The sequence below is a fragment of the Bacillus sp. SN1 genome (assembly GCF_002796895.1).
In the GTDB taxonomy this organism is placed as follows: domain Bacteria; phylum Bacillota; class Bacilli; order Bacillales; family Bacillaceae; genus Bacillus; species Bacillus inaquosorum.
The window spans coordinates 1-115,343 of record NZ_PHIE01000004.1 but is presented as its reverse complement, the minus strand read 5'-3'; the positions used below and the strand labels follow the sequence as shown (position 1 = coordinate 115,343).

Here is a 115,343-nt window from a genome sequence, read left to right as displayed (position 1 = left end):
GTGAGCATCCGGTAAAAGCCAGCAATAGTGCGGTAAAAAGAGTGAGTATGAGCAATCGTTGTTTTTTCATCTGTTTCTCTCCTTACGTCCTTATGATGTTTAATGATTGAATATTTTATTTATTCAGTCAAAAAACGTGTCAGCTTTTCTCTCTGCTTTTTTCAAGTTGTCATATACTTCTTTTTTTGTTTTTTCATACAAAGAATTTTTCTTGACAACTGATGGTTGAATCAAGATAATAGACCAGTCACTATATTTTTGATTGCAATTCAGTAAGGTGGGAATGTTATGGGTTATGGAGATTCCCGTGAAAAAATCCTTTCGGCAGCTACCCGGCTTTTTCAGCTGCAAGGGTATTACGGCACGGGGCTGAACCAGATTATAAAGGAAAGCGGAGCGCCTAAAGGTTCTCTTTACTACCATTTTCCGGGCGGTAAAGAACAGCTGGCGATCGAAGCAGTGAATGAGATGAAGGAATATATCCGCCAGAAAATCGCGGACTGCATGGAAGCCTACAACGATCCAGCGGAAGGCATTCAAGCCTTTTTGAAGGAGCTCTCCTGCCAATTTTCATGCACGGAAGACATTGAGGGCTTGCCTGTCGGCTTGCTTGCGGCTGAAACGTCATTAAAAAGCGAACCGTTGCGGGAAGCCTGCCATGAAGCCTACAAAGAGTGGGCCCTAGTGTATGAGGAAAAACTGCGGAAGACAGGCTACAGCGAGAGCCATGCTAAGGAAGCCGGCACCGTAATTAACGCGATGATTGAAGGCGGTATTCTTTTATCTTTGACGGCAAAAAACAGCACACCGCTCCTTCAAATCTCCAACCGCATTCCTGGTCTGCTGAAGAGATAAAAATGACATACTTATACAAGCTGAATGAATACATTCAGCTGACAGAGAGGGGTAATAATTTTGGAAACAGCAGCTAAAGCATCTCAGCAATACAAAGTGATGCCGATTATGATTTCCTTGCTGTTGGCCGGTTTTATCGGTATGTTCAGTGAAACAGCCCTGAACATTGCGTTAACCGATCTTATGAAGGAATTGAACATTACAGCGGCAACCGTTCAATGGTTAACCACAGGCTACCTGCTTGTACTCGGTATCCTCGTTCCTGTATCAGGATTGCTATTGCAGTGGTTCACAACAAGACAGCTTTTTATCGTATCGCTTATCTTTTCTATCATAGGCACGTTGATCGCGGCGCTTGCGCCAAGCTTCTCGTTTTTATTAGCGGCGAGGATCGTTCAGGCACTCGGAACCGGGCTTTTACTGCCGCTGATGTTTAACACGATCTTGGTGATTTTCCCGCCTCATAAACGGGGCGCGGCGATGGGAACGATCGGGCTTGTCATTATGTTCGCGCCCGCCATCGGCCCGACTTTCTCCGGATTGGTTCTGGAGCATCTCAACTGGCACTGGATTTTCTGGATCTCTCTTCCGTTCCTAGTGCTGGCGCTTGTTTTCGGTATTGCTTACATGCAAAATGTATCTGACATTACAAAACCGAAAATTGATGTATTGTCTATCATTCTGTCGACGATTGGTTTCGGCGGCATTGTGTTTGGATTCAGCAACGCGGGTGAAGGCTCCGGCGGATGGTCCAGCCCGACTGTGATCGTCTCACTGATTGTCGGCGTTGTCGGTCTTATCCTATTTTCAATCCGCCAGCTGACGATGAAGCAGCCGATGATGAACCTCCGTGCATTCAAATACCCAATGTTTATTTTGGGTGTTATTATGGTGTTCATTTGCATGATGGTCATCCTGTCATCTATGCTGCTTCTGCCGATGTATCTGCAAGGCGGCTTAGTCCTGACGGCATTTGCTGCTGGTCTTATTCTCTTGCCGGGCGGCATTTTAAACGGATTTATGTCCCCCGTTACAGGCCGTTTGTTCGACAAATACGGACCGAAATGGCTTGTCATTCCCGGATTTGTGATTGTTACTGTTGTCCTTTGGTTCTTCTCAAACATCACGACCACTTCAACGGCTGCGTTGATTATCATCCTGCACACTTGCTTGATGATCGGTATCTCTATGATCATGATGCCTGCGCAGACAAATGGTTTAAACCAGCTGCCGCGCGAGTTTTATCCAGACGGCACCGCTATCATGAACACGCTGCAGCAAATGGCGGGCGCTATCGGAACAGCGGTTGCGGTCAGCATTATGGCTGCAGGCCAGCATGATTATATGAGCACAGTCAAAAACCCTGCCGATCCGGCAGTCATCCCGCAGGCTTTGACAGCGGGCGTGCAGCACGCGTTTGTGTTTGCGATGATTGTTGCGATTATCGGTTTAATTGGCGCTTTCTTCTTGAAGCGGGTTAAAGTCGATCATTAATATGAAAAGCCCCTGATCTTGTGTTCAGGGGCTTTTTTATGTTTACATGCGGAGCGCGATTTCCGCGATTTCATCAATCGCATGACGCAATTCATCCTTCGTGTTATAAAAGTGAGGCGCAAGACGGATGACAGTGTCCCGCGGCGCGCAAATCACTTTTTTCTTCCTCAGCAGCGCCGCCGTTTCTGATGCCCGCTCATCCCGAATCGCAACCATGCCCGGCTGCTCTCCCGCTGATGCTATCGCTAGCTGCAGGCCTTTTTCAGCAGCATATTGAACTGCATCGGCACAGATCGTTTTTACATGTTCCCGGATATGAGAAACCCCGATATGATTCAGCAGTGATAAAGCCGCTGCCGCTGCGTATACGCTGATAAAAGCAGGGGTGCCTGTCTGAAAACGCCGCGCGCCTTTCGCATAAGAGGCGCCATCCCCGTTTTCCCGCCCGAACCAAGCAGATGCTTTTGGCTTCAGTGCATCCGCCAGCTCCTTTCTCACATAAAGAAATGCCATGCCCGGTATGCCGAGCAAATACTTTCGGGCGCCTGCCGCCAGCATATCTACGCCCCACGCCTTCACGTCAATGGGAATGTGCCCCGCTGATTGATAAGCATCCACAAATAACAAAGAACCCTTTCTCTTAGCAATGGCGGCGATGGCCTTTACATCCTGAATGCTGCCGTCACGGTAATGAACGTGCGGAACACATGTCAGCACTGTCTCATCCGTAATATGCGTTTCATATTGTTCGAGCGGCAGCTCACCGTCTATTGAAGGGATCACAGATACGTTATAATCGGATTGTGCCTGCAAAATATGAGACACAGCCGGAAAATCCATCTCTGTATACACAACATGCTTCTTCCTGAAAACAGACAAGGATGATACTGCAGAAACCAGCGCATCAGAAACTGACGGCACAATCGCAATTTCATCCGGTTCAGCCCCTATCAGCTTTGCAAACTCGATTCTGGCACTCTCTGTTTTTTCGATCGCTTCATTCCAGTTCGTCCCCATGTGCAGCAGGCTGTCATGATAGTCTTTGATCGCCCTTGATACAGGCTCTGCCAACGCGCTCTGAGAACAGCTGGCTAGCATGGTATGTGTCTGCACGATTGGGAACAGCTGGCGATACTCCTGCGGCAAATGCTCCATTGTGATTCACTCCTTTTCATTATTTTGATGAAAAACCCATAAATAAACAATAGAATAAAAGGAAAAAAGGAGTTGGGAAGATGAGAAAAAAAGTGCTGATCACAGGCTTCGACCCTTTTGACAAAGAAACCGTCAATCCATCATGGGAAGCGGCGAAACGGCTGAATGGCTTCGAGACGGATGAAGCAATCATCACAGCAGAACAAATTCCGACTGTTTTTAGAACCGCTCTGGACACTCTGCGGCAAGCCATTCAAAAGCATCAGCCGGATATCGTGATTTGTGTCGGCCAAGCCGGAGGGCGAATGCAGGTCACGCCAGAACGGGTGGCGGTCAACCTTGCAGACGCGCGCATCCCTGATAATGAAGAACAGCAGCCGATTGATGAAGAGATTTCTCCTGAAGGCCCCGCCGCTTACTGGACAGGACTTCCCGTTAAACGAATGACTGAAAAAATGAAGGAAAACGGCATTCCAGCCGCAGTCTCCTATACAGCAGGCACATTTGTATGCAACTATTTGTTCTACGGGTTAATGGATCACATTAGCCGTACATCCCCGCACATTCGCGGCGGGTTTATTCATATCCCTTACATTCCTGAGCAAACCATCGACAAAACAGCGCCGAGCCTCAGTCTGGACATGATTGTCCGAGCGTTAAGGATCGCCGCTGTTACGGCTGCACAATATGATGAGGATGTGAAATCACCCGGCGGTACCCTGCATTAAGCGGCCGCCGTTTCGCTCGTCAGCCTTTTTTTGTAGACAAACGCCGATAGGGTGACACTTACTTCAAACAGGACAAGCAGCGGGATCATCACAAGAAAATCAGAAATAAAATCAGGCGGTGTAATCAATATGGACACGACAATCAGCAGAAAATAGGACAGCTTTCTCGCTTTGGCCAGCCGGTATGGATTTAAGATGCCCAGCCTTGTTAAAAACATCACCACCAAAGGCATTTCAAACAAAAAGCCGAACGGCAGGCTCAAATTCACCATAAACCTGAAATAGCGGTCAGCCGTAAACATCGTTTCAAAATGGCCGGAAGACAAATGAGTCAAAAAGCTGAGCACGATCGGAAACAAGACGAAGTATCCGAAGGAGATGCCTGCCAAAAACAATGCAAACAACCCGGGTATGTACATGAGCGTCACCCTGCGCTCTGTTTTCGTGAGCGCCGGCGCAACGAAACGCCACAGCTGGTACGCGGCAACAGGGATGGAAGCCGCAATGGCACAAATGCCGGCAAGCATCATATACACCCAGAGGATTTCACTCGGGCCAAGCACAGCCAGCTTTCCGTCCAAATCTCTGATCAGCCAGTCATAAATGTCCTGCACAAACAAAAAAGCCGTGATGAGAAATAGAAGAAATGCCGCGAGGGTCACAATAATCCGGCGGCGAAGCTCTTCTAAATGCCCGATCAAATGGGTTTCTTTTTTATCCATTCAAAAAAGCCCTCCCTTTCATAAAAAAAGAGGCAGACCCGGTGTCTGCCTCATCAGCACTCAGCCCGCGTTTTTGTCCTGCTTTACCGCTGTCAGCTCAGCTGATTTTTCTTCTTTTTCATCACCAGACACAAGTGATTTTGTGGCGCTTTTAAATTCCAGCAGTGTCCGTCCGGCGGCACGCCCGATTTCCGGCAGCTTGGAAGGGCCAAAAATAATGAGGGCGATGACAAAGATCAGAATCAAGCCCGGTATACCAATGTTTGAAAACATGTTTTTTCACTCCTTAATTCGTGATTTTTGCCCGTTTCTTAATCATTTGTTTTTCGTGGGCTTTGTTGTGAGCAAAGAAACGATCCTCCTCGACCTCATCGGATTGCTTCACACCGCCTTGGATCGTTGTGGATGATACCTTTCTCAACCCGGTTTGGTCTTTCTGGTAAACGAATGAAGCACGTGTTGAAATGGCTGCGCCCGGCTCTGTCACAAACGGTATCACCCGGTAATCAGCTTTCCACTGGTGAGGCGTCACTGTACAGCGGACATATCCGCGATAATCGTTAAAGAACTTGATATGCGGATTTTCCTTTAAAATTTGATCAGTATCCGCCCGCTTATCCGCTCCGTTTCCTCCGGATGTGATTGAGGTTCCGACAAATTCAGCCCCGAAAATTTTTGAGCTTGTTTTATTAAAATCGACGTGGAGGTTCGATGCCCAGCTTGCGTGTACATCTCCTGTCAGCACGACAACGTTATTTAGATTTTTGCTATTAATGAAATTGACGACCCGTTCGCGCTGAGCCGGGTAGCCGTCCCACGAATCCATGCTGTAGATCGGGCTTGCACTTGTCCCGAAATTCCACTTCGCAAAGAAAATCTGCTGCGCCAGCACATTCCAGTAGGCAGTCGAGCTGCTCAAATTGTTGAAGAGCCACTGCTCCTGTTCTTTTCCTAACAGAGTCCGATTGGGATTGAGCGATTCATCAGAAGGCGGCTTATTGCCGTCGTTATTGGCTTGGTCATCCCTGTACTGGCGGGTATCAAGGACATTGAAGGACGCCAGGTTTCCGTAGTTAAAGTGCCGGTACAGCTGCATATCCGGGCCATTCGGCAGAGAGGAGATGCGGAGCGGCATATGTTCATAGTACGCCTGATACGCAGCCGCACGGCGGAGCACGAATGCTTCAACCGACTGTCCTTTTTCCGGTATTTTATTCGCATAGTTGTTTTCCACTTCATGGTCATCCCACGTCACAACCCAAGGGAACGCTGCATGAGCAGCTTTTAAATTGGCGTCAGAACGATATTGGGCATGGCGGTTCCGATAGTCTTGCAGCGTAATGATTTCCGCGCTGCTGTGCGTGCGGACATTGCCTGTTTTTGATACATATTCATTTGGGCCGTATTCATATATGTAATCACCGAGATGGAAGACAAGATCAAGTTTTTCCTTCGCCATATGCTTGTAGGCTGTATAATATCCATGCTCATATTGCTGGCAGGAAGCAAACGCAAAGGTCATTTTCTCCACATTGGCGCCAGGGGCAGGAAGCGTTTTTGTTTTTCCGACAGGGCTTAGTTCATGACCGGTTTTGAAACGGTAATAGTACACTTTGTTTGATTCAAGCCCGTCCGCTTCCACGTGAATGGAGTGGGCGAGACTTGGTTTGGCCATTTCAGTGCCCTTTCTCACGATCTTGCGGAAATGCTCATCCTTTGCGACCTCCCATTTGACTGGGACCGCCTGATTCGGCATTCCCCCGCCGTTCAGCGGATCTGGCGCCAGGCGCGTCCAAAGCACGACACTGTCAGAAAGCGGATCTCCAGACGCGACCCCTAACGTAAACGGATAGCTCGAGAACTTAGGCGCAGCATTTACTTCAAATGCACCAACTGACTGAGCAATGGTTAATCCAAGAGAAAGTCCTGCAATCTTCCCCGCTCCTTGAATAAATTTGCGGCGGTCAAACGTACTGTTTTGAAAGCTTTCCTCTTTTAGTTTCTGTACCCATTCATCAAAACGACTGTCGTATGCCATTCAAGATCCCCTCTCTTCTCATTGATCGCCTCCATTATAGGGAATCATTGTTAAATGGCTGTGAAGAAGTGTGAACCGATTGTAAGCGCTGAACTACAGAAACAGGTCTTCACTCACAAACCTGCCGCTGAAACATGCCGAAAGCTGGCTAAACGGCGCGTTTTCTGCATATTCTGACGTTTGCAAGCCGCCCATTCGGACTATTTTTCTTCACATGATCTTAAAAAAACAAAAACACCGAGCCATTTCGCAAAATGACTCAGTGCCGTATCAGTTATTTCAAAAACAATCGGCTGAAAAAGCCCTTCTTTTTCGGCTTTTCAGCAGGAGGCTCTTGATCTCTTACAATTCCTTTTTCCTTCGCTTCTTTCAGCCAAAATGGAAATTCAGTAAGCAGAGCGTCGTAAAGCTCTTCATCAGAAATAGAGTCAATCTCTTCGATATGCAGGAAGTTTGTGTTATCAACTGCACGCCCTTCTAACGTATCCAATGTATTGAGAAAATCGAAGTTTCCGTTTCCGATGCCGACAAACTGCCAAAACACCGGTTTATCAGAGGAAGCTTCAATGATCGGTTTGATCGACTTTTTACAGCCTCCGTCATTGATAAAAACGATGAAAGCGGGATATGAACTCGGTTCCTCCGCAACATATTTGCGCAGCACGTCTTTCATGACCCGCGGCTCATCATTTCTCCGAATTTATGCAAGCGGTCATTATTCAAAATTTCACGATCAACATAGCCCGAAAAATCTTTTTCAGAGACTGGCTTTAATCGGGAGAATTCATTATCATACACCCATACATCCAGCAAGCCGTTATCATCAAACTGATCAGCCACTGCCAAAATCCGTTCCACCACGTTTTGAACCGTCCCGTTTTTGTACAGTGTTCTCATTGAACCCGTAATATCAAGCACCAGTCCGACACGAGCCGTCACCTTCGTTAATTGCTTTTTCTCCAGTACGATCTTTACGCTTTTCTTTTGCAGGTCGATTGTTGCCATTCTGTCATCTCCGTCAGCTCTTTTTTCTCCATTGTATATCTTTTCAAAGAAAAACACCGTTCAATTTGAACGGCGTCCTGTCTCTAAAATGTGTTATATACATTTTCACACGTTTCCGCTGTCGGCTGATAAAAGCAGTGTGACTTAAATCTGGCCACAAACGGCTGGTTATACCACTGGGATGGACAGTTTCCCTCCGGCCTGAAGTACCACAAACTAAATTTTGCAGGCCAGCGTCTTTCACCGTTTATTGACCGGCGTGCCAGGCTCCGCTCGCTTTCCCGTGCTCTTTGATAAAAATATCCATGAGTTACAGCCTCAAACGCGTGCGGCTGAAAAATCATCTGCCTGATGGTGCGAAGGCCTTTAAAATCTGAGCAGTTTGCCCGCAGCCGATTGATTCCCACGTTGCCGACAAGCAGCATCCCCTGCTTGCCTTCGCCTTCCGCTTCTGCTCTGAGCAGCCTTGCCAGCAAATCGACATCCGCACTCGTTGCTTTCACGACCGCCATCACGTCACCTCCCCTTGATCTCCCTTCATCATATTTCATTACTTCAAAAGTGATGACGGAGGGACAAGAGAAGTTTTTAAATTTATTCATTCGGATTTGCGACAAAGCCTAAAAACAACAGGCATTTTGTTTGTTCATCTGTGATGACAAAGAAAAATGGGCGGTCCGCCGTCAAGGTAACATCTGGCGTGAGTGCGGACTCAACAATTTCAGCTGACGAGGCAGCCGCAGCCTCGGTTCCTGCTTCATCCACCTTGATAAATGTATGGTGATTCACATCATCGATCGAAACACCGCGGCCATCAGTAAACATGCTGGAAAAGTCAGCATCAGAAAAGACGGATTTCATCCCCATATCGCGAAGAGCATGTTTTAAGTTATACTTTCCTTTCAGCGTAAAACGGGGCAGGCTCAGCTCTACTGTTTTTGGCTGAAATGCGTTGTCCCATGCTTTTATGTTTTGATACGTGAAGAGAGACAAGAAAGAAGCCGGCTTTTTCTTCGGCAGAAATAAAGTGAAAGAAAGATGTTGATCTTCATATGGAAGCTTGACTGCTTGGAACAGTTCACTTTCTAGGTATTCGAGGCGTGCAGTCTGCTTCATCATCAGCAGTTTTTTGGCCGATCCGTCAGGCAGAAAAAAATGCTCCTCAGCGGTCACATGCTGGTCAAACGGCAGCGCCCACTTTTCTTGAAAGTAAACGGCGTTTATCAAAAGAGAAACAGCTTCCGGCGAAAGATGATCCGCTATGTCGTCAATATGCCCTTTTGTTTGGTGGGCCGTCCACTGATTGATCGAGTCCTCCGCGGTCTGAATATTGTCATCCATTTTAAAGATACTGCCGGAGAAGAATTGTTTAATCGTTTGTTTAAAGTCTGGCTTGGCTTCAGGCCTTGTCCATACAGCATTGGCCGTCAGCAGATCACCTTCAGACAAAGACTCAAAGCTTTTCATGAGCGCCAACGATGACTCATTTATGGCGCGATCATGAATGTCCGACAAATATAGAGCAGCTTTCATTTCTTTTAATGTATCTCCCTCCGCTCCATTTGCAGCCATCAGCAGCACTTGCTGCAAGCTGTATGGGGAGATCAGCAGATTGTCCGTGAATCCGTCTTTATCTGACATGTTTTGAAACAACACGGTTCCGAATATACGCTCCGCTTCAATAAAACCCTCATGAATGTCGTAAGCTTTGTTTTTTGCAGAATCAGATGAATCAGGTGATTGAGCAGATGATGCCGGTTCTTCAGCAGGTGGTTTGCACCCGCCCCCGAAAAGCATAAACATCAGCAGCACTGTGAACATCTTTCCTTTCATACAAACGATTCACTCCCTTTATATGGACTGTGCAAACACAATCTAAGGTTTAACTTTCTGCATTTGAGGAATCATACATAACAAATCGAATCACAGAAGGAGGCAGTTTGGAATGACACATGTGAAAGCGCTCGCGATTAAAGGTATTATGACGATTATTGTGTTGTATCTAGTGCTTGGTTTGGGCTTTGGTTTCACATTTGGTGATACGCTCTTAATGACGATTGTGTTAGGGGTTGTTTCTTATTTGCTGGGCGATCTTTATGTATTGCCGAGATGGAATAATATGATTGCGACGTTAGCTGATTTCGGTCTGGCCTTTCTCGTCATTTGGCTGATGGGCATGCCGCTTTCTATGGGGATGACTGGCGGTGAAGTTGCATTGGCGGCTTTATTCGGCGCGATCGCCATGGCAATCGGTGAATATTGCTTCCACTTCTATATGATGAGCAAAGAGATTGGCAAGAAGCATTATCTTGAAACAAGAACAGATTCATAGTAGAAAGGCCGGTGCTGGCAGCATCGGCCTATTATGATATTGGGCGCCTTTGTTTACGCGTCCTGCTTGTCTGCGTTCCTGATCGCCATGTAGGAAAAAACCAAACCAAAAGCCGCTAAAGATAATGGGATATAAACAACAGACGAAATGGAGAAACCCGGGCTTGTTGAACTGATGAGCATAACAATCACTACAGACGAAATGATGGTTGCCGGAACCGAGTGTTTACGCATCCCAAAAAAGATGGGAACTAAACTGGTTCCAGCGGCGCCAAAAGCGAAAACCGCCATTTTTATGGCCTGCTGAGAAATGATCTCGGAAGTAAGCTCTCCCGGTATGAAATGGTAGATCGAGTTCAGCCAAAAGAAGCCGGCGGCAATGAGTATGTTCGAAAGTAAAATCGTGATAAACGTCAGTCCGCCCGCGATCATGAGCTTAGCAGTGAGCAGTTTCTTACGGCTGATCGGGTACGTAAACATCACAAGAATGGTTTTGTTTTTATATTCCGAAATCACCAACTTTGCGATCAGCACTGCGCCAAAAACGATAAATACCGCTCTGACAAAAGTGCCGATGATGAGAAACGCTTCCTCTATGCTTTGGAACGAAACCCCGCCATCTGCTTTTTCTGAATAACTGATCAGCCACAAAAAACCCATGATAATCAGATTGGCAATAAGGACACCTCTGACATACCAGCCCACCTTCATTTTTCTTAATTCAATTCTGATCAAATTCATCAACGTGTCTCTCCTCCTTTACGCACTGATGCTATTGCCGTTGATCAAGTTGATAAAATAATCCTCCAGCGACGTATACTTTTTGTTCATTGATTCAATGTCTACATCATTTAAAATCAGCGCTTTGGATATGGCAGCTTGAGAGGCTTCTGCCTCGTAAATCCGAATCGTTTTCTCATTTAAGATTTTAAAGTTGGTTAATCGCAGCTCTCTCTCCAGTACAAAGCAGGCCCTTGTCTGATTCGGCGTGACAAGCTCGATGTATTCAGTGTTCTGGCCTCTGACATCTTCCATTGACACCTCTTCTAGCAGCCTGCCCTCCCGAATGACGCCGATCGTGTCCGCAATTTGTTCGATTTCACTCAGCAAGTGGCTTGAGATCAGCAGCGTCATACCGTACTCTTTACTCAGCACTTGAAACAATTGTCTGATCTTTTTAATGCCGATAGGGTCAAGACCATTCACCGGCTCATCCAAAATGAGCAGGTCCGGCTTCGTGAGGATGGCACGCGCAATCCCAAGACGCTGCTTCATACCGAGCGAAAATGTTTTGACGGGCTTCTTGTCGATTTGTTTTAAATTCACCATATCCAGCACTTCTTGAATGGCTTTTTTATTGTGGTACCCCATGTATTCACAATGCAGATCTAAATTTTCTGCAGCTGACAGGTTTTCATAAAAAATCGGATATTCAATCATGCTGCCGATGTTCCCCAGCACCTCGTATGACGTGTGGGTGAGCTTATTTCCTAGGATGCTGATTTCACCGCTTGTCGGTTTGACAAGGCTCATCAGCATTTTCATAATGGTTGTTTTCCCCGCGCCGTTTGGGCCGAGAAAGCCATAGATTTCGCCTTTTTTAATATGCATGCTGACATTGGAGACGACTTCTTTGCCCTCATACGTTTTGGTCAGTCCGTTTGTTTGTACGATATAAGTCAACTTTGTTTCTCCTTCCCTCTCTTTTCCTGTTTTCTATTGTAGCGGCGGGCCCTGTCATTTTTATTTCTCAAATCTTAAGAAATTCTTACGTTTGTTAATATGTCATGCGTTTCAATGTGATCGTAAATGCAGTCCGTTCGTACGGCTTGCTTTGAACGGATATGGCGCCTCCCATTTTTTCTGTAAGCCGTTTCGTGATGGTTAAACCGAGACCGCTTCCTTGAAATGCTTTATTTCTTGATTCTTCAAGTGTGTACAGCCTCTCAAACACACGCTGCTGATCGGTTTCACTGATCCCTTTTCCCCGATCCCATACGGTGACGGCAATGTTCGTTTCATCATACGACAGCGTCATGCCGATAAACTTACCGGCCGCGCCATATTGAATTGCGTTGGATAATAGGTTTTGCAGGATTCTGTCCAATGCCTCTTCATTCGCCTGCGCATACACCGGCGTATCCGGGATTTCGATGGCTGCTTGAAAGCCTTTTAACTGAACAGCGTCATAATAGTGCAGGATATTTCGTTTGCATATGTCGTTCATATGTATTTTGGTGATCGGGATGTCTTTATCTTCAGATTCTAATTTGGCTAAATCAAAAAAGGAGTTGATCATCTGAATGAGTTCATTTGTTTTCTGGTGGAGCTTCCCCAGCAATCTTTCCCGCTCTTCGTCCGGCATGTCCGGGTCACTTTGAATCGTTTCGATATAGCCAAGAATGACCGTTAACGGCGTTTTAAGATCGTGCGACATGTTGGTCAGCATCCGCTTCATGGAGTGCTCTGTTTTGGCAAACCGGGCGCTGATCTGCTGACGATTCTCAACGAAAAGGTTGATGTTAACAAGCAGGTCTTTGAGTGCCTGATCGTCTGTATGAAGCAAAATTTGCCCTGCCGAATCCCGGTTGAGCATGGCGCCAAGCTGTTCTGCCATGTACGCCAGATTTCCGTCCCGCTTCTTTTTCATCATGAATTGAATCACATTCAGACACGCCAGAACGATGACAGCGGCCATCCATAACACTGTCATTCTAAAACTCTCCTAATTTATAACCGATGCCCCATAACGTTTTAATGTATTGTGGAGAAGAGGGGTCATCTTCAATCTTTTCTCTGAGCCGCCGCATATGTACGTTAATGATATTTTGATCGTCAAAGTACTCGTTATTCCAGACGGAACGGTAGATTTGTTCTTTCGTAAACACTTTTTTAGGATTTGCCGCAAATAGGCACAGCAGCTGCCATTCTGTTGACGTCAGCTGAAGCGGCTTCCCATTTTTCATAACTGAGACATTGTCTATATCTATCGTAAGCTGGTGAATCCGGATCACCTTATTCTCAGCCGGTTCCTCCGCCGAATATTGCGTCGCCCGCCGTATCGCGGCTTTTACTCTGGCTGTCAGCTCAATCATCGAAAATGGTTTGGCGATATAATCATCTGCCCCAAATCCCAGTCCCAATGCCTTGTCCACATCTCCGTCTTTTGCCGAAATCATTAAAACCGGAACGTTGCTTTTTTCCCGGATGATTTTCAGAAAATCCATGCCGTTCAGCTTCGGGAGCATGATATCAAGCAAAATCAAATCGTATGAATCCTGCTGAAACAGCCGGATGCCTTCTTCACCGTCGAAAGCATGTACCATTTCAAAACCTTCTTTTGTTAAATAATGATCCACCATTTCACTGATTGAATGGTCGTCTTCTACTAGCAATATGCGCTGCATCTTCTCACCTAACCTTTGCAAAATCAAAAAACACACACGTGATTACACTTATTGTAATTGAAAAACGTGTGTGTTTTACAAAAATTATTCATTTTTACCTGTTTTCAGTTTTCTATATTCCATGCCCGTTATGATAATAAATACGGCTGCGCATCCAATGGTTTGAGTAAGCTGGAGACGCTCACCGAGAAATAAGGCTCCAAAGAAAATTGTCAGGACAGGCCCTGCCATTGAAATAGTGGCAGCTCGCAGTGCCCCGATTCGTTTTATGCCCTCAAGCATCAGCACAAATGGAATCACAGTGGAGACGACTGCGATGAACACAAACAAACCGTACACAGCAAGCGGATATGCTGTCATTGGCGTATTCATGCCGATCGCCGCCTTTATGCCTGTGTAAAGCATCATGGCCGCTCCGGCTGCTGTCATCCCGTATGCATTGAGTCGGATGCCGCCGATTTGATGGACGAGACGCCCGGAAAGGACAAGATAACCAGCATAAACGGCCGAGGATAACAAAATGAATACAGATCCAATCATATTCGCCTGAAAAAGCTCAGCATTCCAGCCGCCGAGCGCAAAGAAAAAACCGATCATGACCATCAGCACTGCGAAAAGGTCTTGGATGGAAACCATTTTCCGGTCACGACACGCGTTGAATCCGATCATAAACACCGGATAGCTCATCAGCAAAATACGCTCAACCATTGCGGATACATGGTTCAGCCCGATAAAATCAAACAAGGGAGACAGAAAAAAACAAAACACTCCCGCGACACACGCCCTCCATAGATCCCCTTTTTTCATACCGTCTGGGATTGGCGGACGGTATAACAAAAAAATCAGCCAAAACAGTGGAACGGCAAACAGCTGCCTGTATAACAATACCGCGTCTGGCTCAGCACCCATTTCATATGCGCATTTAATCCAAATCGACTTAGATGCAAAACAAACCGTTCCGATCAGCAAAAAAACCGTCCCTGCCGATGCCTTGCGAATCTCACTCTGCTCTTCTAATCTCATCTCAGCTCAGCTTTTCTCCTTTACTTGTTCAAATGCTTTTGTATAAAATCCAGAAGCGTATTTCCTTGAGCCGTCAGAATGACACCCTTCCCGCCGCAAGCTGGACATGGGCTGCCTTCGATTTCTCCTGCTCTTTCACACTCAGGGCATGCGACCTCAAGATCATCAGTTGCAATGACCATTTGACATCCTCCTTTCCTATTTTCTGTTATGCACCACCAGCCATCATCCATTGGCCGTCACCTCCTTTAAGACACAAAAAACCCCCGTCCTATGCAAAGGACGAGGGTCTCGCGGTACCACCTTTATTAACAGCTATACAGCCGTTCACTCTCAGTACAGAAAACATCCGTTTCGATACTCCTCTCTTGGTAACGGGGAGAGAATCCCGGCATCGCCTACTATCCGTTCAGCAAAGCAATTCAGAAGCCCATTCGGCATCAGGGGAGGGTCGGTTCACACCTGCCACCGACTCTCTGAACCTCCACACTGATGCGTACTTACTCTTCCTCACGATTGTTGATCCGTTCTTTTGTTAGTAAAATTTATAATACTCGGTTAATTTAAAGAAGTCAATTCTTAATCCGATTTTACGCCGAGTGCTTCCAGCGCCATATTGATGTGCTCCTCCTGCTGTGTATGCAGAGCAAACTTGGCAACTTCCAGCGGATATGCCGCCTGCATCTCTGCGATGTGTTCCTGCATTTTTGCCCATATGCGGCCGCCTGCTTGATGATAGTATTCAAGCAAACGGGCGGTTTCCTCTTCCCCGAACAGCATTTGATAAAAGATAAAATCTTTTGCCGGATCGGCGACTTTGGCTTCTGTCCAATCCAGAAGGCCTGTGACATGTTCGTTTTGGCCAATCAAAATATGCGCCGGGTGGAGATCGCCGTGTATCAGTGCGGAAAATCCCGGCCAATATGCATCATCATTTATCCACGTTTGCCATCTTTGCCAAAGCTGTTCAGACACTCCAAGCTTGTTCTTTACGTCATCCATAGAATCAACTGTGTTTCGCCTGACTTCTTCCGGACTCATCACTTTTATACCGGATTGGCAAGCGTCTGCTGGGTTCACTCCATGTAATTCAGCCAGTATCTCGGCAAGTGTCCGTATAAAATGGTCTGACGGCGGCTGATGATTCATATTCCATACATACTGTTTCTGTTCCAAATCAATCCCAGCAGCTGGCGTTCCTTTTAACATTGGGTAAGCAATCAATTCAGGTGTATGAATTTTCCAATCTGGCACATCAGCTGTAAGAACCGTGCGGAGAAAGGCAAGCGTTCTGCCTTCTGAAGCAGCTCTTTCAACAACATCACTTCGCCGCGGTTTTCGCAGCACCCATGGCATACCTGTATCGTCCTCGACGAATACAACTTGAAAATCCATTCCAGTTTCATTTAATTTCGCGTTTTCAGAGTGAACCGCCAAACCTTGATTGCGTGCAAGCGCGACAGTCTCTGTGATCAGCTGCATGTCGTTCTGGTTTGTCATCTCTTTTCCCCTTTCTCATGCTCCGCCTGTCGTTAGAGAGAAGGGATGTTTTGAAGGCGCAAAAAAGAGGGCAGCATTGCCACCCTCTTTTTATTACGATATAAGGGCTTATACATAGGCAGATCCATCCCGATTCTCCGCATTCAGGCGAGAGTCGTTCACTATTGAATTCGTGTCAATCGGAATCTAATGAATGCCATGCTGTAACCCCTCCGTTCTTTGTACGTTGATTTCCATTTTACATCATATTCCAAATCTGATCTACTAGAACAATGAATCAAGTCACTGAAGCAGGATTAAACAAGCACAAATCATTATGAAGGCCCCAACGGTCCGCCCACGTTTGTTTGCGGCCGCTTGCCACATCCAGAATCGTCCTGAAGATCTCCCAGCCTACGTCTTCAATACTGGCCTCCCCTGTCGCGATTCGCCCGGCATTGATATCGATTAAATCCGCCCAATGCTCTGATAATGAATGCCGTGTTGAAACTTTCAGCACCGGTGCAGCGGCCAAGCCGTACGGTGTTCCCCTTCCTGTCGTAAAAACCTGCAGATTCATTCCCGCCGCCAGCTGCAGGGTTCCGCACACAAAATCGCTTGCCGGTGTCGCCGCGAACAGCAGGCCTTTTTGCTCCGCTCTTTCACCTGGGCCGAGCACGCCGGAGATGGGGCTTGTGCCTGATTTTGCTACCGATCCTAACGCTTTTTCCACCACATTGGATAATCCGCCTTTTTTATTGCCTGGTGATGGGTTCGCGCTGCGGTCAGCTTCTCCCCGCCGAAGATAGCTGTCATACCACTTCATCTCTTTGATCAGCGATTGTCCAACCTCTTCACTGACAGCCCGCGGCGTTAATAAATGAATGGCATCCCGCACCTCTGTCACTTCAGAAAACAAAACCGTCGCACCTGCTCGAACCAATAAATCAGCCGCATACCCCACCGCAGGATTCGCCGTCACGCCGGAAAACGCATCACTGCCGCCGCATTGCAGGCCGATAACCAGATCAGAAGCAGGGCAGGTCACACGGGTTCTGCTGTTTAGCCTGATTAGCCGTTCCTCCGCCATTTCCAAAATGGATTGAATCATCGCTGCAAAACCTTGATGATCTTGGAGTGATAGGATGTCATCGTGATTCTGAGGCGCAATTCTTGCCGGGAGGAGCTTTTCACATCCCAATCCGATCACCATTACTTCCCCGCCGAAATTCGGATGCTTCGCCAGATTTTGAATCGTGCGAATCGGAATGACAGCGTCCGGCGCATTGATGGCCACACCGCATCCGTATTGATGATGCAGCGGCACGACATCATCGACATTTGGATATTTCGGCAGCAGCTCTTCTTTTATCCGTTTGACCGCATAATCCAAAACGCCAACGACACATTGAACACTTGTGGTGATACCAAGAATATTTTTTGTCCCCGCACTGCCGTCCGGATTCCGATATCCTTCAAACGTGTAGCCCTCAAGAGGCGACAGAGGTTTGGGCACTCTGTTTGCGAGAGGAAGATCGTCTAAAGCCGGAGGAGCAGGCATTCTTACCAAGGCTTCCCGAATCCAGCTCCCTCGTTTGATCGTCTCATCGGCAAATCCGATCACCTCTCCGTAACGCACAATCTCATCCCCTTGATTGAGATCGGCTAAGGCGACCTTATGGCCTTGAGGGACATCCTCTTCAAGTACGAGCCCGCATGAAAACACAGTGCCCTTTGGCAGCCCGCCATCATTGACAATAATCGCCGTGTTATCTGTTTCATTCACTTTGATGTAAAGGGGCGCTTGGTTCTGCCTGAGGTTCATCGCCATAAGAAAATCACTCCTCATATCATAGTAAGCGTTTTCTAAATCGCTTCAAAAAAAGCCGCAGATCTTACGTTTCAACTGCGGCTGTCTCAACAATTATTGATCATCCATGCCCATCAGAATTTTGTCACGGACAAATTTCAGATGCTCATACATGTGGTAATGCGCTTTGTAAGGGTCTCTTTTGGCAAGAGCGTCGTAGATTTTTTTATGATATTCAACCGTTACATCCCTCTCCCTGTACGGAATCTGGCTGTCAATTTTCGCATGGGTGATCAGCAGGGATTGAATCATCCCTTCGACAACGGGATTATTGGCACTTAATGCTATAATTCGATGGAATTCTTTATCTGCTTCACCATAAAGATTGTCAGTGCTGTTGGCGATGTCGTCGATTGTCTTCTGCAAACGCTGAAGCTCATCCTCATTGATTTTTTCCGCGGCAATCGTCACGAGTCCGAGTTCTAATGCCATCCGCGCTTCAATGATCGCCGGAAGATTATCAGTCGCCAAGGCAAGCATGACGGAAAATGGCTGCATGCCGATTTTATCGTTGAAATACGTGCCGCCGCGGGTTTTTCTCGTAATGACGCCCAGCGTTTCAAGTGAACTCAGCGCCTCCCGAAGCACCGGCCTGCTGACATGCAAAATGTCCATCAGTTCCATTTCTGTCGGCAATTTGTCTCCGGCCTTTAACTGTCCGCTCGACAATAAATGGACAATCCGTTCAATGACCTGCTTGGCTAATGTTTTCCGATTGACTGTATCGACTTTCAGATCTTCTAAACCTTCGTACACGAACAACTCTCCCTTCAGTTGTTCAATTGTAAGACAAAATAGCCAATATGACAATATTTACAATCAAACTTATCGCACAAGACACGGGCGTTTCCGGTCAAACTCCCAGTTGCTGATCAGAAACTGCATAGGGACCGCGTCATTTCGCGCGCCTAAATTCATTTTTCGATAGAGGTCATGCGCTTTTTCGACTTGTTCCATATCAATGTCGACGCCAAGACCAGGCTTATTTGGCACCTTGACACAGCCATCAGCAATCTCAAAAGGCTGTTTCGTTAAACGCTGCCCGTCCTGCCAGATCCAATGGGTATCAATCGCCGTGATGCGCCCCGGAGCCGCTGCTGCCACATGGGTAAACATCGCAAGGGAGATATCAAAGTGGTTATTGGAGTGGGAGCCCCATGTCAAACCCCAATCATGGCACATTTGCGCAACCCGCACCGAACCCTGCATCGTCCAGAAATGAGGATCAGCCAGCGGGATATCCACCGCATGAAGCTGAATCGCGTGACCCATTTCCCGCCAGTCGGTCGCAATCATATTTGTCGCGGTCGGGAGCCCTGTCGCGCGGCGGAATTCAGCCATCACTTCACGTGCGGAGTAGCCACTCTCATCTCCGCACGGGTCTTCCGCATACGCGAGCACATCATGCTTTCCTTTGCATAATGCAATGGCTTCCTCTAATGACCACGCCCCGTTCGGATCAAGGGTGATCCTTGCCTCTGGAAAACGTTTTGATAATGCGGTGACAGCTTCGATTTCATCCTCTCCTGACAGCACCCCGCCTTTCAGCTTGAAATCCTGAAAGCCGTAGCGCTCCTGTGCGGATTCGGCAAGACGTACTATTGCCTCCGGCGTCAGCGCTTCCTCATGGCGGAGACGGAACCACGCACAATCTGACTGCTCATCACTTTGATAAGGCAAGGTCGTCCGCTTTCGGTCGCCGATGTAAAAGAGGTAGCCGAGCATTTTTACTTCATCACGCTGCTTCCCTTCACCCAATAAAGCCGCAACCGGTTCCTGAAGAAACTTTCCAAGCAAATCTAACAAAGCCGCTTCCAGCGCTGTAACGGCGTGGACCGTGGTGCGCAAATCAAACGTCTGGATTCCGCGTCCTCCCCTGTCCTGATCGGCAAACTGCTTTCTGACCGTTTGCAATATCGACTGGTACGCGCCAATGGATTTTCCGATAACAAGCGGCTCTGCCAGCTCCAGTGTGCGGCGGATGTGTTCTCCGCCAGGTACCTCGCCGACTCCCTGATTTCCGCTGCTGTCGGTTAAGATCACGATATTCCGGGTGAAAAACGGGCTGTGTGCGCCGCTCAGATTCAGCAGCATGCTGTCATGTCCCGCAACAGGGATCACCTTCATCGCACAAATTGAAGGAATATTCGATCTCTTTTCCTTTTGAACCTGCTCTTGTATTGGTGAACTCATGTTTTCTCCTCCTTATATAAAGCGCTTTCATAAATATTAGACAGGCAATGATTGATCGGGGTCTTGCTCTTGTTTCTTTAACACGACCCGTTTGATCGGCCCGACCAGCAGCAAGTAGCTGAGGATCGCCGCAATCGCGTTAGCACCGACAAACACGAGCGCGCCATTAAAAGATCCTGTGGCATTCACGATGTAGCCGATAATAATCGGGGTTGTGATCGAGGCAATATTTCCGAAAGTGTTGAACAAACCGCCGCTTAATCCTGCACACTCTTTCGGAGACGTGTCCGACACGACAGCCCATCCCAGTGCGCCGAAGCCTTTTCCGAAAAACGAGAGTGACATAATAACAACGACGAGCCACGCTGAGTCCGTGTAGTTGCAGACAATCATACTGCAAGACAGCAGCATGCCGATAATGATCGGCACTTTTCTTGCAAAGGTGAGCGAACGGCCTTTTTTGAGTAAGATGTCTGACACGATGCCCCCAAGCACACCCCCGGCAAATCCGCACAGCGCCGGCAGGGAAGCGACAAACCCTGCTTCAAGGATAGACATGCCGCGGGCCTGAACCAAATATACCGGAAACCATGTGAGAAAGAAATAGGTGAGAGTTGTAATGCAGTATTGCGCGATGTACACGCCAATCAGCATGCGGTTCGTTAACAGCTGTTTGATATAAGGCCATTTCGATTCTGTTTCTTGCTTGCCTTTGCTGTCATCCATGGAAATCAGCCCGCCGCCCTGTTCGATATAAGCAAGCTCAGCTTCGTTGACCTTCGGATGTTTTTTCGGTTCATACACCGTTTTTAGCCAGATGATAGCCAGAAGAATGCCCGCGGCACCCATGACAACGAAGACGGAATGCCAGCCGAAAGAGTGGGTGAGCCAGCCCATTAAAGGAGAAAAAATGACGATTGCGAAGTATTGAGCTGAATTAAAAAAGGCTGAAGCTGTCCCGCGCTCGGAGCTTGGGAACCATGAGGCAACAACTCTGCCGTTTCCGGGAAATGAAGGCGCTTCGGACAAGCCTACCAGAAAACGCAGTGCAAACAGCAGGATAATCGCTGTGCCGGCGGAGAAAAAACCAATCGCCCCTTGCAGCAGCGTAAAAAACGACCAGAAAAAGATGCTTAATGCAATAACAGTCTTTGAACCAAAGCGGTCCAGCAGCCAGCCGCCCGGAAGCTGCCCGATGACATAGGCCCAGCCAAAAGCAGAAAAGACATAGCCCATAGCGACCGAGTCCAATCCCAGATCATGCTGGACGGAATCTCCGGTGATGGAAAGCGTCGCCCGATCCGCGTAGTTAATAGAGGTCACAAGAAACAGCATAAAAACGATGAACCAGCGTACAGACGTTTTTTTGCCCGCCGGTGAAACATTCGCATAGTCTTTTTTCATAGTATCTTCTCCTTTTCAAAGTAGAGAATCATATGCTGGCTGTGATAAAGCTGGGAAAGAGACGTCCGCCTCTTTCCAGCACCATTACGGCTTCACAAAAACGGTTTTGATCGCAGTGAAAAAGTCCTTCGCCGCCTCACCCTGTTCGCGGGAGTGGGAGCTCGACTGCTTCATGCCGCCAAAAGGCGCCTGAAGCTCAACACCCGCGCTTTCCGCGTTAATCCGGACTAGCCCGGCGTCAATTTCATCAACGAATGAAAGCATTCGGCCGATGTTTTGCGTGAAAATGGATGCGCTTAAGCCGAACTTCACATCATTGGCGATGTCCAGCGCCTCCTCCATCGTGTCCACCTTGATCAAGGCGATCACCGGGCCGAAAATCTCCTCTTGTGCGATCGTCATCTCAGAGGTCACATTGTCAAAGATGGCAGGCTGAACATAATAGCCGTTTTGATACTTTCCATCCTCCAGCTTTTCTCCTCCGATCAAAAGGGAAGCGCCCTCCTGTTTGCCTTTCTCAATGTACGACAGGCAGTTATCAAGCTGATTCTTGCTGGCGATCGGTCCCATCCAGACATCCTCTTTTAAGCTGTCTCCAATCGTAATATCCTTTGTGTGCTGGAGCAGTTTTTCTTTAAAGCGGTCGTAAATTCCGCTTTGCACGATGACGCGGCTTGTCGCGGTGCACTTCTGGCCGGTTGAACGGAAGGCACCCGTAATGACAGCTTCAGCCGCAGCTTCAAGGTCAGCGTCATCGGCTACGATGACCGGGTTTTTCCCGCCCATTTCAAGCTGGTATTTGGCTCCTCTCGCTAAAGCGGCCTGCCCGATGATTTTCCCGACTTGATTGGAACCGGTAAACGTAACAGCGTTTACCCCGTTATGCTCAGCAAGCCCCTGCCCGACAACAGAACCTGGGCCTGTCACCAAATTGATGACTCCTGCCGGGAGCCCCGCTTCTTCAAAGCAAGCAATGATTTTCGCGCATGTCACGGCTGTTTCTGTCGCCGGTTTGATGACAACAGTATTGCCGTACACCAATGCCGGGGCCATCTTCCAAATCGGAATCGCCACCGGGAAGTTCCACGGAGAAATCACGCCAACCACACCGAGCGGAACACGTGTGGTGAACATGAGCGCGTCTTTGTCAGTAGACGGAATAACGTCACCCGTTTTGCGCATGCCTTCTCCGGCGTAATAGCGAAGAATGGCAATCCCGCGGGCTGTTTCCCCTTTCGCTTCCGGCAGTGTTTTTCCCATCTCACGTGTTGCGCAGGCGGCGATGTCTTCCAAGCGCTGCTCCATAATATCCGCTGTTTTGTATAAAAATTGGCCCCGCTCGGCCCCCGTCAGCTTTCTCCAAGCCGTTTTGGCCTCATTGGCGGCGGCGACAGCCCGTTCCACATCTTCAGCTGTTGAATTCTGTACATAGCCGACAATATCGTTTACATCCGCAGGGTTTTCAACCTTGACCATATCGCCTGATTGAGACTTAACCCACTCTCCGTTAATAAAGTTGAGATACGTGTTTTGTTCCGTGATCACAGACATGCCCATTGCCCCTTTCATATTTTTTCTGATCATCAAACCGTCGCGGCTTTTTTCGGAAAACGATCCGCCGCCTGCTTCAGAATCGCTTCTAATTGCTGATAATGATCTTTTTCAACCGGGCCGACAGGCGGTCTGGCTGTGTTTCTCACATTCAATCCCATGATCTCCATGCCCGCTTTAATCAAAGATACGGCATATCCTTTTCGTTGTTTGCGAATGTCGTTGATTGGGAGAATCACATGCTGATAGAGCTCTTTCACAAGCTCATCGTTTCCATTTTTCAATGCATCATAGAACATCCGGGAAATATGCGGAATATAATTTGAAATCGCTGAGGAATAGGAGTGAAACCCGATCGGCAGGTAAGCTGGCATCGTCACTTCAGCCATCGGCATTCCGTTGATCCATCCTAAGCGGTCGCCGAGCGTATAGACGAGGTTAATATTCAAATCCATGTTCCCCACCCCGTCCTTCACACCGACAAGCTGTTCACATTCGGTCAGCCGCTTGATCTGTTCAAGAGAGAGAACCGCGTTATCGCGCTGATAAAGAATCGCATTCAAATCGGTGCTTTCAATAATTGTTTTCGCATACTGATACAGCCCCTCCTGTTCGCCATGCACCAAATACGGAGGCAGGATCAAGTACCCGTCGGCGCCTTTTTTCTCCGACAGCTGCGCCCAGTCCAGCGCTGTGCTGAGGTTGCCGCCCACCCCCGTGTAAACCGGCACCTTTCCCCCGGCTGCCGAGACTGCGACTTCCACCATTTGCTCGTATTCTTTCTGGCTGAGAGATTGAAATTCACCAGACCCGCAAGCGATAAAAATCGCTTCCAAGCCTTCTTCCAGCAAAAACTCAATGTTTTGAAAAAGAGCTTCTTCCTCCAGTTTTCCTTGTGTATTAAAAGGTGCAACCGGAAAACCTAAAATTCCAGCGGGTGCTTTTCTCATACGGCTCATCAACATAACCTCCTGTTATTTGGATATACAGCCCCTGACTGAAAGCGCTTTTATTATTTTTTCTTTCATATCCGCCCCTTCCCTATATCCTTTTGTTTTATTGTAAGACAAATAAACAATAAGTCAATATCTTTATTTTCTGATATTTTTCAGAACCCAGGAAAAACGCTGTCTGGCCAGGGTTCTGCACAGCAAAAAAACAGCCGGTACTGCCGGCTGTTTTGGTTCACATGCTTCTTTGTTTCATCGTCTCGTGCAAAAGCTTTGCTTCCAAAAAGAACACGTGGATGAATTTTTTCATATTCACTTTCGCAGGGGCGAGAGGTTTTGCATCCTTTGATTGGAGTTCTTTCATTTTCTGGCTGACAACCGGAAAATCAAAGAATTTCGATGCATAGGTTTCAAATTTCGGATTGGAAAAATCCGTTGTGCCTAATGAAGCAAAATGGTGCAGCGAATGGATAATTGCTCTGCGGATGCGCTGCTCCGAGGCTTTCATTTCGCGATTGACTTCCGTTTGGGATGCTCCTGCGCCCAGCTTCCGTTCCGCTACTTGGATGAAGATCTGTTTTAGCGAAGGGATATGTTTTTCGTACGGCTCAGATTGCTCATGTTCTGCTAAATACTGCAGCACCGCCATGAGATCATGAGAGCCGCCTTCCCCCATCATGCCAAGCTCGGACAACAGGAATGTTCCTGCTTCTTTTAAGCCGCTGTCACTCTTCTGCTGAGGACGCGCTTTCCGTTCAGTCCGGTTGACAAGCCGGCTTAGAGAGTGCTGAATATCCCCAATCGAGTGCTCAAGCTCGATCCGTTCCTTCACCTTTTGGAGAACCGTGACAATTTCAATGCGGTTAATTGGCTTATGGATAAAATATTCGATGCCGAGCGAGTACGCTTCTCCGACCATTTCCTTCGCTTCCACTTGAGAGATCATCACGATCTTTCCGGAGTACGTATCCTGAAGCTGGCGAATCGTTTCAATGCCGTCCCGTCCGGGCATTAACAGATCGATTAATAAAATATCAATCTGCTTAAATTGCAGCATATGACCTTCCACCTGGCTTCCGTCTTCTGCTTCACCAGCAGCTTCCCCCAGATCCTCATCCTCAATGATCTGTCTTAAAATCGACCGTACCGCACGGTCATCATCAGCGATAAAAAAACGCATAGTTTTCGGTTCACCCTTTCTGAATCAAATGCCGGACAGGCAGCCTGATGGCAAACACCACTCCCCGCTGCTGATTATCGAACCTGATATCTCCTTCTAGCTCTGTCACGATTTCCTTCACGTAGGAAAGTCCGATTCCGGTAGAAGGCGTGCCAAATTCGTCATATTTTGAAGTAAAGCCCGGATCAAACACAATGTCTCCGATTTTCTCAGAAATGCCGGGGCCATTGTCTTCCACCTGGAATTCTACCATACTCTCATTTGGCTTACGGAGCCTCAGGCTGATCATTCCCTCTTCTCCCATTGCCTCTACCGCATTTGCCGTTAGATTATTAATGATCGAAAGCACGATAAATACGTGATAATCATCATGCTCCCCTTCTATCGAGCAGTGAAAATCAATCTGCTTTCCAAGTGCTTCAGCGTACTTTTCATTCATTCGAATCACAAGCTTCAGCAAATCAGAAGCCCTCATATAATCTCTCAAGCTCTCATTTGAAATCAGTTTTGAAAGCCCTGCGAATATCCGCTGGTTGTCCTTTTTCACTTCATGAATCTCCCCGGCCAGCCTCAGGATTCTGCCGCTGAGCTGTTCATCCTTGCCCTTCACTTCCCGATAGAGCTGATACGAATCATTCGTCACTTGCTCTGTCGTCTTCAATGTCTTTTTTAAATGCACCGTTTCTTCATATAAATTCGAAACGATCATTAGCATGTGCTCATGCTGCCGCCTTGTCTGTTTTTCTCTCGATTGCGTCTCATACAGCTTCAGCACACTATAAAAGCTCATGACGATAAATGTGTGAGAAATCGCGATCACCGCAATGTCTGTGATTTTCTCAGGCGTCACAACCGTATGGAAAATGAGAAACTGAACAGCCAGCTCGACACAATCTGACACAATTTCAATCATAAACCCGATGAAACCGAGCATAATTGGCCGTTCTCGGAAACGATTGGCCTTTAATATGTAAAACAGACAGGCGTAAGTCATATAAAAGAAAAAGCCAGACGCTTGGTCATACAGAATTGGAGCCAGTCCATCATGTCCCCCGCCCCATAATCCCAGAAAGACGCGAAAGATGAAAACCGCCGCTCCAGTCAAAAAACCCGGCAGCACAGCGGGCACTTGCCGCAGCAGCGATAAGAAGAAGAAAAAAACCGGTGCGCCAAAGCTGATCCGGAACTCTTCATTAAGGGGATAAAATTTCAGTTCACCGGCCAGCGGCACCGTAATCAGCATGAGAGCCAGTATATATCCATCTTTCTCAAAAAAACGTTCCAGTTTTATGATGATCACATCCTCGCTTTTATTTTGGGGAAACAGCAGAAAACTTGCAAATTTCTTTTGACCCAGAACATGAGCTTTTTATAAATCTTACGGCTTATTTTGAAAATATTTTTGTCGTATTTTGTATGATTCTGTAGTCGCCATTATACAGTAAATATACCTTCCGCTTTTATGAAAGCGTTTAATGCCCCTTCAGCCTTCGTTTTGATAAACCTCAGTCCTTAAAGAAGAAAAACAGTGAGGAGGAATTCGATGAAAGAATTGATAAAAGAGCCCCAAATAGAAATAGACCCGGCGTCACAGCTGCATCATTGGGTTGAGCACTATCGCCCCTTTGCCGCCAATGGACAAAGTGCAAACTATATCCCCGCTTTAGGAAAAGTCAATGACTCACAGCTCGGCATTTGTATATTGGAGCCTGACGGAACAATGATACATGCCGGCGATTGGAACGTCCCTTTTACCCTGCAAAGCATTTCGAAAGTGATCAGCTTTATCGCCGCCTGCATGAGCCGCGGCATTCCCTATGTGCTGGACCGCGTAGATGTCGAGCCGACAGGTGATGCCTTTAATTCAATCATTCGGCTCGAAATCAACAAGCCGGGAAAGCCGTTTAATCCTATGATCAACGCGGGTGCCCTCACCATCGCCTCGCTTCTTCCGGGAGAAGCGGCACACGATAAGCTCGAGTTTCTTTACTCGGTGATGGAAACCTTAATAGGAAAACGGCCAAGAATTCATGAGGAAGTGTTCCAGTCAGAATGGGAAACCGCCCACCGCAACAGAGCGCTGGCCTACTATTTAAAAGAAACAAACTTTTTAGAAGCAGATGTAGAAGAAACGCTTGAGGTTTACTTGAAGCAATGCGCCATGGAGAGTACCACAGAAGACATTGCATTGATCGGCCTGATCCTTGCCCATGACGGCTATCATCCGATTCGCCGCCAGCAAGTGATTCCAAAGGACGTGGCGAAGTTGGCCAAGGCGCTAATGCTGACGTGCGGCATGTACAACGCTTCAGGCAAATATGCGGCGTTTGTCGGCGTGCCGGCCAAAAGCGGCGTCTCCGGCGGCATCATGGCTCTCGTTCCTCCAAGCGCCAGAAGAGAACAGCCTTTTCAATCTGGATGCGGCATCGGCATTTACGGGCCCGCCATTGACGAATACGGCAACAGCCTCACTGGCGGTATGCTGCTGAAACATATGGCGCAGGAGTGGGAGCTCAGCATTTTTTAAACATTAAAAAAGAGGTGATTGTATGCAGCAAATCCTGGAACATATCGTCGGTATCGCAAATGATCTTTTATGGTCAAAGCTATTAATTGTATTGCTCCTTTCTCTGGGAATCTATTTTACGTTCAGGCTTAAGTTTTTGCAGGTTCGCATGCTGAAGGAAATGGTGATAGTGTTACGAGAAGGTGCAGCTTCCCGGTCGAAAAACAGCATTTCTCCGTTTCAAGCCTTTTGCATCAGCATGGCAGCCCGTGTCGGCACGGGAAATATTACGGGCATTGCCATCGCTATTGCGCTCGGCGGGCCAGGTGCAATCTTCTGGATGTGGATTATCGCCATTATCGGATCAGCATCAAGCTTTGTGGAAAGCACACTGGCTCAGATTTATAAAGTAAAAGATGTAAACGGCTTCCGCGGCGGGCCGGCTTATTACATGGAAAAAGGGCTGAACAAAAGGTGGATGGGCGCCCTGTTTGCCGTATTAATCACCTTATCGTTCGGTATCGTCTTTAACTCGGTTCAATCAAATACAGTCAGCCTCGCCTTCGAAAACGCGTTCGGCACAAACCGCCTGACTTTGGGACTCATTTTAATTGCTGTGTTCGGCACGATTATTTTCGGCGGTGTAAAACGCATTGCGAAGCTGGCTGAATCCATTGTTGTCGTATTGGCTGTCCTGTATATCGGAGTTGCGTTTTTCGTGATTTTCACCAACATTACACAGCTGCCAGACGTGCTTGCGCTGATCGTGAAAAACGCATTTGGCTTTGACCAGGCCGCTGGCGGCGCCTTGGGAGCAGCGTTAATGCAAGGCGTCAGACGGGGAATCTTTTCAAACGAAGCGGGAATGGGAAGCGCACCGAATGCCGCTGCCACCGCAACAACAAGCCATCCTGTCAAACAGGGGCTGATTCAAGCTTTTGGTGTGCTTACTGATACGCTGGTCATTTGTACAAGCACCGCCTTTATCATTCTGTTTTCAGATGCCTACCATACTCCGGGACTGAGCGGAATCGCGCTAACTCAAGCCTCTCTCAGCGCCCATGTCGGATCGTGGGCATCAGGCTTTCTCGCCATTCTGATTTTGTTATTCGGGTTCTGTGCTTTAATCGGAAACTATTATTATGGCGAAACCAATATCGGCTTTTTGAATAAAAGCAAAAAACTGATTTTTATCTACCGTATCGGCGTACTGGCGATGATTGTGTTTGGCTGTGTTGCCAAAGTCCAGCTCGTATGGGATCTGGCTGATTTGTTCATGGGCTTGATGGTCGTCGTGAATTTAATCGCGATTTTCTTATTATCAAAAGTCGTTTTTGCGGCGCTGAAAGACTATACACGCCAGAAAAAAGCAGGCAAAGATCCGGTCTTTTATAAAGATGTGCTCAAAAACCATAATGGCATTGAGTGCTGGCCGCTTTCTGACACAAAGGCTGACACAAACAACAAACAAATATCATAAAAAAAGGGTGTTCAGACATACGGGCTGAACACCTTTCTCTTTTTCGTTTATTGACAAACATGTAAGCGTCCATTACGATTTTCATATCTTTTTCAAAAAAATCTGAAAGAAGGCATCGGTACATTCTATGAATCCTATCCAACACATTCTTGATACATACCCGCTCATCGTATTAGACGGCGCCATGGCAACCGAGCTTGAACGCAAGGGCTGTGATTTGAACGACAGTCTCTGGTCGGCAAAAATTCTGATGGAAGAGCCAAACCTGATTAAACAAGTTCATACTGATTATTTCGCTGCAGGCGCCGACTGTTCGATCACCGCCAGCTATCAGTCTACGTTTGAGGGCTTTGCCGCACGCGGGCTGAGCGAAGCGGAAGCACGCCGGCTCATCGAGAAGTCCGTCACCATCGCAGCTGAAGCACGTGATGAATTCTGGGCGTTTGAAGAGAACCGTCTGAATCGGCCAAAACCCATTATTGCTGCTTCTGTAGGCCCTTATGGCGCTTATCTTGCGGACGGCTCTGAGTATCGCGGCAACTACGGAATCTCAGAGGATGAACTGATAGAATTTCATCGTCCCCGGATCAAAGCGCTAATCGAAGCCGGAGCTGATGTTTTAGCATGCGAAACAATTCCGTGCCTGACCGAAGCAAAAGCGATTGTGCAGCTGCTGAAGGAATTTCCTGAAACGTATGCGTGGATCAGCTTCAGTGCAAAAGACGGTCTGCATATCAGTGACGGAACACCTGCCGCTGACTGTGCGTCATGGCTTGATGAGCACCGCCAAATTGCAGCGCTCGGCATTAACTGCACGCCGCTCCAGCATATCCCTTCCTTGATAGAGGAGTTAAAAAAGCACACATCAAAACCGATCATCGTCTACCCGAATTCAGGCGAGCAGTATGATCCGGAAACAAAAACTTGGAACGGCGCAGCATGTGCAGAGCCTTACGGAACAAGCGCCCGCACTTGGCATGAAAAAGGAGCGAAGCTGATTGGCGGCTGCTGCCGGACAAAACCCGAAGATATTCAAGAAATTGCGGCTTGGGCGCGCTCATTAAAAACAACTTGACTTATCGGAATTGTTTGTATATTCTATCTAAAAGCCGGTACGCCGGAGTCTCGTGTCACTCGCTGACATGAGATTTTTTATTAGGAAGGAAATAAATCGCCGATAGAAAGTTGGAAAAAGATGAACTCTGCTCACAACAAGAATGAGACAAACTTTCAGAGAAGTATGAAAAGCCGGCACCTCTTTATGCTTTCCTTAGGAGGTGTCATCGGTACCGGGCTGTTTTTAAGCTCTGGCTACACCATTCAGCAGGCAGGCCCGGCGGGAACGATACTCGCCTACCTAGTCGGGGCTGGAATCGTCTATTTGGTCATGCTGTGCCTTGGTGAGCTGTCAGTGGCCATGCCTGTGACAGGCGCCTTTCACACCTATGCAGCCACATACATAGGGCCGGGCACCGGATTCACGGTCGCTTGGCTGTACTGGCTGACATGGACCGTGGCATTGGGATCAGAATTCACAGCAGCCGGCCTGTTAATGCAGCGCTGGTTCCCCCATACGTCCGTTTGGATGTGGAGCGCCGTCTTTGTGCTGTTCATTTTTTTGCTTAATGCATTTTCGGTCAAGTTTTTCGCTGAATCAGAATTTTGGTTTTCCAGCATCAAAGTGTTAGCCATTGTGTTGTTTATTCTTTTAGGCGGCTCTGCCATGTTCGGCATCATCCCGATCAAAGGCGGAGAAGCCGCTCCGATGCTGTCCAATTTCACAGCGGAAGGCGGGCTCTTTCCAAATGGATTTGTCCCGATTTTGATGACGATGCTGTCTGTCAATTTTGCCTTTTCGGGAACGGAACTAATCGGAATCGCGGCCGGTGAAAGCGTCGATCCAGACAAGACGATACCAAAAGCGATTAAAACAACGGTCTGGCGTCTCTCACTCTTCTTTGTCGGAACGATTTTTGTGCTGTCAGGGCTGATTCCGATTCAAGAAGCTGGCGTCATCAAAAGCCCGTTTGTTGCTGTCTTTGACAGAGTCGGTGTCCCGTACGCAGCCGATATCATGAACTTTGTCATCCTGACAGCGATCCTGTCAGCGGCTAATTCCGGACTCTACGCTTCTTCCCGGATGCTGTGGTCTTTATCAAAAGAAAAGACGCTTCACCCGACATTTGCAAAGCTGACGTCAAAAGGAACCCCGTTTAACGCGCTGGTGTTCAGCATGATCGGCGGCATTCTGTCATTGCTGTCCAGCGTATTTGCGCCAGACACTGTATACGTTGTGCTCGTATCGATTTCCGGTTTTGCGGTCGTAGTCGTATGGATGGGGATTGCCGCTTCTCAATTCATGTTCAGAAAACGTTATGTCGAAGCGGGAAACAAGGTCGCCGATCTGAAATACCGGACCCCTTGGTATCCGTTCGTGCCGATTGCCGCGTTCCTGTTATGCCTGGCTTCCGTCATCGGCATAGCCTTTGATCCGAATCAAAGAATCGCACTGTATTGCGGCATTCCGTTTATGGCCATCTGCTATGCAGTGTATTATGCCAAAAACCGCAAAAGCCAGCCGACTGCTGATATGACTCATTCAAAATAAAAAGAACCTGCCTCCGGGCAGGTTCTTTTTCATCTTCAAACTTCCACCGTCCAATTGAACGGCCCTTTTACTTTGCCGAGCTGAATATCTGTTATCGTTTCATACAGCTTTTTCGAGATATCCCCGATTTGTCCGTCGCCTACAATCACCGTTTTCCCATGAATATTGAGTTCACCGACAGGCGTAACGACCGCTGCCGTGCCCGTTCCGAAGACCTCTGTCAATTCCCCGCGTACAGAAGCCGAATAAATCTCATCAATCGAAATTTTATCCTCACGAACCGGAATGCCCCAGCTGCGAATCAGTTCAATCGCAGACGCACGTGTTACTCCGCTTAAAATACTTCCGCTTAAAGCCGGTGTGACAGCTTCCCCGTTAATGACGAAAAAAATGTTCATGCTCCCTACTTCTTCCGCGTATTTCTTTTCAATGGCGTCCAGCCACAGCACCTGGTCATAGCCCAGCTCATTCGCTTTCCGCTGCGCCTGAAGGCTGGCCGCGTAATTTCCGGATGTTTTTGCACTGCCGACTCCGCCGTTCACCGCCCGAACGTACTCATCTTCGACGTAGATTCTAACCGGCTTCATCTGATCGCCATAATAGGAGCCGACAGGAGAAAGCACGATCATAAATGTATAGCTTTTCGATGCCTTCACACCGAGACTCGGTTCTGTGGCAATGACAAACGGACGAATATACAGTGACGTACCCTTTTCCTTTGGAACCCAATCTTTCTCCAGTTCAACTAATTGCGTCAATGCCTCGAGCACCAGCTCTTCGTCTAAAGGAGGCATACTCATGCGCTCACACGATCTGTTCAGCCGCTTGATATTTTGATCCGGCCGGAACAGCAGCACCCTGCCATCTTCCGTTCTGTACGCTTTTAACCCCTCAAAGACAGCCTGGCCGTAATGAAAAACCGATGCAGACGGATCAAGCGTAAGCGGCGCGTACGGGGCAATTCTCGGATGATGCCAGCCTATTCCCTCTTCATAATCCATCACAAACATATAATCTGTAAAATATTTTCCGAATCCTAAGGATGACGGGTCGGGCTTTTCCTTATGAAATGCAATTTTTTCTCGTTCGATAAGCTTATTCAATTTGATCAGCACACCTTTCACACCATAATTGTTTAAATATTCAGTCTTTTTAAAGCTGCAAAAAGTATACAGCCTCTCCTTTTATCATACGCCGCTTCAAACCTATAAATTTCAGAATATTCTTTAGGATCATCAGCTATTATACACCACATTCATTGTCAAATGAAGATGAAATAAAAGAAAAACAGCCAGATCCATTCCGGCTGTCTGATTTAGATTGCTAAATACAGGACGACAATATGGCAAATCAGCAAAATATACACCGCAATCACAAATTGCCAATTGATCTTCTGCGCCCATGCAAACACCACCATCAAAACAGGAAGTATCACTATTCCTGCCAGCTTGTTAACCGTCATATCCGGACTGTTCGTTCCATCATAATGAATCGGCATTTCCGCCGGCAGAAACGGGTAAAACACGATTGAAAGGATGAAAGCCGCAATGACAGCCCCCCACAGCACTTTTCCATTCGTCAATAAAAACATAGAACCACCATTCCCTTCTTAAAACACATTGCTTTATGAATGATATGACTGTTCTACGGTGAATTTCGTTCGGTCTCCCCGCGTAATAATTTGCGCATATTCCACCACATCTTCATTTTTATCATAGGTGAGGGATTCTGATAAAAACGCAGGCGCTCCGACATTGGTTAACAAGTGGCCGCTGATCGTTTCATCCGTTAAAATCGGCTCGATCGATTCCGTGCCTCTGCTGATTTCAATATTGTATTTTGTTCTTAACAATTCAAACAGCGAGCCGGTGCACTCTTCCTGCGCCAGCCCCGGTGCCGCTTTCCAAGGAATGTATGAGGTGTGATACTGCAAAGGCTCCCCCTCGGCGTATCTGACTCTGACAAGCTTGTTGACAGGTTCATTCTCTTTCATTTTCAAAAGCTCGGCAATGGAGTGATCAGCAGGGATCACCACGAGTTCAAGCACTTTTGATTCAGAACGCAGGCCTCTCATTTGTTCTGCAAAGCTCGTAATCTTGTGCGGAATCGGCGTTTGTATTTTTGCCGCTGATACAAATGTTCCTTTTCCTTGAATCCGTTTAATATATCCCTCAAGCTCAAGCTGCTGCAGGGCCAGTCTCACAGTTGTTCTGCTGACATCATATTGCTCGCAAAACTCGCTCTCCGTCGGCAGCTGATCATTCGCCTGATATTTGCCCGACTTAATTAATTCAATGATTTTAAACTTGATAACAGAATATAAAGCTGTCATTTCATTCTCCCCATTCTGTATGCAACCGTTCTTTTTGATTGAGACCATAATATCACTTGCCTTCTAAATATGAAAGATTTGTATCCTTCTTTTATAACAAATTTTCAGACATTAATATTGACAGTTTGATAACGGCGGTGCTAAATTCGTAATGACAACTATCATAAATTGATCATAACAAATATGATGCTTGTCTATCTCTTTGAGGGGGTGTCACATGAAGATTTTTATCGCCAATCACTATGAAGAACTCTGTAAGTTAAGCGCTAACATTATTAAGGAACACGTACAGGCTAAGAAAGATGCCGTACTCGGCTTGGCAACAGGAAGCACGCCGGTCGGCTTGTACAAGCAGCTGATTTCATACTATCAAGCAGGCGAAATCGACTTTTCAAAGGTTACTACATTTAATTTGGATGAATACGCAGGTCTCTCTCCATCTCATCCGCAAAGTTATAACCATTTTATGCATCAGCATCTTTTTCAGCATATCAATATGCAGCCTGATCATATTCATATCCCGCAAGGAGACAATCCGCAGCTTGAGGCTGAATGCATAGTATACGAGGATCTCATCCGTCAGGCGGGAGGCATTGATGTTCAAATCCTCGGCATCGGCGCCAATGGCCATATCGGTTTTAATGAACCTGGATCTGATTTTGAGGATCGGACACGAATTGTTAAGCTGTCAGAAAGCACAATACAGGCAAATGCCAGATTCTTCGGCGGCGATCCTGTCCTGGTGCCGAGACTTGCGATTTCAATGGGCATTAAAACCATCATGGAATTCAGTAAACATATTGTGCTTTTAGCGAGCGGCGAGGAAAAAGCAGACGCCATTCAAAAGATGGCTGAAGGCCCTGTCACGACAGATGTACCGGCCTCAATTCTTCAAAAACACAATCATGTAACCGTTATCGCCGATCAAAAAGCAGCTCAAAAACTAGAGAAAGCATCATACTTATAAAGGAGACTGTCATGTTTAAAAAGGCATTTCAAATTCTGCAGCAGCTTGGCCGCGCGTTGATGACTCCGGTTGCCGTCCTCCCGGCAGCCGGTCTTTTGCTCCGTTTCGGTGACAAGGATTTACTGAACATCCCTATTATAAAGGATGCGGGCGGCGTTGTATTCGACAACCTGCCGCTGATTTTCGCCGTGGGGGTCGCGATCGGGTTAGCCGGCGGCGAAGGTGTAGCCGGACTTGCCGCTGTTATCGGATATTTAATTTTAACCGTCACCCTCGACAACATGGGAAAATTGCTCGGCCTTCAGCCTCCGTATGAAGGAGCCGAGCACCTGATTGATATGGGTGTATTCGGAGGAATCATCATCGGGCTTCTTGCCGCATATTTATATAAGCGTTTTTCATCAATCGAGCTGCATCCGGTCCTTGGATTTTTCTCAGGAAAACGGTTTGTCCCGATTATTACTTCCATCAGTTCATTGGTAATCGGCGTGATTTTCTCATTTGTTTGGCCGCTGATCCAAAACGGAATTAACGCAGCCAGCAGTTTAATTGCCGATTCAACGGTCGGCCTGTTCTTTTATGCAACGATCTATCGTTTGCTGATTCCTTTTGGCCTGCATCATATTTTTTATACACCTTTCTACTTTATGATGGGAGAATACACAGACCCGTCAACAGGCAATACCGTAACCGGCGACCTGACAAGGTTTTTCGCGGGAGACCCGACAGCTGGGCGCTTTATGATGGGGGATTTCCCTTACATGATTTTCTGTCTGCCGGCAGTTGCTCTTGCCATTATCCATACCGCGCGTCCGGAAAAGAAAAAAATGATCTCCGGCGTTATGATTTCTGCGGCGCTCACATCTTTGCTGACAGGCATTACAGAGCCGGTTGAGTTTTCTTTCTTGTTCGTTGCACCCGTGCTCTATTTAATTAACTCTATTCTCGCCGGCGTCATCTTTGTCGTTTGTGATTTATTCCATGTCCGCCACGGCTATACATTCTCAGGCGGCGGAATTGACTACGTCTTGAACTACGGACTGTCGACAAACGGCTGGGTTGTCATTCCTGTCGGGATCGTGTTTGCATTCATTTATTATTATTTGTTCCGATTTGCGATTTTGAAATGGAACTTGAAAACACCCGGCCGTGAAACAGATGAAGCCGATCAGACTGAGGCAAAAGCTCCTGTCGCAAAAGACCAGCTTGCCTTTCATGTGCTGAAGGCCTTGGGCGGACAGCAAAATATCGCCAACCTGGATGCGTGTATTACAAGGCTTCGCGTGACCGTTTATCAGCCGAGCCAAGTCAGCAAGGACGAATTAAAACGGCTTGGCGCCGTAGGTGTGCTGGAAGTCAATAACAACTTCCAGGCGATATTCGGAACAAAATCCGACGCTTTAAAAGACGACATCAAAACGATCATGGCCGGAGGCGTCCCGGACACCGCCGCCGCACTGGATACAGAGCCTGACAAGCAGCAGAAGCACGCTTCCGAAGAGACTTTTATTTATCCGGTCAAAGGAGAAACGGTCTCTCTGACAGATGTTCCTGATCAAGTCTTTTCAGAAAAAATGATAGGCGAAGGCTTTGCGATTGATCCATCAGAAGGAAAAGTCGTTGCCCCTGCGGATGGCGAAATTGTCTCCATTTTTCCAACAAAGCACGCCATCGGCTTTATGAGCGCCGGCGGCACCGAAATCCTGATTCATGTCGGCATTGGTACCGTCAAGTTGAATGGAGAAGGCTTTGAAGCTCACGTCACGAGCGGACAAGCCGTCAAACAAGGCGAACTGCTTCTCTCATTTGATCTCGATTACATTAAGCAGCATGCCGCTTCGGCTGTAACACCGGTCATCTTCACAAATGCATCTGAAGAAGAGATGAAGCACATCCACATGAAGTAAAAAAGTCCCCCCTGCTGCGGGGGACTTTTTCGCCAACATAATGAAAGCGCTGTCAAAATAAAATAATTTGAAAAAAGGTGTTTGCAATTGATTCACGAATGATATGAATATGCCTAAATATTATCATTCTAAAGGGGGATTCATTTGAAAAAATTTATCGCATTTCAAATTTTAATCGCTTTGGCAATCGGCGCAGTAATCGGCCACTTTTTTCCTGATTTCGGGATGGCACTGAGACCTGTCGGAGACGGATTTATCCGCTTGATTAAAATGATTGTCGTGCCGATTGTATTCTCTACCATTGTCATCGGGGCCGCAGGAAGCGGCAGCATGAAAAAAATGGGCAGCCTCGGCATCAAGACGATCATTTGGTTTGAAGTGATTACCACGTTGGTATTGGCGCTCGGACTCCTATTAGCGAATGTCTTAAAACCGGGTGTCGGACTTGACCTCTCCCATTTGGCGAAAAAAGATATCAATGAACTTTCCGGCTACACAGACAAAGTTGTTGATTTCAAACAAATGATCCTCGATATTATCCCTACAAACATTATTGATGTCATGGCCAGAAATGATTTGCTTGCCGTTATATTCTTTGCTATTTTGTTCGGTGTTGCAGCGGCTGGCATTGGCAAAGCCTCTGAACCAGTGATGAATTTCTTTGAATCTGTTGCTCAAATTATGTTCAAACTCACGCAAATCGTCATGGTGACTGCTCCTATCGGTGTGCTTGCCCTGATGGCAGCCTCTGTAGGCCAATATGGCATTGAACTTCTCCTCCCTATGTTTAAGCTGGTCGGCACGGTATTCCTTGGTCTGTTCCTGATCCTCTTTGTCCTCTTTCCGCTTGTCGGTCTCATCTTTCAGATTAAGTATTTCGAAGTATTAAAAATGATATGGGATCTGTTTTTAATTGCATTTTCCACCACCAGCACCGAAACCATTCTTCCTCAGCTGATGGACAGAATGGAGAAATACGGCTGCCCGAAACGAGTGGTATCATTTGTCGTCCCCTCCGGCTTGTCACTGAACTGTGACGGCTCCAGCTTATACTTATCGGTTTCCTGTATTTTTCTGGCGCAGGCCTTTCATGTAGACATGACATTATCCCAGCAGCTGCTCATGATGCTTGTGCTTGTGATGACCAGTAAAGGCATTGCAGCTGTTCCGTCAGGCTCGCTTGTTGTTCTTCTGGCGACTGCCAATGCTGTAGGGCTGCCGGCAGAAGGCGTTGCCATTATAGCGGGTGTTGACCGCGTCATGGACATGGCGAGAACTGGCGTGAACGTACCGGGACATGCGGTGGCCTGCATCGTGGTGTCGAAATGGGAGAAGTCCTTCCGCCAAAAAGAATGGGTATCCGCAAACGGAAAAACCGAAAGCGTGTAGAAAAAAAGAACACCTCATTCCCGAGGTGTTCTTTCTATTATTCAGCAGCAGCGTGTTCTTCTTTTTCAATCACTGCCAGTCTTGCGTTTACTTCTTCTTCTGTCATATTGTGCTCTTGAACATACAGGTTTCTTGGGTTCGTGCGGCATTCGTGGCTGCAGCTGCGCATATATTTATACTCATTTTCCGGTGTGCATATCATTTTTTTGTTGCAAGATGGATTTGCGCAGTTCACATAACGCTCACACGGTTCACCTGTAAAGTAGTCTTTTCCGACAATCACATGCTCGACACGGTTGACAGGCACGCTGATTCTTTCATCGAAGACGTAGCACTGGCCGTCCCAAAGCTTGCCTTGCACCTCAGGATCTTTTCCGTATGTTACGATTCCGCCGTCAAGCTGTGATACATCTTCAAAGCCTTGCTTCATCAGCCATCCTGAGAATTTTTCACAGCGCACGCCGCCCGTGCAGTACGTTAAAATCTGTTTGCCTTCAAGCATGTCTTTGTTTTCCTCAATCCACTCAGGCAATTCACGGAAGGCTTCAATGTCAGGACGGACAGCGCCTCTGAAATGGCCAAGATCATACTCGTAATCGTTACGTGCGTCGAGTACAATGGTGTTTGGATCCTGCATTTTCTCATAAAATTCTGCAGGCTTCAAATGCTGCCCTGTTGTTTCATTCGGATCCACATCATCTTCAAGACGAAGCGTCACAAGCTCTTTTTTATGACGGACGAAGATTTTTTTGAACGCATGCTCTTCTTCTTCATCAATTTTAAATACCATATCTGCAAAGCGAGGGTCAGCTTTCATTGTTTGCATATATTTTTCAGTCTGCTCAACCGTACCTGATACCGTACCGTTAATTCCTTCAGAAGAAACAAGGATACGGCCTAACAAACCAAGCTCCTTACAAAAAGCCAGATGCTGCTCTCTAAACGCCTCTGGATCTTCAATCGGAACATATTTATAGTAAAGTAATACTCTGTATTGTTTTTCCATGATTTAAACACCCTGTTCAATTATAGTTAGTTGCTATGCACACTCTTACTATATCATACAGGAAAATGCCGCAAAGATGAACATATCCGCACAGACTGATAAAAATATCCAAGCTCTTACAAACCCACGCGGCACAAGGGTTTATTAATAACAAATAGTATTTTCCATTAACTTACTAATAAAAGTAGTTGTCTGAAAACTATTTTTGTAGTTCCTCTTCAAAAGATAAATTTACCGGTTCATCTAAAAGTTCTTCCGGCATTTCAAGGTTTGTTGAAGGAACGCTCTCATCTACCTCTTCAAAAACAACATGATCCATCCACACCTGACCCGGCCCAGATAATTGAACGCCAAAAGATATCACAGCGCTATTTTCAGGGACATCTAAAACGACAGCATAATGATTCCAATTGGTTGTTCCGGTAATAGGTCTGTTGCTCATATTATCAAATTGGAGAACATCATCAGCAGCACTGTCAACCCGCATCCAAAGTGAGGCAAAATGCTGCACTCCTTTTGTTTTGATAAAACTTGATAGACGAAGCCTTTTTCCTAGATAGCGATCTGCTTTGAATTGCTGCATCATCGTCGCAAATTCACCGATATCCTGCACCATCGTTGACTTTAAATATCCTGAAGCTTTTCCCTGATGTACATTTTCCCGGTCAACTCCCATTTCGAATTGGAACGGATGGCTCCCGTTCAATACCCAACCCTTCATTTTTTTCTCCATGTAAGATTCCTCCTTTTTTGAAGTGAAACGCTTCATAAATGTTCGATATGCGCCAGGCGGCATGTGATACAGCTTTTTGAACGTCCTCGTAAATGCTTCTTGAGATTCAAACTGATAATACAAAGCAATATCAATAATACGAAGATCTGTATAAAGCAAAGCTGCCGCTGCATTCGCAAGACGTCTTAACCGAATATAAGAAGCAACCGACATGCCGGCTTCTTTTTGAAAAATCCGATGAAAATGGAATTTTGAAAAGCCTGAAACGTTTACAATATCCTCATTTGATATTTGCTCATGTAAATGTGATTCAATCCAATCGATCGTTTTCTGGACAGCTTTTTCATAATACATTGCACGCTTCAATCTCCTTTCTGTTTTAGAATAATGGATCACGGATTATATGTTTTGATTATTTTTGCGATATGTAAAAACCCCCTGTTATACCACAGGGGGACACTGCTCACTTGATAATGGCAGATGGCGTGATATGCTCCAGCCAAATGACACCGTCATATTGTTCCTTCAGGATCATCTGCTCTTCTTTGTCCCCCCAATAGAGTGCTGTCCGGGGGGTGTACATCCACGAAGTGCCTTTCTTGTTTTTTGTATGGAGAAAATCAACAAAGACAGCTGGATGGTCCGCAGCTTTCAGCAAGGCTTCGAGACTTCCAGATGGCGGCGGGCTTGTGACCGGCATAACGGTCTTATTATCTGAGCTATCCAGACTCGCACCTGAGTAAGCGTAGATTCCAATCGTATATGTTTGTTTTTTCAGCCGCTCCGGCAAATAATCACCCATGTTAGGGCCGTTTAGCTGTACCCAGTCCTTTATCATTTTGGTATTCTGTTTACGAAGATGGTAGTTGTGGCCCCAGACAATGATTTTCTTTTTGGGATAAAGGGTTTCCGCTACCCACTGAAATTGTTCAGCCATCATGCGGTCTCTCATAAAGAATGAAAAATCCTCAATATTCTCCGGATAATCCTCTAGTTTTTCTTTCATTTCTTCCAGCATATACGTTTCCATTACGTTAATTCTCAGCTGAAGGGAATGCATAAACATCTCATAAGCTTTCGGCTCTTTCGGAAGGTGGGCTTTTAGCTCTGAAGCATGTGTTTCAGCGAACTTAATCAGCTGCTGATAGTTTTTCACAAGCTTTTCCTTCTTTTGCGTAAATTCATCAAACGTGTTGCTGTCTGTCAACAATTTAGAAAAGTCATTTTCTGATTGGGAGAGTAGCTCTGCTTTTTCAGGGTCCACCGCTTTTACCCATTGATTTGCAGCATCATTGAATGAATTCTTCATGCTTTGAATATCAAATCCCGTAAGGATAAGCGGATCGCCTTTCTCTTTTTGCTCTTTCATGTAATCAAACAGTTCAACGACATCTTCTGTGTGCCAAACAGCGTAAATGGAGTTTTTCATCGTGCTTTTAGAGGTTAGTTGGTCCATATTAAGGTAGGATGCATTTGTATCGGGCAAACCAGACTCAAAGGCCAATACATCGTATCCCAGTTCTTCGTGGAGGTATTTGATCATGCGGACCTTTGTTGCATTAATTTCGCCAGCGCCATGTGTGGTTTCTCCTAACTGAACGATTCGTTTTCCTTTCAGCACCTTCTTGAGAAAGCGAAGGTCTTTGTTTGAGGCATCGGAAGAATCCAGTGGATGTGCATGTCGTTCAATCCAGCGTTCCCAATGTTTTTCTTCAGAAGCAGCACGGGCTGAGGCTGAAAAAGAAGAAAACACAAAACATACAATCAGCAGCGGCAGCGTCATTTTCATTATCATTCGTTTCAATTCTATCTCTCCTTTTCTTCTGGGCTCTCTAGTAGTTACGAGATAGATATAGAAAAAGTTTCCTTTATTCGTCAATAAAAAAAAGCTTCTCTACTGAAAGAAGCTTTAGTTGGATCCTCTCATCACTTGATGAATGTAAAACCGATACGTATTTCGTAAAAATGTTTCAACCGGAAGCTGCACATCCGCTTGGTATTTGCTGATGATGAACGGAAACCGCTCGATTCCTTTCTCACGCAAATTGCTCGCTTGCTCTTCATCTGTTGCCTTCTCTTGCAGAACCGCTTCAACGATCGGCCAGCACGCTTCCCGCAGTTGTCTCAGGACGGCTTCGTCTCCGGTGTTCTGATAATCTGTGATCCAGCTGATGATTTGTTTCTCCATGAGTTTCACCTTTCTTCAAAAAAAGAGGCGCTGCGTTTACGCTAGCTCCTCTTTTTACTCTTCGTAACCTATCAGTTCTCCGACTTGGACTTCTTGGCCTTCTGTTAAATTGGCGGAAGGCTGGAACGCGTCTTTTTCAAAAATCAAAATGACGGTTGAGCCGAATGAAAAGTATCCCAGCTCCTCGCCGATCTCCAGCTCGTCCCGTGTACTCGTCTGCACGATAGAATTAATATTCATCGCACCGACAGGAATCATCAGGACACTTCGGCTGCCGCCATTCAGCTCGTACACAAACCGGTAATTTTTCGACAAGACATCTTTTCCGTATTTCAGCCCTAATTGATTGACCGGGTATGAGCGATTTCCAAGCTCGGCCAGCTTTTGATACCTGCAGCTGATCGGGGAATGGAAACGGTGATAATGCCGCGGGCTTAAATACAGAACGACAAAGTACCCGCCGTTGAATTGATGGTCTGCGCTTTTACAGCCGGTCAGCTCAGCGAATGAGTAATCTTTTCCCTTTACCGTAAAGGTTTGATTCGGGTTGATTTTTCCCACTGTCTGAACCACCCCGTCAACAGGGCTGACTACCGCATGAGCCTCTTTTGACACCGGGCGCCGCTCCAAATTAATATGTCGAATGAACAATTCAGACAGCGAACCATAATCAGCGGCCGTACCATTTACATCATCCCAATTTAGCCGAAAATGTTTTGAGAAAAGCGGAATGACCGGTTTGCTGATTTTAGACTCGCAAAATCCTTTAATCAGATAGGATGACAGACGATGATTCGTCAGCTCTATCAATGATCGATACAGAATCTTTACAGCCGTATTAAACATGAATAATCCCTATAACCCTTCCGATTGTAATAAAAATAAAGCACCATAAAAAGGCGCCGATTGCCGCAAACACAATATACGTTTTCAGCTCCATTTTGCCGATTCCCGAAAAGTAGCATGTCACATGTCTGACGCCGGGAATAAAATAACCTAAAATAAGTGAATATGGACCGTATTTCTTCATCCATTTTTCCACTTTCATCATTCTCTTTTCCTTCAATCCAACCCACTTGCCGTACTTGTCGATAAACGGGCGCCCGGCTTTTCTGCCAATCATGTAGCTGATCAGCATACCTAACAAAGCCCCGAAAAAGCTGATCAATATTGAAAGCTCATAATTCAGCACGTCAGTATGTGTGAAGTAACCGACGACGGTCATCATTACTTCATCTGGAATCGGCAACCCAACGATCCCCAAAACCAGCATCAAAAAAATAGCGAGATAACCGTAATCCGCTATGAGCTGCTGAACTAATTCCATCTCTCGGACTCCAGGTTTTCTGCCGCATGTTTTTTAAAGTGAGGAAATTTGATTTTACTCACCATTAAATATGAAAGTCCGCAAGTCCCAATTGCCAGCAGGATCGGGTTATAGACGAAGCTTAGAATAACGAGACACATACCCGCAAATGGAATCGGCATTCCGATAAAGGTCGGAAGCTTGCTTTGCTCAATGTTAAATTTAGAGAGGCGAAGCATTCCGCAAATGCTGTACGTCAATGCGCATAAGATCCCGACAAATGGAAGGGCGTACAATGCGACACTGTAAGCAAGCATAGAAGGAGCCACGCCAAACGTAACGAGATCGGCAAACGAATCCAGTTCTTTTCCCATATCAGAAACGGCATTCAGCTTACGTGCAGCCATTCCGTCAAAGAAATCAAGAAACATACCGGTAAAAATGAAAAGCACTGCTGAGTGAATGTTGTGATATAACAAGGAATGAATCGCCAGCAGTCCGCAAGTAAAATTTCCTATCGTAATCATACAGGGGATATAATTCACAGTGTAACCAAACCTCCAATTGTAAAACCATCTATATCATTCGACGATATGGATCGAATAGCGTTACAGGAAAAATTTTCTCTATTAAGCATAATAACATAGAATGCCCCCAAAAAAGCAGCACTCAAATTCTATTATTATACAACATTTGTTACCTTTTGAACAATGAATGCCATTCTTTTCATGTTTCTGACAATTTTATTCCTCGCTTAAAAAGGACAAGACACGTTGATTGACGTACTCTGCCTGCTCCAGAGATAACAGATGTCCGGCGTTCTTCACAATTTCTGCCTGAATTCCCGGCACCAATACCGAAGCCCGTTCTAAAGCCATTTGCTGATGGTACATCACCTCGTGCTCCCCGAACATCAGCAATATCGGGACCGCAATCGATTTCAATTCCCGGTCTGTGAACACATATGGAAAGCCATTTTCTGTCGGCTTCAGGCTTCTTTGTTCATCCTGCCACTCCACACCCGCCACAATTTGTTTTTGCAGCAGAGGATGCAGATCATAACGGCTATCCGTAATCCACTTGATATATGCCTCAGCCCCCCTTGCCCCTATAAGCCCCGCAGCGTATTTATAGACATCCGGATGAAATGATATAAACGCTTCAGCAGGACTCATAACAACTGCCCGCTCTACTCTTTCAGGCGCTTGAAGCAAGAAATTCACGATATGGGACCCGCCAAGCGAAAGGCCGGCCAGATGTGCCGTCTGAAGTCCGAGCGAATCAAGAACGTCTTTCAGCCAGACTGCGCAATCAACTCTGTTATCCAGAGGAGCTGATGGTATACTTTTATTTTTGTCTCCTATTATATCGACCGCATATGTACGATAATGACTGCTCCACGCCGCAATATTCGGATACCACATAGCAGAGCTGAAGAGCCCTCCGTGAAGCAAAACGAGCGACGGTGCGTCCTTTGGCCCACTTGCAATGATATGTGTTTTTCCAAAACGAGTAGAAACATAGAATGCTTCCGACTCAATCGGCCACAAAGAAAGGCTTTGATCATATGCCTGGTAAAAGCGAAGGTCGCTTTTTACCGCGGCAAGCTGCATCGAATCTTGTGTCATCTTCTTCTTTTTCCTCCGGGTTGATTGATATAAAATAAAGGATAATACCCCTTTTGTCTCATAAGAAAAAATGCCTATTTCTTATTATCTCATATTATAAATTTCCAGTATATAGCTTGGCTTCCTGTGAAAATAAAAAAAGGCAATTTCCCTTAAAATCAGGAAAACCGCCTATTCTTTGAAAACTAAAGGAATAACCTTATCTTTTTTATCCTCTGTTAATGAGATGTGATGGGTTACTGATTTTTCACTCTTCGTCAATGCGACGGAGTAGTCACCTTTTTTGCCGGTGTCCCATTTGATGTCTCCGTTTTTGTCTGTTTTACCGAGTATCTCGCCAATCTCTGTACTCGGCTCCTGGTCTGAGGCCGGTGCTTTAACGATCGTCACTTGAACCCCTTCGACCGGCAGCCCCTTGGCATCCTCCACATGAAGTGTAACAGGAATAGCCGTTTCTTTCTGAGCAGAATGCGTCTGTGAACTGCATCCGCATAAAAACAAAATAGATATGAAAATGGCTAGTTTGCTGTATTTATTGATTTGCCCAATATTGAATATTGTTGAATACATCGTTCGTCACCCTTGTTCCCAAGTTATATGACGATCCCCCGTTCGTGTGAATCGCAATAGCTGTCTGCCCTGTATCACTGTAGTTTCGATAAACTGGCGAGCCGCTTTGGCAACCGTACGTATCAGTTGTATAGGTCAGCTTATACGTTTCAGCGGAACGAATCGGCTTTGTACCAGACCACATCGTGCCAAACGTCTTGTCACACGGGAACCCTGTCACTGACGAGGAAAGGCCCACGGGACTGCTGCTGTTTGTTGTCCGATAGCCGTACCAGCCAACCGTGTTTCCAGGAGAACCGTTTAATTTAACAGCTCCGTAATCATAATTGGTATTTTTGCTTTCCGTCCATCCTTTGACGGAGTAAAACATCGTGCCAGAATAAGTTCCGTATGGATATGACGAATCATTGCGTCCCGGCGCGGCGGTTATCGACGAAGCCCATCCGTGATCCTGGCTGTACACACAGTGTCCAGCCGTTACGACTGTATTCGGATTGACTAAAAATCCGGTACATCCATAAGTGCTTGAGGTGTTGGGATACTTGATTGACAGTTGAACAGTTGCTCTGTAAGGAAAAGACGTAGTACTGGAGATTCTAGTGCGTTCATCGGTTCCGATGATACTTGAAGGCTGTAAGGATTTAATGTTTTTTTCCAGTTCCGTTTGGCCGTATACCGATTTACTTGTTTTCCCGGTTCCCTCATAAGGGGCGGAAACCTGTTCTGCTTTTGACGTTTGGTTTTTCTTGACATCAGCTTCTTTACCGGTGTTGGAAACAGAAGTTTGCGGGTTCTCTGCCGCTTTTGCCGGTACTCCGATAGATACCGCAGCTGCCAAAGCCAAACACAAAACCGTTAAGTAAGCAAAGCATTGTTTTCTGAATGTTGAAACTAATTTCATTTTGTCATCTCCCTCCTTTTGTGTCAACCACCCTTATTGATGGAAGACTTTTACATTATAATCAGGTTTCTGATTCTTATGATAAAACTTTTATGGAGGATGAAAAAAAACAGGCCTTGTCGAAGACAAGGCCCGCTCAAATTTTATTTTATAGATAGCTGATCCAACGCCTTCTTTGCGTTCTCTCTCGCTGTTTCAACTGTATCAGCCGCAGAAAGCGCAACCGCCATACGGCGTCCGGCTTTCGTTATCGGCTTACCAAATACGCGAACTTGTGTCTTCGGAACTGCCAGTGCGTTTTCCAGTCCTTCAACAGTGTAATCCGCTGATTCTTTCGGTGCTTTGAGGGGCCGGCTGGCGCCAGGAGAAAGCTGTGTGATTTCTGTAATCGGAAAGCCGAGAATCGCACGAACATGCAGCGCAAATTCTGACAAATTTTGCGTCACCAGCGTGACAAGGCCCGTATCATGCGGACGAGGTGATACCTCACTGAAATACACCTTATCTTTCGCAAGGAACAGCTCAACGCCAAACAGGCCGTATCCGCCAAGCTCATCTGTAATGGCTTTCGCAATATGCTTCGCTTCTTCCATTTGCTGTTCTGTCATATGATGAGGCTGCCATGATTCGATATAATCTCCGTCCTTTTGCACATGACCAATCGGCTCGCAAAATGTCGTGCCGTTTACCGCACGTACGGTTAAGAGCGTAATTTCTGATTCGAATGGAATAAACTCCTCAACGATCACGCGGCCGTTTTTCACCCTTCCGCCTTCCATCGCCGTCTCCCAGCAGCTCTCTAAATCTGCTTCAGAGCGGCACACGCTTTGGCCTTTTCCAGAAGAACTCATCAATGGTTTAACGACACAAGGGAAGCCGATCTGAGCTGCCGCTTGTACAAATTCCTCATATGTATTCGCGAATTCATAGCCAGCGGTCGCAAGTCCGAGCGTTTCCGCCGCTAGCCGTCTGATGCCTTCACGGTCCATCGTCAGCTTCGCCGCACGCGCATTCGGAATGACGTGAAACCCTTCCTCTTCAAGCTTCAGCAATTCATCCGTCGCAATGGCCTCAACCTCAGGCACAATCAAATCCGGCTTTTCTTTCTCAATAATGGTTCTGATCTGTTCGCGGTCCAGCATATCAACGACATAGCTGTTATGCGCGACCTGCATCGCCGGAGCATGCTTGTAACTGTCAACCGCCACCGTCTGTACCCCAAGACGCTGGGCTTCAATCACTACCTCTTTTCCTAACTCACCTGAACCTAACAATAAAACCTTCTTTGATTGATACATCTTTGCCCCTCCTATCTGTTTCCCAACCATTATAACTGAAATATTCGAAAAATAAATTTTTATTAAAAAGACAAAATAATAACGGCCTTAATTTGTATCTTGAGCAAAAAATATTCACAAGTGTTGTGCAGATAAAGTTATTATTGAAGAATAAAAATCTTTGCATTCTTAATCGAAAGCAGACCAATAACGGGTCTGCTTTCTCTATTCCAAACAGCAACATCATACAAGAAATCCCTAAAAATCATGCTACACTTAACCCAAGACCACCACACCGACAGGAGGCATCCCATGCAAAACGAAACCCGAACACTGCAACTTGACCCGCATCTTCATATAGAAGCCTACCGCTTCAAGGGGATTATGCAAAAATTCCCGAACCACTTCCACGATTATTATGTGATTGGCTTTATTGAAAAAGGACAGCGGTATCTGGCCTGCCAAGATCAAGAATATATCATCAATCCAGGTGATCTTCTCCTCTTTAACCCCCGTGACACGCATAGCTGTGAGCAGATTGACGGGCAGACGCTTGATTATCGGTGTATCAATGTGATGCCGGATGTTATGGAGAAGGCAGTGGAAGAGATTACTGGCGCCGGGCATCTCCCTTATTTCTCCAAGCATGTGTTATTCCGCCACGAGCTGACATCCAGCCTGCAGGAATTGCACATTCTGATTTCCGAGGAAAAGCAGGCTTTGCGCAAGGAGGAGCTGTTTCTTCATTTGCTGGAAGAGCTGATCCGCCGTTATTCAGACGTCACGTTCCTCAACAGCATTCCGGAACCATCCGACGAAGTCAAAATGGTTTGCGGATTTCTAGAAAAACATTACGCTGAGAACGTTACGCTCAATGATTTGAGTGAATTAACAGGATGGAGCAAATATCATTTATTGCGTTCATTTACAAAACAAAAAGGAATTACGCCTAATAGCTACCTGGAGACAATCCGGATTAATCAAGCGAAAAAACTCCTTGAACAAGGGGTAAGACCGATCGATGCGGCATTTCAGACAGGATTCAGCGATCAAAGCCATATGACGAAGTTTTTCAAACGGCAGGTGGGGCTGACGCCGAAGCAATACATGAAGATTTTTGAAAAGGAGCTTCAAAGATGAGCACACAAAGAGAAACGGCCGGGCATACCGCAGCCATTGTGACCATTGTGATTTGGGGGACGACCTTTATTTCGACAAAGGTGCTGCTGGCTGATTTTACGCCAATGGAAATATTATTTTACCGGTTTTTGATGGGCTTTATTGCTCTTATTCTCGTACGTCCCAAAATGATTCCATTCAAAAACTGGCGGCATGAGCTGTTATTTGCCGGGGCAGGTTTATTTGGCGTAACACTTTACTTTTTATTAGAAAATATAGCCCTTACGTATACATACGCTTCAAATGTCGGCATGATTGTGTCCATTATCCCGATGATTACTGCTGTACTGGCTCACTTTCTGCTTGAAGGCGAAAAATTGCGGCTGACTTTTTTCATTGGATTTGGGGCAGCACTGATCGGGCTTTTATTGATTACGTTCAACGGCAATGTCGTACTGCGTCTGAATCCGTTCGGAGACATCATGGCAGTCGGTGCCGCTCTCGTGTTTGGAGGCTACTCGATTTTCATGAAAAAATTAAGCGCGTACGATTATCACATCATCGAGCTGACACAGAGAGTGTTTTTGTACGGTTTGTTGTTTATGGTTCCCGCTTTATTTTTGTTCGACTTCCATTTTGACCTGAGCCGATTTTCATCCGCTTCAAATGTACTCAATATGCTCTTTCTCGGCATCGGTGCTTCCGCCCTGTGCTTCGCCACATGGAATTACTCAGTCAGTGTGCTCGGGGCCGTCAAATCCAGCGCGTATATTTACATGGTCCCGGTCATCACAATCGCCGCTTCCATCCTGATCCTGCACGAAAACATGACATGGATCGCTCTTCTGGGAGGTGCGCTTACACTTTTAGGCCTCTACATTTCAGAGCTGAAACCGAAGGCGAAGCTGATGGAGAACGGATGTAAAATGGATGCTTAACGGCATCCATTTTTTATTTTGTCCTACGTTTGCCACCTATAAATGAACGCGATCTAAGGAGGAATTGAAATGGTTGATGAAATGGTCTTAATCACACAGCAGTGGCTGAACGAAACGTACAGCGGCAAACACGGGTATAACCCAGTAGAAGAAAGCGGGAAAACTGGGTGGGATACAATCTACGGTCTGACTCGTGCGCTTCAAATTGAACTGGGTATCTCGGAGCCGGCTGATAACTTCGGACCGACAACACAGCGCTTATTTAAGCCCCTTAAACGCCAAGCTCCAGATTCAGAACCAAGCAACATGAATTTTATTTTACAGGGTGCTTTATGGTGCAAAGGCTTTAACCCTGGCGGTTTTACAGGCGTCTTTTACGAAAAAACAGAAAATGCGGTGAAAGAATTTCAGAAAGCTGCAGGACTGACAACACAGGATGGGATTGTCACCACGTTGATCATGAAAGCCTTATTGGACATGAGCGCTTTTAAGCTAGTGTCTGGGGGCGATTCAAGAATCCGTCAGATTCAACAAAACTTAAACCGGGACTACAATGACTATATCGGTTTAATGCCTTGTGACGGACTGTATGCCCGCGATACCAACAAGGCCCTTATTTATGCTTTGCAAAAAGAAGAAGGCATGAGCACAAGTGTCGCCAATGGATTTTTCGGAAACGGCACAACAAGCTTATGCCCTACTTTAACTCCCGGTGATTCAAGAACAGGCTTTGTTTTAATTGTGCAGTACGCCCTTTATTGCAATGGAAAATCATTCGATCCTGGTGAGTTTGACGGCAAATATGGCGTCGGTGTTGTTTCAGCCGTTAAAGCATTTCAAGCGTTCATGTGCCTGCCTCAAACAGGTTATGCCGACATGCCAACCATCAAAGCTTTATTATCAAGCTCAGGAGACACAACACGGACCGCTTCTGCTTGTGACACTGCTACAATAATAACAGCAGAAAAAGCTCGGACACTGCGGAATAACGGTTATAAAACAGTTGGAAGATATTTGACCGGAAATGTGCGGACAAGCAATGGCCTTACTTCGAAGGCCCTGACGTCTAAAGAACTTTCAGTTATTGTTGATGCCGGATTAAAGGTTTTTCCAATTTATCAAGACGGTGGCTATGAATCTTCTTATTTTGTAAAAGACCAAGGCACAAGAGATGCATACAGCGCTGCTTCAGCGGCTCGAAGATTAGGTTTCCCGTCAGGCACGACCATTTATTTTGCCGTCGACTTTGATGCATACGATTATGAAGTGACCGATAAAATCATCCCTTATTTTCAAGAGATTAAGTCAGCATTTACAAAAATGCAGACATTTTCAACCGCACCTAAATATGAAATTGGGGTTTACGGACCCAGAAACATTTGTATCCGCACATCAGAAGCAGGACTGACAAAATATAGTTTTGTGGCAAATATGTCAACTGGATTTAGCGGCAATCTCGGTTATCCGATGCCAAATAACTGGGCCTTTGACCAATTTTATGAAGGAACAATCGGAAGCGGCTCTGGAAGCATCGGGATTGATAAAGACGGATTTTCAGGAAGAGACTCAGGTGCAAGCAATGTAAATCCGCCGTCTGATCCGGTATATGATGCAAGACTGCGTACACTGACAGACATTGTATCTACCATTCCAGCTTTAGAAAATCTAACAAGTCTGGCAAACGCGATGTTTGAATTCGATACGACAGAAACCATTTTTACATCACCGGAGTTGGATATCATTCTATCCACTTCACTTCTGGCAACCATCCCAAGTGAAGGATCACCAAATACAATTACCATTACAAATGGTAAACCAGGTGCCTATATCACGGGTTTATTGGGTGACACACAAACGTCTCTCACTGCGTCACAAATTGACTCTTATCAAAACCTTTTAAACAGTCTCAGCTTATCAGTTCGGAATGGTTATCTGGAGGTTTATGTAAATCCAACCGCCCAATCGTTAAATATTCAAGTTAAAATCTATACCCCTGATATTCCAGTAGGTGACAGTGCCACAACTGGACTTACGACTACGATTACGTTTAAAATAAAACAGAAGCACTTTACTTTACCAGATACTGAGGAAGTCTACTCACCAGATTGGGATACTATTGTCAACAACATGGTTGTGGCAGGTACAGGTATCTTGATTGTTGCTGGGATTGGTGCTTTAGTATTAACGGTAGGCCCTGAAATGGGAGCTGCTGCAGTACTCTTCCGTACATTTTTAGCACTTTTTAAATAATATTGTTTCTCCATGAGTCCTTTAGGGATTCATGGAGTTCTTCTTAAAAAAGGGGTATACTGTATGAAAAGTAATATACATAAGTATCAGGAAATCACGAAGAAAATAGAAACCGAATTGCATCCAATCGCCCAAAATGACAATGATTTACTTTCTTACTTAATGAAACAAGACTCTCTCACACTCAACCAAATGAAAGTGTGTTTAATTGAACCACAACTCACATTCAAACACACTGTCAAAATCATATTTACAGTGACATTAATAACGTTGTATATTTATTTTTTCAGTTCTCATTATAATGATTTAATAGAAATGGGAGTACAAATGTTTTTTGTATTAATTGGCCTTATCTGGGTATTTGGTGTTTTCCCATTTTCAAGAAAAGTTCAAATCTCTGAGCGCTTCAAACAAAAATCCGAAAACACCCGCATTGTCGGAATGATTGACTTCGTATTAGAACAAAAATACAAAAAAAGCATCTCTGAATAATCCCAACATCAGAGATGCTCCTTCTTCCTCTCTTTACACCTTCTCCACCACAGCCGCACTGTCACGTGTGACCGCCGCGGGCTCCCTAAGCATCGCATTCATCACGCTCGCCAGCACGAGCATCCCAATCGACAAATAAAAAGCCAGTGTATACTCACCCGTTACAGTATAGATGACGCCGGGCACGTACGCGCCGAGTGCCGAGCCGATTTGATGGGCGAGTGACAGCCAGCCGATCATGAGGCCGATCGAGTAGTTTTGAAAGTACTGGGTGGCGAGCATCTGAGTCGGTGCTACCGTTGCGAAGTCCACTAATCCAAACAAAATGGCAAAGGCTAACAGCAAGTAGGGCTCGTGGCTGTAAATCAGAATCACGATCGACAGCGCGCGCACCGCATATAAAAAGCACAGGATTTTCCGGCTGCTCCACCGGTCCGCTACAATTCCGGACAGTAAGATGCCAGCGATATTAAAGCCGGCGAGCAGACTGACAGCCGCACTTGTGACTGTCGTTGAAAAGCCGTGATCGTGAGAAAAGGGAATCAAATGGGTATCCATCAGCCCAACGGTCGTAAATCCGCAAATCAAAAACGGCAAAATCAAAAACCAGAATTGCTTCATGCGAAACATCCCAGTCACTGAAAGAGCTGTTGTTTCTGGTGCTGTTTCTTTTTCCTCATCAGCCAGCCCGCCTATTGGCTCTGCATTCTTTTCTGAAGGATTATTCCGCAACAGCAGCAGTGCAGCCGGAAAGACAATCACCATTAACAGCAACCCCAACACCACAACCGTCAGCTTCCAGCTAAACCAATGGATCAGCATGAGTGAGCCGGGAACGAGAAGCATTTGCCCAGCGCCAAAGCCTGCTTCCATGATCCCAAAAGCTAGTCCCCGCTTTTTGCTGAACCAATTGACGACCAATACACTTGCAGCCACATTCGACGCTCCGCCAACGCCAAGCGAGACACCCAGCCCATAAAGCAGAAACAGCTGCCAAGGCGAAGTGACAAAGTATGTTAAGAAAATGCTGACTCCTGTCAGTAACGCACTCCATGACAAAACTGCCCGAGCACCCCATTTGTCCACAAGCCGCCCGATCACAGGCTGTGATATGCCATAAACAATAAAACTCAGCGTAGAAATCAGCGAGATGGTGCCTCTATCCATTGAAAACTGCCGTTCCCATGGCTCCACAAATGCACCAAACGACAGACGCACGCCCTGAACGGCCAATAAGATCAAAAAGGTGACGGACACGATGATCCAAGCATAGTGCAGTCTTTTCATGACAGCTCCAGATCCCACCGTTCTTCTGTCAGACGCTGTCCCCATAATGGCGCTTCTTTTTTCACTTCACTTACCCTGAATCCAAACTTTTCGTAGAGCGGACGAGCCTCAGCCATGGTGCTCACCGTCCAAAGGAAAATGCGTTCAAACTTCATTTCTCGGCAGTATGCAAGTAGATGCTCCATTAATTGAGTGCCGAGCCCTCTGCCTCGAAAAGCGGCATCAACCAGGAACCATCTGAGCTGCACTGTCTTTTCATCATGTTTGACCAACCCGACACACCCGGCAAATTTCCCGCCGCTTTCCGCGATCCATATGTTTTCGATTTCCGCATCAAAGGTCTCATGAAGATAAGCTAAAAACGTGTCGTCCCAGCCATGAGCCTCCGCATAAAAGTGTCTCTGTTTTTCGATGAGAAGCTGAAGATCATCCGAAAGAAAATAATCTCTAATCGATATGTCTGGCGTTCTGGAAGAAAGCGACTGTGAAAGGATCGCTTCAATCTCTGCCATCGCTTCCGCAAGCTTGTGCTGGTCCTTTTGGTCAATTTCATTCAGCATCAGTTCCACTTGTTCGTTGGCTTTCTCCTCCAGCTTTTTATAAATCGTTTTCCCCGTTTCCGTGACATAAATATAATGGTGGCGGGCGTCATCTTTGCTCCTTTGTTTATAGATCAAATCTTCTTTTTCAAACTGTTTCAAAATCCTGCTGACATATCCCCGGTCAAGCCCAAGCTTATCCTGAAGGGCTTTTGCCGTACAATGAGGCGTATTATAAATCTCAAATAAAATCCGTGTTTCTGTTAAGGAAAACGGGCTGTCGTAAATGTGCTCATTAAGGAAGCCAAGAACATTTGTGTAGAATCGATTGAACTTTCTGAATTTTAGTCCGACAGTTGATTCGCTGGTTTTCAAACTCATCCCCACTTTCTTATATCGTTGATTAAGTCAATTATAATCAAATATAGTTGCCATAGTCAACGATATGTTAGAAAGTGGGGCATTTTCATTTTCCTGAAGCTTTTCTTTTCCTGATCACAATCAATGTGATATAGGATAAAGCCAGCGAAACCAAGCTATAGACAACAACCCACCCTAAAAATGATTCGTTAAAAATGGTAAAAGTGAGCACTAACGAAATAAGAAGACTAAGCAAAGGCATGAGATACACGTTTTTACAAACACAAGTCCCGGCAACCGATATCAATATAATCCCTAACGGTAAAATACCGAATGCAATATCTAATTCATCCACCTGCAACAGCCTCCCTCCAAATTTTTATGCTGCCTGCAAAAAAACATAACCGCAATAAGTAAGAAGAATTTTAAAATCCAATTTGAAAATTACCCGTTTACATTCACTCCGGACTATGATAATTTAAGAAAGCGCTATCACGATAAGTTAATAGCTTGGATGGAGATGAGGAGAGCCAGGAATCAATCCCCTTTTTAACAAGGGGTGTTTTCTGGCTCTTTTTATTTTTCAGAAAGGAGGCACACCACACATCCAGCACAAACAGCAAAGGAGGATGATTTTGATGTTTCAAATATTTAAACCGGCTCCTCATATTGAGAGACTGGATGATTCAAAGACGGATGCGGCTTATAAAAGACTGAGGCTGCAAGTATTCATTGGTATTTTCATCGGCTACGCAGGCTACTACCTGCTGCGGAAAAACTTTGCCTTTGCCATTCCTTATCTGCAGGAACAGGGGTTTTCAAAAACAGAACTGGGCTTAGTGCTGGCCGCTGTGTCGATTGCGTACGGATTCAGCAAATTTATTATGGGCATGGTGTCTGATCGCTGTAACCCAAGGTATTTTCTCGCGACAGGCTTATTTTTATCAGCAATTGTTAATATCCTTTTCGTTTCAATGCCTTGGGTGACTTCGAGCGTCACCATCATGTTTATCTTTATGTTTATCAACGGATGGTTTCAAGGAATGGGCTGGCCGCCATGCGGAAGGACGATGGCCCATTGGTTTTCCATTAGTGAACGCGGCACCAAAATGTCGATCTGGAATGTCGCCCATAACATAGGCGGCGGAATTCTCGCACCGCTTGTCACTCTTGGCATCGCGATGTTCGTGACTTGGAAAAGCGTGTTTTTCTTCCCTGCCATCATTGCCATTATCATTTCATTTTTGATTGTTTTATTGGTGCGCGATACACCTCAATCTTGCGGACTTCCGCCAATTGAAGAGTATCGGAATGACTATCCAAAACACGCTTTTAAAAATCAGGAAAAAGAATTAACAACAAAAGAAATTCTTTTTCAATATGTACTGAACAATAAATTTCTTTGGTACATCGCGTTTGCCAATGTATTTGTTTATTTCGTGCGGTACGGCGTGGTTGACTGGGCGCCTACTTACTTAACAGAAGCCAAAGGCTTTTCTCCTGAAGACTCGCGCTGGTCGTATTTTCTTTACGAATACGCCGGCATACCGGGAACAATCTTGTGCGGATGGATCAGTGACCGATTCTTCAAAAGCCGCCGGGCACCGGCAGGCGTTTTGTTTATGGCGGGCGTTTTCATTGCCGTATTGGTGTACTGGCTGAATCCGGCCGGCAATCCGCTGGTAGACAACATCGCCCTGATCAGCATTGGCTTCTTAATCTACGGACCTGTTATGCTGATCGGCCTGCAAGCGATTGATCTCGCGCCCAAAAAAGCAGCCGGAACTGCAGCCGGTTTGACCGGATTTTTCGGATACATTGGCGGATCGGCCTTTGCCAACGCCATTATGGGCTTTGTCGTTGACCGGTTTGATTGGAACGGCGGCTTTATTATGCTGATCTCTTCCTGCATTCTTGCTATCGTCTTTTTAGCTATGACGTGGAATACAGGAAAACGGGCTGAGCACGTTTAAGAAAGAAACATAAAAGATTAATAGTTTTCCAACACGCCGTTTACAACTGTTTTTTAATATGAAAGACAGGTACTGCCTATCTATAAGGAGGAGAAATCATGCGAAAAAATAGAATACTGGCCCTGGTTCTTCTGTCGCTGGGCTTACTCTCATTTATGGTAACACCAGTGTCGGCAGCATCAAAAGGAAACCTGCTGTCACCTGACCGTATCCTGACGGTTGCACACAGAGGGGCTTCCGGATATGTGCCTGAGCACACGATCCTGTCTTACGAAACCGCTCAGAAAATGAAAGCAGACTATATTGAACTGGATCTGCAAATGACAAAAGACGGCAAATTGATTGTCATGCATGATGAAAAACTGGACCGCACCACAAACGGAACGGGCTGGGTGAAAGACCATACGCTTGCAGACATTAAGAAACTTGACGCAGGTTCTTGGTTTAATGAAGCCTATCCGGAAAAAGCAAAGCGAAAGTACGCCGGCCTTAAAGTTCCTACATTAGACGAAGTATTAAACCGTTTCGGAAAACACGCGAACTACTACATTGAAACAAAATCGCCTGACACCTACCCAGGCATGGAAGAAAAACTGATCACTTCTTTACAGAAACATAAATTACTAGGCAAACATGCTAAGCCCGGCCAAGTAATCATTCAATCGTTCAGCAAAGAAAGCCTGGTAAAAATCCATCAATTACAGCCAAACCTGCCGACCGTTCAATTGCTGGAAGCCAAACAAATGGCGTCAATGACAGATGCTGACCTGGAAGAAATCAAAACATACGCTGTCGGCGCGGGTCCGGATTATAAAGCACTGAATGCTGAAAACGTCAGCATGATCCGCAGCCACGGCCTACTGCTCCATCCTTACACAGTCAATACAGAAGCAGATATGCGCCGCCTGCTTGACTGGGGAGTGACAGGAGTGTTCACAAATTACCCTGATGTCTTCCAGCACGTTAAAAAAGACTACAAAAAAGCTTAGAATCCTAGGATTCTAAGCTTTTTCTTATTGATTTTCACCAATAACCGCTTCAGCAATATTCACCGCATGATCTCCGATACGCTCCAGGTTGCTGATCATATCAACAAAGACGATGCCTGCTTGTCCAGTGCACAGCCCTTCATTCAGACGGATAATATGCTTTTTTCGAAGCTTCCGTTCCATTTTGTCAATATCATCTTCTTTTTCAATGACTTGTTCAGCTATCTTCACATCATTGTGGTGCAATGCTTCCATAGACGCCTTCACAGTAGAAATCGTCAAATCCATCATTTCCGTTAAATCCGCCATGGCAGATTCAGTGATAACCACACGATGCGCCTGCTGATATTCAATCAGTTCAATCACATTTTCGAAGTGGTCGCCGATTCTTTCAATGTCTCTGACGGTGTCCATCAGCATATGGTGCTCCTCAGACTCGTGCTCTGAGAGAGAACTTGAAGAAAGCTCGATCAAATAATCGGTAATTTTCCGGTCAAGATTGTTAACCGCATCCTCTATCTGATAAGCATTCGCCGCGTATTTTGTCTGTTTTGTCACTAAAAACTGTTTTGTAACCTCCAGCCCCTGCACCGCAAAGTTCCCCATTTGCAGCACTTCTTCTTTTGCTTGTCCGAGAGCAATAGATGGAGATTGCTCGATAAAAATCGGATCAAGATGTGACTTGTATTCCACCATTGAATCCTTGCCCGGAATCAGCTTTGTTACGATCAAAGCCAATAACCCGACAAAAGGAAGCTGTATAATCGTATTGGTTGTATTAAAGATTCCGTGTGCGAAAGCAATCGTCATCTTCGGATCAAGCCCCATCGAAGTCTGAAGCGATAAGATTAGTGCTGTAAACGGTTTAAGCAAAATCAGGAAAATCGCTGTTCCGATAAGGTTAAACAGCACATGAGTAGCCGCTGCACGTCTCGCTGCAACAGATGCGCCAAGAGACGCAAGCACCGCTGTGATCGTCGTCCCGATATTATCCCCGAATAACACCGGCAGCGCGCCGTTAATATCAATCAGCCCATCTGAAAATAAACCTTGCAGGATACCAATCGTGGCACTGGAACTTTGCACGAGAACCGTAAACAAAGTCCCAATGACAACACCCAGAACCGGATTGGTGCTCATACTAACAGTTAAATCATGAAAGGCCTCAAGTGAACGGAGCGGTTTCATGCCGCCGCTCATTAGCTCCAGCCCATAAAACAATGCCCCGAACCCAAACACAATCTGGCCCGCATTTTGCACATTTTTATGCTTAAAGAAAAACAGTAAAAATCCGCCGACAGCAATAATCGGCAATGCATAGGCCCCTATGTCAATTCCGATAATAAACGCAGTAACCGTTGTTCCAATATTGGCTCCCATAATGACGCCAATGGCCTGGCGAAGCGTCATAAAGCCTGCACTGACAAGCCCTACAGTGATAACCGTTGTTCCGGAACTGCTCTGAATCAAAACCGTCACAATGATCCCTGCCAATACGCCCATCAGTGGATTGCTTGTAAAACGGTCTAAAATATTTCTTAATCTATCTCCAGCCGATTTCTGAAGTCCGTCTCCCATGAACTTAATCCCAATCAGGAAAATACCAAGACCCCCGAGAAACTCAAACAGTAATGTTTGTACATCAATCGCCAACGCTTTCACCTCTGTCTCGACATATTCAGCAAAACTCCCTACGATTATGTTTCAAGTTCATATGATTGTAAATGAATCCCCGGACAAATTTACACTAACTTAACAATGGGCCTTTTAAGTCCAAACCACATTTACATTGGTGTAACATTTTGCGCCTGACAATGACCAAATCGGCACAAAAAAACCTTGCGCCCACAGCGCAAGGTTTTTCATTTATTCTTTTCCAGCAGCAGCTTCTGACTGTCCGTTAAACAACTGAGAATTAATCTCTTTCGCATCCTTTAAGTATTCTGTCTGATAGCCGCTCTTCAGCGCCCACACATAGAATACAAGTGATACAACCGCAATCAGAACCATATCCCAGCCGTAATGAATGACATTCAGGCCGCCGAATTTATCACTGCCCAAATAAGATATAAACATCATGACCAGCAGATAAAACACCATCCAGACGCCGGCCTTAAAGTTTTGGCCAAACCCTTTCCAGTTCGCCTTCGCCTGATAATAGAAATAAATTGGAAGACCGATCAGGATAATAAACAGAACCTGTCCTGTTAACGGCCAGCGTGCCCAATACAGCACCAGCGACGCAAAGATAAACCCAAGCGGCGCAATCACACTTAAGCCTTTTAAACGAAGAGGCCTGTAAAGGTCTTTCCCCGTCCGTCTCAAAGTCATTACTGTAATCGGGCCGGTGATATACGAAATTAACGTGGCGACAGAAATAATTTCCGCTAACACGCCCCACCCTCTGAACAGGAACAAAAAGATGAACGAAACAATCAAGTTAAAAAACATCGCTTGGCGCGGAACGCCGTAAATCGGATGAAGCTTCCCGAATATACTCGGCATGTATTTGTTTTTCTCCATTCCGTAAATCATGCGGGACGTTGTCGCTGTATACGTAATCCCTGTGCCAGACGGTGACACAAACGCATCCGCATACAACACAATGACAAGCCAGTTAATATTCAGCGCAATCGCCAAATCAGCAAAAGGAGAATTAAAATTCAGATGGCTCCAGCCGTGAGCGATATCAGAAGGATTCACCGCTCCGATGAAGGCTACCTGCAGCAGTACATAAATCACTGTCGCAACGATTAGGGAGCCGACAACCGCAATCGGAATCGATCTTCCCGGATTTTTCGCTTCACCCGCCATATTGATCGGACTTTGGAAACCGTTAAATGCAAAGACGATACCGGAAGTTGCAACAGCCGTCAGCACACTCGCCCAGCCATTCGGCGCAATGCTTTGACCGGCCGTAAAGTTTTCTCCGTGAAACCCAACAAACAGCAAAGCACCAATTGTCAGACCCGGAATAATGATTTTAAAAATCGTAATGAATGAATTCGCTTTGGAAAATAGATTGACTGTCCAGTAGTTCAGCAGAAAATAAATGAGAAGCAATACAGAGGCAAATGCGAGTCCTTCCCCAGTCAGCGTTCCATTCTTCACTAAACCGCTTGTCCATTTCGCCCATTCCCAAGGCCACGAGCTCATATATTGAACAGAGGCCACCGCTTCAACCGGAATAACGGACACAATCGCAATCCAGTTGGCCCAGCCTGCGATAAATCCGATAAACGAACCGTGTGAATATTGCGTATATTTTACCATTCCCCCGGCTTCAGGGAACATAGAACCTAATTCACTGTAAGAAAGAGCAATAAATAAAATCACGACCATTCCAATAATCCATGAAATAATAGCAGCTGGTCCTGCTATTTGGGCCGCACGCCAAGCCCCAAACAGCCAGCCTGAACCGATCATCGATCCGAGCCCGACCATCATGAGGGAAAACGTTCCCATTCTTCGATGCAATTGATTCATATCGTAAACACCTTTCATGTATGATGACATTATCTTGCCAATTATATTATTATTCTGATTACTTCACTTTGTCAATATTTATCGAATTGTGGCTTATAATGATAATAAGTCAATGTATATTACCTTCCAATACAGGAATGAAGTCACTAGCTTTCTTTCTAAATGGAATTTACTTCAAATATTAATAATAAAAACACAATAGGTTTAGCCATAAGCAAAACGGGAATGATACAGGAAACACTACTCTTACAATAGAAAGGAGTATTACCATGAAACAAAAGCTGTTACTTTCAGGTCTCGCTGTTTCAACCGTAGGCATCACTTCTTATCTATTAAAAGACCCGTCAAATCGCCAAAAGGCAAGAGAATTCATTCACAGCATGAAAATGAAAATGACCAAACAGCCAGACATGGACACGTTTCCAGTCGATAAAGCAGGACACCCGCACCCGGAAGATATCGAAGACAACAAAATGGTATCAGAAGGCTCCATGTATCCCGTCCAATACTATGATGAAAAAAAGAAGTAAACAAAAAAGCTCTCTTCATAAAGAAGGGAGCTTTTTTGATTTAACTCTTCCGTCTAATGCCGCTCATCACAAAACCGCTTTCAGGCAATGACGGCATTCTGGCAAGACTGTAATGCAGCGATTGTTCCGGCACGTCGTATTCAATCTGATTGACGAGAAAATCCAGGCTCGCTTTCATGACTTCAATTGTAATGCCTTCCCCTGGACAGCGATGGCCTTTCTCGGCGTGCCCCCCGCCTTGAGGAATCAAATCAAACGGATTTTCCTCCCGCTCCGCAAATCGCTCCGGCCGAAATTCTTCAGGATGATCCCATAAGCGAGGATCGTGATTCGTTCCATAAACATCAAGCAGTACCGATGTGCCCTTCTTAAACTCACAGTTATTCCATTCAAAGTCCTTTTTGACAAGCGCCCCTACAAACGGGCCAAACGGATAATATCTGCGGACCTCCTGCACAAACATTTCTCTTTCCCGGCTGCTTCCAGACCGCAGCCATTCCTTATACTTCGGATGTTCATGAAGCGCCAAAGCTGAAAACACAAGAAAGTAAGAAATAGCAACAATAGGCCTCAGTACATTCATCAGCTCAATGGCTGCCATTCGGGAATCCAGCTGGCTTCCATCTTCTTGTGTGTGAAAAGCCATCTCATGCAGTGCTGTTCCGGCAGATGTTTTCAGCAAGCCGGCACGAACATCTTCAATCATTCTTTCAATCCACTCTTCCGCACGCGGCCTTGCTCGTCTTCCCTTCCAATGCCGCGGCCCCACAGCACCAAACGCGTCGACCATATCAATGAAGTCATCTGCCCGCTCTTTGACTTCCGTTTCCTTCAGCGGAACACCTGCCCAATAGCACGCAACCCGGCATAGAATTTCTTTTGCTTCTTCAAATAACACAACCTGATCTGCCTTCTCCCATCTCGTGACTGCCGCTTCCCACTCCTCTGTCATCAGCTCAGCCAGCCGCTTTTGATGCAGCGGTGTCATTAATGATAGAAAAAGCATCTTCCGATGGATATGTGCGGTACCATCCATCGTCTGAATCGCATTTACGCCAAACAGCGTTTTCTGCACCCTCTTAGGCACAGCGTTCTGCCGCTGAAACCGCTCAGTATCATAAAACACCTTCGCGGCCTCAGCACCGGTCATGCATATAAAGGTTTTTCCCATTAAACGAGCCTGAAACAGATCTGATTGATAGCGCTCTGTTCTGTTTTTAATAAACAAATATCCTTCCTGCATCAGCGTCAGGCTGTTGTCGAGACTTTTGTCATGCGGAATCTGCTCATTCATTCGCTTACCCTGCCTTCCTTTTTACCCTCTATTTTCACTTAATCCTACAAGCATAAACCCAATAACAGTATTTGTTTACGAAACCAAATTTAAGCGTTTTTATGAGCAACTTTTTAGAGGAAGAGCAGAAGAAATAGAGAAAAAGTAGTTGATCAAAACAAAGGGGAGAACAAAATGAAAAAGTGGATATATGTTGTGCTGGTGCTAAGTATTGCAGGGATCGGCGGATTTTCCGTCCACGCAGCAACGTCTGCCTATGAAAAACATCTGAATGTCAGCCGAATGAATGTCGATGACGAATTCAAGGATACGGATGGAACCTTCATTCTTCACGATGTGCAAAAGGATAAGACCTTTGTCTACAACAGAGAACGGGCAAACAAAAGACAAACCCCGCAGTCCACCTTTAAGGTCGTGAACGCCTTAATCGGTTTGCAGGTAAAAGCTGTTCGGGATGAATACGATGTCAAACGGTGGGACGGGGTCAAGCGCGAATTCGAATCATGGAACCGCGACCATACGCTAGGATCGGCGATGCGTGAATCTGCAATCTGGTATTACCAGGCATTAGCGAGAGATATCGGCGAGGAAAGAATGAAAACATGGCTTCATACTCTGTCATACGGCAACGAAGATATCAGCGGGGGAATCGACCAGTTTTGGCTGCAAAGCTCTCTGACAATATCTCCGTTGGAACAAGAAGCCTTTTTGGAGAAACTTTTTAAAGAGGAGCTTCCATTTGACAAATCGGTGATGAAAACCGTCAAGCGCATGATGATTCAAGAGGAAGGAGATCACTACACGCTCTACGGGAAAACTGGAACCCGCCTGACAGACATGGGATTAGGCTGGTTTGTCGGATTCATCAAAACAGAGCATGGCTCTTATATTTTTGTCACCAATGTTGATGATTCCGGCACAAAAGCCAAAAACATCACAGTGGATATCCTGAAAAAGTATGGCCTGATCACATCCTAAATGAAGGAGCCCCGCAAATAGGCAGGGCTCTAAATCTCATGCTCAAAACAATAATGATTCACTAGCTCTTCAATCAAATCATGATCCGGATATTCTCCGTTAAATTCAAATTCGATTTCTTCCACAAATTCTCCGTGATGGTATACATGGATGGCTCCATTTTGACGGACGACGCTAAACTCCGGCTGAAATGTATATCCGCTTCGTTCAATTGCTCCCATTTCTACCCCGCCTTTCAAAGCAGTAATTCATACACCTCGTTTAATTCCTTGGCCCGTTTTTGATCCTGTTCATTCTGGGCATACTTAATTTCTTTCTCTAATACATGGTTCAAAAAAGACATTTCATTGTCATCTAAGTCTTTTACAAATTCCTCTTCATTCACATACCGCTTCGCCAGCATCTTCTTGCAAATCCGCTGGCAGACTTCATTTTCAAGATGGTTTGAAAGTGATTCGCGCAAATAACCGAGTGTAACATCCATTTTTGAACACCTTTCCTTCTGCTATCTTTACCCTATAGCTTGCTGAAATAGGGAAAATCCATACGCCAAAAATAAAAAAAGAGACATCCGTGAATGTCTCTTTTTTCTATGGTTATTTAGCCGCTTGACTGCTTTTTGTCAAATTGGCCTGTGCACGTTTGCCAATCCCAAACACATAATAACTTATGACCACAATCGCTAAGAATATCACGCCTACAATCAGAGAAATACGAGTATCATCATTAAACCACATGCCGACCAGAACCATCAGCAAGAAAGCAATCGTCAAATAGTTTGTGAAAGGTGCAAACGGCATTTTGAATGGATGTTTATCTAATGCAGCGCCCTTCGCTTTTCTGAATCCGATGTGGCTGATCAAAATGATAAACCAAGGAATCATGCCAGGCAGCACGCTTGCGCTGTATACATATACAAAGATCTTCGGCGGCGCAATATAGTTCAGCACAACACCGACAGCCAAACCGATCAGTACCGCAATTGTGCCATACAGCGGCACACCGTTGCGTGAAATCTTCTTAAAGAATTTCGGCGCTTGTCCATTGACGCCTAATGTATAAAGCATACGGCCCGCACTGAAAATACCGCTGTTACAGCCAGACATTGCCGCTGTAATCACAACAAAGTTAATAATGCCGGCGGCTGCCGTAATTCCGATTTTCGCGAACGTAGACACGAACGGGCTTCCAAGTGAATTGAGCTCATTCCAAGGATAAACTGTCACGATCACAAAGATAGCGCCAATATAGAAAATCAAAATACGCCAGATAATACTTTGAATCGCGCTTCTTAGCGTGTTTTGCGGGTCCTTCGCTTCACCGGCTGTAATCCCGATCAGCTCAACTCCTTGATAGGCCGCAATGACGAGAGACAGCGCAAAGAAGAAACCTGAGAAACCGCCCGCAAAGAAGCCCCCGTGAGACCACAAGTTCGACAATCCGATCGCATCTCCGCCGTTGCCAAACCCGAAGAAAATAATCCCGACTCCCGCAATAATCATCAAGATAATCGTCACGATTTTAATCATTGCAAACCAAAACTCAAATTCGCCAAATGACTTAACAGAAATTAAGTTCGCCGCACCAAGAATCACCATTGCCACGATACCAGGTATCCAAGCAGGCAAATCCGGGAACCAATACTTCATATAAGAACCGACAGCGATAATTTCTGACATGCCGACGATAATCCACTGGAACCAGTTGCTCCAAGCTGTTATATAACCTGCCAGCGGATGAATATATTGATGGCCGAATGTCGCAAAAGAACCCGTGCTTGGCTCGACATAAAGCATTTCACCCATCGCACGCATAATAAAAAAGATAAAAATTCCGCATATTGCATAAGCCAGAAGGACAGACGGGCCAGTCCATGAAATCGTGCTGGCAGAACCCATAAACAACCCAACACCGATCGTACCGCCTAAGGCGATCATCTGAATATGACGCGCGCCAAGGCCCCTCTTTAATTCTTTATTTGCCACTCCTCTTCCTCCTCTTAACAAAATACTCGAAAATGATAAAACAGCATGCCTGCTTGCCTTCTCATCAATCAGTTATAACAATCAGAAAATTCAAACTTAAAATTGTTATATAATCTCCAAAATTACTTATTTCATCATAATAAATTTCTCTGGAAAATACAATTGTTTTTTTGAGGTAAACACTTTTATTCAGAGTTTTTAATAAGAACTTTGATTAAAATCTTTTATATGAATATAATTAAATTGTTTAAATATTAAAATTATATTTCCTCTATTGATTCTCATAAAAAATAAGCTGTTCACAATGAACAGCTTTCTAATAATTCACACCCTTTTGGTGCTTTAATGTCTCAAGCCACCCGGTATCTCCGGTGCCATAGCCCTTGCTTTGCCCCACATCTCTTAAAGATCCATTGCTGTAATGAATTGATAGGATGAAATCAGGAATGGTATCATACCCGGCTTCCGCAATTTTACTGAGCTCTAAACGGTAGTGAGATATAGCATAAGAAGCCGTTTGTTTTTGCAGAGGATTTTTTTCAAGCTCTTCTTTATATACGTCTAATAAGTCATGTCCATCAGGCGTTACATACCGTCCGTCAATCACTTCTAAATCCTTCAAATGATAGCCTGTGACTTCATACATCTCACGAGCAGCCTGATACTTTTTATATGCCTCTTCGGAAAATTGTGTTGAATCACTGCTTTGGCTTTTCATGATATGTAAAAATAGCTCTTTGCTGTTGTCTCCAGATTGCAGCACTTGCTCAATTTGCTCAATCAGTGCCTGATCGTCTGTCCCGCTCACCTGTACCTTATAGTCAATCGGCGTAATCGTAAACGTCAGCTCTATCCCCTGCGGAATGTGAATATGGTTTCGGTTCAACAGCACTTGCAGCTGTTGGTTAACCTGGCTTCGTTGATATACCTTTGCATTCTCAGCTTCCACTTCTCCATTAAACGTGACATTGCGAAACGCAGCATCCTGCAGGTTATAGTTTTGCGCCTTCCCTTTGAATAGCCATTCTGTTTCATTATCGTAAGCGGCCTGTCTTTCTGCAGCTGACAGATCACTTCTGAAATAAGGCGACTTTGAATTTTGGTACTTATCCTTAATATAGCCTAATGGATCAGACTTTGTTTTGTTAATCGCATTCATCCTGCTGTATTTTTCATCTAGTATTTTGATTCTAATATCACTCTCAGATTCATAGGGGTTTTGGGATTGAATCACTGTTTCTTCCCCTGTGTCTGTCACTGTTTGATCATTCGCTGATTGATACACTTTGCTGAAAGTCCCGCCGTTTCCCGCCACACTGGTTTTAGAATAATTGAACTGGTTGATTCCCTCATTTGAAGATCGTGACTCAAGCCTGCTGTATGCCTTTTCCAGCACCGCCGCTGTATTTTCAGACGTATTCTCGCGTTTAGCAGCCGCATTCCTATTCAATATGTTCTGTGCCATCAGCTGGGTGCGGATAAATTGCCGATTCAGACGCATTGGATTCCCTCCTGAACAATTCTCTCTTACCCTTTTTTATCGGCAATTCAATGTATATATTAACCTCAAAAAACATTTATTTACACATGAAACGTTAATATGTATGATGGAAATAAAAGGAGGTTGTTTGCATGACGAAAAAATGGCTCATTTCATTCGCTATTATGCTGTCTGTCTTATTCACCTTTACTTATTCGGCATCAGCTGCCGGAGTCACTGCTATTACAGGAAACAATTCATTTGATACCGCAGCACCCATCGGATATTGGAAATATAAGAATATCGATACAACGATACTGGAAGCCGGACAAGATGAAGCCTATTTCACTTTTACAGCTAATAAGGGAGAAAAAGTATACGTGAGAAGTACGTATCAGAGCGCGTACACAGGGATGAAAATTGAAATTTACGATAAGAACAGAGTACCTGTTTCACAAGGTACAGAAGTCATTAACCCTGACACTTTTTCTTCATTTATCTATGCCAATGCTGACGCTCAAAACACGACGGATACCTTCTATGTGAAAGTGTCACGCGGCACCTATACCGGGAACATGTATTTCACACTTTCAATTGAAGACCGAATCAAATCCGGCAGCGGAACGTTCCAGTTCAGCGGCGTTGCTGAAAATAAAGGGAACACAAGCCTTAGTCCCTCAGGTTCTGACTCCAGCGTGATCAAGATTGATTTAACAAATCAATCTGGAATACCGCGCGATGCCATCGTAACCAGAGTACAAACAACCGCCACTCAAACACCAAGCCAGGGAAATACACGCCACTTCATCATGACGAGTGAAAACAACGAATGGCGCCGTGCTCTTGTGAATAGCTCGACTTCAGGGTCTTATGATATATCCTTGTCAGATCAACTCAGTGTAGCAAAGGTATGGAGTTTTAAATATAATACACTAGCAACTGCTAAATCGACGATGAGTAATGTAAAAGCAAAAATAGATTATCAATACGATGTCACCAAGCAGTTTTAACTTATACCGAGCCGGTTATCCGGCTCTTTTTTATTTTTAGCCTAGAAGGCAATCGTTTTGATAAACTATAGTCAGTACAATCAAGGGAAGTGCAGACATGGCATTAAAACAGCTAAAAAAGCTCCTTTTTGACCGTCCTCTAAAGGACGGCGTTATTCTAAATCATCAATACAGAATCGAAGAATGCCTCGGCATGGGCGGCTATGGGTTGGTTTATTTGTGCACTGATGTCCATACTCAAACCTCTTATGTCTTAAAACAGCTGCGGCCGACAAAAGCGAAAAAGGAAAAAGAAAGAGTCCGGTTCCAGCAGGAAATGAAACTGCTCAAAAGCATGCACCACCCGCAAATCCCGGCCTTCATAGAAGATTTCATCATTGACGGACAAGCTTATTATGTCATGCAGTTCATTGAGGGAGATAACATAGAAGAATTACTATTTTTTCGAAAACAGCCATTTACAGAGCTCATGGCGTTACAGCTGATTTCACAGCTCCTTGAGATTGTAGAATACCTGCATGAACGCCTGATATTTCATAGCGACATCAGAACGCCTAATATCATCATCAATGACGGTAGGCTCTGCCTCATCGATTTCGGCCTTGCCAAACAATTGACTCCTGAAGAAACGGAGGAAGTAAAGGTGAGGAAACAGGATGACTTCTTCGATCTTGGAGAAACGCTGTTGTTCCTGCTATATTCTCAATATAAAGGAAAAAAGAAGAAAAACGGCACCTGGATGGAGGAATTAACGCTCACAAAAGAAGTAACCCTGCTGCTGAAAAAATTATTGGGCATTGATGAAGAGTATCAGCACACCGCTTTTATTCGCGAAGATTTAAACCGCGCCATTCAATCGGTCACATAAAAAAACCCTTGTCCCAAAAGCGGAACAAGAACTTTTTTTGGATTAACTGCTGCTGTAGCTCCGGCGTTTGTAACGATGACTGCCGCCATAACGGTCGTAGTGTCTTCTTTTGCCTGAGCTGCTGCTGTAGCTGCGGTAATGTCTGCGCCGGCTGCTGCTGTAATGCCGGTGTCTGCGATATCGGTCACTAGAGCTGCCTGAGAGGTACTTGATCGTTTTGATGATTTTTTTAAACATATGCTGATCACCTCATTTCTTTCTTCCTATTATATATATTTTATGGGAGAAAGAAAAACATCAGCGGGGCCACTCTTTTGAAAACAAGAACCGCGTTCCATTCTCATTTGTCTGCAGCTCATAAGTAATCGCAAGCAGTCTGCATATATCCTCAATAATCTTTAACCCAAGCCCCTCACTGTTCTCATTCTGATCAAATCCAATACCGTCATCCCGAATAGAAACAGTGCCATGTTCGATCGTAACTTCCATCTTTTCAGCTTTTGAATGCTTTAACGTATTTTGAAAAATATTATCGAACAGCCTTTGCATCCATAACGCGTTGCTCATCCATATCACATCTTGATCTGTTGGCTTATAGTGCAATTCAATCCCATTCATACTGTATAAATAATCCCACTTTTTCACCGCTGTTTCTAATAGCTCGTTTAGGTACACTTCTTCATTTACGATATAAGAACTTTCTAACGTTTCAGCGGAATATAAATTGAATTCATTGGTTAATTCCGAGATATATTCGATTTGCTGATACAACGATTCGAATACGGCCTGATCATGACATTGGCCTTCCAAATAAAATAACTGCAGCCTGAGAGCGGTTAAAGGTGTATTAATGTCATGACGCAGTTTTTGCAAAAGTTCCTTTTTGATTTCCTCCTGCTGTCTCAATTCCAGTTCACGGTATGTCGTCCGTTCAATTAACAAATTGACCGATTTAGTCAGTTCCCCGATTTCATCAGCGCGTTTCACTTCTATTTTATCGGGCACCTTTTGATCACTCGCCAGATGCCGAATGGTTTGATTTAATAGGTTGATTTTATGGAGCAGGGAATGAATCGACCTTGAAAATAAAAAAGCTAACAATAAGAGTGATAACAAAAATACAACGAGCATTGCCGGATACGCAAAAGACCTGTGAAAAGGCATACCATGATTCATCGGTTTAAACATGCTGTCATAAATTACAGACATCAAAATACTAACCGCCAGCAATAGCACCGGAACACTAATAACGGCCGTACATAATAACAGCTGATATTTTGTCTTTAGCTTCATTTCTTCACAACGGTATTCAGCCGATACCCTTCTCCATATATATTTTCAATAATCTCACCTACTTGATCATTGATTTTGGCTCTGATTTTTTTAATGTGCACATTGACGATATTCGGATTTCTGTCTTCGAGCTGCCATAGATATTCAAAGAAATGTTCCTTTGTCAGGGTACTGTCTCTATTTTCATATAAATAAAAGAAAATTTTCCGCTCAATCGCAGTAAACAACACCTCATCATGCAGGCTTTCATTGAACACTTTTTTGGTTTCCGCATCAATATACAAATGTCTGATTTGCGTAAAGGTGCCATAATGATGCTCAAGCATATTCTTCATTCTTAATAGCAGCTCTCTCGGATCAAAGGGCTTTACCATATAATCCTCACCGATCTGCAAACCTTGAAGCTTGCTGTCCATGTCATTGCGGGCCGAGAGAAAAATGACCGGAATGCGCAGCCCCAGCTTTTTGATTTTTGCAGACATTTGATATCCGTCTTCACCCGGCAGCATCACATCCATAATGACCAAATCCACCTTCTGAATTACCGAAAGTACATCCGCTCCATCTGTTTTCCACATCACATGATAACCCTCACGCTGCAAAATCTTTTGCAGCAAATCACCAATCATCACATCGTCTTCAACGATTAAAATATGATAACCCTTCATCCTAGCGAACCTTTCTCATAAACTCCATGGAAAGTTTATATATTTGATCAGGCTGATATAAATAAATACTGTGTGTTCCCCTCAGTTCCTTTATATCAGCTGTATTAAATTGAGCCGCAAACGCTTCATAATCTTTTCGGTTTTGTATGGCGTACTTTGAATGTCTATTTTGGTCAGAGACCGCATCTAAAATCAAGACGGGAGTTTCTTTTGGCGCCGGCAGATTCACAGATTTCCTGCCGTTTTGGTAAGACTGTAAAAGCTCATGCTCCATATCTGCATTAAAAAATTGCTTAAAATTAATGGCTTTATAGATTTCTTTTTCTTCATCGGTTAAAAACGACTGCCGAATCACCTCAGGATTATATACTGCGGAGGACATAAACCGATGAAAACCAATCGACGTTAACAGATGGAACCCTCTCACTTTCAGTCTGTCAATCCCGCTCAATTTATACGTGACATACTGCTGAGGCAATCCAATATCCATCGCAATAATCGCCTTAATTTCCTTAGGATATTTCTGCGCCCAATACATCGCTTCAATCCCGGATATGGAATGAGGCATTAAAATATAAGGAGGCTTATTTCCGCTTTTCATAAGCGCTTTCCTCGTCTGTTCCAGAACCGTGTCAATATCTCTGTCATCATTAGACACATCACTGTATCCATAACCAGCCCGATCAACGACAGCAATCTTGTTTTCTTTTGAAAACTTGCTGTACAAACCTTTCATCTCATAAGCAGGCGCAGCAATCCCCGAACCGGCCATAAACACAAACGTATCCTTCCCGCTTCCCTCTTGATACACGTTCATCTTTTTACCGTCAACATCGACTACTGTGCCTTTTTCTTGAAAGAGCGATGCTTCCTTATTTAATTGATAATGGTGGTAAACAAAAACGGAGACGGATACAAGCAAAACCAAAGCAGCTAAGCTGCCAAAAAAGATTTTTAAGACTTTCCATAAAGTTTTCATATGATGCTCCTTTCACGTGATACGGAAAGGATACGACATAAAAATAAATTTCTGATTAATTTTAGAACGATTTTATTTAGACATTTGACTTTGCCCTTACGGAAAGGTGTACATTTGGAGCATGGAGGTGATCGTTTGCTATCGATCGGTGAATTTTCAAAGATATGCAAAGTATCAACAAAAACACTGCGATACTATGATGAAATCGGATTAATCCACCCCGAAGACATTAACCCTGAAAATGGATATCGATATTATTCTATCAGGCAGTTGAAAGAAATGCTCTTGATTAACCGTTTAAAGTCGTATCATTTTTCTCTGGAAGAAATCAAAACCATTCTCGATGTAGAAGAGGATCAGGCAGAAGAGATGCTTGGTTTCGCCCTTCAGCGACAAAAACAAGAAGTACAGGGAAAGATTAATGCTTATGAATATACACTTACACAAATGAACCAAGACATTCTGCGTGCAGAGAAGGGCAAACCAATGATGTCATGGTTTGACGATATAGAAGTAATGCTTGCCGAAACCCAGCCAATGAACATTCTTTATATACGCCAAATGCTGAGCAGTGATGACTACGCCTTAGGATATGAGAATTGAGAAGTATTTTAGCAGGCTATATGAAAGAATTGCTGTTGATAAACTTACCTTGCTCGGCACGCCCATGACCATTTATCACAGCCCTGAGTACAACCCTGCCGGCAATGATACAGAGTTTGCGATTCCAATAGAGGAGACGGTAAGGGGGACAAGAGATTTACGCGGAGGTCTTTGCGCAAAGTCTGTTTGGAAGGGACCATATGCAGAATTAACAACCGTATACGCTAAGCTGAGAGAATGGGTCGAAGGTGAAGGCTATGAATTGGCGCAATCACCCTATGAAGTGTATGCAACCGATCACCACCAAGCTGGTGTGCCAGAGGATATTGTGACTGAAGTGTATTTTCCAATAAAGAAAAAAGAGAGGTAACGTCATGCAAAGAAACGACTGGCCAACTGCAGACCCGGCAGCCTTGGGGATAGACGCCGACAAACTGTCTGAGCTTGACCCTAAAATAAAATCCGAATACAGCAATATAAATGGTATCGTGGTTGTGAGAAATGGATACATCGCTTATGAGCGCTATTCTCATCAATATGGACCCGACGATACGCATCATGTAGCATCAGTAACCAAAAGTATCATGTCGGCCCTCATTGGGATTGCAATACATGCAGGATACATCAAAAGTGTCGACCAAAACGTTCTGGACTTTTTCCCAGATACTCCTAATAAACAAATACAAGCCATCACCATACGCCACCTTCTCACGATGACAGCTCCCTATCCATTTGAAGACTGGCACGAACCACTCGACAAGATGTGCATACAGCCTGATTGGATCACCTATACGCTGGATATGCTGGGCCAAGGAGGCACAATCGGCACTTTTAAATACTCCACCGCAGGTGCACACCTGCTATCAGCCATCATCACCCGTAGCACAGGCAAAAGCGCCCGCGAGTTTGCCAACGATCACTTGTTTAAACCGCTTGGCATGAAAGAAATTCCCTATTATGAAATGAAATCATTTGGCTTTGATGATTTGTTCGGGAAAAACGTGAAGGGATGGGTAAATGACCCGGACGGCAACTCAACCGGAGGATGGGGACTTACGCTGACCCCACGGGATATGGCTCGTTTTGGTTATCTATATTTGAATCATGGTACTTGGAACAATCAACAGATCATTCCGAGATCATGGATTGACGAATCAACAGCAATGAATCCCAATAACTACGGTTATCTATGGTGGCTGCGTGATGAGGACGGCGTTTTCTCATACTCAGCACTGGGCGATGGCGGGAACGTGATTTGCTGTGTTCCGGAGAAAGACCTAATCGTAGCGATCGCATCAGAATTCACTATGAATGCTCGTGACAGGTGGAAGCTGATTAAGGAATGTATTGTCCAGTCTGTGAAAGATTAAACTTATTTATGGCAATTAGACAGATAAGAAATAAGCGGTAGCCTCCTCAATATCTTTCTCCTTGAGAAGGCTGCCGATAACCGCCAATAAGAAACTCTCGTCCATTCTTATTTTTTACCGAAAATCCCATGAAGGTGTCATCTGCTTAGCGATACCAAACCTCTATATCTACTACCCTACCTTCAATCCTCCTTATCTTTCAGCTGAAAAGCAATCAGTTTTCCTAATGCCTCTTCAGCCGCAAACGGAGCAACTATTCCTGAAGGATGTTCATGCTCGTGCTTCAGGCATTCATACATCTTCGGTTCAATGCAAGCCGGATCGATCCATGCAATACACCAGGATGCCCAAAAACGTGATTGCCCTTCACTTTCTTGAGCGATTTTGATGACAAAGGGCAGACTGGGCTTCCCGATTCTCATGAGTGAAATGGCTGCAGCCATTCGTGTATCTTCGGCATGACTTGTTAATAAACGTGATAGCTCCTCCGCTGCTTCACTCGCATCTTCGCCAAACTCACCTAAAACAGCCGCAGCAATATTACGCAAAGAGCCTTCCTCTCTTAAAGCCTCAACCAAAACAGGTATCGCATCTTTTCCTGATCTCTTTAGCTCCCTTATCGCTTGAACAATTGTGATCTCATTTGTATTCGCTAAATTCTGAACAGATAACGACAATTCATCACCATTTGATTTCATAAAAGGGCCCCCTCTCTCGTTTGATAATAAACACTCAGCGTATTCCATAAGGATATACTGGAAAGTGCATTATCTTCCAATTAACATTTAAATACTACAAACACTGTAAATAATCCTGTGAGATCCCATTATAAGAAACTCCGCCGCCTTTTTTAATGTTATCTCGCATCTGCTGAGCACTGACACAAAAGACCCCTTTGGTCAGTTAACCAAAGAGGTCTTATTCATTAAATTCATCTCATCTTATAGAATCAAAAAATTCCTAACGATCTAAAAAGGACGGCTCTACATGGACTGGTAACTATAATCTAATATATATTAGGGCAATTGAATTTTAAGAACTAAAACAAAGCAGTGTATTATTGATTGATATCTTTTAGCGCTTGTTTCGGTTGCGAATTGAAAATCATCAATGATGCAATAATGGCAATCATAACCCCTAACGCACCAATCCAAGTAATCGAAGCCAATGATACGTTTTCTACAAAAACGCCCCCTATCCCTGCGCCGACTGCCATAGCGAGTTGCATCATGGACTGATTAATACTGAGCAAAACACCTGACATTTCGGGTTCTATTGTAGCTAGATGAAATTGCTGTGTCGGACCGGTAGACCATGCGGCAAACGACCATAATATGAGAATCACCAACACACCGATAAAGGAATGAGTGACAAATGACAGCCCAACCAGTGTGACGATATGCAATGTCATCCCGCCGACGAGTGTAAAAGGGACTCCCCATTTATCGGTGCTATATCCCCCAAACTTCGATCCAACCAAACTGGCAATTCCAAATATAAGCAAAACACCGCTAAGCAGCTTGCCGCTTATTCCTGAAATGTTCAAGAGATACGGTGACAGATAGGTATAAGCAACAGAATATCCCCCGAGCCAGAAGAAAGTGATTGATAATCCCATCGCCACTTTCCGTTTTTTGAAAAGAGCAAGCTGTTGAACCAAAGGTACAGGCTTATCCCCTTCAGTATGCGGAAGAGTAAAGAATATAACGGCCATTGCGATCAATCCTAACAAAGCAATTGCACCAAATACAGACTTCCAGCCTAATGCTACTGCTATCATTCTTCCAAGCGGAACACCAATGATTAAAGAAGCGGTAAATCCCATAACGACAGTAGCGATGGCACTGCCTTGCTTCCCTTCCGATGCAATCTTAGCGGCAATCGTTAATGCGGTGACAACAACCATACCTGCTCCCATCGCCATAATGATCCGAGCAGCAATAAACCATCCATAACCAGGCAGTACAAAAGCCAGGACATTGCCAAACACAAACAAACCGAGGGCATACATCATCAATCTGCGTCTATCCATACTTGCTGTCAATGCCATAAGTATGGGTGTGGAAAGAGCATATACAAGTGAAAAGATCGTAATAAGCTGGCCCGCGGCAGCCAAAGTTATCCCGAGTGTATGAGCAATGTGATCCAAAATACCGGAAATGATGTACTCTGAGGTTCCTACTAAAAAGCTGACAATGGCTAAAATGTAAATTTTCCAAGTGTTAGACATAAAACATTCACTCCTTAATCATTAATAAAACAACATATCACGAAATATCGATATGTTAATTTAATAAAATAAACATATCACAATATGTCGATATGTATGGCGTAAAAATAAACATCTTTTGATGTTTATTTTTATATCTCTGTTTTAAGAAAATCAGCAAGTTTCCCAATGGCTTCTTCATCTCTTTTGTAATAAGTGTACTTTCCGATTCGTTCCGCCTTAATCAGGCCGGCTCTTAAAAGGATGGTGAGATATTGGGAAGCCGTCGATTGCGTCATTTTCAATTTGTCTGTTATTTGACTGACACATACCCCGATTGTGTTCATATCAATCCCTTCATGGGGTGCAAAATGACGATCAGGCTCCTTCAGCCATTGTAAAATTTGCAGCCTTGATTCATTTGATAAGGCTTTGAATACTTCAATTGGTTCCATGACAATTATTATATCGTTATATTCCGATATGTCAATTCGATTTTCAAAAAATTTTTGATGCTTGGCTTCTTTTTATAGATATTCATCCTTAAAGGTTTATTTCTGACTAATTCATGAAATGGAACTGAAGACAGCATAATCAAAAACTCAAGACTTTTTTCCCCGCTTAAATTATTATCGGCCTCATAATCATGTCATTGTACTCTTTGGGGGGAATCCGGCAGCGGCTTTGTAATTTTGGCGTCCGCTTAGATTGTGAATTAAAACAATGATGGCATAACTCTAAAAAAAGAAGCGGAAGTTGATTATGTTCAATCAGCTTCCAACCTCTTTGACAAACATTTAATTCTTTATATTAAAAGATTTTTCTCTAAATCATTACATAATTTAAATACCATCACTCGTTCACCCGTCCTAGAGCTTAAATCAGTATGAAAACTTCTCACTTCTTCTCCGGTTATTGTTAGGATAATATCCTTAAGACCTTCGATTCCCGATTCAACTAACTCCGAACGAGTTTGTTTGATAGATAACATCCCTTCTTTTGAACCACAAACTGCATATTCAGCTGGTGTTAAAATTCCTTTTAAATTAACGATGATCATATCCCGCAGTATATCAGTTTTAACAGATACAGACCCACGCCCAAGATAATCCTTCTCCCATTGAGTAATGGACTTACTGATCTCTGATTCAATAGAACCTCTCGTTTTTTTCATATATAACACATCTCCTGGCAAAAAAATTGGCATATTCTATTAGTTATTTCGTCTCATTAATATTCTCTTACAACATGTCCTTCATATACACCCTCAATATCCAAATCAGTTTTACCGTTTCTTGAGACCACTATCATTTTGGATAACATATTTTCTTCCATCATAGAGTGGACATGCAAAAATCGAACGCTTCCTAAATGGGTTTCCTCAACCTCTTCATAAGATTTTAAATGATAAAAATCAATTGCTTTTCTAATTACTTTTTTCATACATTCCATATTTTCTCGATCAAACGAGCTCATTTCCTCTATTGTTTTCGTTACAAAATCAGTTAAATTAGCGTTCATACAATCTCCTTAGAACTGCTTCTTTCTCCATAGATGGGTGCGTTTAGAAGCTGAACCTTCATTTCATCATGACAAGCAATGATCAGGTAGGGCTTGACCTGTTTTAACATCAGGAACCTCCACAATTGAGGCTTTTCCATCCTTATGATGAACGAGCAAACCTCTAACTTTCACATATGACGGCACTAGTGGATGCTGACGAATGATATCAACACTTTTTTCAACACTAGTACTATTTTCATTTAGCCATTCATCGACCGTACCACCTAAAAATTCAGGCCTGCAGTTTTGAAATAGATAATTCAATGTTTGTATTTTATCCTTCATTGTTTCCAGTTGAGTTAGTCCATTACCTGTGGAAGTCCTCTTATCTTTTGTTCCTACCACAAAAACCTCCTCAACATCTTCCTGGTAAATCGCAAAAATAACAGACCTCATGATTTCTCCATAAGGATGTGAGATACCGGCACCATAGCTTTGTATTGTCAGCATATTTTCTGCTGGAGTGTTAGTCACTTCTTGTAAAATAGGCTCCAAGCCGTTTTCAATGTCCGTCAAAAATAATACTTTTTTATTTTGATTTCCATTCATATAGCACACCTCTTCTTTATGTTTTTCATTTTTATATTGAGTAACAAATCCATTTGATAATGTTTAGATTCATAATTACCAGCTTTCCCAGCATCCCTCTGGATCAATACTAGCCAGTCGAACCCATCCATTTTGAACTTTTTGCAGAAATACTGAGTCATTATTTAATAACCGTTCTACATATTCTCTAGGTGCTTGGATGACAATTAACAAACGAAGAGGAGAATGATAAGCCTCATAATCTGATTGCATGACGGATTGCCAAGGCAGTCCGGCTAACAAGTCACTTGCATTCCCCTGCATAACTCCGAGACCTGCAGTAACGGTTTGAGTTGCTTTATTTCCGCTGCCATAATAATGAGGTGCTACCGTTGATGCGTAATATTGTAAATTAATCCATTGGGCCACAGTTCCAGGTCCTGCAATAATATTTGCTAGGAGTTCACCGCTTTCGTCCTGCTTCCAATCATAATTATGAAGGAAGGCTCTTCCTTCCAAATCACAATCCTGAGTGAGTTCACGTTGGCCGATAATAAAAGCGGCATTACGAGCCAGTCCCCATTCCGGACGTATCTCACTCCAATCTTCCGCAAATCGGTGTGCCTCTGCCTTCGGATTTTTAAGTTTCGATTGGACATTCGGTAATTGGGCTAGACGTTCTGCATTTGCATGATGTTTCACTTTCGGCATAACAGCTTCGATACGTTCAAATGCTTCCTGTGCAGCTTCAGAAAGCTCTGGTACATAAAGCCAATGTAATTCATCCACCGTTGTATTATGTTCAGCGGCAGCAAAAACCGTATCCTCAGGAATTTTAATTCCTTCAGTCAAAAGAACTTCTCTTACCTCTGGAAGATTACATAAAGCAGCTAAAACTCTTGCATTGAATCCACCGGCCGCCCCACCGCAGGCACCACAATCAAGAGCTGCCGCATAAGGGTTATTGATACTTTGGCTGCCATGTCCGCAAATCACGACTAATGGTGCGAAATTCTCTGTTAATCCCATCATTTTTAGAGCTTGGCGGGCATGGTTCACTTTTTCTTCCTCAGTAAAACCTACAGGTATTTCTGCCTCTGTGTCATACTCATGATGAAGCGAGAGTTTTGTATCAGGTTTACGTAACCAAGTCTCACGGAGATTACGAATGAAACGATCCGTTTTTCTTGGCACAAAGCTGCGTGCTACCATTTGCAGACTAAGCCAAGGCCCGCTTAGCTCAGGCAGAAGCAAGCTCGTAAGTACATTCTGTTTCATCTTTTTAAATGTATGGCTTAATGAATGAACCGCTTGCGTGCGTTGGTTGTATTTTTCGAGTACATCTTCATCTGCAAACTCTTTTATTGTATTTTGCGGTTTTTGTATGACCGGCAAGGAGGCATGACTGTGTTTACTGCCAAGTTCACAAGTTGCAATCGGCACCCCAAAGAAACCAGCAATACCAATCGTTTCAAATGGACCTTCTTTTTCTAGTTGACGACGAAAAGGCTCTGATCGTACATCGATGCAGAATGCCAATTGAGCTAATGCAGATTTTTTACCATTGGTTTCACGTTGTTTTGAGATGATCTTCTGACTTAATCGATCAGTGTATGTTTGTTCCCAAGCTTCTAACCAAAGTTTCCTGCGAAGTTTCTCATCAAAGCTGTAGGCAAATGATAAATATTCGTTTTGTTTATCGGCCGACATCTGTGGCCATTCCTCTAATGTAAGTCCCCCCCAATGAATCCAAGCTGTTATAAGGGGAGAAATTGAAATTTTATTCTCAAATCGTTCATTATGAATAGGTAAATATGGCTTTATAAGAGCCCACTCCATGGATATTCGGACCGCTAAATAATCTGTCAGGAGTGCATGTTCATGGCTCGATTGTTGGGAGCGCCAAAGCATCATCCCTGCCCATCCAGGTAAGGAAAGTAAATGACCTTCAAGATAAGTCTGTATTTCTGATTCGGGGATTTCTAGTGCGAATAACGCTTCTTGTAAAGCCAAGTGTGCCTCTTGCGGCCAACCTTTTAACCTTTCACGCTGCTTTTTACTAAGTGCTGGATCATACTGAATGAGATGCTGCCAGGCACGATAGAAACCTTCCTTACGATTGGGCATTGTCCAACCTGCTTGAGAGTCATCAAGATATAATTTACTCCACTTAATGACATGATGATCTAGGATATTGACTAACCTTTCACCATCTTGATTCTCTATATATGAACTTATTGGTTGCATATAAAAACTCTCGATATGATCCAATCCACTGCATTCATTCACCAATTTCTCCAGCTTATGCGATGATAAAAGGTCGGAAGGCAGTGGATCTAATTGTAATCCAGCATGACAAAATCGTTCTGCCACGTCCCGTGGGATATTAAAGGAATGTGAATCAAGCCAGCGCTGCAGCCCCATTTCCACAAAATCTTCATCAATCTCACCTTTATTCTTTGCTGAACGGATCATAGATGCACTAGGGTATATATCAACATCCCGAGTGTTTTTCAACCAACCTGCAACCTGATCAAAAGATTGGTTTTCAAGCCCCATCCACGGATTACGTGCAGCAAAGGTAGAAATAGGCCAAAGTGGCGCAATCACTCGGCTGGCGGATGTAATTAAAACGTTAAGATCACTTTCTTGAACATCAATATCTGTATCTTTCTTTTTTACATTTTCTTTCGTTAATACGGATGTAATGCCCATCTCAGATTAGCTCCTTATGATAAATATTGTTTAAGGTAGTCTGGGTGACTCTCTACTGACTTTGGCTTTGCTTCACCTAATCGAACTAACCAAAGATAGATAACCGCGAAGAGCACTGAAGAACGATGACGAGCAACCCACGTACCTAAAGCACTGCCAAATAGTAAGAAACATACAACAATGATGACAGCTGACATTGGAGGTTGAACACTTTGAAAATCGATTGTATGCAGCCACTTATAGAAGAGGTGATGAATGACAAAATATACGAGGGCTGCTCCTCCTAAACATGTTAAGCCAACAATTCGGCCAATTTTCCCCTCTCCAAAAGCTACGAGCTGAGTCCAAGAAACGGACAATGACCACCCTAAGATCAGCGCACTAATGAATTGATACCCCTCTCCAGGAGCAGTGAGCCAAAAAGCAACGCCTATCACTAAGGCTAACGTACGGCCAGCCACGATCCATAAATAGGATGATCCCTCATTAACCCGAGTCGATGCTTCATGCCGCTGTACTGCCGAACCAGCCTGTAAAAACAACGTAGCTTTGAATAAACCATGTAAAATAAGATGAATAATGGCTGCTATATAGGCTCCTAATGCACACTGAATGAGCATAAACCCCATTTGTGCAATCGTGGAGCCTACTAGCTGGCGTTTATAGTCAACCTGGACCAAACTAATACCAGTTCCAATCAATACAGAGATGCCAGCAAGCAGAAGTAAAATAATCGATGCTATACCACCATTAAATAGAGGTGAAAATCGAGTGAGTATAATCCCGCCTGCGTTTACTAAACCTGCGTGCATAATCGCAGAAACAGGAGTTGGAGCAACAATAGACTCAATTAACCATCTTTGGAATGGCCATTGAGCCGCAGGAATGATCACTGCTAACACAATCAATAAATGAATCCCTGTTCTCTCCCAAATCCCCAGTTGAGCTAAACTTTCATTTGTTAAAACCAACGATAACCGCCATTGACCTGTGACTTGAAAAAGCATAATCATCGCGAAAAACAAAGAAAACCAACTTAACAAAAATAATCGGCCAGTAACCTTGGCTGCTTCGTTAGCTACTTGCCAAGCACTGTTTAACCTTATAAGTAAAATTAAACCGACAAGAGTTGCTCCCCAAGAAATAACCATCAAGCGAAGATCACCGCTTAACCATGTAATTGAAGCAGCACCTGTAGTGAAAGTAAAAAGCGTAAAATATTTTCGATATGATCGATCTCCCATTAAGTAACGTACAGAAAAACGCTGAATGACGAAACCAATTGCAAGAACAAAGAAAGTCATTAAACAAGCTAAGGAATCTAAGTGCCAAGGGCCAATATCTCCACTCACACTACTATTGGCAAGAAGCAGGAAGGAAACCAAAAGCGGTAAAGCCAAGATACCAATATGAATGCGAACATAACTCAAGGGTGCTCGCGGATGTAAAAACAATAGTCCACTTAACCCGGAAATAATAAGCATAATAAAAAATAATGTTAATAATGATGACAAACTCAGCGAAAACAACATTTCAAATTCTCCCTTAGGTAAAATTCTCTCTGTAATTTAATACAATTTCATTTATCTTTTTGAATAGTTACGTATTTTTCCCAATAAAAAAAGCCGACAACTTCAGAACTCAATGATTATCTTAGTCATTGAATCTTGAAAATTGTCGGCTTCACTTCAACTAACTTCAGCAAAGTTTTTTGAAGAGCTACCTTATTATTGGTCATTTTGCTATATACAATATTTTAAGTTGCGTCTAAAGGAATGGAATATCGTTTAATTTAGTACCTTGATTTAAAAAATAAATCGACTTATGTTACTCTTCGTTTTTTATTAGGATCCTTTTTCAATCTATCAAGATTTAAAATTAAATATGAAAAGAATGCTAAAGGCCTAATTTTATTAACAAACAAAAATAAACATCTGCGCCGATTATTAAGTTAAGTATAAGATATGCTAAATTTTAAACATTGTCAAGATGTTGGAATACGGAGAATGAAGTATTAAATCCTTCTTTCCCTTTAAATATACATCCTGAATCTTTATCCAAGGCTTATGATATCTATCATTTTAATTTTTTGTAGAAATACAAGAAAATTTTATAATCATTTTTCTATTATTTTCTTGTTTAGTAAATAACTGAGTTCAATTAGGAACTATAAATGAATACTGGTTCCTACTTTATTTTCAACAGCCTTAACGACCAAGAAATTGAACTAGCTGTTGTGGATATTGTTATAGCTAGAATTCCCCAATTTCTCAGTAGATGTCACTTTCCTTGAAAATACCTTCTTTATATTTTCATATTCTTATGGCAATCTTAAATATCTGTAAAACTAAACATAGCCATCTTTAAAACAAAAACCCCTTTGGCTAAAACTGTAGCTTTGAAATAAAGGTTGATCAAAAATAACACATGAACCTTCAGTTTACGGCAAATTTAAAGAATCCATTTAGAAAAAAAGATAGATCAAAATGGATTCTACAGTTTTGAATACAGATGGAATCTTTATAAAAGAGTATGATCATTTTAGGTTACGATTTTTTGAACATTAGCACCCGATTGTTGAATAAATCTAAAAGTTTTTTGACTTGTTTTCCTTTCTTTTGAAACGATAAAGAAGTATGTTTTCACATTTTTCATAAATTTTTATGGTAGTTTGAGTAACATTTAGTTTAGGGAATGTTAAATATATAAAAGTTGAAACTGCTAGGCTTATTAATACTCCTGCTAAAACATCAAAAGGATAATGAACCCCAACCCATATACGGGAGACTCCCACAAGAACAGCTAACAATACCCATAAAATTGACCAGCCTCTCTTAAAGAGCCAGAATGAAATACAATATGAGAAGAATAAAATTGTATGGTCACTTGGAAAAGAATTGTCTTTTTCTTTATGTATCAGTTTATTAACCTCTCCCAATTCAACAAAAGGTTGATAATTCGAGTGAAATGCCCCTGCAACCTTCCCTATCGTAAAGGCACAAATGAAAGCGATAGATGCACAAAGAATCATAATTCTATTATCCGTATCTCTTGTAAACCAAATAAAAAGAACACTTAGTGCAAGTAAAAAAACCATATATTCAGCAATAAAACTAAATACAGGATTCAAAAAGGGATGTTCTTTTCCTAAGTCATTAACTAGTCTAAACAGTGATATATTAACTTCTGAAATATCCAAATCCAACACCATCCAATCTCTTTTTAGAACATAGTAAAAGAAAATTAGATGACCTGCCATCGAATCAAATTACATTATTTGAGATTAAAGTTACATTTTTGTAAGATCGGTGTCACATCATTTATGTAAAAAGGGGACTCAATATCAATTGGAATCCCCTTATAATTTTTAGTTACCTGCCTCTTTAGTTAAAATAGAAAAATACCCTTAGACAAAAATTATCTAAGGGAAAAAGCGTCGTAACTTTATTTTAAACATCTCATCTTTTATACAAAAATCGTGACTTTATTTCAAAGCCTCAAAAACAACCAAAGGGGTTAAACATTTTACTCCACAGTAACACTCTTCGCAAGGTTACGAGGTTTATCAACATCACAGCCGCGATGCAGTGCAGCATAGTAAGCGATCAACTGCAGTGGAACAACAGAAACCAATGGAGCAAGCGCTGGGTTTACTTCCGGCAGTACGAATCTGTCATCCGCATCGTCTAGGCCTTTCAGTGAGATGATGCATGTGTTTGCTCCGCGAGCGGCAACTTCCTTGACGTTTCCGCGGATGCTTAGGTTTACGTGCTCTTGTGTTGCCAGTGCGAATACTGGTGTACCTTGTTCGATCAAGGCAATCGTGCCGTGCTTCAATTCTCCGCCGGCAAAGCCTTCTGCCTGGATGTAAGAAATCTCTTTCAGCTTCAGTGCGCCTTCGACACATACGAAGTAGTCAAGGCCGCGTCCGATGAAGAAAGCGTTTCTGGATACAGTCAGGTATTCACGGGCGATCATTTCCATTTCGTCTTTCTGGTCGCAAAGGGCTTCCATTGCGTTCGCAGCGATACCAAGTTCTTTGACGAGGTCAAATCCGATATCAATGCCGTTTTTGTCAGCAGCCACAGATGCAAGAACCGCAAGAACTGCGATTTGTGCAGTGTATGCTTTCGTTGACGCAACAGCGATTTCTGGGCCTGCATGAAGCAGCAATGTGTAGTCAGCTTCACGAGAAAGTGTTGATCCCGGTACGTTTGTGATTGTCAGGGCTTTGTGTCCGAGTGCTTTGACTTGAACAAGTACCGCACGGCTGTCTGCTGTTTCTCCGCTTTGAGAAAGGAAAATGAAGAGCGGTTTCTTAGACAGAAGCGGCATGTTGTAGGAGAATTCACTCGCTACATGCACTTCAACCGGCACGTTTGCCCACATTTCAATATATTGTTTACCGACAAGTCCTGCGTGGTAGCTTGTTCCGCAGCCAATGATATAGATACGGTCCGCTTCCGCTACAGCGGCAGCGATATCGCCAGGCACAGACAGTTTGCCGTTTTCATCTTGATACGTTTGGATGATTTTGCGCATGACAACAGGCTGCTCATCCGTTTCTTTCAACATGTAGTGAGGGTACGTGCCTTTTTCGATATCACTGGCATCCAGCTCAGCGATATAAGACGCACGTGTAATGACGTCACCATCAAGATTTTTGATGACAACTTGATCATCAGTGACGATGACCATTTCTTTATCCATCAGCTCTACGTATTCGTTGGTTACTTGAAGCATCGCCATCGCATCAGATGCTACGACGTTGAATGTATCTCCAAGACCGACTAATAGAGGGCTTTTGTTTTTCGCTACAAAAATCGTTTCTCTGTTTTCGTTGTCGAATAAAGCAATTGCATAAGAGCCTTTTAACAGTGTAAGTGTTTTACGGAACGCTTCTTCTGTATCAAGTCCTCCGTTGACAAATTGCTCGATTACTTGAACAACTACCTCTGTATCGGTGTCACTTTTGAGCTCTACATCTTGTAAATACTCTTGTTTCAGCTGAACATAGTTCTCGATCACGCCGTTATGAACAAGTGTAAAGCGGCCCAGTGCGCTTTGATGCGGGTGAGCGTTTAGATAGCTTGGTTCGCCGTGTGTTGCCCAGCGAGTATGGCCAATTCCGGCTTTCGCTTCTACATTGGCATCCACAACTTCACGAAGATCCGCAATGCGTCCTTTTTCTTTGAACACATGGATTCCCTGTTCGTTGGCAACAGCGATACCAGCAGAGTCATATCCGCGGTACTCAAGCTTTTCTAACCCTTTCAGTAAAATTTCCTTCGCATCAAGCTGACCGATATAACCTACGATTCCACACATATTTTTCTTCCTCCTAAGATTGTAAAAGGAGACGAAGAAAGTCAAATTTCAAGGGGACTTTCAATCGTCCCCTCCTACATGTTTTTTGGAAGATCATGTGATTTCTCTTTGTTCAAGGAGTCACCCCCTTGGTTTAAAGAAATCCTTACGGCTGTGATCTGCATACTCAGCCGGGAGGCATCCGCCGAAAATTCGATAACCTCCATCCTCGTCAACTAAGCCTTTTTCCGGGCGCTTAGTTCGGGCGCTATCATTATAGGTAAAGCAATAATCCCGTCTTTTCTTCCTCAGAGAAAATAAGAACAAGACAAGCTTGATTTTACAGCATGTGCCATGAACGGTCAATTGTTTTTTAAACAACTTTGCCACATGTCTCACAATTATCATATGTAAATCTCGCTTGTCTTGTTCGCTCTCTAATTATAGACTTCGTTACTCCAATCCCATTTCTGACCGGACGACTTCAGCAATGCGATTTACATATTCATCGCACAGCTCTTTCGTCTTCGCTTCAGCCATGACACGGACGAGCGGTTCAGTGCCTGAAGGACGCACCAAAATCCGGCCGTCGCCGTTCATTTCTTTTTCAACTTCAGAAATAACAGCTTTTACTTTTTCGTTTTCTTCGACTTTATATTTATCAGTTACTCTCACATTGACTAACAGCTGCGGGAACTTCTGCATTTCAGCTGCAAGCTCTGACAGCGGCTTGCCTGTCGCTTTCAAAGTGTTCATCAGCATAATAGCAGACAATAATCCGTCTCCTGTCGTGTTGTAATCAAGGAAAATAAGGTGTCCTGACTGCTCCCCGCCGACATTGTAGCCGTCTTTTTTCATCGCTTCTACTACGTAGCGGTCGCCGACAGCTGTCTGTACGCTTTTGATGCCTTCTTTTTCGAGCGCCTTATAGAAGCCGAGGTTGCTCATCACGGTTGAAACCACTGTATCATCCTTCAAACGGCCCTCTGATTTCAGATGTTTTGAGCATATGTACATGATTTGGTCGCCGTCAACGATATTTCCTTTTTCATCGACAGCAATCAGGCGGTCGCCGTCACCGTCGAACGCAAGGCCCAGATCGGCGTTTTTCTCTTTGACAAACGCGCTGAGCGCTTCCGGATGAGTCGATCCGACGCCGTCATTAATATTTAATCCGTTCGGAGAAGTTCCCATTGTTGACACATCTGCATCTAAATCAGCAAACAGGTGTGTCGCCAAGGACGACGTTGCTCCATGAGCACAGTCAAGCGCCACATGAATACCTGTGAAATCTTCATCAGCTGTCTGTTTTAAGAATTGCAGATATTTTTGGCCGCCTTCGAAATAATCATTTACAAGCCCGAGATCGGCTCCGACCGGTCTTGGCAGCTTATCCTCCGGTTCGTCCATCAGGCGCTCAATTTCAGCCTCCTGTTCATCAGAAAGCTTAAATCCGTCTCCCCCGAAAAACTTGATGCCGTTATCCTGCACTGGATTGTGAGAAGCAGAAATCATGACGCCTGCCTCTGCATCCATTGCTTTTGTTAAATAAGAGACACCAGGTGTAGAAATGACACCCAGACGCATGACTTCTGCGCCAATCGATAAAAGTCCGGCGACAAGGGCTCCCTCCAGCATATGGCCGGAGATCCGTGTATCGCGGCCTATCAGCACTTTTGGACGTTGTTTGTCTTTAGTCAGTACATAACCGCCGAAACGTCCGACTTTAAAGGCCAGCTCAGGTGTAAGCTCACTATTGGCGACACCTCTTACACCGTCTGTTCCAAAATACTTGCCCATTTTATAATCGCTCCTTTTTTATTCCGATGTGGATTGTGAATCCGCAGTGGATTCGTCCTCATCCTGATCTTGGTTTTGATCTTTATTTTCGTCTTGTTTTTGATCATTGCTGTCTTTATCAGTGTTCGTTGTATCTTCTTGCTGCTTGTTATCTTGATCATTCGTTTGTTTATCTGTGTCATCCTGGTTTCCTGATGTATTGCCACTGTTATCATTAGTCGATGTATTGCTTTTTTTGGACGTCAGCTTGATTTTGGCGTTTTTCTGCCCCAAGGACCAGGTTACATTCTGAGGCCCATTTACTTCAAGCTTCACGCTATGCTCCCCATCATCTAAATCTGAAACATTCACATACAATTCAATATCAGATTTCTTCAGGCTTTTTATATTAGCGGGAGAGCCTTTAGCCGTCACGTCTATCGCCTGCGATTCAGGATCTAGAAACTCAATGTTTTGCGAGCTGCTCAGCCCTATAGTCTTAATAGGGACATTCTCAAATTTTTGATCCGCTTCACTATCAACTTCAATATGCAAAGTCACCTTTGACGGCGAGATTTTTTTGACGCCGTCAGGAAGCGGGATGTCTGCCTCGATATCGGAATCCTTGTTAATTTTGCTTAAATCTAAGCTGACGCCGTCAATAAATTCAAGAGAATCCAACACATCCTGAGAGCCGTAAACTGTTACCTCACTGGGGCTGGATTCAATATTCGCTATGCTGACACCGTCAGGAAGGCTTCCTGTCCGTTCAATTTTAAAAGGCACTTTTTTACTCGGGCTTGTCACAGGAACGGTAATCTTGATGACCGAGGGCTCCACGTCGACAGGAAGCGCGTTTCCGTCTTTATCATAAACAGTCACTTTCGCTTCCTTTTCAATCGTTTCATCTGCGTTTTCCAAATTCACTGAAGCTTTCACAAGAGAAATGTTATCAATCACATTTTTAGATCCCGTAATCTGTACATTTTTCGGACTGACAATCGGCTGCTCCGGAGAATAGCCTTTTTTCATCTTGTTTTTATTGTAGTACTCCACTTCTACGGGAAAGCTTTTGGTCGTCCGTTCTTGAATGGTCACTGTCGTAACAGACGGATTGATCGAGATTGTCAGCCCATCCGACACGTTTTTGGCCTTAAGCTCGACCTTATGTGTGCCGGTTTTTAAATTTTCCATGTCGGCATAAATTTCAAAGTTCTTTGTCTGCCTAGCCTTTTTCACGGCGCTTGTCGAGCCTTTTATCGTGACATTAACCGTTTGCGGGACACCTGTCACGACGTAATTTTCATCATCATAATACGCTTTGACCGGAATATCGGTCAGTGTTGCTTCATCAATTGTTGATGTCGGAAAGAAAGATTCACCCGGTTTTTTCGGAGTCGGTGCTTGATTGCTGTTAACCGCCACATAAAGCAAGAGCGCGAAAAGCAGAGCAATGATTTTCACAGCCCAGCGGTTGTTTAAGAATTTATCCATTTTTCTTGCCCCTCCAATACCAGCGGTTAGAAGAAGTGTCTCTGGTGTTTTTCTTAAACTCGGCTTCAAGCATTTCTTTCAGTGCTTCTTCCGTCAGCTCTCTGTGAAGGTCGCCGTTCTTCGCCACACTGACGCCGCCGGTCTCTTCAGACACAATAATCGTCAAACTGTCCGTTACTTCACTGATGCCGACAGCCGCTCTGTGCCGCGTACCCAGTTCTTTTGAAATAAACGGGCTCTCCGAAAGCGGCAGATAACAAGCGGCAGCGGCAATTTCATTATTCTTCATAATCACCGCACCGTCATGAAGCGGGGTGTTCGGAATAAAAATATTGATCAGCAGCTCAGAGCTGACCTTGGCATTCAATGGTATGCCGGTCTCAATATAATCCCCCATTCCAGTATCCCGCTCAATGGTCAGCAGGGCGCCTATACGGCGTTTCGCCATATAATTGATCGCCTTTGATATTGCCTCAATCGTTTTCTGCTGCGCTTCCTCTACAGGCGTGCCGCTCCTTGAAAAAAAGCGGCCGCGGCCAAGCTGTTCAAGCGCTCTTCTCAGCTCAGGCTGAAAAATAATAATAATTGCTAAAAATCCCCATGTTATCGCTTGGTCCATCAGCCATTGAAGCGTGCTGAGGCCCAAGTATTGGCTGGCCATACGGACAAGCACGATCACTACAATTCCTTTTAACAGCTGAACCGCTTTCGTGCCGCGTATCACCATAATCAATTTATATATCACATACCAAACAAGGAGAATATCAACGGCATTGCCGAGGTACTGCAAAAAAGGGATATCCTCAAAAGCCATTTCCTCGTCCTCCAAGATTTCAGTCATTTCGTATTTTGTGTTTTACGTGTTACGCATATGTACTTTACATAGCGAGCCCATTATACCACATTTCGATTTAGCAAGTGAAATGTGCCCGCCCTCTCAGCCCGTAAAAAAAGAGCAAAGCGACTGACGCGCTTTACTCTTTTCCGTTTGGATCTAATGCATGGAGTACACTTTTCCCCGCAGACTTCATTTTGTACCATGTCCAGTCGAATAATTGATTGATTTCTTCAATCTGACCGGTGACTTGTCCAGCAGAGGCCATATACTTCTCGCCGTTTACGACGGTTACATCCCCGTCTATTTTTCCTTTAATAATCAGCTTGCCGTTTTTAACAGTGACATCACCTTTGACCGTCTCACCCTCAGGCACGATCACAGTGTTGTTATGCACCACAAGATTCGGCTGCTTGGACACGCTGAAATTGTGGTCATTATGCCAGCTGTTTAAAAAACCTCCGCCCATCAAAATGATGAATACCGCAGCAGCTGCGATAACGGGATGGGATCTGAACCATCTTTTCACAGAAGCTCTTTTCTTCTCCTTAGGCAATTTTGCCATGACGTTAGCGGTAAAATTCGCGGGGGCTTCAACATGCGATGTGCTCCGGACGAGCGCTATGGATTTTTCCATCTCATAAAAATGCTTTCTGCACTTCTCGCATGTCTCAAGATGTTCCTTTAATACGTCTTCATCTTTTGGAAGGATATCTCCATCAAGATGCATATGCATAAGCTGCACAATTTGTTCAGGACAGCTCATTTCATCACCCCACTTAAAGATCCCTTAATTGTTTTCTGAGAGCCTCTCTGCCTCTGTGAATCCGCGTTTTTACAGTCCCCACAGGAATGTTCAGAATCTCGCCGATTTCAATTAATGAGAGTTCGTCAATATACTTTAATACGATGACTGTTCTGTATTTGTCAGGAAGCTTTAAAATCTTCTGCTGAATCGTGTTTGAGAGCTCCAGCGACACTACTGCATCTTCAGGCAAAACCCCATCTGCGGCGATTTGTGAATACATGGTCAAGCCTTCCGTACCAGCCACCTCTGCATCGAGGTAATAATCAGGCTTCTTTTTGCGAATGCGGTCAATGGTCAAATTGGTCGCGATTCGATAAAGCCAAGTTGAAAATTTCCGGTTAATATCAAAACTGTCGATATTAACGTACGCTCTGATGAAAGCCTCCTGTGCAATATCCTCCGCCTCATGCACATTGCCAAGCATACGGTAGCAAAGCTGATAAATTTTATCCTTGTAAATATCTACGATGTCCGCAAATGCATTTTGGTCGCCTTTTTTGACTTGCTTAATTCTCTTTTTAATCATCATTTCCATATTTATCTAACCTCTGCCTTCACCGGTCTGTATGTATACGAGCTTCGTTTCAAAAGGTTTCAACTTTTTTATAAAATAAGTTTATCAAATTTTTGGCAGGGTGTAGATGGTAATTCGTGAATAAACTACCTTAACATATTTTTAAAATTACTATACAGACTGAACAGTTAGAAATCGGAATGATTTTAAAAAGAAAAAAAGACACCTTTTGGTCAAAGGTGTCTGTGACTGGGCTAGCTGGATTCGAACCAACGCATGACGGAGTCAAAGTCCGTTGCCTTACCGCTTGGCTATAGCCCAATAATGGTGGAGGGGGGCAGATTCGAACTGCCGAACCCTGAGGGAGCGGATTTACAGTCCGCCGCGTTTAGCCACTTCGCTACCCCTCCACATTAAGTTTTGAAAAACAGTGCCGGCAAGAGGACTTGAACCCCCAACCTACTGATTACAAGTCAGTTGCTCTACCAATTGAGCTACACCGGCAAGATGGTGGAGGATGACGGGCTCGAACCGCCGACCCTCTGCTTGTAAGGCAGATGCTCTCCCAGCTGAGCTAATCCTCCAAATGGTGACCCGTACGGGATTCGAACCCGTGTTACCGCCGTGAAAGGGCGGTGTCTTAACCGCTTGACCAACGGGCCGTTTGTGTTCTCGTCGAGCTGACAAAAGTTATTATATACAGGTTACCCCCTGTTTGTAAAGAGAAAAATTAAATTTTTTATTTTCAAACTTTTTAACTCCTTTTTTAACTGAAAAAGCCTCCCAACATTTATCATTTCTTTTATGATAGAGACAAACAAATCAAGAGAGGAGAAACCAATATGATTCTAGTCAGTTCTTGCCTTGGCGGCATTGAATGCAGATACAACGGCTCTCATGCCGCATCGGAAAAAATCAGAAAACTCGTCGAAGAAAATAAAGCAGTTATGGCATGCCCCGAGCTTCTCGGCGGCTTCTCAACTCCCCGCGAACCTGCAGAGATCATCGGAGGCAAAGGCGAGGATGTTCTCAATGGAACCGCGAAAATCGTGACAGCTTCAGGAGAAGATGTAACAGAATTATATATGGAAGGCGCCGCTAAAACATTAGCTTACGCAAAAGAAATCAATGCCTCTGCCGTCATATTAAAAGAAAACAGTCCATCGTGCGGAAGCAGTTTTATCTATAATGGCACATTCTCTGGCAAAAAAATCGCAGGCAGCGGAGTGACTGCCGCACTGCTAAAACAAGCGGGCTACCGCGTCATTTCAGAAAACCAGCTAGACGACATATTGTAAGGAGGCCGCCACATGACTCAAGACATTTCTTTATCCTTCTATAAGTCTGAACATTTGCCGGAGCTTCAATCATTCATGCTAAATAACGATGACAAACGCTTTACCTCTCTCCCCAAAGAGGTGCTGACTCAGACCCTGGGCATACAGGACCGATATCCAGTTGTCATCTTAAAAGACGATCTGCCAGTCGGTTTTTTCATTTTACATACATCAAAAGAAACGCTTGCACCCTATTCTAACAATCCATTTGCTTTACTGCTCAGTTCCCTGTCTTTAAATGCTATGCATCACGGAAAAGGCTATGCCAAAAAAGCAATGCTTCAGCTTCCCTCTTTTGTGAGCGGTTATTTTCCATGGTGCGATGAAATCATCTTGGCCGTCAATCACCTGAACACACGAGCAAAGCACCTTTATATGAAAAGCGGGTTCCTTGATAAAGGACGGCGAAGAATCGGGCCGCTCGGGGAACAGCTGATTCTTCATTATTTCTTATAGTCTTGCATGAAATAAAATTTCAAAAATACAAAAACATAGTTGAAATATCATGACAGAGATGAATATACTGAATAATAAGATATATTATTTTTAAACAGGGGGCATCCTCATGTCAGAATCATTAAACCTTCACCGTCTTACAACGGAATCACGTAATAGCCAAACAGCGGAAATCCACAAAGCAAACACGCTCGGCATCCTCAAAATGATTAATAACGAAGATTTGAAAGTTGCTGCCGCCGTTCAGCAGGTTCTCCCCGATATTAAAACAGCTGTAGACTGCGCGTACGACTCGTTTCAAAATGGAGGCCGCCTCATATACACAGGCGCCGGCACAAGCGGCAGACTCGGTATCATGGATGCTGTTGAATGTCCTCCCACCTACAGCGTAAGCCCAGATCAGGTCATCGGAATCATGGCTGGAGGCCCCAAAGCATTTTTGCAGGCAGCAGAGGGCATTGAAGACAGTGAAGAAGCAGGAGCTGAGGATTTAAAAAACATACAACTCACTTCAAACGACACCGTCATTGCCATCGCAGCAAGCGGGCGCACACCCTATGCCTCAGGCGCCCTAACATACGCCCGCAAAGTCGGTGCACACACCATCGCCCTTACCTGTAATGAAAATTCCGCCATCAGCAAGGATGCGGATCACAGCATTGAGGTTGTCGTCGGACCTGAGGCCATTACAGGATCAACACGTATGAAAGCCGCAACCGCTCATAAAATGATTTTAAACATGATATCCACCGCAGTAATGGTCAAAATCGGCAAGGTTTACGAAAACTTGATGGTGGACGTCAACGTCAGCAACAAAAAACTAAAAGAACGTGCCATCAGCATCATCCAAAGCCTCACAAACGCTTCATACGACACAGCCAAAAATACACTGGAACAAGCCGATCATCACGTCAAAACGGCAATCGTCATGCTCAAAACACGTACAGATCAGGAACAAGCTAAGACATTGCTTAATGAAGCAAACGGTTTTATAGACAAAGCAATCGAAAATTACCCTTCATGATAAGGAGAGACCAAGAATGGCAGCAGGCGGTTTAGCCATCATCCAATCAATGAAGCACAAGCTCCCTCCATCCGAGCGTAAACTTGCAGATTACATTCTAACTCATCCCCACAAAGCAATAGAAAGCACTGTCAGTGAAATCAGCGCCTTAGCCAATTCAAGTGACGCTGCCGTCATCAGGCTCTGCAAATCACTCGGGTTAAAGGGATTTCAAGATTTAAAAATGAGAGTAGCAGGGGATCTGGCAAAGCCTACTTTACAAGGCTACCGGGACATTTCTCCCCACGAACCGCTACACTCCATTTCTGAAAAGACAGCCGGCAATGCCATTCAGGCCATTCAGGATACTTCAGACCTGATGGACTACAAAGAGCTGGAACGAGCGGTTTCTCTGCTTCTCAAAGCTCACACTGTGCATTTTATCGGCGTCGGGGCTTCCGGCATTGTCGCCAAGGACGCCCAGCAAAAATGGCTTCGCATTCATAAACAAGCAACCGCGTTCTCAGACACTCACCTTGTGGCATCTTTAATCGCAAATGCAGATAAGGATGACATCGTATTCGCCATTTCGTTTTCGGGAGAGACGCAGGAAATCATTGAACTGCTCACCATGGCTAAGGAAAAAGGCATCACAACGATCAGCCTCACACAATTCAGTCAGACATCCGTCTCTGCGCTGGCTGATGTCCCGTTGTACACAGCACATTCCAACGAAGCCCTGATTCGAAGTGCAGCCACTTCCTCCCGCCTCGCTCAGCTTTTTATGATTGATGTTTTGTTTTTAGGCATGGCCGCTGAGCAGTATGAAGAAACAACCGGCTATATCGATAAAACGAGAGCAGCCATACAATCTATGAGAAAAAAATAAGACATCTTGAAGAGGAGGGGTTTTGATGAGCAAAGATAATAACTACAATCATCTCGCAAAGAAAATCCTTGAGCTATGCGGAGGAAAATCCAATATTTCCTCATATACTCATTGCATGACACGCCTGCGTATTACGCCTTACAATGAAAACAAAACAGATATTCAGGCCTTAAGAGAGCTGGACGGCGTATTAGGAGTCGTTGAAGCTGAAACCTTACAAATCATCCTCGGCACCGGAGTCGTCAATCATGTCACAGCCGCTTTCTCAAAGCTCGTGTCAGAAGAAGAAGGTGTCGATGTCAAAGAAGCAGCTGCCAAAAAGAAAGCAGATATAAATCGGAAAAACGCCACTCCTTTTAAACTATTCTTACGTAAAATTGCCAGCATCTTTATCCCTCTTATTCCCGCACTCGTCGCTTCCGGTTTAATCACTGGGATTACCAAAGCAATTATACAAGCCGGATGGCTCTCTGCAGAATCACAAATCGCTATTATCCTGACAGTCATCGGATCAGGACTGTTCACATATCTCGGCATCCTCGTCGGCATTAACGCATCGAAAGAATTTGGCGGTACACCCGCTCTTGGGGCTTTGGCCGGGATCTTGATTATTAATCCGGAGATCGCAAAGATCAGTTTATTCGGAGAACAGCTTCTTCCTGGCAGGGGAGGTCTGATCGGAGTTCTTTTCGCAGCCATATTCATTGCTTACACCGAACAATTTATCCGCCGTTTTATTCCTCAATCTCTCGATATCATTGTCACCCCAACCGTTTCACTATTAATCACCGGAATCGTCACATATGTCGTATTTATGCCTTTAGGCGGCTTCATTTCTGATGCCATTACATCTGGCCTTCTGTCCATCCTGGACATCGGCGGCATCGCTGCAGGCTTTATTCTGGGCGCAACCTTCCTTCCTCTCGTCGTGACCGGACTGCATCAAGGCTTGACGCCTGTGCACATGGAACTAATCAATTCAATCGGCAATGATCCTCTGCTCCCTATTCTGGCTATGGGAGGTGCAGGACAGGTAGGCGCGGCCTTTGCCATCTTAGTAAAAACGAAAAAAACAACATTAAGAAAAGCGATCGCCGGAGGGCTTCCTTCGGGGCTGCTCGGCATTGGTGAACCGCTTATTTTCGGAGTCACACTGCCGCTCGGCCGTCCGTTTTTAACAGCATGCCTAGGTGCTGGAATCGGCGGCGCATTTCAAGCTTATTTTCAGGTAGCCACCTTTGCGATCGGTGTCTCCGGGCTGCCGCTTTCCTTTCTCGTCCTGCCATCACAAATCATCCTATATATCGTCGGGCTCTTTATTTCATACGCGGCCGGTTTTTTAATGACCTACGCATTCGGGTATAAAGATGAAATGGCTTCTCAGTTCGATTAAATTGTTTCTGTTTTTGGGATAGTAACGGGATAGAAGCACGGAAAGGAGCAAGCCTGTGAAAACTAAAACATTGTCCTTACTCAGTGCCATTTTAATCCTATCTATATTGACGCCAAATGAAACCTTCGCGCAAACAGCAGATTACCAAGTTGAGCCGAAAACCATAAATGCAGAAACTGCACAATTCTCGTCGAAGAAACTAAGGAAGGTTGATCAGATGATTGAACGGGATATTGCAGCAGGATTTCCAGGCGCCGTTCTTGTCGTCGTGAAGGATGGCCGCATCATAAAAAAAGAAGCATACGGCTACAGTAAAAAGTACGAAGGATCAGAACTGCTGCGCCGTCCGGTAAAAATGAAAACCCGCACGATGTTTGACTTAGCCTCAAATACGAAAATGTACGCAACTAATTTTGCCTTGCAGCGCTTAGTCAGCCAAGGAAAACTCGACATCTATGAAAAGGTTTCTGCATATTTGCCTGATTTCAAAGATCAGCCGGGAGACCTTATTAAAGGAAAAAACAAAATTCGTGTCATCGATGTTCTCCAGCATCAGTCCGGGCTCCCCTCAAGCTTTTACTTTTACACGCCGGAAAAAGCCGGCATGTACTATTCTCAGGATCGGGACAAAACGATTGAATATTTGACAAAAATCCCGCTCGATTATGAAACAGGGACAAAACACGTATACAGTGACATTGGATATATGCTCCTCGGCTGTATTGTCGAAAAACTCACCGGTAAACCGCTTGATCTCTACACGGAGCAAGAACTTTACAAGCCGCTGGGACTGAGACATACCTTGTACAATCCGCTGCAAAAAGGCTTTAAACCAAAGCAGTTCGCAGCTACTGAACGTATGGGCAATACGCGCGACGGCGTTATTCATTTCCCTAATATCCGCACAAACACGCTGCAAGGAGAAGTTCATGACGAAAAAGCATTTTACTCAATGGACGGCGTGTCCGGCCATGCCGGATTGTTCTCAAATGCTGATGATATGGCCATTCTGCTGCAAGTCATGTTAAACAAAGGCTCATACCGCAGCGTTTCTTTATTTGATCAAAAAACAGCCGACCTATTTACAGCACCTTCAGCAACAGATCCGACATTCGCACTTGGCTGGCGGCGAAACGGAAGTAAAAGCATGGAATGGATGTTTGGCCCTTATGCCAGCGAAAAAGCTTACGGGCATACCGGCTGGACAGGGACAGTTACCGTCATTGATCCAACCTACAATTTAGGCATCGCATTGTTAACAAATAAAAAGCATTCACCAGTAGCCGATCCAGAGGAAAATCCAAACGTGTTTGAGGGTGACCAATTTCCAACAGGCAGTTATGGGAGCGTCATTACCGCGATTTATGAAGCGATGGAATGAATGATTCAACGATAGGAGGAAGTTTCTATGAAACCTGTCTTTCCGCTTATCCTTTCAGCCGTTCTCTTTCTTTCATGTTTTCTCGGCGCCAGTCAGACAAAAGCCACTTCATCCAGTGGCTCAGCCGACACCAAGCAGATTGTCAATCGCATGACATTAGATGAAAAACTCGGCCAGATGTTAATGCCCGATTTCAGAAATTGGCAAAAGGAGGGCGAGTCCTCTCCGCAAGCCTTTACAGAAATGAATGAGGAAGTCGCCGGCCTCATCAAAAAATATCAATTCGGGGGCGTCATTCTATTTGCAGAAAATGTAAAAACAACAAAGCAAACTGTACAGCTGACAGACGTTTACCAAAAGGCGAGCCCTAAAATCCCGCTGATCCTGAGTATTGACCAGGAAGGCGGCATTGTAACGAGATTAGGGGAGGGCACAAATTTCCCAGGGAATATGGCGCTGGGCGCAGCCAGAAGCAGAATCAATGCCTATCAGACCGGCACCATTATTGGGAAGGAGCTTTCTGCCTTAGGCATTAATACAGATTTCAGCCCTGTTATGGACATTAATAATAATCCTGATAATCCAGTAATCGGCGTACGGTCATTCAGCTCCAATCGAGAACTGACAGCACGACTCGGTTTATATACGATGAAGGGTTTGCAGCGGCAAGATATCGCCTCTGCCCTCAAACATTTCCCGGGACATGGAGACACAGACGTTGACAGCCATTACGGACTGCCGCTCGTTTCCCATAATCAAGAAAGGCTTCGTGAGGTCGAACTCTATCCTTTTCAAAGAGCAATTGATGCCGGTGCTGATATGGTGATGACAGCTCATGTTCAATTTCCTGCCTTTGATGACACCACATACAAAAGCAAACTCGATGGATCGGACGTTTTGGTTCCGGCTACACTCTCGAAAAAAGTGATGACAGGTCTTCTTCGTCAGGAAATGGGCTTTGATGGCATCATCGTTACCGATGCTCTCAATATGAAAGCAATTGCAGATCACTTTGGCCAGGAAGATGCGGTAGTCATGGCTATAAAAGCCGGCGTCGATATTGCATTAATGCCTGCCTCAGTTACTTCACTGAAAGAAGAACAGAAATTCGCTCGTGTTATTCAAGCCTTAAAAGAAGCCGTGAAAAACGGAGACATTCCTGTACATCAAATCAACAAATCGGTTGAACGAATCATTTCCCTGAAAATAAAACGCGGTATGTATCCAGCTCGAAATGACGACAGCCTAAAAGAAAAAATAGCGAAAGCCCAGAAAATCGCAGGAAGCAAGCGTCACCTGAAAGCCGAGAAAAAAATAGCTGAAAAAGCAGTGACCGTATTAAAAAATGAACAGCACACCTTGCCGTTCAAGCCTAAAAAAGACAGCCGAATCTTAATTGTCGCGCCTTACGAAGAACAAACTGCTTCGATTGAACAAACCATTCGCGATCTCATCAAGCGAAAGAAAATCAAACCCGTGTCCCTCAGCAAAGTCAATTTTGCCAACCAAGTATTTAATATCGAGCATGAAAAACAAGTAAAAGAGGCTGATTATATCATTACTGGCTCCTACGTCGTGAAAAATGATCCTGTCGTCAACGACGGTGTCATCGACGACAGCATATCAGATTCAAGCAAATGGGCCACCGTCTTTCCGAGAGCTATGATGAAAGCCGCACTGCAGCACAACAAACAATTTGTCTTAATGAGCCTGCGCAACCCATATGATGCCGCCAATTTTGAAGAAGCTAAGGCACTCATTGCTGTCTATGGCTTTAAAGGATACGCAAACGGGCGTTATCTTCAACCTAATATTCCGGCCGGGGTTATGGCGATATTCGGCCAAGCAAAACCTAAAGGCACACTTCCAGTTGACATTCCATCAGTCACGAAACCGGGAGACATCCTTTACCCATATGGCTACGGGTTAAATATCAAAACGGGAAAACGGCTTTAACAAGGAGGGGCACATGCGAAAAACAATATTCGCTTTTCTTACAGGTCTCATGATGTTCGGAACGATAACAGCTGCCTCAGCATCACCCGATTCCAGGAATCAAACGGCTAAAAAACCTAAAGTCCAGACCGGCATAGACACGCTTTTCCCGGATTATAAAAAGCAGCTCAAAGGAAAACGAATTGGATTGATCACCAACTCAACCGGCGTAAACGCATCTCTGAAAAGCAGTGTCGATATTCTTTACGAGAACCCTGATATCAAGCTGACAGCTTTATTCGGCCCTGAGCACGGAGTCCGCGGCGACGCTCAGGCGGGAGACGAAGTCGGCTCTTACATTGATGAAAAAACCGGGATTCCCGTATACAGCCTCTACGGAAAAACGAAGAAACCGACTCCGGAGATGCTGAAAAATGTCGATGTTTTGATATTTGATATTCAGGATGTCGGGACCCGTTACTACACATACATTTATACAATGGCATATGCAATGGAAGCCGCTAAAGAAAACGGCATTCCATTTATGGTGCTGGACCGCCCGAATCCTCAAGGCGGGAAACATATTGAAGGACCGATCTTAGAGCCTGAGTACGCCTCATTTGTCGGACTGTATCCCATTCCGTTAAAGCACGGAATGACCATAGGCGAATTGGCTTTACTATTCAACAAGGAATTTGACATTGATGCAGATCTGACAGTGATGAAAATGAAACACTGGAAACGAAAAATGGATTTTGACGACACCAGACTGCCTTTCATCCTCCCTTCACCTAACATGCCGACGGTGGAGAGCACATTTGTTTATCCTGCAACCGGGCTGATTGAAGGAACGAATATATCCGAAGGGCGGGGAACGACAAAGCCATTCGAATTGATTGGGGCTCCCTTTATCAAAAGCACAGAACTTGAAGAAGCATTAAACAGCCTTAATCTGCCGGGCGTGATATTCAGGGCGGCTTCCTTTACGCCGACGTTTTCTAAACATCATGGAACGCTTTGCCACGGTGTGCAGCTCTATGTGACAGACAGAGAAAAGTTTGAAGCAGTAAAAACAGGTCTGTCACTCATTAAAACAATACACGATCTCTATCCTGAGGATTTTGAGTTCCTATCAACAGATTCATTTGATAAACTGGCAGGCAACGGCTGGATCAGGACAAAAATTAAAAACGGCGCTTCTATTGAAGACATCATAGACAGCTATGAAAAACCACTCCAACAATTCAGCAAAACTAGAAAAAAATATCTGATCTATTAAGACGTAAGCATCGTATGTTACACGTGTAACATACTCTTACCGAACAAAAGACCCTTACTTTCACATCTGAGTAAGGGTTCTTTTCATGACAAAAAACCACCCGCTTTATATAGGAAAACCTTCATTTATTTGGTACAATCTTATTGAAAATGATTATCAATTGAATGTTTCTGAAAAGGTGGTCTACTCTTGCAAAATACAGTGATTTATCATCCCATACAAATTGAATATCTGAAAAAAACAAGTGATCTCTTCTCAGAACAGCAATTAACCGATTCATACGTGCTGATCTTTCATTTAAAAGGAAATGGCCATATTTCGATCGGAACAACCATCAGCCCTCTGCAAAAAAAGACACTTTATGTTTGTCCGCCGAACGAGACCTTCGGCTTTATGCCTCCATCCGAAGGACATATAGATGCCTGTCTCATCAGGCTTCAAAGCTATGTCAAGGAAACCGGGCAAGATATCTTAACACCATGTACAGAAACGGAATTAGCCAAACTGAAGCTTGTGAATGTTTCACATATCGAAAACCTTACAGCCCGGCTTCAAGAGCTTGCAGCACTATGGAATGAATCGTCTCAGCTTTCACAGCTAAAATGTGTGATTGAAGTACAAAGCCTGATTTATGACCTTTTCACTGCCAGTTTATCTGATCAGACGGATACACATTCAGCAATCGAAAAAACAAAACAATACATCGAAACCCATGCCGATACAAAAATTACACTTGCCCAGCTGTCGCAAATGGCAGGAATCAGCGCCAAACACTACAGCGAAACATTTAAAAAATGGACAGGTCAAAGCGTAACAGAATTTATCACAAAAACGCGAATCACCAGAGCAAAACGGCTCATGGCAAAATCAAACTGCAAATTGAAAGAAATCGCTCATCAAACCGGCTATCAGGATGAATTTTATTTCAGCAGAATCTTTAAAAAACATACAGGCTGTTCACCTACAAGCTATATGAAAAAACGCCAAAAAAAAATTGCTGCATACGGAAGGGGCACAATGGGACATCTCATCCCTCTTCATCACATACCGTTTGCGGCCGCGCTGCATCCAAAATGGACGTCTTACTATTATCAGCATTATTCGACAGATATCCCCGTCCAGCTCAGCGCATACCGGTTTAATGAAAAGTGGAAAGAAAACCTGCACACGTTATCTCAGGCTGAACCAGATGTGATTTTGAGCATGGACTCTATTACTCTAGAAGAACAAAAACGCCTGAATCGCATCGCAGAAGTGATTTATCTTCCTTCAGAAGAAAGCTGGAGAACTCACTTTCTGCAAACAGCTTCTTTCTTAAAGGAAGAGACCGAAGCAGAAAAGTGGCTCGCGGCTTATGACCAGCAGACGGCGGCCGCCAAAAAAACACTTCAGCACGCCGAAGGGCTGCGTTTTCTCTTTTTAAGGCTGCATAAGCAAGACTTTTACCTGGCACATAATAGAAGCGTCCGCGAAGTCTTCTTTGGAGATTTAGGATTTCGCTCGGCAAAAACAGCAGACACGCCTTCAGAGCAAGCGATTTCGTTAGAAAATATCGCAAATTGCCAAGCTGACTGCATGATGCTTTTTCTATTTAAAGAGCCTGAAACCATTGCTTATTACCAGCAATTGCAGCAGACAGAAGCGTGGCAAAACCTAAGCGCGGTGCGGAATAACCGTGTTTATCTTCTATCCTTTGACCCGTGGAATGAATACTCAGCTTGCGGGCACGAACGGATCGTTCAGCAAACCATTTCTTTACTATCCGGTGATAGTCCATGATAAATATGGAATTTGTCCATGGTGTTATATCTGTTCATTCTCTATAATTCCAATTGATAATAGTTATCAATTGAACAGGAGGCTCTATAGATGAAAAAGATATCTCTTACCTTATTAATCTTGCTTCTCGCGCTTACGGCGGCAGCTTGCGGCAGCAAAAACGAATCGACTGCCAGCAAGGCAAGCGGCACAGCATCTGAGAAGAAGAAAATTGAATACCTTGATAAAACATATGAAGTAACTGTACCGACAGATAAAATTGCCATTACGGGAAGCGTTGAATCGATGGAAGACGCGAAACTGCTTGACGTTCATCCGCAAGGCGCGATTTCATTCTCCGGCAAATTCCCTGAAATGTTCAAAGACATCACTGATAAAGCCGAAGCAACCGGAGAAAAAATGGAGCCAAACATTGAAAAGATTCTTGAAATGAAGCCAGACGTCATCCTTGCTTCAACAAAATTCCCGGAAAAAACACTGCAAAAAATAAGCACAGCCGGCACGACGATCCCAGTTTCTCACATCTCTTCAAACTGGAAAGAAAACATGATGCTGCTTGCCCAGCTGACTGGAAAAGAGAAAAAAGCGAAAAAAATCATCGCAGACTATGAACAAGATCTAAAAGAAACAAAAACAAAAATCAATGAAAAAGCAAAAGATTCAAAAGCGCTTGTCATCAGAATCAGACAAGGCAACATTTACATTTACCCTGAACAGGTGTACTTCAACTCCACACTTTATGGTGATTTAGGCCTTAAAGCGCCGAATGAAGTAAAAGCTGCAAAAGCGCAAGAGCTGATTTCATTAGAAAAATTAAGTGAAATGAATCCTGACCATATCTTCGTCCAATTTTCTGATGATGAAAATGCAGACAAACCTGAAGCATTAAAAGATTTAGAGAAAAATCCAATCTGGAAAAGCCTTAAAGCAGTCAAAGAAGATCATGTGTACGTCAACTCAGTAGATCCTCTCGCACAAGGCGGCACAGCTTGGAGCAAAGTCCGCTTCCTGAAAGCGGCTTCTGAAAAATTGACACAAAACTAATTCAGAGTAGGTTTTTGTATGTATTCAAAACAGTGGACACGTATCATATTGATTACTTCTCCATTTGCTATTGCACTGTCGCTGATGCTTTCAATCCTATATGGCGCAAAGCATCTAAGCACAGATATTGTTTTTACATCTCTCATTCATTTCGATCCGGGAAACACAGACCATCAAATTATATGGCATTCCCGGATTCCAAGGGCTGCCGGCGCTCTGCTCATAGGGGCAGCCCTTGCTGTTTCTGGAGCGCTTATGCAAGGCATTACGCGCAATTATTTAGCTTCGCCCTCCATTATGGGCGTTTCAGATGGTTCCGCGTTTATCATCACGCTTTGTATGGTTTTGCTCCCGCAATCGTCTTCGTTTGAAATGATCATTTACTCTTTTATCGGCTCAGCGTTAGGAGCTGTGTTAGTATTCAGCCTTGCCGCCATGATGCCTAACGGGTTTACCCCCGTGCAGCTTGCCATCATCGGTACAGTCACAAGCATGCTGCTCAGCAGTTTATCAGCGGCCATGTCGATATATTTTCAAATTTCACAGGATCTCAGTTTCTGGTACAGCGCCAGACTTCATCAAATAAGTCCTGATTTCCTGAAGCTAGCCGTTCCGTTTTTCCTGATTGGCATCGTAATGGCCATTTCTCTCAGCAAAAAGGTGACCGCTGTATCATTAGGCGACGACATTTCTAAAAGTTTGGGGCAAAAGAAAAAAACCATTAAAATCATGGCGATGCTTTCAGTCATCATTTTAACCGGCAGTGCAGTAGCGCTGGCCGGAAAAATTGCGTTTGTCGGATTGGTTGTTCCGCATATCACGAGATTTCTCGTTGGCTCTGATTACAGCAGGCTGATTCCGTGTTCCTGCATCTTAGGCGGCATTTTTTTAACCCTGTGTGATCTCGCAAGCAGATTTATCAATTATCCATTTGAAACACCGATTGAAGTCGTGACATCCATTATTGGCGTGCCTTTCTTCCTTTATTTGATTAAACGAAAAGGAGGGGAGCAAAATGGCTAAAAAATATGCCGTATTTATCACTTTGATTCTCGTTGTCAGCTATTTCAGCTTAACGAGCGGATCATTTTCTGTTCGTCCGGCTGAGCTGCTCTCCACTCTTTTTCAGATCGATCCGAATCCGCAGTATGAAATTTTGCTGTTCGATTTAAGACTGCCGCGGGTCGTCATGGCAGCCATTATCGGGCTCGGTCTTGGCATTGCAGGCGCGGTCATCCAGGCCATCACACGAAACGGACTTGCAGACCCGGGAATTCTCGGAATCAACGCAGGGGCGGGAGCCGGGATTGTTGCATTCATGCTCTTGTTCCAGGGTCAGAAAGAAGTGACATCTATTGCTGCAGCGATGGGAATGCCGTTTTTCGGATTGATAGGCGGACTGATTGCAGCGATCCTGATTTACATATTTGCATGGCACAGAGGCAATTTAGATTCAGGAAGAATTATTTTGGTAGGAATCGCGATCAATTCAGGATTCAGCGCACTGTCTTTGTTTTTATCATTAAAAATGGACCCGCAAGACTATCAAATGGCCATGGTGTGGAAAAACGGAAGCATCTGGTCTGCCAACTGGACGTATATCACAGCCGTTCTCCCATGGATGCTGCTGTTTATTCCAATTCTTATCGCCAAGTCCCGCTTGCTCGACTCCATACGTTTTGATGAAGACACAGTCAGAAGCCTCGGTATTTCATCAAATAAAGAAAAAACCATCCTGCTCGTCGCCTGTGTAGCAATCATCAGCGCCTGTGTCTCCGTAGCGGGAAGCATGGCGTTTGTCGGCTTAATTGCTCCCCATATTTCACGGAGACTGGCTGGTGTCGAACACCGCTACATCCTGCCACTGAGCGGTTTAATCGGCATGCTGCTTGTAATAAGTGCAGACTTTGCCGGAAAACTGTTTTTCCAGCCCGCGGAAGTGCCCGCAGGCATCATTTTGGCGATCCTCGGTGTTCCTTATTTCTTATATCTGCTTTTTAAGCAAAAAAAGGGGGAGAATGCTTGAACGGATCCCTTTCAGAGCATAAAGCCGGGAAAAGGAGGTTCACGCTGTACCTCCCTCCTTCCTACAGTCCAGGCAGCAGGGCATTTCCTGCTGTTTACGTGCAGGATGGCAGTTCTTTGTTTCAAGACCAAATCGAATTATTAGAAAGCGCATTTCAACAGCGAAGGCTGCCTGAACTCGTGCTGATCGGTATCGAACCCGAAAACCGGCTAAATGAGTATACGCCTTGGCCGGCTGCATCACTTAGTGATCGGTTCCCGGACTTCGGCGGAATGGGATATCACTATCTGTCTGATTTAACGAACCAGTTCATTCCGCTTATCGAAGAAAACTGGAACGTCACCAGGGAACCGCAGTCAAGAGGAATGATCGGTGCCTCATTAGGCGGCCTCATCTCAATGTTCGCCTTATTAAAGTACCCGTCGGTGTTTGGAAAAATAGGTTCTATCTCAGGTTCATACTGGTACGAGAACGCACCGGAAACCGTTCATTTATCTTCTTTAAAGCCCGGCACTTCACGTATTTTTATGTCTGTCGGCAGTGACGAAGGCCATGAGAAACAATCCATTCAGCGGAATATACTGCAGAATACAAAGCAAGTGCACCAAAGTTTAAAAGAAAAAGGCTTCATTGAAGAGCAACTGTGTCTTTCAATTGAAAAAGGGGCGGTACACCACCTCAAGCACTTCTGCCAACAGTTCATCATCGCGCTCGAATGGCTATACGGAAAAAACCGCTCAACCCTATGAGCGGTTTTTTCATGCTTTCTGCAATACAGGTTTTAATTCAAAGCGATTCAGCATATAGCCAAACAAAGCCGCCAGTATCTGCTGAAACAGCATACCGATCACAACGGGAACGGCAACCTGAGACGGAAAGAACGTAACGGCAAGAACTGCGCCGGCACTGATATTTCTCATGCCGCCCGTAAAAATAAGAGAGACAATTTCCTCTTGGCGCCTTTTCATCATTTTTCCGATCAACCAAGCAACGGCATAGCCTGTTAACGCGATAAAGAAAACCGTCACAGCTATACCTACAAATCTCAAATCAACCGCTTTGAAATAAGGAGCAATCGCTGAACTGTTAATCGCAATCACAGCCATCAGACAAAGCTTTGAAAAAGGTGACAGCGCACTGCTCACAGATGCCGTTCTTTCTGGAGATGACATCTGATTAAACAGCATGCCCAGAAAAGAAGGAATCACGACCATCACAATCAGCCCTTTCATCATTCCCCACACATCCATATGAACCTGAGCGCCGGCAAGCAATGAAAGGCTCAGCGGTACGATTAACGGTGACAGCACAGTATCAACTAAGATAATTGAAAGCGTCAAACCGACATTCCCTTTGTACATCGCTGCCCAAATCAAGCTTGTAATCCCCGTAGGAATCACAACAGCCAATGTTAAACCGGTGATCGTCAAAGGATCGCCTTTAAAAATAAGATGGCCGCTGCCCCAAGCAAAAAGCGGCATAAAAATATGAAGAACAAATAGTGCAAGAATCATAGGAAGAGGATGAGACAAAGCGTGTCTCAAAGATTGAAAGTTAGCGCTCAAACTGCCTGCAAACGTAATAAAAGCAAAGATCCAAGGCACAGCCCATTCATACCCATTTAAAAACTGAGACAGCAGCACGCCCAGCACCACACTAGTCGGCGTTAAAAGCGGCATCACTCTCCCTAATACACGATTCAGCTTCTGAAGCATCATATGCAAGTCCCCTATTTAAAATTTCTATTCTCTCTATTATATCAATGCTGTTCAACCGTATGTTATATAAAAAAGCCCAGTTCTCTTGAACTGGGCTTCCCTATTTTATGCCATCTGTTTCATAAGGGCTTTACTTGCATTGTTCAAACCTTTTAATTCAGCTTCAACGCCCTGTTCTTTAAATTTCGCAACAATCTTATCAAGCGCAGCAGCTCCTGAATCATCCCAAACGTGAGCTTCAGTTAAGTCAATCACGACCCGCTCAATGTCCTCTTGATAAAGAAACGCATTCGTAAGCTCTGTCACTGACGCAAAAAAGATTTGCCCCTTCACTTGATACGTTCTCAGCTTTTGATCCTCTGCATGAGAAACAATTTTCAGCTTCGAGATTTTTGCCACAAAGAACACAGCACTTAAGAGAACGCCGACGAATACGCCTTTAGATAAGTCATCCGTCACAACAACCGTCATCACAGTCACAACCATGACAATCGAGTCGGTGAGCGGCGCTTTCTTGAGACCTTTTAAAGAAGACCAATCAAATGTGCCGACAGACACCATCACCATAACAGCCACTAACGCAGCCATCGGAATTTTCACTACAACCTGACTTAACACCGCAATTAAAAACATCAGAAATGCACCGGCAACAAATGCGGACAAGCGTCCTCGTCCACCCGCTTTTGTATTAATGACAGATTGTCCGATCATAGCGCAGCCAGCCATACCGCCAAAGAACCCGGTCACGATATTCGCAATTCCCTGTCCGCGGCTCTCTTTATTTTTATCACTATCCGTATCCGTCATCTCATCAATAATCTGTGCTGTCAGTAAAGACTCTAGCAACCCTACAAACGCTAAAGCGATGGAATAAGGAAAAATGATTTGCAGTGTTTCGAAGGTAAACGGAACATCCGGGATTAAGAAATGAGGCAATGAACTAGAAATATTCCCCATATCCCCGACCGTCCGCACATCCACATGGAAAGTGACAGCAATAATCGTCATCACAATAATCGCGACAAGCGGAGACGGAACCGCAGTCGTAAACCTCGGCAGCACATAAATAATAACCAACGACCCGGCAAGCATCGCATACATGCTCCAAGAAGCACCTTCAAACTGAGGGAGCTGCGCAGAGAAGATAAGGATCGCCAGCGCATTCACAAACCCGATCATCACAGAACGCGGGATGAATTTCATTAATCTCGCTATTTTACTGATGCCTAAAATCACCTGAATGATTCCTGTCAAAATCGTAGCCGCAAATAAATACTGAAGCCCATGATCAGCAACCAGTGACACCATAACGACCGCCATTGAGCCAGTAGCAGCTGAAATCATGCCTGGTCTGCCGCCAAAAATAGAAATAATAATGGCTATACAAAATGACGCGTAAAGACCGACCATCGGATCAACACCGGCTATAATAGAAAAGCCAATTGCTTCAGGTATTAATGCTAATGCAACTAAAATGCCAGCAAGAATGTCTTTTCGGATATTTCCGAACCATTGCTGTTTTAATGTAAAACTATTATTCAAATATAACGACTCCTTTTTAAAAAATAAATCCGCACCGTATCTGTTGTATTGGGAGCTTTCTTTATTTTACGGGAGAAAATGAAAAGGAAAACGATCGGAGAAAAAGGGGAAACGTTGAGTATATTGTATTGAGGCAAGGAGTTATTATACAAAGAGTATCATATTAAATTTTATTCAAATACGCAAGGTGAATGCTGAAGAAAAATATGGCTCAAACTAAGTTTGAGCCATTTCGCTGCATTATATCATATACGGATGGGAAACAAGAATCGTTTTAACTGCGGCAATATCTTTTCTCTCATTTGACAACGGATCTATGCCCATCAATTCCTGGATGGCGGCCTCATAGTTCTCAAGCGGGGTTTTCTCCGTAATCAGTTCAGAAAGCTGAGGCATGTCCGCGGCACATGATACCGCATCCTCCATGATTTGTCGAGCCTCTCCGGTTCCAACAATCGTCACACCATTGGAAAGCAGCTGGAAAGGCCTGATTTTCATCTCATACGTATCATCAAATCCCATGGGCACAAGCCTTCCGCCCTTGTCAATTAACGGATATGCCCAATCAAGCTGATTGCCGATCGCGTCAAAGATCACATCAAATGTTCTTCCTTGGTTAATCCGCCTGACCTCATCTGCCGTTAAATCCTGCGGGTGATAAACATAGTCAGATATCCGGCGTGCCGCTTCTGACCGATACTCTCCGATCTCGGTCGCAACGGTCAGCCTTGATAGTTTTTTCACCATCATTTGAACAAGCAGCCCAATCGGCCCTGACCCTAATACAAGTACAGAATCGTCAGGTTTTATTGCAGCCCGCTCTATCACATTTAATACACAAGAAAGCGGCTCAATTAAAGTGGCTCGTTCCCATTCCATATTGTCCGGGATTTTATACATAAAACGGTCCTCGCCTACGTAATAATCGGCAAAAGTGCCATGCGCCCCTAATCCCAGCTGCCAGTCTTCAAACGTTTCACAATAACAAGTTAAACCTTTCCGGCAATAATAACACTTCCCGCAAAACTGAGTCGGATCAATTACCACGCGATCACCAGGCTTGACGTTTTTAACATCAGGCCCTGTTTCTGTCACCACTCCCACAGATTCGTGGCCTAGGATCATATTGTGTGTCGCATGCATCTTTCCTTTTAGAACATTTAAATCCGTTCCGCAGATGCCTGTCCCGTATATTTTAACTTTCACATCGTTCATTTTTTTGATTTGAGGTTCTTCTACTTCTTGCATTTCAAGCCGATCATTAGGAGTCCAGACCAACGCTTTCATATGTCTCTTCCTTTCTGTCCCAGCGAATTTGATCCAGCAGCTTCTGATGCAGCTCCTTCGTTGATGCAGCGATGCATGACTGCTGGTTATTGTAGCTAAGATCCGTCAGAAGTGTATCATCCAAGGACTTTCCATACGCATCAGTAATCACAACACCTGCTTTTTTTGCCAAAAACACACTTGCGGCAATATCATATGGAAACAGATGCAAGACCTGCCCATTCCCTACATCCTGAAAATCTTTCAGCAGCGCAGGATCATCTTTTAATAAACGATTGCCGATATCCACATAGGCATCCATCTGCCCTGTAATAATCCTGGAGATTGAATAAGAAGCACTATTGAAAACAAATACGCCGCCATTATTCGCTGACTGATCAATCAAATGACCGTACGCATCAATCATCAGGTGCGCGGGATGCCCATTAAACTCAAGGCTCCAGAACATATGTTTAATGTCTGTCACTTTGCTCAGATTTGGCAGGGTGCCACGATAGCCTTCATAATAAATCCCTTCAGAATAAACATCCGCGTACATATAGGCACCTGTTTTCAGCTCAAGCAGAAAAGCAAATTCAATATCCTTAATCTTTGCATCAGGCTTGTATGCAGCTAATGCGATAGAGATACAAGACATTTCAAGTCCTGCAGCTGCCGGGCGGGTGCCGTCAATCGGATCAACGATCAAAATATATTGAGGATTGTCCCCAAATATCTTCAGACCGCCATCTTCCGTATAAAAAGCGACTGACTCCGCTTTGCTATTCACATATTCCAGCACTGCATTCTCGGCAGCGGCATCAATGTTAAACTGTGCATCTCCGCCTGGGGAATACCCATTAACTAACCGGTTTTTCAGTGTTCCTTTCTGTCCCTTCACTTCTTCATAAACAAATTTTCCAAGCTCTATAATATATTCTTTCACTTGATATCCTCCAATAGCTTACGAAGTTTGAAACAAAGCACCTCAGCCTCACTAAGTGTAATCGTGAGAGGCGGACGGATTTTAAATACATTTCCGAATCCGTAACGGGAAGTCCGTAAAATTAACCCATAATCCATAGCCCGTTTCGCAATGTAATTGGTCAGCTCTACATCAGGCTCATTATTCTCTTTTACAATTTCAACACCGATCATCAAACCTACGCCTCTGACGTCAGCAATAAATGTGAATTCTTTCTTCATGTGCTCTAAGGAATCCATAATGTAATTCCCGACAGTTGTTACATTTTCTAAGAAGCCCGGCCGCTGCATGATTTCGATTGTCTTACAAGCAGCTGCCGAAGCCATCACGTTCGAGCCATAAGTAAATGAGTGATTGTGGCCGGCTAATCCCATGTATTTTTCCTCTGTGAGGGTGGCGGCAACCTGGAATCCCGTGCCTCCTAATCCTTTTGCAACAGTCATCATATTCGGTTTCACATCAAAGTAATCAGCGGCAAACATCCTGCCTGTCCGGCCGAATCCGGTTTGAATTTCATCAAAAATAAGTGCAATATCATGCTCATCACAGAGCTTTCTTAATTGCTTAAAGTACTCCTTAGGCGGAACGATGTTTCCTCCGTTACCGGAAATCGGTTCAATAATCATCGCGGCAATTTTTCCGTTACTCGCATATTCAATAAAATCATTAATTCTTTCTACACAAAGCATTCCGCAGGAATCTGGCTTCTGATTGTAAAAACAACGGTTGCAATAGGGGTCAGGCACCTGTAAGCCAAAAGAAAACTGAGGGGGGAATGGCTCTCTTCGAAATGAATTTCCGGATAACGCAGACATCATATACGTTTGGCCAAGGTGGCTTCGGAATAAAGAAATGACATCTGTTTTTCCAGAATAGTTTTGAGCCATTTTAATAGCTCCTTCATTCGCGGCAGAGCCGCTGCTAACCTTAGGGTGAACTTTAGTGAGATTGTCGGGGGAGATTTCTACAAGTTTTTCAGCTAGTTTATTAACGGCGTTGGTTTGGTAGGAAGAAGTGACGTGTATCAGCTGGTCAGCCTGTTCTTTGACTGTATTAATAACTTCTTTATTGGTATAACCCAAATTCAAGTTGAAAGTAGCAGAGGCACAATCAATATACTCATTGCCCTCTGAATCGTACAAATAGATGCCTTCACCTCTTTCCATGACAACGTCATCCACTTTGTAATACAAACTGTCTGGATTCGTAATTTCTTTAGTCCCCACTACCAACACCCCTATTCATAAAATATGTAAAACTCGTTAATCATCGTATAAATTCTAGAAATTAATGTCAACTAGATAAATAGTAAAAATTGTTAACTATTTGTTAACGTTTGCATGGGGGGTTTCTATTCAAACTTCATATGTTATGATAGAAATAAATGGGTTTATTGTAAAAAAACTAAATACAAACAGAGTAAACAGCTTATTTTTACTACCAGTCCTATTATGTAAATCCTAGGTGAGTATTATTTTTATTAAAGGAGATTAATGAATGAAAACTCGTTTACTGTGGATTGGATGTTTATCTTACGGATCAATCGCCTTTACTCTCGTTATCCTTGGTGCTGTCCTGCCGGAGTTGCTTTCCCATTACGCACAAAGCTACAGTAACGGCGGAGCATTAGTCTTTTCGCAATTTATGGGGTTTTTAATTGGTGTACTGGGGATGCCTTACGCAGTAAAGAGATTGGGCCGAAGAAAAGTAGTTGTTATTGGACTTGCCATGATCAGCTGCGAATTGTTTATTTATTTCCTTCCTCCATGGCCTCTGCTTTTTCTTCTTGTCAGTATGGCTGGACTTGGCGCCGGACTCGTAGAATCTTGTGTAGGAACAATTATCCTAACAGCAATTAAAGAAAAACAAGCAATTGCCATGAGTAAGATGGAAGTAGCGTACGGTTTAGGAGCCCTTTTCATGCCGTTGCTGTCTGGTTTCTTAATCAGCAATAATGTATGGGCATTGGCCTTTCTTGTATTGGGGTTAAGTTCATTTCTTTTGATGCTTGTTTGGAGCCGAATGAGCTTTGGCAGTTTAGACGATTTACTCATCCGTCAAACAAACACTTCGGGCAATGGTAAACAACAAGCACCTATCAGTTTTCGAAAACATGGCTTACTGTTTATTTCTTTAGCAGCTGCTTACTTCTTTTTTTATGGAGGCAGTGAAGTATCGATTGTTCACTTTATCCCTTCCATCTTCGCTGAAAAGTGGGAGATCTCTAACTCCTTAGCAACATTGACGGTAACAATATATTGGATCGGCATGATCATTGGCCGTTTACTGACTGGCCCGGTTTCCGAAAAACTAACCTATCATCGTTATCTTAGGCTGATTAACATCGGCGGCCTCATTTCACTTTGTATTTTAGCAATTAGTAATACGGCTTTTGCAGGGTTTGTTCTGTGTTTCTTCTTAGGGTTATTTATGGCTGGTATGTTTGCCATTGCTTTAATTATCACCAATCAATTCTACCCTGGAAAAACAGAACAAACGACAAGCATGCTGCTCGCTGCCAATGGATTAGGCGGTTCTATCCTGCCAATCGCAGTCGGATGGACTCTGGATGAGTTCCCCGTACAAACTGCATTTTGGTTATTTACGACTCTCATGTTGATCATGCTGGGGATTGTATTAGTATTAAAAATATTAGAGAACTTGAAAAGCAGAAAGCTCGATAAAATGAATACTGAAGAAAGCAAATCAGTGCAGATATAAAACAAAAAAACCCAGCTCAATGAGCTGGGTTTTACCTTGCTTGGCGGCGTCCTACTCTCACAGGGGGAACCCCCCGACTACCATCGGCGCTGAAGAGCTTAACTTCCGTGTTCGGTATGGGAACGGGTGTGACCTCTTCGCTATCGCCACCAAACAAATTGAG

The 115,343-nt window shown here is 44.5% G+C and carries 106 protein-coding genes, 5 tRNA genes, 1 rRNA gene, 4 pseudogenes and 1 other annotated feature (1 of these 117 running past the window's edge); of the genes and pseudogenes, 38 read left to right on the top strand and 78 right to left on the bottom strand.

What is annotated here, in order from left to right; all coding sequences use genetic code 11:
- Positions 1–70: the 5' end (the start) of a type II asparaginase gene (locus CVV77_RS14825; RefSeq protein WP_100275757.1), read on the bottom strand. The gene continues 1,064 nt to the left of window position 1, outside the view; only the first 70 of its 1,134 coding nucleotides appear in the window; the start codon lies at positions 68–70; the stop codon falls past the left edge of the window.
- Positions 71–288: 218 nt separating this feature from the next.
- On the opposite strand from CVV77_RS14825, the gene lmrA reads away from it, so the two are divergent.
- Both lmrA and lmr(B) read left to right on the top strand, forming a co-directional pair.
- Positions 289–855 carry a transcriptional regulator LmrA gene (lmrA, locus tag CVV77_RS14820; RefSeq protein WP_003241293.1) on the top strand — a complete coding sequence of 189 codons (567 nt, stop codon included), beginning with the start codon at positions 289–291 and terminating at the stop codon, positions 853–855.
- Positions 856–909: 54 nt separating this feature from the next.
- A complete protein-coding gene (lmr(B), locus tag CVV77_RS14815) occupies positions 910–2,349 on the top strand; it encodes a lincomycin efflux MFS transporter Lmr(B) (protein WP_084993143.1) in 1,440 nt (479 codons plus the stop codon).
- Between the two features lie 42 nt (positions 2,350–2,391).
- On the opposite strand, the gene CVV77_RS14810 is transcribed toward lmr(B), so the two are convergent.
- On the bottom strand, positions 2,392–3,504 hold the full coding sequence (locus CVV77_RS14810; protein ID WP_019257376.1) for an aminotransferase class V-fold PLP-dependent enzyme: 1,113 nt from the start codon (positions 3,502–3,504) through the stop codon (positions 2,392–2,394).
- 80 nt (positions 3,505–3,584) lie between these two features.
- On the opposite strand from CVV77_RS14810, the gene pcp reads away from it, so the two are divergent.
- Positions 3,585–4,232 (top strand): pyroglutamyl-peptidase I, encoded by a 648-nt coding sequence (gene pcp, locus CVV77_RS14805; protein WP_100275756.1) that lies wholly within the window; start codon positions 3,585–3,587, stop codon positions 4,230–4,232.
- On the opposite strand, the gene tatC is transcribed toward pcp, so the two are convergent.
- The 7 genes and pseudogenes from tatC to CVV77_RS14770 all read right to left on the bottom strand — a co-directional run bounded on the left by tatC (position 4,229) and on the right by CVV77_RS14770 (position 9,830).
- Positions 4,229–4,954 (bottom strand): twin-arginine translocase subunit TatC, encoded by a 726-nt coding sequence (tatC, locus tag CVV77_RS14800; RefSeq protein WP_019257374.1) that lies wholly within the window; start codon positions 4,952–4,954, stop codon positions 4,229–4,231. The two genes, pcp and tatC, sit on opposite strands and share 4 nt — an antisense overlap.
- 60 nt (positions 4,955–5,014) lie before the next feature.
- Positions 5,015–5,227, bottom strand: coding sequence for a sec-independent protein translocase protein TatAD (gene tatAD, locus CVV77_RS14795; RefSeq protein ID WP_003223835.1), 213 nt, complete (start codon positions 5,225–5,227; stop codon positions 5,015–5,017).
- 13 nt (positions 5,228–5,240) lie between these two features.
- Positions 5,241–6,992: an alkaline phosphatase PhoD gene (phoD, locus tag CVV77_RS14790; RefSeq protein WP_100275755.1), complete on the bottom strand. Its 1,752-nt coding sequence runs from the start codon at positions 6,990–6,992 to the stop codon at positions 5,241–5,243.
- An 18-nt stretch (positions 6,993–7,010) separates the two neighbouring features.
- Positions 7,011–7,187 (bottom strand): annotated as a pseudogene (locus tag CVV77_RS14785) (hypothetical protein).
- A 79-nt stretch (positions 7,188–7,266) separates the two neighbouring features.
- Positions 7,267–7,997, bottom strand: a pseudogene (locus tag CVV77_RS14780) (vWA domain-containing protein).
- 83 nt (positions 7,998–8,080) lie between these two features.
- Positions 8,081–8,509 (bottom strand): cell wall hydrolase CwlJ, encoded by a 429-nt coding sequence (gene cwlJ, locus CVV77_RS14775; RefSeq protein ID WP_003241308.1) that lies wholly within the window; start codon positions 8,507–8,509, stop codon positions 8,081–8,083.
- A gap of 82 nt (positions 8,510–8,591) precedes the next feature.
- On the bottom strand, positions 8,592–9,830 hold the full coding sequence (locus tag CVV77_RS14770) for a serpin family protein (RefSeq protein WP_100275754.1): 1,239 nt from the start codon (positions 9,828–9,830) through the stop codon (positions 8,592–8,594).
- Between the two features lie 112 nt (positions 9,831–9,942).
- Between CVV77_RS14770 and CVV77_RS14765 the strand changes: the two genes are divergently transcribed.
- Positions 9,943–10,329, top strand: coding sequence for a YndM family protein (locus CVV77_RS14765; protein ID WP_003241312.1), 387 nt, complete (start codon positions 9,943–9,945; stop codon positions 10,327–10,329).
- Positions 10,289–10,422: pseudogene (locus CVV77_RS22070) on the top strand (hypothetical protein). The gene CVV77_RS14765 and the pseudogene CVV77_RS22070 overlap by 41 nt, the downstream one beginning before the upstream one ends.
- On the opposite strand, the gene CVV77_RS14760 reads toward CVV77_RS22070, so the two are convergent.
- The 15 genes from CVV77_RS14760 to glnK form a co-directional block, all read right to left on the bottom strand.
- Positions 10,383–11,069, bottom strand: coding sequence for an ABC transporter permease (locus CVV77_RS14760; protein WP_100275945.1), 687 nt, complete (start codon positions 11,067–11,069; stop codon positions 10,383–10,385). The pseudogene CVV77_RS22070 and the gene CVV77_RS14760 sit on opposite strands and share 40 nt — an antisense overlap.
- Positions 11,070–11,087: 18 nt before the next feature.
- Positions 11,088–12,011, bottom strand: coding sequence for an ABC transporter ATP-binding protein (locus tag CVV77_RS14755; RefSeq protein WP_100275753.1), 924 nt, complete (start codon positions 12,009–12,011; stop codon positions 11,088–11,090).
- A 94-nt stretch (positions 12,012–12,105) separates the two neighbouring features.
- Positions 12,106–13,041 carry a HAMP domain-containing histidine kinase gene (locus tag CVV77_RS14750; protein ID WP_100275752.1) on the bottom strand — a complete coding sequence of 312 codons (936 nt, stop codon included), beginning with the start codon at positions 13,039–13,041 and terminating at the stop codon, positions 12,106–12,108.
- A 1-nt stretch (position 13,042) separates the two neighbouring features.
- Positions 13,043–13,723, bottom strand: a complete 681-nt coding sequence (gene ycbL, locus CVV77_RS14745; protein ID WP_080010731.1) for a two-component system response regulator YcbL — start codon at positions 13,721–13,723, stop codon at positions 13,043–13,045.
- Between the two features lie 96 nt (positions 13,724–13,819).
- Positions 13,820–14,758, bottom strand: coding sequence for a DMT family transporter (locus CVV77_RS14740; RefSeq protein WP_100275751.1), 939 nt, complete (start codon positions 14,756–14,758; stop codon positions 13,820–13,822).
- 20 nt (positions 14,759–14,778) lie between these two features.
- Positions 14,779–14,940 carry a hypothetical protein gene (locus tag CVV77_RS14735; RefSeq protein WP_003241325.1) on the bottom strand — a complete coding sequence of 54 codons (162 nt, stop codon included), beginning with the start codon at positions 14,938–14,940 and terminating at the stop codon, positions 14,779–14,781.
- Positions 14,941–15,033: 93 nt separating this feature from the next.
- Positions 15,034–15,281: a binding site (T-box leader), on the bottom strand.
- A 56-nt stretch (positions 15,282–15,337) separates the two neighbouring features.
- Positions 15,338–16,258 (bottom strand): macrolide 2'-phosphotransferase MphK, encoded by a 921-nt coding sequence (gene mphK, locus CVV77_RS14730; protein WP_100275750.1) that lies wholly within the window; start codon positions 16,256–16,258, stop codon positions 15,338–15,340.
- 277 nt (positions 16,259–16,535) lie between these two features.
- Positions 16,536–18,068 (bottom strand): galactarate dehydratase, encoded by a 1,533-nt coding sequence (garD, locus tag CVV77_RS14725; protein WP_100275749.1) that lies wholly within the window; start codon positions 18,066–18,068, stop codon positions 16,536–16,538.
- Between the two features lie 93 nt (positions 18,069–18,161).
- On the bottom strand, positions 18,162–18,863 hold the full coding sequence (locus CVV77_RS14720; RefSeq protein WP_003241331.1) for a FadR/GntR family transcriptional regulator: 702 nt from the start codon (positions 18,861–18,863) through the stop codon (positions 18,162–18,164).
- Between the two features lie 69 nt (positions 18,864–18,932).
- Positions 18,933–20,300, bottom strand: coding sequence for a glucarate dehydratase (gene gudD / locus CVV77_RS14715; protein ID WP_100275748.1), 1,368 nt, complete (start codon positions 20,298–20,300; stop codon positions 18,933–18,935).
- Between the two features lie 36 nt (positions 20,301–20,336).
- Entirely contained in the window at positions 20,337–21,704 is a 1,368-nt protein-coding gene (gene gudP / locus CVV77_RS14710; protein WP_100275747.1) for a glucarate transporter GudP, read from the bottom strand.
- An 84-nt stretch (positions 21,705–21,788) separates the two neighbouring features.
- Positions 21,789–23,255, bottom strand: coding sequence for an alpha-ketoglutaric semialdehyde dehydrogenase GucD (gene gucD, locus CVV77_RS14705; RefSeq protein ID WP_100275944.1), 1,467 nt, complete (start codon positions 23,253–23,255; stop codon positions 21,789–21,791).
- Between the two features lie 32 nt (positions 23,256–23,287).
- On the bottom strand, positions 23,288–24,214 hold the full coding sequence (gene kdgD, locus CVV77_RS14700) for a 5-dehydro-4-deoxyglucarate dehydratase (protein ID WP_084993167.1): 927 nt from the start codon (positions 24,212–24,214) through the stop codon (positions 23,288–23,290).
- Positions 24,215–24,440: 226 nt separating this feature from the next.
- A complete protein-coding gene (gene glnL, locus CVV77_RS14690; protein ID WP_100275746.1) occupies positions 24,441–25,385 on the bottom strand; it encodes a glutamine utilization two-component system response regulator GlnL in 945 nt (314 codons plus the stop codon).
- 10 nt (positions 25,386–25,395) lie between these two features.
- Positions 25,396–26,628: a two-component system sensor histidine kinase GlnK gene (gene glnK, locus CVV77_RS14685; protein WP_100275943.1), complete on the bottom strand. Its 1,233-nt coding sequence runs from the start codon at positions 26,626–26,628 to the stop codon at positions 25,396–25,398.
- Between the two features lie 300 nt (positions 26,629–26,928).
- Here glnK and CVV77_RS14680 point away from each other — a divergent pair, with 300 nt between their 5' ends.
- The 4 genes from CVV77_RS14680 to mmuP all read left to right on the top strand — a co-directional run bounded on the left by CVV77_RS14680 (position 26,929) and on the right by mmuP (position 31,979).
- Positions 26,929–27,912, top strand: a complete 984-nt coding sequence (locus CVV77_RS14680) for a glutaminase (protein WP_019257361.1) — start codon at positions 26,929–26,931, stop codon at positions 27,910–27,912.
- 22 nt (positions 27,913–27,934) lie between these two features.
- Positions 27,935–29,371, top strand: coding sequence for an alanine/glycine:cation symporter family protein (locus tag CVV77_RS14675; RefSeq protein WP_100275745.1), 1,437 nt, complete (start codon positions 27,935–27,937; stop codon positions 29,369–29,371).
- Between the two features lie 127 nt (positions 29,372–29,498).
- On the top strand, positions 29,499–30,446 hold the full coding sequence (gene mmuM, locus CVV77_RS14665; protein WP_100275744.1) for a homocysteine S-methyltransferase: 948 nt from the start codon (positions 29,499–29,501) through the stop codon (positions 30,444–30,446).
- Positions 30,447–30,566: 120 nt separating this feature from the next.
- Positions 30,567–31,979 carry an S-methylmethionine permease gene (gene mmuP, locus CVV77_RS14660; protein WP_100275743.1) on the top strand — a complete coding sequence of 471 codons (1,413 nt, stop codon included), beginning with the start codon at positions 30,567–30,569 and terminating at the stop codon, positions 31,977–31,979.
- Between the two features lie 35 nt (positions 31,980–32,014).
- Here mmuP and CVV77_RS14655 read toward each other — a convergent pair whose 3' ends face one another.
- From CVV77_RS14655 to gamR, 3 genes are all read right to left on the bottom strand, one after another.
- The gene (locus tag CVV77_RS14655; protein WP_100275942.1) at positions 32,015–33,082 is read right to left on the bottom strand and encodes a branched-chain amino acid aminotransferase; all 1,068 of its coding nucleotides are present in this window, start codon (positions 33,080–33,082) and stop codon (positions 32,015–32,017) included.
- Positions 33,083–33,294: 212 nt separating this feature from the next.
- The gene (locus CVV77_RS14650) at positions 33,295–33,570 is read right to left on the bottom strand and encodes a DUF1648 domain-containing protein (RefSeq protein ID WP_019257356.1); all 276 of its coding nucleotides are present in this window, start codon (positions 33,568–33,570) and stop codon (positions 33,295–33,297) included.
- A gap of 33 nt (positions 33,571–33,603) precedes the next feature.
- The gene (gene gamR / locus CVV77_RS14645) at positions 33,604–34,311 is read right to left on the bottom strand and encodes a transcriptional regulator GamR (protein ID WP_003241365.1); all 708 of its coding nucleotides are present in this window, start codon (positions 34,309–34,311) and stop codon (positions 33,604–33,606) included.
- 217 nt (positions 34,312–34,528) lie between these two features.
- On the opposite strand from gamR, the gene nagB reads away from it, so the two are divergent.
- The 3 genes from nagB to gltP all read left to right on the top strand — a co-directional run bounded on the left by nagB (position 34,529) and on the right by gltP (position 38,574).
- The gene (gene nagB, locus CVV77_RS14640) at positions 34,529–35,278 is read left to right on the top strand and encodes a glucosamine-6-phosphate deaminase (protein ID WP_100275742.1); all 750 of its coding nucleotides are present in this window, start codon (positions 34,529–34,531) and stop codon (positions 35,276–35,278) included.
- Between the two features lie 11 nt (positions 35,279–35,289).
- Positions 35,290–37,185, top strand: a complete 1,896-nt coding sequence (gene ptsG / locus CVV77_RS14635) for a glucose-specific PTS transporter subunit IIBC (protein WP_100275741.1) — start codon at positions 35,290–35,292, stop codon at positions 37,183–37,185.
- Between the two features lie 144 nt (positions 37,186–37,329).
- Positions 37,330–38,574 carry a glutamate-aspartate/proton symporter GltP gene (gene gltP / locus CVV77_RS14630; protein WP_003241372.1) on the top strand — a complete coding sequence of 415 codons (1,245 nt, stop codon included), beginning with the start codon at positions 37,330–37,332 and terminating at the stop codon, positions 38,572–38,574.
- A gap of 37 nt (positions 38,575–38,611) precedes the next feature.
- Here the strand turns inward: gltP and trhO are convergent, their stop codons facing one another.
- The 11 genes from trhO to purT all read right to left on the bottom strand — a co-directional run bounded on the left by trhO (position 38,612) and on the right by purT (position 48,204).
- Positions 38,612–39,580 carry an oxygen-dependent tRNA uridine(34) hydroxylase TrhO gene (gene trhO, locus CVV77_RS14625; RefSeq protein WP_003241374.1) on the bottom strand — a complete coding sequence of 323 codons (969 nt, stop codon included), beginning with the start codon at positions 39,578–39,580 and terminating at the stop codon, positions 38,612–38,614.
- A 199-nt stretch (positions 39,581–39,779) separates the two neighbouring features.
- Positions 39,780–40,667, bottom strand: a complete 888-nt coding sequence (locus CVV77_RS14620; protein ID WP_100275740.1) for a helix-turn-helix transcriptional regulator — start codon at positions 40,665–40,667, stop codon at positions 39,780–39,782.
- A 109-nt stretch (positions 40,668–40,776) separates the two neighbouring features.
- Positions 40,777–42,117: an erythromycin esterase family protein gene (locus tag CVV77_RS14615; RefSeq protein WP_100275739.1), complete on the bottom strand. Its 1,341-nt coding sequence runs from the start codon at positions 42,115–42,117 to the stop codon at positions 40,777–40,779.
- A 105-nt stretch (positions 42,118–42,222) separates the two neighbouring features.
- Positions 42,223–42,501, bottom strand: coding sequence for a hypothetical protein (locus CVV77_RS14610; RefSeq protein ID WP_019257350.1), 279 nt, complete (start codon positions 42,499–42,501; stop codon positions 42,223–42,225).
- Between the two features lie 54 nt (positions 42,502–42,555).
- Positions 42,556–43,347 carry a phosphatidylserine decarboxylase gene (locus tag CVV77_RS14605; RefSeq protein WP_100275738.1) on the bottom strand — a complete coding sequence of 264 codons (792 nt, stop codon included), beginning with the start codon at positions 43,345–43,347 and terminating at the stop codon, positions 42,556–42,558.
- On the bottom strand, positions 43,340–43,828 hold the full coding sequence (locus tag CVV77_RS14600; RefSeq protein WP_003241384.1) for a DedA family protein: 489 nt from the start codon (positions 43,826–43,828) through the stop codon (positions 43,340–43,342). Before CVV77_RS14600 ends, CVV77_RS14605 begins: the two co-directional genes overlap by 8 nt.
- Positions 43,819–44,352, bottom strand: a complete 534-nt coding sequence (gene pssA, locus CVV77_RS14595; protein ID WP_084993190.1) for a CDP-diacylglycerol--serine O-phosphatidyltransferase — start codon at positions 44,350–44,352, stop codon at positions 43,819–43,821. The genes CVV77_RS14600 and pssA overlap by 10 nt, the downstream gene beginning before the upstream one ends.
- A gap of 198 nt (positions 44,353–44,550) precedes the next feature.
- A complete protein-coding gene (cesB, locus tag CVV77_RS14590; protein WP_100275737.1) occupies positions 44,551–45,435 on the bottom strand; it encodes an enantioselective carboxylesterase CesB in 885 nt (294 codons plus the stop codon).
- Between the two features lie 171 nt (positions 45,436–45,606).
- The gene (locus CVV77_RS14585; RefSeq protein WP_100275736.1) at positions 45,607–46,005 is read right to left on the bottom strand and encodes a YbfJ family protein; all 399 of its coding nucleotides are present in this window, start codon (positions 46,003–46,005) and stop codon (positions 45,607–45,609) included.
- The gene (mpr, locus tag CVV77_RS14580) at positions 45,968–46,906 is read right to left on the bottom strand and encodes an extracellular metalloprotease Mpr (RefSeq protein ID WP_100275735.1); all 939 of its coding nucleotides are present in this window, start codon (positions 46,904–46,906) and stop codon (positions 45,968–45,970) included. The genes CVV77_RS14585 and mpr overlap by 38 nt, the downstream gene beginning before the upstream one ends.
- Positions 46,907–47,049: 143 nt before the next feature.
- Positions 47,050–48,204 carry a phosphoribosylglycinamide formyltransferase 2 gene (gene purT, locus CVV77_RS14575; protein WP_250622084.1) on the bottom strand — a complete coding sequence of 385 codons (1,155 nt, stop codon included), beginning with the start codon at positions 48,202–48,204 and terminating at the stop codon, positions 47,050–47,052.
- A 291-nt stretch (positions 48,205–48,495) separates the two neighbouring features.
- Between purT and CVV77_RS14570 the strand changes: the two genes are divergently transcribed.
- The 4 genes from CVV77_RS14570 to CVV77_RS14555 all read left to right on the top strand — a co-directional run bounded on the left by CVV77_RS14570 (position 48,496) and on the right by CVV77_RS14555 (position 52,982).
- Positions 48,496–49,323 (top strand): AraC family ligand binding domain-containing protein, encoded by an 828-nt coding sequence (locus CVV77_RS14570; RefSeq protein WP_100275733.1) that lies wholly within the window; start codon positions 48,496–48,498, stop codon positions 49,321–49,323.
- On the top strand, positions 49,320–50,240 hold the full coding sequence (locus tag CVV77_RS14565) for a DMT family transporter (RefSeq protein WP_100275732.1): 921 nt from the start codon (positions 49,320–49,322) through the stop codon (positions 50,238–50,240). The genes CVV77_RS14570 and CVV77_RS14565 overlap by 4 nt, the downstream gene beginning before the upstream one ends.
- A gap of 69 nt (positions 50,241–50,309) precedes the next feature.
- The gene (locus CVV77_RS14560; RefSeq protein ID WP_100275731.1) at positions 50,310–52,490 is read left to right on the top strand and encodes a glycoside hydrolase domain-containing protein; all 2,181 of its coding nucleotides are present in this window, start codon (positions 50,310–50,312) and stop codon (positions 52,488–52,490) included.
- A 63-nt stretch (positions 52,491–52,553) separates the two neighbouring features.
- Positions 52,554–52,982: a hypothetical protein gene (locus tag CVV77_RS14555; protein ID WP_142397319.1), complete on the top strand. Its 429-nt coding sequence runs from the start codon at positions 52,554–52,556 to the stop codon at positions 52,980–52,982.
- Positions 52,983–53,015: 33 nt separating this feature from the next.
- Here CVV77_RS14555 and CVV77_RS14550 read toward each other — a convergent pair whose 3' ends face one another.
- The 3 genes from CVV77_RS14550 to CVV77_RS14540 form a co-directional block, all read right to left on the bottom strand.
- Positions 53,016–54,269, bottom strand: a complete 1,254-nt coding sequence (locus CVV77_RS14550) for an MFS transporter (protein WP_100275730.1) — start codon at positions 54,267–54,269, stop codon at positions 53,016–53,018.
- Positions 54,266–55,183, bottom strand: coding sequence for a bifunctional helix-turn-helix transcriptional regulator/GNAT family N-acetyltransferase (locus tag CVV77_RS14545; protein ID WP_100275729.1), 918 nt, complete (start codon positions 55,181–55,183; stop codon positions 54,266–54,268). The genes CVV77_RS14550 and CVV77_RS14545 overlap by 4 nt, the downstream gene beginning before the upstream one ends.
- A 91-nt stretch (positions 55,184–55,274) precedes the next feature.
- Positions 55,275–55,523 carry a YbeF family protein gene (locus CVV77_RS14540; RefSeq protein WP_100275941.1) on the bottom strand — a complete coding sequence of 83 codons (249 nt, stop codon included), beginning with the start codon at positions 55,521–55,523 and terminating at the stop codon, positions 55,275–55,277.
- 283 nt (positions 55,524–55,806) lie between these two features.
- Between CVV77_RS14540 and glpT the strand changes: the two genes are divergently transcribed.
- Both glpT and CVV77_RS14525 read left to right on the top strand, forming a co-directional pair.
- A complete protein-coding gene (gene glpT, locus CVV77_RS14530) occupies positions 55,807–57,141 on the top strand; it encodes a glycerol-3-phosphate transporter (RefSeq protein WP_100275728.1) in 1,335 nt (444 codons plus the stop codon).
- 98 nt (positions 57,142–57,239) lie between these two features.
- On the top strand, positions 57,240–58,130 hold the full coding sequence (locus tag CVV77_RS14525) for a glycerophosphodiester phosphodiesterase (RefSeq protein ID WP_100275727.1): 891 nt from the start codon (positions 57,240–57,242) through the stop codon (positions 58,128–58,130).
- Between the two features lie 24 nt (positions 58,131–58,154).
- Here the strand turns inward: CVV77_RS14525 and CVV77_RS14520 are convergent, their stop codons facing one another.
- On the bottom strand, positions 58,155–59,783 hold the full coding sequence (locus tag CVV77_RS14520; RefSeq protein ID WP_019257333.1) for a Na/Pi cotransporter family protein: 1,629 nt from the start codon (positions 59,781–59,783) through the stop codon (positions 58,155–58,157).
- Between the two features lie 213 nt (positions 59,784–59,996).
- The gene (locus tag CVV77_RS14515; RefSeq protein ID WP_100275726.1) at positions 59,997–61,616 is read right to left on the bottom strand and encodes a glutamate/serine transporter AimA; all 1,620 of its coding nucleotides are present in this window, start codon (positions 61,614–61,616) and stop codon (positions 59,997–59,999) included.
- A 269-nt stretch (positions 61,617–61,885) separates the two neighbouring features.
- Between CVV77_RS14515 and CVV77_RS14510 the strand changes: the two genes are divergently transcribed.
- On the top strand, positions 61,886–62,146 hold the full coding sequence (locus CVV77_RS14510; protein ID WP_003241409.1) for a hypothetical protein: 261 nt from the start codon (positions 61,886–61,888) through the stop codon (positions 62,144–62,146).
- 40 nt (positions 62,147–62,186) lie between these two features.
- Here CVV77_RS14510 and cypC read toward each other — a convergent pair whose 3' ends face one another.
- Positions 62,187–63,440, bottom strand: a complete 1,254-nt coding sequence (gene cypC, locus CVV77_RS14505; protein WP_100275725.1) for a CYP152 family fatty-acid peroxygenase CypC — start codon at positions 63,438–63,440, stop codon at positions 62,187–62,189.
- A 174-nt stretch (positions 63,441–63,614) separates the two neighbouring features.
- Between cypC and blaOXA the strand changes: the two genes are divergently transcribed.
- A complete protein-coding gene (gene blaOXA, locus CVV77_RS14500; RefSeq protein ID WP_019257330.1) occupies positions 63,615–64,418 on the top strand; it encodes a class D beta-lactamase in 804 nt (267 codons plus the stop codon).
- Between the two features lie 29 nt (positions 64,419–64,447).
- Here blaOXA and CVV77_RS14495 read toward each other — a convergent pair whose 3' ends face one another.
- The 4 genes from CVV77_RS14495 to CVV77_RS14480 form a co-directional block, all read right to left on the bottom strand.
- Entirely contained in the window at positions 64,448–64,639 is a 192-nt protein-coding gene (locus tag CVV77_RS14495; RefSeq protein WP_029316749.1) for a DUF5370 family protein, read from the bottom strand.
- 14 nt (positions 64,640–64,653) lie between these two features.
- Complete coding sequence (gene csgA, locus CVV77_RS14490) at positions 64,654–64,902, bottom strand: sigma-G-dependent sporulation-specific acid-soluble spore protein CsgA (RefSeq protein ID WP_003241413.1); 249 nt, start codon at positions 64,900–64,902, stop codon at positions 64,654–64,656.
- A gap of 112 nt (positions 64,903–65,014) precedes the next feature.
- Positions 65,015–66,403 carry an amino acid permease gene (locus CVV77_RS14485; RefSeq protein ID WP_100275724.1) on the bottom strand — a complete coding sequence of 463 codons (1,389 nt, stop codon included), beginning with the start codon at positions 66,401–66,403 and terminating at the stop codon, positions 65,015–65,017.
- Between the two features lie 316 nt (positions 66,404–66,719).
- Positions 66,720–67,904 carry a DUF4885 domain-containing protein gene (locus tag CVV77_RS14480; protein WP_100275723.1) on the bottom strand — a complete coding sequence of 395 codons (1,185 nt, stop codon included), beginning with the start codon at positions 67,902–67,904 and terminating at the stop codon, positions 66,720–66,722.
- A gap of 131 nt (positions 67,905–68,035) precedes the next feature.
- Here CVV77_RS14480 and CVV77_RS14475 point away from each other — a divergent pair, with 131 nt between their 5' ends.
- Positions 68,036–68,893 (top strand): hypothetical protein, encoded by an 858-nt coding sequence (locus tag CVV77_RS14475; protein ID WP_088111631.1) that lies wholly within the window; start codon positions 68,036–68,038, stop codon positions 68,891–68,893.
- A 97-nt stretch (positions 68,894–68,990) separates the two neighbouring features.
- Complete coding sequence (locus CVV77_RS14470; RefSeq protein ID WP_019257325.1) at positions 68,991–69,761, top strand: serine/threonine protein kinase; 771 nt, start codon at positions 68,991–68,993, stop codon at positions 69,759–69,761.
- On the opposite strand, the gene CVV77_RS14465 is transcribed toward CVV77_RS14470, so the two are convergent.
- The 4 genes from CVV77_RS14465 to CVV77_RS14450 are packed head-to-tail and all read right to left on the bottom strand — an operon-like array spanning position 69,746 to position 72,701.
- Positions 69,746–70,009 (bottom strand): hypothetical protein, encoded by a 264-nt coding sequence (locus CVV77_RS14465; protein WP_088111633.1) that lies wholly within the window; start codon positions 70,007–70,009, stop codon positions 69,746–69,748. The two genes, CVV77_RS14470 and CVV77_RS14465, sit on opposite strands and share 16 nt — an antisense overlap.
- Before the next feature lie 49 nt (positions 70,010–70,058).
- Positions 70,059–71,054 (bottom strand): two-component system sensor histidine kinase YbdK, encoded by a 996-nt coding sequence (gene ybdK, locus CVV77_RS14460; RefSeq protein ID WP_181280842.1) that lies wholly within the window; start codon positions 71,052–71,054, stop codon positions 70,059–70,061.
- Positions 71,051–71,722, bottom strand: coding sequence for a two-component system response regulator YbdJ (gene ybdJ / locus CVV77_RS14455; protein ID WP_084993218.1), 672 nt, complete (start codon positions 71,720–71,722; stop codon positions 71,051–71,053). Before ybdJ ends, ybdK begins: the two co-directional genes overlap by 4 nt.
- Before the next feature lies 1 nt (position 71,723).
- On the bottom strand, positions 71,724–72,701 hold the full coding sequence (locus CVV77_RS14450; RefSeq protein WP_100275722.1) for an alpha/beta fold hydrolase: 978 nt from the start codon (positions 72,699–72,701) through the stop codon (positions 71,724–71,726).
- Between the two features lie 135 nt (positions 72,702–72,836).
- Here CVV77_RS14450 and CVV77_RS22600 point away from each other — a divergent pair.
- Both CVV77_RS22600 and CVV77_RS14440 read left to right on the top strand, forming a co-directional pair.
- Positions 72,837–73,674, top strand: a pseudogene (locus CVV77_RS22600) (MerR family transcriptional regulator).
- A gap of 4 nt (positions 73,675–73,678) precedes the next feature.
- On the top strand, positions 73,679–74,674 hold the full coding sequence (locus CVV77_RS14440) for a serine hydrolase domain-containing protein (RefSeq protein WP_100275721.1): 996 nt from the start codon (positions 73,679–73,681) through the stop codon (positions 74,672–74,674).
- Between the two features lie 182 nt (positions 74,675–74,856).
- Here the strand turns inward: CVV77_RS14440 and CVV77_RS14435 are convergent, their stop codons facing one another.
- The 20 genes from CVV77_RS14435 to CVV77_RS14340 form a co-directional block, all read right to left on the bottom strand.
- Positions 74,857–75,372 (bottom strand): HEAT repeat domain-containing protein, encoded by a 516-nt coding sequence (locus CVV77_RS14435; protein WP_100275720.1) that lies wholly within the window; start codon positions 75,370–75,372, stop codon positions 74,857–74,859.
- Between the two features lie 359 nt (positions 75,373–75,731).
- Positions 75,732–76,904 (bottom strand): MFS transporter, encoded by a 1,173-nt coding sequence (locus CVV77_RS14430; RefSeq protein ID WP_100275719.1) that lies wholly within the window; start codon positions 76,902–76,904, stop codon positions 75,732–75,734.
- A 131-nt stretch (positions 76,905–77,035) separates the two neighbouring features.
- Positions 77,036–77,338: an ArsR/SmtB family transcription factor gene (locus tag CVV77_RS14425; protein ID WP_003234907.1), complete on the bottom strand. Its 303-nt coding sequence runs from the start codon at positions 77,336–77,338 to the stop codon at positions 77,036–77,038.
- A 350-nt stretch (positions 77,339–77,688) separates the two neighbouring features.
- Positions 77,689–78,057 (bottom strand): Na-translocating system protein MpsC family protein, encoded by a 369-nt coding sequence (locus CVV77_RS14420; RefSeq protein WP_100275718.1) that lies wholly within the window; start codon positions 78,055–78,057, stop codon positions 77,689–77,691.
- A gap of 56 nt (positions 78,058–78,113) precedes the next feature.
- Positions 78,114–78,404 (bottom strand): DUF6407 family protein, encoded by a 291-nt coding sequence (locus CVV77_RS14415; RefSeq protein ID WP_003241434.1) that lies wholly within the window; start codon positions 78,402–78,404, stop codon positions 78,114–78,116.
- Positions 78,405–78,470: 66 nt separating this feature from the next.
- Positions 78,471–78,995 carry a carbonic anhydrase gene (locus CVV77_RS14410; protein ID WP_100275717.1) on the bottom strand — a complete coding sequence of 175 codons (525 nt, stop codon included), beginning with the start codon at positions 78,993–78,995 and terminating at the stop codon, positions 78,471–78,473.
- Between the two features lie 75 nt (positions 78,996–79,070).
- Positions 79,071–81,689 carry a DUF2309 domain-containing protein gene (locus CVV77_RS14405; protein WP_100275716.1) on the bottom strand — a complete coding sequence of 873 codons (2,619 nt, stop codon included), beginning with the start codon at positions 81,687–81,689 and terminating at the stop codon, positions 79,071–79,073.
- A 14-nt stretch (positions 81,690–81,703) separates the two neighbouring features.
- Positions 81,704–83,221, bottom strand: coding sequence for an NADH dehydrogenase subunit 5 (locus CVV77_RS14400; protein ID WP_100275715.1), 1,518 nt, complete (start codon positions 83,219–83,221; stop codon positions 81,704–81,706).
- A gap of 1,055 nt (positions 83,222–84,276) precedes the next feature.
- Positions 84,277–84,900 (bottom strand): undecaprenyl-diphosphatase, encoded by a 624-nt coding sequence (locus tag CVV77_RS14395; RefSeq protein ID WP_100275714.1) that lies wholly within the window; start codon positions 84,898–84,900, stop codon positions 84,277–84,279.
- A 314-nt stretch (positions 84,901–85,214) separates the two neighbouring features.
- Positions 85,215–87,017 (bottom strand): glutamine--fructose-6-phosphate transaminase (isomerizing), encoded by a 1,803-nt coding sequence (gene glmS / locus CVV77_RS14390; protein WP_003241446.1) that lies wholly within the window; start codon positions 87,015–87,017, stop codon positions 85,215–85,217.
- A gap of 432 nt (positions 87,018–87,449) precedes the next feature.
- Positions 87,450–88,796, bottom strand: a complete 1,347-nt coding sequence (gene glmM / locus CVV77_RS14385) for a phosphoglucosamine mutase (RefSeq protein ID WP_003241450.1) — start codon at positions 88,794–88,796, stop codon at positions 87,450–87,452.
- An 18-nt stretch (positions 88,797–88,814) separates the two neighbouring features.
- Positions 88,815–90,269 (bottom strand): CdaA regulatory protein CdaR, encoded by a 1,455-nt coding sequence (gene cdaR, locus CVV77_RS14380; RefSeq protein WP_100275713.1) that lies wholly within the window; start codon positions 90,267–90,269, stop codon positions 88,815–88,817.
- Positions 90,262–91,083 carry a diadenylate cyclase CdaA gene (gene cdaA, locus CVV77_RS14375; protein WP_100275712.1) on the bottom strand — a complete coding sequence of 274 codons (822 nt, stop codon included), beginning with the start codon at positions 91,081–91,083 and terminating at the stop codon, positions 90,262–90,264. Before cdaA ends, cdaR begins: the two co-directional genes overlap by 8 nt.
- A gap of 160 nt (positions 91,084–91,243) precedes the next feature.
- Positions 91,244–91,870, bottom strand: coding sequence for an anti-sigma-W factor RsiW (rsiW, locus tag CVV77_RS14370; protein ID WP_003241455.1), 627 nt, complete (start codon positions 91,868–91,870; stop codon positions 91,244–91,246).
- Between the two features lie 13 nt (positions 91,871–91,883).
- Positions 91,884–92,447: an RNA polymerase sigma factor SigW gene (sigW, locus tag CVV77_RS14365; protein ID WP_014478649.1), complete on the bottom strand. Its 564-nt coding sequence runs from the start codon at positions 92,445–92,447 to the stop codon at positions 91,884–91,886.
- A gap of 228 nt (positions 92,448–92,675) precedes the next feature.
- Positions 92,676–92,747, bottom strand: a tRNA-Gln gene (locus CVV77_RS14360).
- A gap of 4 nt (positions 92,748–92,751) precedes the next feature.
- Positions 92,752–92,836: transfer RNA gene (locus CVV77_RS14355), tRNA-Tyr, on the bottom strand.
- A gap of 21 nt (positions 92,837–92,857) precedes the next feature.
- Positions 92,858–92,930, bottom strand: a tRNA-Thr gene (locus tag CVV77_RS14350).
- Positions 92,931–92,934: 4 nt separating this feature from the next.
- Positions 92,935–93,010, bottom strand: a tRNA-Val gene (locus tag CVV77_RS14345).
- A gap of 3 nt (positions 93,011–93,013) precedes the next feature.
- Positions 93,014–93,088 (bottom strand) — tRNA-Glu (locus CVV77_RS14340).
- A gap of 180 nt (positions 93,089–93,268) precedes the next feature.
- Here CVV77_RS14340 and CVV77_RS14335 point away from each other — a divergent pair.
- The 13 genes from CVV77_RS14335 (at position 93,269) to CVV77_RS14275 (ending at position 107,697) form a co-directional block, all read left to right on the top strand.
- Positions 93,269–93,724: a 2-thiouracil desulfurase family protein gene (locus CVV77_RS14335; RefSeq protein ID WP_003241460.1), complete on the top strand. Its 456-nt coding sequence runs from the start codon at positions 93,269–93,271 to the stop codon at positions 93,722–93,724.
- Between the two features lie 12 nt (positions 93,725–93,736).
- Complete coding sequence (locus CVV77_RS14330; RefSeq protein ID WP_100275711.1) at positions 93,737–94,219, top strand: GNAT family N-acetyltransferase; 483 nt, start codon at positions 93,737–93,739, stop codon at positions 94,217–94,219.
- A 109-nt stretch (positions 94,220–94,328) separates the two neighbouring features.
- A complete protein-coding gene (gene murQ, locus CVV77_RS14325) occupies positions 94,329–95,243 on the top strand; it encodes an N-acetylmuramic acid 6-phosphate etherase (RefSeq protein WP_100275710.1) in 915 nt (304 codons plus the stop codon).
- 16 nt (positions 95,244–95,259) lie between these two features.
- A complete protein-coding gene (locus CVV77_RS14320) occupies positions 95,260–96,111 on the top strand; it encodes a MurR/RpiR family transcriptional regulator (RefSeq protein ID WP_003241465.1) in 852 nt (283 codons plus the stop codon).
- 25 nt (positions 96,112–96,136) lie between these two features.
- Entirely contained in the window at positions 96,137–97,504 is a 1,368-nt protein-coding gene (locus tag CVV77_RS14315; RefSeq protein WP_100275709.1) for a PTS transporter subunit EIIC, read from the top strand.
- Between the two features lie 55 nt (positions 97,505–97,559).
- Positions 97,560–98,885 (top strand): penicillin binding protein PBP4B, encoded by a 1,326-nt coding sequence (pbp4b, locus tag CVV77_RS14310; RefSeq protein ID WP_100275708.1) that lies wholly within the window; start codon positions 97,560–97,562, stop codon positions 98,883–98,885.
- A gap of 27 nt (positions 98,886–98,912) precedes the next feature.
- The gene (locus tag CVV77_RS14305; protein ID WP_100275707.1) at positions 98,913–100,841 is read left to right on the top strand and encodes a glycoside hydrolase family 3 protein; all 1,929 of its coding nucleotides are present in this window, start codon (positions 98,913–98,915) and stop codon (positions 100,839–100,841) included.
- 13 nt (positions 100,842–100,854) lie between these two features.
- Positions 100,855–102,099, top strand: coding sequence for an exo-beta-N-acetylmuramidase NamZ family protein (locus CVV77_RS14300; protein WP_100275706.1), 1,245 nt, complete (start codon positions 100,855–100,857; stop codon positions 102,097–102,099).
- A 189-nt stretch (positions 102,100–102,288) separates the two neighbouring features.
- Entirely contained in the window at positions 102,289–103,878 is a 1,590-nt protein-coding gene (gene btr, locus CVV77_RS14295) for a bacillibactin transport transcriptional regulator Btr (RefSeq protein WP_100275705.1), read from the top strand.
- A 90-nt stretch (positions 103,879–103,968) separates the two neighbouring features.
- Entirely contained in the window at positions 103,969–104,922 is a 954-nt protein-coding gene (gene feuA / locus CVV77_RS14290) for an iron ABC transporter substrate-binding protein FeuA (protein ID WP_060397806.1), read from the top strand.
- 18 nt (positions 104,923–104,940) lie between these two features.
- On the top strand, positions 104,941–105,945 hold the full coding sequence (locus CVV77_RS14285) for a FecCD family ABC transporter permease (protein WP_100275704.1): 1,005 nt from the start codon (positions 104,941–104,943) through the stop codon (positions 105,943–105,945).
- Positions 105,938–106,948 carry an iron ABC transporter permease FeuC gene (feuC, locus tag CVV77_RS14280; RefSeq protein WP_100275703.1) on the top strand — a complete coding sequence of 337 codons (1,011 nt, stop codon included), beginning with the start codon at positions 105,938–105,940 and terminating at the stop codon, positions 106,946–106,948. The genes CVV77_RS14285 and feuC overlap by 8 nt, the downstream gene beginning before the upstream one ends.
- Complete coding sequence (locus CVV77_RS14275) at positions 106,945–107,697, top strand: alpha/beta hydrolase (protein ID WP_100275702.1); 753 nt, start codon at positions 106,945–106,947, stop codon at positions 107,695–107,697. Before feuC ends, CVV77_RS14275 begins: the two co-directional genes overlap by 4 nt.
- 9 nt (positions 107,698–107,706) lie before the next feature.
- Here the strand turns inward: CVV77_RS14275 and CVV77_RS14270 are convergent, their stop codons facing one another.
- From CVV77_RS14270 to CVV77_RS14250, 5 genes are all read right to left on the bottom strand, one after another.
- Positions 107,707–108,627: a bile acid:sodium symporter family protein gene (locus tag CVV77_RS14270; RefSeq protein WP_100275701.1), complete on the bottom strand. Its 921-nt coding sequence runs from the start codon at positions 108,625–108,627 to the stop codon at positions 107,707–107,709.
- 144 nt (positions 108,628–108,771) lie between these two features.
- Positions 108,772–110,208 carry a SulP family inorganic anion transporter gene (locus tag CVV77_RS14265; protein WP_100275700.1) on the bottom strand — a complete coding sequence of 479 codons (1,437 nt, stop codon included), beginning with the start codon at positions 110,206–110,208 and terminating at the stop codon, positions 108,772–108,774.
- A gap of 240 nt (positions 110,209–110,448) precedes the next feature.
- Positions 110,449–111,495 (bottom strand): zinc-dependent alcohol dehydrogenase, encoded by a 1,047-nt coding sequence (locus CVV77_RS14260; RefSeq protein WP_100275699.1) that lies wholly within the window; start codon positions 111,493–111,495, stop codon positions 110,449–110,451.
- Positions 111,470–112,420, bottom strand: a complete 951-nt coding sequence (locus CVV77_RS14255) for an inositol monophosphatase family protein (RefSeq protein ID WP_100275698.1) — start codon at positions 112,418–112,420, stop codon at positions 111,470–111,472. Before CVV77_RS14255 ends, CVV77_RS14260 begins: the two co-directional genes overlap by 26 nt.
- Positions 112,417–113,685, bottom strand: a complete 1,269-nt coding sequence (locus CVV77_RS14250) for an aspartate aminotransferase family protein (protein ID WP_019257291.1) — start codon at positions 113,683–113,685, stop codon at positions 112,417–112,419. The genes CVV77_RS14255 and CVV77_RS14250 overlap by 4 nt, the downstream gene beginning before the upstream one ends.
- A 271-nt stretch (positions 113,686–113,956) precedes the next feature.
- Between CVV77_RS14250 and CVV77_RS14245 the strand changes: the two genes are divergently transcribed.
- The gene (locus CVV77_RS14245; RefSeq protein WP_100275697.1) at positions 113,957–115,180 is read left to right on the top strand and encodes an MFS transporter; all 1,224 of its coding nucleotides are present in this window, start codon (positions 113,957–113,959) and stop codon (positions 115,178–115,180) included.
- A gap of 38 nt (positions 115,181–115,218) precedes the next feature.
- On the opposite strand, the gene rrf is transcribed toward CVV77_RS14245, so the two are convergent.
- Positions 115,219–115,334: ribosomal RNA gene (gene rrf / locus CVV77_RS14240) — 5S ribosomal RNA — on the bottom strand.
- Positions 115,335–115,343 lie beyond the last annotated feature (9 nt).

Coding starts and splice junctions, on each gene's coding strand:
- lmrA (WP_003241293.1), top strand. CDS start 289: ATGGGTTATGGAGATTCCCGTGAAAAAATCCTTTCGGCAGCTACCCGG.
- CVV77_RS14810 (WP_019257376.1), bottom strand. CDS start 3,504: ATGGAGCATTTGCCGCAGGAGTATCGCCAGCTGTTCCCAATCGTGCAG.
- pcp (WP_100275756.1), top strand. CDS start 3,585: ATGAGAAAAAAAGTGCTGATCACAGGCTTCGACCCTTTTGACAAAGAA.
- tatC (WP_019257374.1), bottom strand. CDS start 4,954: ATGGATAAAAAAGAAACCCATTTGATCGGGCATTTAGAAGAGCTTCGC.
- tatAD (WP_003223835.1), bottom strand. CDS start 5,227: ATGTTTTCAAACATTGGTATACCGGGCTTGATTCTGATCTTTGTCATC.
- phoD (WP_100275755.1), bottom strand. CDS start 6,992: ATGGCATACGACAGTCGTTTTGATGAATGGGTACAGAAACTAAAAGAG.
- cwlJ (WP_003241308.1), bottom strand. CDS start 8,509: ATGGCGGTCGTGAAAGCAACGAGTGCGGATGTCGATTTGCTGGCAAGG.
- CVV77_RS14770 (WP_100275754.1), bottom strand. CDS start 9,830: ATGAAAGGAAAGATGTTCACAGTGCTGCTGATGTTTATGCTTTTCGGG.
- CVV77_RS14765 (WP_003241312.1), top strand. CDS start 9,943: ATGACACATGTGAAAGCGCTCGCGATTAAAGGTATTATGACGATTATT.
- CVV77_RS14760 (WP_100275945.1), bottom strand. CDS start 11,069: ATGAATTTGATCAGAATTGAATTAAGAAAAATGAAGGTGGGCTGGTAT.
- CVV77_RS14750 (WP_100275752.1), bottom strand. CDS start 13,041: ATGACAGTGTTATGGATGGCCGCTGTCATCGTTCTGGCGTGTCTGAAT.
- CVV77_RS14740 (WP_100275751.1), bottom strand. CDS start 14,758: ATGAGATTAGAAGAGCAGAGTGAGATTCGCAAGGCATCGGCAGGGACG.
- CVV77_RS14735 (WP_003241325.1), bottom strand. CDS start 14,940: ATGGTCATTGCAACTGATGATCTTGAGGTCGCATGCCCTGAGTGTGAA.
- mphK (WP_100275750.1), bottom strand. CDS start 16,258: ATGACAAACCAGAACGACATGCAGCTGATCACAGAGACTGTCGCGCTT.
- garD (WP_100275749.1), bottom strand. CDS start 18,068: ATGGCGATGAACCTCAGGCAGAACCAAGCGCCCCTTTACATCAAAGTG.
- gudD (WP_100275748.1), bottom strand. CDS start 20,300: ATGAGTTCACCAATACAAGAGCAGGTTCAAAAGGAAAAGAGATCGAAT.
- gudP (WP_100275747.1), bottom strand. CDS start 21,704: ATGAAAAAAGACTATGCGAATGTTTCACCGGCGGGCAAAAAAACGTCT.
- gucD (WP_100275944.1), bottom strand. CDS start 23,255: ATGTCTGTGATCACGGAACAAAACACGTATCTCAACTTTATTAACGGA.
- kdgD (WP_084993167.1), bottom strand. CDS start 24,214: ATGAGCCGTATGAGAAAAGCACCCGCTGGAATTTTAGGTTTTCCGGTT.
- glnL (WP_100275746.1), bottom strand. CDS start 25,385: ATGCGTTTTTTTATCGCTGATGATGACCGTGCGGTACGGTCGATTTTA.
- glnK (WP_100275943.1), bottom strand. CDS start 26,628: ATGCTGATTACGGTGCCGCTGGCCGGTGAACTGAAATTTTATCCCCTT.
- CVV77_RS14680 (WP_019257361.1), top strand. CDS start 26,929: ATGAAAGAATTGATAAAAGAGCCCCAAATAGAAATAGACCCGGCGTCA.
- CVV77_RS14675 (WP_100275745.1), top strand. CDS start 27,935: ATGCAGCAAATCCTGGAACATATCGTCGGTATCGCAAATGATCTTTTA.
- mmuM (WP_100275744.1), top strand. CDS start 29,499: ATGAATCCTATCCAACACATTCTTGATACATACCCGCTCATCGTATTA.
- mmuP (WP_100275743.1), top strand. CDS start 30,567: ATGAACTCTGCTCACAACAAGAATGAGACAAACTTTCAGAGAAGTATG.
- CVV77_RS14650 (WP_019257356.1), bottom strand. CDS start 33,570: ATGTTTTTATTGACGAATGGAAAAGTGCTGTGGGGGGCTGTCATTGCG.
- gamR (WP_003241365.1), bottom strand. CDS start 34,311: ATGACAGCTTTATATTCTGTTATCAAGTTTAAAATCATTGAATTAATT.
- nagB (WP_100275742.1), top strand. CDS start 34,529: ATGAAGATTTTTATCGCCAATCACTATGAAGAACTCTGTAAGTTAAGC.
- ptsG (WP_100275741.1), top strand. CDS start 35,290: ATGTTTAAAAAGGCATTTCAAATTCTGCAGCAGCTTGGCCGCGCGTTG.
- trhO (WP_003241374.1), bottom strand. CDS start 39,580: ATGGAAAAACAATACAGAGTATTACTTTACTATAAATATGTTCCGATT.
- CVV77_RS14620 (WP_100275740.1), bottom strand. CDS start 40,667: ATGTATTATGAAAAAGCTGTCCAGAAAACGATCGATTGGATTGAATCA.
- CVV77_RS14610 (WP_019257350.1), bottom strand. CDS start 42,501: ATGGAGAAACAAATCATCAGCTGGATCACAGATTATCAGAACACCGGA.
- CVV77_RS14605 (WP_100275738.1), bottom strand. CDS start 43,347: ATGTTTAATACGGCTGTAAAGATTCTGTATCGATCATTGATAGAGCTG.
- CVV77_RS14600 (WP_003241384.1), bottom strand. CDS start 43,828: ATGGAATTAGTTCAGCAGCTCATAGCGGATTACGGTTATCTCGCTATT.
- cesB (WP_100275737.1), bottom strand. CDS start 45,435: ATGACACAAGATTCGATGCAGCTTGCCGCGGTAAAAAGCGACCTTCGC.
- CVV77_RS14585 (WP_100275736.1), bottom strand. CDS start 46,005: ATGTATTCAACAATATTCAATATTGGGCAAATCAATAAATACAGCAAA.
- mpr (WP_100275735.1), bottom strand. CDS start 46,906: ATGAAATTAGTTTCAACATTCAGAAAACAATGCTTTGCTTACTTAACG.
- purT (WP_250622084.1), bottom strand. CDS start 48,204: ATGTATCAATCAAAGAAGGTTTTATTGTTAGGTTCAGGTGAGTTAGGA.
- CVV77_RS14570 (WP_100275733.1), top strand. CDS start 48,496: ATGCAAAACGAAACCCGAACACTGCAACTTGACCCGCATCTTCATATA.
- CVV77_RS14565 (WP_100275732.1), top strand. CDS start 49,320: ATGAGCACACAAAGAGAAACGGCCGGGCATACCGCAGCCATTGTGACC.
- CVV77_RS14560 (WP_100275731.1), top strand. CDS start 50,310: ATGGTTGATGAAATGGTCTTAATCACACAGCAGTGGCTGAACGAAACG.
- CVV77_RS14555 (WP_142397319.1), top strand. CDS start 52,554: ATGAAAAGTAATATACATAAGTATCAGGAAATCACGAAGAAAATAGAA.
- CVV77_RS14550 (WP_100275730.1), bottom strand. CDS start 54,269: ATGAAAAGACTGCACTATGCTTGGATCATCGTGTCCGTCACCTTTTTG.
- glpT (WP_100275728.1), top strand. CDS start 55,807: ATGTTTCAAATATTTAAACCGGCTCCTCATATTGAGAGACTGGATGAT.
- CVV77_RS14525 (WP_100275727.1), top strand. CDS start 57,240: ATGCGAAAAAATAGAATACTGGCCCTGGTTCTTCTGTCGCTGGGCTTA.
- CVV77_RS14515 (WP_100275726.1), bottom strand. CDS start 61,616: ATGAATCAATTGCATCGAAGAATGGGAACGTTTTCCCTCATGATGGTC.
- CVV77_RS14510 (WP_003241409.1), top strand. CDS start 61,886: ATGAAACAAAAGCTGTTACTTTCAGGTCTCGCTGTTTCAACCGTAGGC.
- cypC (WP_100275725.1), bottom strand. CDS start 63,440: ATGAATGAGCAGATTCCGCATGACAAAAGTCTCGACAACAGCCTGACG.
- blaOXA (WP_019257330.1), top strand. CDS start 63,615: ATGAAAAAGTGGATATATGTTGTGCTGGTGCTAAGTATTGCAGGGATC.
- CVV77_RS14495 (WP_029316749.1), bottom strand. CDS start 64,639: ATGGGAGCAATTGAACGAAGCGGATATACATTTCAGCCGGAGTTTAGC.
- csgA (WP_003241413.1), bottom strand. CDS start 64,902: ATGGATGTTACACTCGGTTATTTGCGCGAATCACTTTCAAACCATCTT.
- CVV77_RS14480 (WP_100275723.1), bottom strand. CDS start 67,904: ATGCGTCTGAATCGGCAATTTATCCGCACCCAGCTGATGGCACAGAAC.
- CVV77_RS14475 (WP_088111631.1), top strand. CDS start 68,036: ATGACGAAAAAATGGCTCATTTCATTCGCTATTATGCTGTCTGTCTTA.
- CVV77_RS14470 (WP_019257325.1), top strand. CDS start 68,991: ATGGCATTAAAACAGCTAAAAAAGCTCCTTTTTGACCGTCCTCTAAAG.
- ybdK (WP_181280842.1), bottom strand. CDS start 71,054: ATGAAGCTAAAGACAAAATATCAGCTGTTATTATGTACGGCCGTTATT.
- ybdJ (WP_084993218.1), bottom strand. CDS start 71,722: ATGAAGGGTTATCATATTTTAATCGTTGAAGACGATGTGATGATTGGT.
- CVV77_RS14450 (WP_100275722.1), bottom strand. CDS start 72,701: ATGAAAACTTTATGGAAAGTCTTAAAAATCTTTTTTGGCAGCTTAGCT.
- CVV77_RS14440 (WP_100275721.1), top strand. CDS start 73,679: ATGCAAAGAAACGACTGGCCAACTGCAGACCCGGCAGCCTTGGGGATA.
- CVV77_RS14435 (WP_100275720.1), bottom strand. CDS start 75,372: ATGAAATCAAATGGTGATGAATTGTCGTTATCTGTTCAGAATTTAGCG.
- CVV77_RS14430 (WP_100275719.1), bottom strand. CDS start 76,904: ATGTCTAACACTTGGAAAATTTACATTTTAGCCATTGTCAGCTTTTTA.
- CVV77_RS14425 (WP_003234907.1), bottom strand. CDS start 77,338: ATGGAACCAATTGAAGTATTCAAAGCCTTATCAAATGAATCAAGGCTG.
- CVV77_RS14420 (WP_100275718.1), bottom strand. CDS start 78,057: ATGAAAAAAACGAGAGGTTCTATTGAATCAGAGATCAGTAAGTCCATT.
- CVV77_RS14415 (WP_003241434.1), bottom strand. CDS start 78,404: ATGAACGCTAATTTAACTGATTTTGTAACGAAAACAATAGAGGAAATG.
- CVV77_RS14410 (WP_100275717.1), bottom strand. CDS start 78,995: ATGAATGGAAATCAAAATAAAAAAGTATTATTTTTGACGGACATTGAA.
- CVV77_RS14405 (WP_100275716.1), bottom strand. CDS start 81,689: ATGGGCATTACATCCGTATTAACGAAAGAAAATGTAAAAAAGAAAGAT.
- CVV77_RS14400 (WP_100275715.1), bottom strand. CDS start 83,221: ATGTTGTTTTCGCTGAGTTTGTCATCATTATTAACATTATTTTTTATT.
- CVV77_RS14395 (WP_100275714.1), bottom strand. CDS start 84,900: ATGGTGTTGGATTTGGATATTTCAGAAGTTAATATATCACTGTTTAGA.
- glmS (WP_003241446.1), bottom strand. CDS start 87,017: ATGTGTGGAATCGTAGGTTATATCGGTCAGCTTGATGCGAAGGAAATT.
- glmM (WP_003241450.1), bottom strand. CDS start 88,796: ATGGGCAAGTATTTTGGAACAGACGGTGTAAGAGGTGTCGCCAATAGT.
- cdaR (WP_100275713.1), bottom strand. CDS start 90,269: ATGGATAAATTCTTAAACAACCGCTGGGCTGTGAAAATCATTGCTCTG.
- cdaA (WP_100275712.1), bottom strand. CDS start 91,083: ATGGCTTTTGAGGATATCCCTTTTTTGCAGTACCTCGGCAATGCCGTT.
- rsiW (WP_003241455.1), bottom strand. CDS start 91,870: ATGAGCTGTCCTGAACAAATTGTGCAGCTTATGCATATGCATCTTGAT.
- sigW (WP_014478649.1), bottom strand. CDS start 92,447: ATGGAAATGATGATTAAAAAGAGAATTAAGCAAGTCAAAAAAGGCGAC.
- CVV77_RS14335 (WP_003241460.1), top strand. CDS start 93,269: ATGATTCTAGTCAGTTCTTGCCTTGGCGGCATTGAATGCAGATACAAC.
- CVV77_RS14330 (WP_100275711.1), top strand. CDS start 93,737: ATGACTCAAGACATTTCTTTATCCTTCTATAAGTCTGAACATTTGCCG.
- murQ (WP_100275710.1), top strand. CDS start 94,329: ATGTCAGAATCATTAAACCTTCACCGTCTTACAACGGAATCACGTAAT.
- CVV77_RS14320 (WP_003241465.1), top strand. CDS start 95,260: ATGGCAGCAGGCGGTTTAGCCATCATCCAATCAATGAAGCACAAGCTC.
- CVV77_RS14315 (WP_100275709.1), top strand. CDS start 96,137: ATGAGCAAAGATAATAACTACAATCATCTCGCAAAGAAAATCCTTGAG.
- CVV77_RS14305 (WP_100275707.1), top strand. CDS start 98,913: ATGAAACCTGTCTTTCCGCTTATCCTTTCAGCCGTTCTCTTTCTTTCA.
- CVV77_RS14300 (WP_100275706.1), top strand. CDS start 100,855: ATGCGAAAAACAATATTCGCTTTTCTTACAGGTCTCATGATGTTCGGA.
- feuA (WP_060397806.1), top strand. CDS start 103,969: ATGAAAAAGATATCTCTTACCTTATTAATCTTGCTTCTCGCGCTTACG.
- CVV77_RS14285 (WP_100275704.1), top strand. CDS start 104,941: ATGTATTCAAAACAGTGGACACGTATCATATTGATTACTTCTCCATTT.
- feuC (WP_100275703.1), top strand. CDS start 105,938: ATGGCTAAAAAATATGCCGTATTTATCACTTTGATTCTCGTTGTCAGC.
- CVV77_RS14270 (WP_100275701.1), bottom strand. CDS start 108,627: ATGCCGCTTTTAACGCCGACTAGTGTGGTGCTGGGCGTGCTGCTGTCT.
- CVV77_RS14260 (WP_100275699.1), bottom strand. CDS start 111,495: ATGAAAGCGTTGGTCTGGACTCCTAATGATCGGCTTGAAATGCAAGAA.
- CVV77_RS14245 (WP_100275697.1), top strand. CDS start 113,957: ATGAAAACTCGTTTACTGTGGATTGGATGTTTATCTTACGGATCAATC.